At 61.8% G+C, this 82,490-nt stretch carries 81 protein-coding genes and 1 pseudogene; 62 read left to right on the top strand and 20 right to left on the bottom strand.

Features of this window, described 5'->3' with window-relative positions; genetic code table 11:
- The 9 genes from HX869_RS18270 to flhB all read left to right on the top strand — a co-directional run.
- On the top strand, nt 1-770 hold a 770-nt coding region (locus HX869_RS18270), incomplete at its 5' end, for a flagellar hook-length control protein FliK (protein ID WP_178903446.1).
- 223 nt (nt 771-993) lie between these two features.
- Entirely contained in the window at nt 994-1,494 is a 501-nt protein-coding gene (gene fliL / locus HX869_RS18265) for a flagellar basal body-associated protein FliL (protein WP_003214560.1), read from the top strand.
- A 9-nt stretch (nt 1,495-1,503) separates the two neighbouring features.
- The gene (fliM, locus tag HX869_RS18260) at nt 1,504-2,472 is read left to right on the top strand and encodes a flagellar motor switch protein FliM (RefSeq protein WP_003214559.1); all 969 of its coding nucleotides are present in this window, start codon (nt 1,504-1,506) and stop codon (nt 2,470-2,472) included.
- Between the two features lie 34 nt (nt 2,473-2,506).
- Nucleotides 2,507-2,974, top strand: coding sequence for a flagellar motor switch protein FliN (gene fliN, locus HX869_RS18255; RefSeq protein WP_003214557.1), 468 nt, complete (start codon nt 2,507-2,509; stop codon nt 2,972-2,974).
- Nucleotide 2,975: 1 nt separating this feature from the next.
- Nucleotides 2,976-3,410, top strand: coding sequence for a flagellar biosynthetic protein FliO (gene fliO / locus HX869_RS18250; RefSeq protein ID WP_023659254.1), 435 nt, complete (start codon nt 2,976-2,978; stop codon nt 3,408-3,410).
- A complete protein-coding gene (fliP, locus tag HX869_RS18245; RefSeq protein ID WP_003214554.1) occupies nt 3,410-4,153 on the top strand; it encodes a flagellar type III secretion system pore protein FliP in 744 nt (247 codons plus the stop codon). The genes fliO and fliP overlap by 1 nt, the downstream gene beginning before the upstream one ends.
- 3 nt (nt 4,154-4,156) lie before the next feature.
- Nucleotides 4,157-4,426 (top strand): flagellar biosynthesis protein FliQ, encoded by a 270-nt coding sequence (gene fliQ, locus HX869_RS18240; RefSeq protein WP_003214552.1) that lies wholly within the window; start codon nt 4,157-4,159, stop codon nt 4,424-4,426.
- A 13-nt stretch (nt 4,427-4,439) separates the two neighbouring features.
- Nucleotides 4,440-5,216: a flagellar biosynthetic protein FliR gene (fliR, locus tag HX869_RS18235; protein ID WP_003214551.1), complete on the top strand. Its 777-nt coding sequence runs from the start codon at nt 4,440-4,442 to the stop codon at nt 5,214-5,216.
- 3 nt (nt 5,217-5,219) lie between these two features.
- The gene (gene flhB / locus HX869_RS18230; RefSeq protein WP_008430191.1) at nt 5,220-6,356 is read left to right on the top strand and encodes a flagellar biosynthesis protein FlhB; all 1,137 of its coding nucleotides are present in this window, start codon (nt 5,220-5,222) and stop codon (nt 6,354-6,356) included.
- Between the two features lie 154 nt (nt 6,357-6,510).
- Here flhB and HX869_RS18225 read toward each other — a convergent pair whose 3' ends face one another.
- Nucleotides 6,511-6,813, bottom strand: coding sequence for a DUF6124 family protein (locus HX869_RS18225; protein WP_256347211.1), 303 nt, complete (start codon nt 6,811-6,813; stop codon nt 6,511-6,513).
- A gap of 262 nt (nt 6,814-7,075) precedes the next feature.
- Here HX869_RS18225 and HX869_RS18220 point away from each other — a divergent pair, with 262 nt between their 5' ends.
- The 18 genes and pseudogenes from HX869_RS18220 (at nt 7,076) to HX869_RS18135 (ending at nt 24,251) form a co-directional block, all read left to right on the top strand.
- The gene (locus tag HX869_RS18220; protein ID WP_178903445.1) at nt 7,076-8,629 is read left to right on the top strand and encodes an S-type pyocin domain-containing protein; all 1,554 of its coding nucleotides are present in this window, start codon (nt 7,076-7,078) and stop codon (nt 8,627-8,629) included.
- 6 nt (nt 8,630-8,635) lie between these two features.
- The gene (locus tag HX869_RS18215; protein WP_087694328.1) at nt 8,636-8,890 is read left to right on the top strand and encodes a bacteriocin immunity protein; all 255 of its coding nucleotides are present in this window, start codon (nt 8,636-8,638) and stop codon (nt 8,888-8,890) included.
- 140 nt (nt 8,891-9,030) lie between these two features.
- A pseudogene (locus HX869_RS31595) lies at nt 9,031-9,126 on the top strand (hypothetical protein); the annotation flags it as partial.
- A 257-nt stretch (nt 9,127-9,383) separates the two neighbouring features.
- Complete coding sequence (locus HX869_RS18205) at nt 9,384-9,590, top strand: cold-shock protein (protein ID WP_177027722.1); 207 nt, start codon at nt 9,384-9,386, stop codon at nt 9,588-9,590.
- A gap of 390 nt (nt 9,591-9,980) precedes the next feature.
- Nucleotides 9,981-12,095: a flagellar biosynthesis protein FlhA gene (flhA, locus tag HX869_RS18200; protein WP_023659255.1), complete on the top strand. Its 2,115-nt coding sequence runs from the start codon at nt 9,981-9,983 to the stop codon at nt 12,093-12,095.
- Between the two features lie 11 nt (nt 12,096-12,106).
- Nucleotides 12,107-13,423 carry a flagellar biosynthesis protein FlhF gene (gene flhF / locus HX869_RS18195; RefSeq protein WP_178903444.1) on the top strand — a complete coding sequence of 439 codons (1,317 nt, stop codon included), beginning with the start codon at nt 12,107-12,109 and terminating at the stop codon, nt 13,421-13,423.
- 120 nt (nt 13,424-13,543) lie between these two features.
- Nucleotides 13,544-14,377, top strand: coding sequence for a flagellar synthesis regulator FleN (gene fleN, locus HX869_RS18190; RefSeq protein ID WP_003192912.1), 834 nt, complete (start codon nt 13,544-13,546; stop codon nt 14,375-14,377).
- Nucleotides 14,374-15,114 (top strand): RNA polymerase sigma factor FliA, encoded by a 741-nt coding sequence (fliA, locus tag HX869_RS18185; RefSeq protein ID WP_008434817.1) that lies wholly within the window; start codon nt 14,374-14,376, stop codon nt 15,112-15,114. The genes fleN and fliA overlap by 4 nt, the downstream gene beginning before the upstream one ends.
- Nucleotides 15,115-15,283: 169 nt before the next feature.
- The gene (locus HX869_RS18180; RefSeq protein ID WP_005790040.1) at nt 15,284-15,658 is read left to right on the top strand and encodes a chemotaxis response regulator CheY; all 375 of its coding nucleotides are present in this window, start codon (nt 15,284-15,286) and stop codon (nt 15,656-15,658) included.
- Between the two features lie 18 nt (nt 15,659-15,676).
- Nucleotides 15,677-16,465, top strand: a complete 789-nt coding sequence (locus tag HX869_RS18175; RefSeq protein WP_003214538.1) for a protein phosphatase CheZ — start codon at nt 15,677-15,679, stop codon at nt 16,463-16,465.
- Between the two features lie 11 nt (nt 16,466-16,476).
- Nucleotides 16,477-18,687 (top strand): chemotaxis protein CheA, encoded by a 2,211-nt coding sequence (locus HX869_RS18170; protein ID WP_177019592.1) that lies wholly within the window; start codon nt 16,477-16,479, stop codon nt 18,685-18,687.
- A 49-nt stretch (nt 18,688-18,736) separates the two neighbouring features.
- Entirely contained in the window at nt 18,737-19,858 is a 1,122-nt protein-coding gene (locus HX869_RS18165) for a chemotaxis response regulator protein-glutamate methylesterase (RefSeq protein WP_008434810.1), read from the top strand.
- The gene (locus HX869_RS18160; RefSeq protein WP_177041436.1) at nt 19,858-20,598 is read left to right on the top strand and encodes a flagellar motor protein; all 741 of its coding nucleotides are present in this window, start codon (nt 19,858-19,860) and stop codon (nt 20,596-20,598) included. Before HX869_RS18165 ends, HX869_RS18160 begins: the two co-directional genes overlap by 1 nt.
- Before the next feature lie 15 nt (nt 20,599-20,613).
- Nucleotides 20,614-21,501 (top strand): flagellar motor protein MotD, encoded by an 888-nt coding sequence (motD, locus tag HX869_RS18155; RefSeq protein ID WP_003210644.1) that lies wholly within the window; start codon nt 20,614-20,616, stop codon nt 21,499-21,501.
- A gap of 51 nt (nt 21,502-21,552) precedes the next feature.
- A complete protein-coding gene (locus tag HX869_RS18150) occupies nt 21,553-22,341 on the top strand; it encodes a ParA family protein (RefSeq protein ID WP_003210643.1) in 789 nt (262 codons plus the stop codon).
- A gap of 151 nt (nt 22,342-22,492) precedes the next feature.
- Entirely contained in the window at nt 22,493-23,296 is an 804-nt protein-coding gene (locus tag HX869_RS18145) for a CheW domain-containing protein (protein WP_177008378.1), read from the top strand.
- A gap of 73 nt (nt 23,297-23,369) precedes the next feature.
- A complete protein-coding gene (locus HX869_RS18140; RefSeq protein WP_003210641.1) occupies nt 23,370-23,855 on the top strand; it encodes a chemotaxis protein CheW in 486 nt (161 codons plus the stop codon).
- Nucleotides 23,856-24,251: a DUF2802 domain-containing protein gene (locus tag HX869_RS18135; protein WP_003210640.1), complete on the top strand. Its 396-nt coding sequence runs from the start codon at nt 23,856-23,858 to the stop codon at nt 24,249-24,251. It abuts the gene before it with no gap.
- 33 nt (nt 24,252-24,284) lie between these two features.
- Here HX869_RS18135 and HX869_RS18130 read toward each other — a convergent pair whose 3' ends face one another.
- From HX869_RS18130 to HX869_RS18120, 3 genes are all read right to left on the bottom strand, one after another.
- Nucleotides 24,285-25,448, bottom strand: coding sequence for a hypothetical protein (locus HX869_RS18130; protein ID WP_102604690.1), 1,164 nt, complete (start codon nt 25,446-25,448; stop codon nt 24,285-24,287).
- 226 nt (nt 25,449-25,674) lie between these two features.
- Entirely contained in the window at nt 25,675-26,004 is a 330-nt protein-coding gene (locus tag HX869_RS18125; RefSeq protein ID WP_177041440.1) for an EscU/YscU/HrcU family type III secretion system export apparatus switch protein, read from the bottom strand.
- Nucleotides 26,001-27,584: a flagellar hook-length control protein FliK gene (locus HX869_RS18120; protein ID WP_032899324.1), complete on the bottom strand. Its 1,584-nt coding sequence runs from the start codon at nt 27,582-27,584 to the stop codon at nt 26,001-26,003. Before HX869_RS18120 ends, HX869_RS18125 begins: the two co-directional genes overlap by 4 nt.
- Nucleotides 27,585-27,836: 252 nt before the next feature.
- Here HX869_RS18120 and ccmA point away from each other — a divergent pair, with 252 nt between their 5' ends.
- From ccmA to HX869_RS18070, 10 genes are all read left to right on the top strand, one after another.
- The gene (gene ccmA / locus HX869_RS18115) at nt 27,837-28,418 is read left to right on the top strand and encodes a cytochrome c biogenesis heme-transporting ATPase CcmA (RefSeq protein ID WP_372865463.1); all 582 of its coding nucleotides are present in this window, start codon (nt 27,837-27,839) and stop codon (nt 28,416-28,418) included.
- On the top strand, nt 28,415-29,083 hold the full coding sequence (gene ccmB / locus HX869_RS18110) for a heme exporter protein CcmB (protein ID WP_003210635.1): 669 nt from the start codon (nt 28,415-28,417) through the stop codon (nt 29,081-29,083). Before ccmA ends, ccmB begins: the two co-directional genes overlap by 4 nt.
- An 85-nt stretch (nt 29,084-29,168) precedes the next feature.
- Complete coding sequence (locus HX869_RS18105) at nt 29,169-29,924, top strand: heme ABC transporter permease (RefSeq protein ID WP_003210634.1); 756 nt, start codon at nt 29,169-29,171, stop codon at nt 29,922-29,924.
- Complete coding sequence (ccmD, locus tag HX869_RS18100) at nt 29,921-30,097, top strand: heme exporter protein CcmD (RefSeq protein ID WP_008434788.1); 177 nt, start codon at nt 29,921-29,923, stop codon at nt 30,095-30,097. The genes HX869_RS18105 and ccmD overlap by 4 nt, the downstream gene beginning before the upstream one ends.
- Nucleotides 30,094-30,549 carry a cytochrome c maturation protein CcmE gene (gene ccmE, locus HX869_RS18095; RefSeq protein WP_008434786.1) on the top strand — a complete coding sequence of 152 codons (456 nt, stop codon included), beginning with the start codon at nt 30,094-30,096 and terminating at the stop codon, nt 30,547-30,549. Before ccmD ends, ccmE begins: the two co-directional genes overlap by 4 nt.
- 3 nt (nt 30,550-30,552) lie before the next feature.
- Nucleotides 30,553-32,541 carry a heme lyase CcmF/NrfE family subunit gene (locus HX869_RS18090; protein WP_178903442.1) on the top strand — a complete coding sequence of 663 codons (1,989 nt, stop codon included), beginning with the start codon at nt 30,553-30,555 and terminating at the stop codon, nt 32,539-32,541.
- On the top strand, nt 32,538-33,074 hold the full coding sequence (locus HX869_RS18085; RefSeq protein ID WP_008434782.1) for a DsbE family thiol:disulfide interchange protein: 537 nt from the start codon (nt 32,538-32,540) through the stop codon (nt 33,072-33,074). Before HX869_RS18090 ends, HX869_RS18085 begins: the two co-directional genes overlap by 4 nt.
- Nucleotides 33,071-33,544, top strand: a complete 474-nt coding sequence (locus HX869_RS18080; RefSeq protein WP_003210629.1) for a cytochrome c-type biogenesis protein — start codon at nt 33,071-33,073, stop codon at nt 33,542-33,544. Before HX869_RS18085 ends, HX869_RS18080 begins: the two co-directional genes overlap by 4 nt.
- Nucleotides 33,537-34,730: a c-type cytochrome biogenesis protein CcmI gene (gene ccmI, locus HX869_RS18075; RefSeq protein ID WP_178903441.1), complete on the top strand. Its 1,194-nt coding sequence runs from the start codon at nt 33,537-33,539 to the stop codon at nt 34,728-34,730. The genes HX869_RS18080 and ccmI overlap by 8 nt, the downstream gene beginning before the upstream one ends.
- Nucleotides 34,731-34,745: 15 nt before the next feature.
- Nucleotides 34,746-35,138 carry a hypothetical protein gene (locus HX869_RS18070; protein ID WP_008434777.1) on the top strand — a complete coding sequence of 131 codons (393 nt, stop codon included), beginning with the start codon at nt 34,746-34,748 and terminating at the stop codon, nt 35,136-35,138.
- A gap of 185 nt (nt 35,139-35,323) precedes the next feature.
- On the opposite strand, the gene HX869_RS18065 is transcribed toward HX869_RS18070, so the two are convergent.
- The gene (locus tag HX869_RS18065; RefSeq protein WP_178903448.1) at nt 35,324-36,523 is read right to left on the bottom strand and encodes an MFS transporter; all 1,200 of its coding nucleotides are present in this window, start codon (nt 36,521-36,523) and stop codon (nt 35,324-35,326) included.
- 135 nt (nt 36,524-36,658) lie between these two features.
- Here HX869_RS18065 and HX869_RS18060 point away from each other — a divergent pair, with 135 nt between their 5' ends.
- Complete coding sequence (locus tag HX869_RS18060; protein WP_178903440.1) at nt 36,659-37,555, top strand: LysR family transcriptional regulator; 897 nt, start codon at nt 36,659-36,661, stop codon at nt 37,553-37,555.
- A 158-nt stretch (nt 37,556-37,713) separates the two neighbouring features.
- Here HX869_RS18060 and HX869_RS18055 read toward each other — a convergent pair whose 3' ends face one another.
- Together HX869_RS18055 and HX869_RS18050 are read right to left on the bottom strand one after the other, a co-directional pair.
- Nucleotides 37,714-38,067, bottom strand: coding sequence for a DUF6124 family protein (locus HX869_RS18055; protein ID WP_087694315.1), 354 nt, complete (start codon nt 38,065-38,067; stop codon nt 37,714-37,716).
- A gap of 298 nt (nt 38,068-38,365) precedes the next feature.
- Nucleotides 38,366-38,788 (bottom strand): NUDIX domain-containing protein, encoded by a 423-nt coding sequence (locus HX869_RS18050; RefSeq protein WP_177049318.1) that lies wholly within the window; start codon nt 38,786-38,788, stop codon nt 38,366-38,368.
- 406 nt (nt 38,789-39,194) lie between these two features.
- Between HX869_RS18050 and phnC the strand changes: the two genes are divergently transcribed.
- The 15 genes from phnC (at nt 39,195) to HX869_RS17975 (ending at nt 53,908) form a co-directional block, all read left to right on the top strand.
- Nucleotides 39,195-40,028, top strand: a complete 834-nt coding sequence (gene phnC, locus HX869_RS18045; RefSeq protein ID WP_003210623.1) for a phosphonate ABC transporter ATP-binding protein — start codon at nt 39,195-39,197, stop codon at nt 40,026-40,028.
- Nucleotides 40,029-40,060: 32 nt separating this feature from the next.
- Nucleotides 40,061-41,062: a phosphonate ABC transporter substrate-binding protein gene (phnD, locus tag HX869_RS18040; protein WP_003210622.1), complete on the top strand. Its 1,002-nt coding sequence runs from the start codon at nt 40,061-40,063 to the stop codon at nt 41,060-41,062.
- A 148-nt stretch (nt 41,063-41,210) separates the two neighbouring features.
- The gene (gene phnE, locus HX869_RS18035) at nt 41,211-41,993 is read left to right on the top strand and encodes a phosphonate ABC transporter, permease protein PhnE (protein ID WP_033897602.1); all 783 of its coding nucleotides are present in this window, start codon (nt 41,211-41,213) and stop codon (nt 41,991-41,993) included.
- Between the two features lie 35 nt (nt 41,994-42,028).
- Nucleotides 42,029-42,733: a phosphonate metabolism transcriptional regulator PhnF gene (phnF, locus tag HX869_RS18030; RefSeq protein WP_178903439.1), complete on the top strand. Its 705-nt coding sequence runs from the start codon at nt 42,029-42,031 to the stop codon at nt 42,731-42,733.
- Nucleotides 42,734-42,744: 11 nt separating this feature from the next.
- Nucleotides 42,745-43,182, top strand: coding sequence for a phosphonate C-P lyase system protein PhnG (gene phnG / locus HX869_RS18025; RefSeq protein WP_178903438.1), 438 nt, complete (start codon nt 42,745-42,747; stop codon nt 43,180-43,182).
- A complete protein-coding gene (gene phnH, locus HX869_RS18020) occupies nt 43,182-43,772 on the top strand; it encodes a phosphonate C-P lyase system protein PhnH (RefSeq protein ID WP_177035119.1) in 591 nt (196 codons plus the stop codon). The genes phnG and phnH overlap by 1 nt, the downstream gene beginning before the upstream one ends.
- The gene (locus HX869_RS18015) at nt 43,772-44,848 is read left to right on the top strand and encodes a carbon-phosphorus lyase complex subunit PhnI (RefSeq protein WP_178903437.1); all 1,077 of its coding nucleotides are present in this window, start codon (nt 43,772-43,774) and stop codon (nt 44,846-44,848) included. Before phnH ends, HX869_RS18015 begins: the two co-directional genes overlap by 1 nt.
- Nucleotides 44,841-45,707, top strand: coding sequence for an alpha-D-ribose 1-methylphosphonate 5-phosphate C-P-lyase PhnJ (locus HX869_RS18010; RefSeq protein ID WP_008434764.1), 867 nt, complete (start codon nt 44,841-44,843; stop codon nt 45,705-45,707). The genes HX869_RS18015 and HX869_RS18010 overlap by 8 nt, the downstream gene beginning before the upstream one ends.
- Complete coding sequence (phnK, locus tag HX869_RS18005) at nt 45,668-46,477, top strand: phosphonate C-P lyase system protein PhnK (protein ID WP_177067051.1); 810 nt, start codon at nt 45,668-45,670, stop codon at nt 46,475-46,477. Before HX869_RS18010 ends, phnK begins: the two co-directional genes overlap by 40 nt.
- A complete protein-coding gene (gene phnL / locus HX869_RS18000; RefSeq protein WP_178903447.1) occupies nt 46,477-47,196 on the top strand; it encodes a phosphonate C-P lyase system protein PhnL in 720 nt (239 codons plus the stop codon). Before phnK ends, phnL begins: the two co-directional genes overlap by 1 nt.
- The gene (locus tag HX869_RS17995) at nt 47,186-48,331 is read left to right on the top strand and encodes an alpha-D-ribose 1-methylphosphonate 5-triphosphate diphosphatase (RefSeq protein WP_178903436.1); all 1,146 of its coding nucleotides are present in this window, start codon (nt 47,186-47,188) and stop codon (nt 48,329-48,331) included. Before phnL ends, HX869_RS17995 begins: the two co-directional genes overlap by 11 nt.
- Nucleotides 48,331-48,894 (top strand): phosphonate metabolism protein/1,5-bisphosphokinase (PRPP-forming) PhnN, encoded by a 564-nt coding sequence (gene phnN / locus HX869_RS17990; protein ID WP_177054663.1) that lies wholly within the window; start codon nt 48,331-48,333, stop codon nt 48,892-48,894. The genes HX869_RS17995 and phnN overlap by 1 nt, the downstream gene beginning before the upstream one ends.
- Nucleotides 48,885-49,634 (top strand): phosphonate metabolism protein PhnP, encoded by a 750-nt coding sequence (gene phnP / locus HX869_RS17985; RefSeq protein WP_177035116.1) that lies wholly within the window; start codon nt 48,885-48,887, stop codon nt 49,632-49,634. Before phnN ends, phnP begins: the two co-directional genes overlap by 10 nt.
- 348 nt (nt 49,635-49,982) lie before the next feature.
- On the top strand, nt 49,983-51,479 hold the full coding sequence (locus tag HX869_RS17980; protein ID WP_178903435.1) for a M10 family metallopeptidase C-terminal domain-containing protein: 1,497 nt from the start codon (nt 49,983-49,985) through the stop codon (nt 51,477-51,479).
- A gap of 389 nt (nt 51,480-51,868) precedes the next feature.
- Entirely contained in the window at nt 51,869-53,908 is a 2,040-nt protein-coding gene (locus HX869_RS17975) for a M10 family metallopeptidase C-terminal domain-containing protein (protein ID WP_178903434.1), read from the top strand.
- A gap of 157 nt (nt 53,909-54,065) precedes the next feature.
- Here HX869_RS17975 and HX869_RS17970 read toward each other — a convergent pair whose 3' ends face one another.
- Nucleotides 54,066-55,262 (bottom strand): MFS transporter, encoded by a 1,197-nt coding sequence (locus HX869_RS17970; protein WP_178903433.1) that lies wholly within the window; start codon nt 55,260-55,262, stop codon nt 54,066-54,068.
- Between the two features lie 178 nt (nt 55,263-55,440).
- On the opposite strand from HX869_RS17970, the gene HX869_RS17965 reads away from it, so the two are divergent.
- Nucleotides 55,441-56,055: a DUF5666 domain-containing protein gene (locus tag HX869_RS17965; RefSeq protein WP_008434747.1), complete on the top strand. Its 615-nt coding sequence runs from the start codon at nt 55,441-55,443 to the stop codon at nt 56,053-56,055.
- A gap of 141 nt (nt 56,056-56,196) precedes the next feature.
- On the opposite strand, the gene HX869_RS17960 is transcribed toward HX869_RS17965, so the two are convergent.
- The 8 genes from HX869_RS17960 to gcl all read right to left on the bottom strand — a co-directional run bounded on the left by HX869_RS17960 (nt 56,197) and on the right by gcl (nt 65,658).
- Complete coding sequence (locus tag HX869_RS17960) at nt 56,197-57,201, bottom strand: sulfate ABC transporter substrate-binding protein (protein WP_003210600.1); 1,005 nt, start codon at nt 57,199-57,201, stop codon at nt 56,197-56,199.
- 107 nt (nt 57,202-57,308) lie between these two features.
- Nucleotides 57,309-58,133, bottom strand: a complete 825-nt coding sequence (locus tag HX869_RS17955) for an ion transporter (protein WP_177008368.1) — start codon at nt 58,131-58,133, stop codon at nt 57,309-57,311.
- 31 nt (nt 58,134-58,164) lie between these two features.
- The gene (locus HX869_RS17950) at nt 58,165-59,040 is read right to left on the bottom strand and encodes an urea transporter (RefSeq protein WP_178903432.1); all 876 of its coding nucleotides are present in this window, start codon (nt 59,038-59,040) and stop codon (nt 58,165-58,167) included.
- A gap of 129 nt (nt 59,041-59,169) precedes the next feature.
- Nucleotides 59,170-60,585, bottom strand: a complete 1,416-nt coding sequence (gene pyk, locus HX869_RS17945; protein ID WP_177008366.1) for a pyruvate kinase — start codon at nt 60,583-60,585, stop codon at nt 59,170-59,172.
- Nucleotides 60,575-61,870 (bottom strand): glycerate kinase, encoded by a 1,296-nt coding sequence (locus tag HX869_RS17940; protein WP_003210596.1) that lies wholly within the window; start codon nt 61,868-61,870, stop codon nt 60,575-60,577. Before HX869_RS17940 ends, pyk begins: the two co-directional genes overlap by 11 nt.
- A gap of 152 nt (nt 61,871-62,022) precedes the next feature.
- Nucleotides 62,023-62,913 carry a 2-hydroxy-3-oxopropionate reductase gene (locus tag HX869_RS17935; protein ID WP_003210595.1) on the bottom strand — a complete coding sequence of 297 codons (891 nt, stop codon included), beginning with the start codon at nt 62,911-62,913 and terminating at the stop codon, nt 62,023-62,025.
- A gap of 176 nt (nt 62,914-63,089) precedes the next feature.
- The gene (gene hyi, locus HX869_RS17930; RefSeq protein ID WP_003210594.1) at nt 63,090-63,872 is read right to left on the bottom strand and encodes a hydroxypyruvate isomerase; all 783 of its coding nucleotides are present in this window, start codon (nt 63,870-63,872) and stop codon (nt 63,090-63,092) included.
- Nucleotides 63,873-63,882: 10 nt separating this feature from the next.
- Entirely contained in the window at nt 63,883-65,658 is a 1,776-nt protein-coding gene (gene gcl / locus HX869_RS17925; RefSeq protein ID WP_003210593.1) for a glyoxylate carboligase, read from the bottom strand.
- A gap of 267 nt (nt 65,659-65,925) precedes the next feature.
- Between gcl and HX869_RS17920 the strand changes: the two genes are divergently transcribed.
- Complete coding sequence (locus HX869_RS17920; protein ID WP_003210592.1) at nt 65,926-66,366, top strand: heme-binding protein; 441 nt, start codon at nt 65,926-65,928, stop codon at nt 66,364-66,366.
- A gap of 115 nt (nt 66,367-66,481) precedes the next feature.
- On the opposite strand, the gene HX869_RS17915 is transcribed toward HX869_RS17920, so the two are convergent.
- Complete coding sequence (locus tag HX869_RS17915) at nt 66,482-66,940, bottom strand: transposase (protein ID WP_087694459.1); 459 nt, start codon at nt 66,938-66,940, stop codon at nt 66,482-66,484.
- A gap of 206 nt (nt 66,941-67,146) precedes the next feature.
- The gene (locus HX869_RS17910) at nt 67,147-67,752 is read right to left on the bottom strand and encodes a TetR/AcrR family transcriptional regulator (protein ID WP_003210590.1); all 606 of its coding nucleotides are present in this window, start codon (nt 67,750-67,752) and stop codon (nt 67,147-67,149) included.
- Nucleotides 67,753-67,993: 241 nt separating this feature from the next.
- Here HX869_RS17910 and HX869_RS17905 point away from each other — a divergent pair, with 241 nt between their 5' ends.
- The 7 genes from HX869_RS17905 to HX869_RS17875 all read left to right on the top strand — a co-directional run bounded on the left by HX869_RS17905 (nt 67,994) and on the right by HX869_RS17875 (nt 80,800).
- Nucleotides 67,994-69,121 carry an efflux RND transporter periplasmic adaptor subunit gene (locus HX869_RS17905; RefSeq protein WP_178903431.1) on the top strand — a complete coding sequence of 376 codons (1,128 nt, stop codon included), beginning with the start codon at nt 67,994-67,996 and terminating at the stop codon, nt 69,119-69,121.
- Nucleotides 69,122-69,134: 13 nt separating this feature from the next.
- Nucleotides 69,135-72,197, top strand: a complete 3,063-nt coding sequence (locus tag HX869_RS17900; protein ID WP_178903430.1) for an efflux RND transporter permease subunit — start codon at nt 69,135-69,137, stop codon at nt 72,195-72,197.
- 5 nt (nt 72,198-72,202) lie between these two features.
- Nucleotides 72,203-75,328 (top strand): efflux RND transporter permease subunit, encoded by a 3,126-nt coding sequence (locus HX869_RS17895; protein ID WP_177023226.1) that lies wholly within the window; start codon nt 72,203-72,205, stop codon nt 75,326-75,328.
- Nucleotides 75,325-76,746, top strand: coding sequence for an efflux transporter outer membrane subunit (locus HX869_RS17890; RefSeq protein ID WP_177019607.1), 1,422 nt, complete (start codon nt 75,325-75,327; stop codon nt 76,744-76,746). Before HX869_RS17895 ends, HX869_RS17890 begins: the two co-directional genes overlap by 4 nt.
- Nucleotides 76,747-76,813: 67 nt before the next feature.
- On the top strand, nt 76,814-77,719 hold the full coding sequence (locus HX869_RS17885; protein ID WP_003210585.1) for a DUF808 domain-containing protein: 906 nt from the start codon (nt 76,814-76,816) through the stop codon (nt 77,717-77,719).
- A 34-nt stretch (nt 77,720-77,753) separates the two neighbouring features.
- On the top strand, nt 77,754-78,737 hold the full coding sequence (locus HX869_RS17880; protein WP_134327091.1) for a GlxA family transcriptional regulator: 984 nt from the start codon (nt 77,754-77,756) through the stop codon (nt 78,735-78,737).
- Between the two features lie 71 nt (nt 78,738-78,808).
- Nucleotides 78,809-80,800, top strand: a complete 1,992-nt coding sequence (locus HX869_RS17875; RefSeq protein WP_177023203.1) for an FUSC family protein — start codon at nt 78,809-78,811, stop codon at nt 80,798-80,800.
- 30 nt (nt 80,801-80,830) lie between these two features.
- Here the strand turns inward: HX869_RS17875 and HX869_RS17870 are convergent, their stop codons facing one another.
- Nucleotides 80,831-81,619 carry a VacJ family lipoprotein gene (locus HX869_RS17870; protein ID WP_003210582.1) on the bottom strand — a complete coding sequence of 263 codons (789 nt, stop codon included), beginning with the start codon at nt 81,617-81,619 and terminating at the stop codon, nt 80,831-80,833.
- Nucleotides 81,612-82,490 (bottom strand): serine/threonine protein kinase (locus tag HX869_RS17865; protein WP_178903429.1); only part of this gene is annotated, 879 nt, incomplete at its 5' end. The genes HX869_RS17865 and HX869_RS17870, both read right to left, overlap by 8 nt.

The raw sequence follows: 82,490 nt of genomic DNA, 5'->3' as shown, positions 1-82,490 counted from the left end.
AGGGCGGACACGTGTCCGCCAGCAGCCAGGCCCCGGCAAAAACCGCCCCGGCCCCGACCCAGGATCAGCCGACCGCCGCGCAAAACTTCGTCACAGGCCTGGCCAATATGGTCGACCAGCAAGCGTCCAAGGACAGCACCGACCAGGGCGGCGACAAAGCCTTTGCCGGTCTGATCGACGGCGGCCTCAAGGATTTGAAGGATGCCAGCAGCGACACCCGTGTCGATGACTTCGCCAACCGCCTCGCCGCGCTGACCCAGGCTGCCACGCCGAAAACTGCGAATGCCCTGCCGCCGGTGGCCAACGCGCCATTGGCCATGCACCAGAGTGGCTGGACCGATGAGGTGGTGAACCGGGTCATGTACCTGTCCAGCGCCAACCTCAAGTCGGCAGAGATCCAGTTGCAGCCCGCTGAGCTGGGTCGCCTGGACATCAGCGTGAAGATGTCCGCCGACCAGCAGGCGCAAGTCACCTTCATGAGCGGCCATGCGGTGGTGCGTGAAGCCCTGGAAAGCCAGTCGGGCCGCCTGCGGGAGATGTTTGCCCAGCAGGGCATGGGCCAGGTCGACGTCAACGTGTCGGACCAGTCCCGTGGCTGGCAGGGGCAGCAGGGCCAGGACCAGCAACAGCAGAACCAGGCTCGCGGCGTCAGCGGCAGTGGCGGGCGGGGTGATGGGATTGATGGCGGCGGTATCGGTGAGGTGGCTGAAGTGGCCGCGCCGGTGGTGCAGTCGGTGATTGGCTCCAGTGCCGTGGACTACTACGCCTGATCCGAGGCCTGGCGATGATCAAAATGTGGGAGCGGGCTTGCTCGCGAATACGGAGTGTCAGTCACCGTTACAGGTGCTGATCCACCGCTTTCGCGAGCAAGCCCGCTCCCACATTGGTTTTGCAGTGTCGGCGAAACCGTGACCGAACTGACAACTCTGGCATAACACTTGCTCTTGCCTTTCCCCAGAACTATGAATCCCAGAATAGTGACGGATTATTGGCATGGCGAAGAGCGACGACGCAGCAAAAGCACCCGCAGGCAAGGGCAAGCTCAAGCTTATCCTGCTGATTGTCCTGGCCTTGTTGCTGGCGATCGGCTTGTCCGTGGGGGCTACCTGGTACTTTATGCACAGTGCCCAGAGCAAACCGGCCGCCACGGCCGAGGTCAACCCCAACGTCAAGCAACCGGCAATCTTCGAGCCGATGCTGCCGGCGTTTGTCGCCAACTTCAATCAGAACGGCCGTCAACGCTACCTGCAGGTGAGCATTACCCTGCTGGCGCGTAACCAGGCAGACCTGGATGCCCTCAAGGTGCACATGCCAGTGATCCGCAATAACCTGGTGATGCTGTTTTCCGCCCAACCCTTCGACACCCTCGCCACCCCGGTGGGCCAGGAAATGCTGCGCCAGAAGGTCACTGCCAGCGTGCAGGAAGTGGCCCAGAAGGAAGTCGGCAAACCTGTGATCGAGCAGGTGCTCTTCACTAATTTCGTATTGCAGTAGGATCACGACATGGCCGTGCAGGACCTGCTGTCCCAGGATGAAATCGATGCGCTGCTCCATGGCGTCGACGATGGTCTGGTACAGACCGAAATGGCTGCCGAGCCCGGCAGCGTCAAAAGCTACGACCTGACCAGCCAGGATCGCATCGTCCGTGGACGCATGCCGACCCTGGAAATGATCAACGAGCGTTTTGCCCGTTACACCCGTATCAGCATGTTCAACATGCTGCGCCGCTCGGCGGACGTGGCGGTGGGCGGTGTGCAGGTGATGAAGTTCGGTGAATACGTGCACTCGCTGTACGTGCCCACCAGCCTCAACCTGGTGAAGATCAAGCCACTGCGCGGCACCGCGCTGTTCATCCTCGACGCCAAGCTGGTGTTCAAGCTGGTGGACAACTTCTTCGGCGGCGATGGCCGTCACGCCAAGATCGAAGGCCGTGAATTCACCCCGACCGAGTTGCGGGTGGTGCGCATGGTGCTGGAGCAGGCCTTCATCGACTTGAAGGAAGCCTGGCAGGCGATCATGGAAGTCAATTTCGAGTACATCAACTCGGAAGTGAACCCGGCCATGGCCAACATCGTCGGCCCCAGCGAAGCCATTGTGGTCTCCACCTTCCACATCGAACTCGATGGCGGCGGCGGCGACCTGCACGTGACCATGCCGTACTCGATGATCGAGCCGGTGCGCGAGATGCTCGATGCCGGTTTCCAGTCCGACCTCGACGACCAGGACGAACGCTGGGTGAAAGCCCTGCGCGAAGACCTGCTGGACGTCGACGTACCCCTGAGCGCCACCGTGGCCCGTCGCCAGCTGCGTTTGCGGGATATTTTGCACATGCAGCCGGGGGATGTAATTCCCGTCGACCTGCCGGAAGAACTGATCATGCGCGCCAACGGCGTGCCGTCGTTCAAGGTCAAGCTCGGTTCTCACAAAGGCAACCTGGCGTTGCAAGTGATCGAACCGATCAACCGTCGCTGATCCACCTTAATTTCTGCTCCGCCGAGGACATGTAATGGCTACCGAACACGAAAACACTTCCGCCGAAGACCAGGCCCTGGCTGACGAGTGGGCGGCTGCCCTGGAAGAAACCGGCGATGTCGGCCAGGACGATATCGATGCACTGCTGGCGGCCGATGCGGCCACCGCACCGGTTGGCAACCGCCTTCCCATGGAAGAGTTCGGCAGCGTGCCGAAGAACAATGACCCGGTGACCCTCGACGGTCCGAACCTGGACGTGATCCTCGACATCCCGGTGTCGATCTCCATGGAAGTCGGCAGCACCGAAATCAACATCCGCAACCTGCTGCAGCTCAACCAGGGGTCGGTGATCGAGCTGGACCGCCTGGCCGGCGAGCCGCTGGACGTGCTGGTCAACGGCACGCTGATCGCCCATGGCGAAGTGGTGGTGGTCAACGAGAAGTTCGGCATCCGCCTGACCGACGTGATCAGCCCGAGCGAACGCATCAAGAAGTTGCGTTGATATGAAGCGCTCATTGGTAGGACTGTTATCGACGCTGCCCTTGAGCGTAATGGCAGCAGAACCGGTTGCCCAGGCGGCTGCGCCGGCACTCGGCAGCGGTGTGGGCGGGCAACTCACCCAGTTGGTGCTGGGGTTGTTGCTGGTGGTGGGGCTGATCTTCGTGCTCGCCTGGGTGCTGCGCCGCGTGCAGCGCATCGGCCCGGGCAATGCCCAGGTCATCGAGCTGGTGGGTTCACGCGCCCTTGGCCCGCGGGACAGGCTGGTGCTGGTGCAGGTCGGCGACGAGCAGATCCTGCTGGGCATCACCCCCGGTCGCATCACCCCGTTGCACGTGCTCAAGTCGCCTGTGGAAGTGGCCCAGACCCAAGCGGCCACGCCGGAATTCGCCCAGCGCCTCATGGAGTTGCTGGGCAAGGATCAGAAGGATAAGAAGTAATGCGCGTTTTATTGACGCTCATGCTGTTGCTGGCAGCGCCGCTGGCGTACGCGGCAGACCCGTTGTCGATCCCGGCGATCACCCTGGGCACTAACGCGGCGGGCGCGCAGGAGTATTCGGTCAGCCTGCAGATCCTGCTGATCATGACCGCGCTGAGCTTCATCCCCGCGTTCGTGATGCTGATGACCAGCTTCACCCGCATCATCATCGTGTTCTCGATCCTGCGTCAGGCCCTCGGCCTGCAACAGACGCCGTCGAACCAGATCCTCACCGGCATGGCGCTGTTCCTGACGCTGTTCATCATGGCGCCGGTGTTCGACAAGGTGAACCAGCAAGCCCTGCAACCGTACCTGGCGGAGAAAATGACCGCCCAGGATGCGATCGACAAGGCCCAGGGCCCGATCAAGGATTTCATGCTGTCGCAGACCCGTTCCAGCGATCTTGAGTTGTTTGTGCGGTTGTCCAAGCGTACCGACATCGCCAGCCCCGACATGGCGCCGCTGACCATCCTGGTGCCGGCGTTCGTGACCTCGGAGTTGAAGACCGCGTTCCAGATCGGCTTCATGATCTTCATTCCGTTCCTGATCATCGACCTCGTCGTGGCGAGTGTGCTGATGGCCATGGGTATGATGATGCTGTCGCCGCTGATCATTTCGCTGCCGTTCAAGATCATGCTGTTTGTGTTGGTGGACGGGTGGGCGCTGATTATCGGCACCCTGGCCGGCAGTTTCGGTGGGGTGTAGGCCATGACGCCAGAAGTAGCAGTCGACCTGTTTCGCGAAGCCCTGTGGCTGACCACCATGATGGTCGCCGTACTGGTGGTGCCGAGCCTGTTGGTGGGCCTGTTGGTGGCGATGTTCCAGGCCGCGACCCAGATCAACGAACAGACCCTGAGCTTTTTGCCGCGCCTGCTGGTGATGCTGATCACCCTGATCGTCGCCGGCCCGTGGCTGGTGCAAACCTTCATGGAATACATCCTGCAGCTGTACGGCAGTATTCCGCAGTTGATCGGCTGACCCCGTGAATTCGATGCTGGCCTTGACCGACACCCAGATCAGCACCTGGGTGGCCTCGTTCATCCTGCCGTTGTTCCGGGTCACGGCCGTGCTGATGACCATGCCGGTGTTCGGCACCACCCTGGTACCACGGCGCATCCGCCTGTATTTCGCGGTGGCGATCACCGTGGTCATCGTGCCGGGCTTGCCGCCGATGCCACCGGTGAATGCCCTGGACCTCAGTGCAATGATGTTGATCGCCGAGCAAATCATCATCGGCGCCTTGCTGGGCTTCTCCCTGACGCTGTTCTTCCAGGCCTTCGTGATCGCCGGGCAGATCATCTCGATCCAGATGGGCATGGGCTTCGCGTCCATGGTCGACCCTACCAACGGCGTGTCGGTGGCGGTGATCGGGCAATTCCTGACGATGCTGGTGACCTTGCTGTTCCTGGCCATGAACGGCCACCTGGTGGTGTTCGAGGTGATGACCGAAAGCTTCACCACCTTGCCGGTGGGCAGCGGGTTGGTGGTCAATCATTTCTGGGAACTGGTGGGGCGCTTGAGCTGGGTGCTCGGTGCATCCTTGCTGCTGGTATTGCCGGCGATCACTGCGCTGCTGGTGGTCAACATCGCCTTTGGCGTGATGACCCGGGCGGCGCCGCAGTTGAACATCTTCTCCATCGGTTTCCCGTTGACCCTGGTGCTGGGCATGGGGATTTTCTGGGTCGGCATGGCTGACATTCTCAATCAGTATCAACCGCTGGCGACCGACGCCTTGCAGTTTTTACGTGACTTGGCGCGGGCGCGGTAAGCCATGGCCGAGAGCGAGAGTGGCCAGGACAAGACAGAAGACCCCACGGAGAAACGTAAAAAGGACTCCCGGGAAAAGGGCGAGATTGCCCGCTCCAAAGAGCTCAACACCCTGGCGATCATGCTCGCCGGTTCCGGCGGCCTGCTGATCTATGGCGGTGGCCTGGCCCTGGACCTGATGGAGTTGATGCGCCTGAATTTCTCCCTGCCCCGCGACGTGCTGCTGAGCCCGGGGGCCATGGGCTTGTACCTGCTGCACTCGGGCAAGATCGCGATCCTCGCGGTACAGCCGATCCTCATCACCTTGTTGCTGGCGGCCCTGATCGGCCCGATTTCCCTCGGCGGCTGGCTGTTTGCCGCCGGCAGCCTGGCGCCCAAATTCAGCCGGATGAACCCGGCGGCCGGGCTCAAGCGGATGTTTTCCACCAAGGCCCTGGTGGAACTGCTCAAGGCCTTGGCCAAGTTCATCCTGATCCTGTTTGTGGCGTTGACGGTGTTGTCGTCCGACATCGACGACCTGCTGCGCATCGCCCATGAGCCGATCGAGCTGGCGATCATCCACAGTGTGCAAGTGGTGGGCTGGAGTTCGCTGTGGATGGCCTGCGGGTTGATCATCATTGCCGCGGTGGATGCGCCGATCCAGCTGTGGGAAAGCCACAAGAAACTGCTGATGACCAAGCAGGAAGTGCGCGACGAGCACAAGGACCAGGAAGGCCGGCCCGAGGTCAAGCAGCGGATTCGCCAGCTGCAGCGCGAGATGTCCCAGCGCAAGATGATGGCCTCGGTGCCCGATGCCGATGTGGTCATCACCAACCCGACCCACTACGCCGTGGCGCTCAAGTACGACCCGGAGAAGGGTGGGGCGCCGATGTTGCTGGCCAAGGGCAGTGATTTCACGGCGTTGAAAATCCGCGAGATTGCGGTAGCCAATGACATCCTGCTGCTGGAATCGCCGGAGTTGGCGCGGTCGATCTTCTACTCCACCGACCTGGACCAGGAAATTCCGGCCGGGTTGTATCTGGCGGTGGCTCAGGTGTTGGCGTACGTGTATCAGATCCGCCAGTACCGGGCGGGCAAGGGCAAGCGGCCGGATCCGCTCAAAGACCTGCCGATTCCACCGGATTTGCGTCGGGATTCCTGATTTTGTAGCGTCCCTCCTGGCCTCTTCGCGAGCAAGCCCGCTCCCACATTTGACCGTGTATATCCTGTAGAAACGCGGTCAAATGTGGGAGCGGGCTTGCTCGCGAAGGCGTCCGCCCAGGCAACAAAAAATCTCGCATTGCCTATGGCAACGTTTAAGTCGCCGGCAAGGGCGCTATGTCATCCAGCACTCGATCAGCCAGCAACCGCCCCACCTCGATTAACTGTGCAATCCCCAGCGCGCCTTCCCGCCGCGATCCTTCCAGTTCAAAGGCAAAGTCGCAGGTCAGCGCATGGGCTGAAGCCAGTGTTTCGGTGAGGTTGACCAGCAGGTCTTCGGTACTGATGCCGTCGATGACGCTGAATAGCACGACGGGGGCGTTGTGGGAGGAGGAATAGCTATCTTCGATAGCGCCTTTTTCGGCGTTGCGCAGGTTATGGGAAGTTGTTTTGGTCATGGTGACGCTCCTGGAGAATATGCTGGAGGTACCCTGAATTCACTCGGGCCGCGACGCCCGCCCGCTGCGTTTGCAGCGGTGTCCGAAGACTAGAGATCGACTTTCCCACCAGCAACCCTAAATACCTGTCGGACGTTTCGCTTTCCATCCCATAGCTAGCCGAACGGTCAGTTGTTTGGTTTAGCGTCGCTCAGCAACATCCCTTCCCGTGCCAAAGCATAAACCTCGAAATCACGGATACGCGTTGCTAAGGGACTTTGTTATGTGGGACCGACTCATTCGCTGGCAAGATCGTGAGCGATTAGGGATTGGTTTTGAAAAGATCGAATCTCCATTTTTTGCGGTCGGTCATGTCCGTTGGTCTTTGGAGAGAGACCTGCATATGACGGGGCTGGATGAATTGAAAACCGCCTTTGGTTGCTACGGCGTTTATCGTAATAGGTTATCTGAGTTTAAATTGCGCCAGATGCTAGAGGCGGTAGAGCATGGGAACTGGTTCCTGGTGCTGGATGAGCCGTTCAGTCCATTGAGCCAAGACACAAGCGGCCGGTGGTGGAGGGGGCTGGAAAGTGGCTACCACCCGGCACGTGCGCAAGAGAGGTCAGAGTCGCCACCTGCTGAGCCAATCGGGGCGCTGCCAAGGCCTGCACCTATTGAAAAGCAATTGGCCTGTACCTTTACCAAACCCTGTACGTTGCCTGATGGTGCGATTGACTACACGAATTTCAGTGGGGCGATTCCCACCTTGGCCGTCGGCGACTACGGCACCTTCGCCCTGCTGGGTGGGCGTGAGGCGGACGCTGCGGGCACCATCGTTCTCAAGAAAATCAGGGGCAACCAGTTGCCGGCAGCGCTCGGAACGCTGCGATTGGGTGGGGCGGCGACGACTACAGGAGCCTCCTGTGGAGGTCTTTGTACTGCGGCAGCCGGTGCTGTAACGACGGGTGTTGCCAGCAGCGCATTGGCCGGTCTGGTTGCGTTGCTTTGGCCTTCGAGCCTTGGCGACAGTAGCTTGTACACGGACGAACAGCTCCATTCGATGAAAAATGGCCGTACGCGGCTTCGGTTGTATGTAGAGCAACAAGCTGATGGGGCCTTGAAGGGGTATGGATACAACACCCAGAAACGCCCTGACTGGGAAATGATACCGGTTGTGCAGTTTCAGGCGCGGGGCGCCCAACAAGTGGCCGACTTTGGTGATGGGGTGACCCTGATCTGGACGCCGGCGGTTGATCCGTCCAGCACCTCCGGTATTCCGCCATTGGAGGGCGCACCGCAGGCTCCGAACATCTGGATTTACCCGCCGACCGAGCAAGCGGATAACATCATCGTCAACCCGATTTACCCGCCTGAATACAAGGATTTTATTCTCGTGTTTCCGGCGGATTCGGGTGTGAAGCCGCTGTATATCGTGATGAATGTGCGCCTTCAGCCAGGGGTTGTGACGGGGCGGGGGCAGGATGTAGCAGGTCCCTGGTTAGCGGGTGCTGGTGCGGGGCTCGGAGCGCCCATTCCGACACGAATCGCTGATCAATTGCGGGGAAAGAACTTCGGCAGTTTTGATTCGTTTCGGAAGGCGTTCTGGATGGCTATAAGCAATGATCCTGAGTTGTTGGGTCAGCTAAGTCAGAGTGCTCGGGATCGTTTATCGACCGGAAATGCTCCTGTTGTTCGGGACAAGGATTCTGTGGGCCAAAGAAGTACTTACGAAATACATCATATCGAGCGCATTGCTGATGGCGGTGCCGTTTATGACGTGGACAATCTAGGGGTAAACACCCCGAAAAATCATATTGATCTTCACAGGAGGTCGTAAGTAGATATGGCAAATATTACTGATTACACAGAAGAAGAATTTGTAAGCCTTATCAATCAAATACTAATCGCCAACAAGGGGGGGACTGATGCCGAGCTGGGTGGATTGATTGAGCAATTTCGGCAGATCTCTGGGCATCCGGATGGTTCTGACTTAATTTTCTACCCTGCGCCGAGTAACGATAGCTCTGCCGAAGGAGTTGCTCTGACAGTGAAGGCGTGGCGTGCTGCTCATGGTTTGCCGGGCTTCAAAGATGCTTGATACCCCACACTGTAGGAGCGAGCTTGCTCGCGAAGTTCGTTAACGATAACGCGTGCTTGCTGGGTAAACGCGGCGCCCTTGAGTTTTTCGCGAGCAATCATCCACTGCGTGCAAGTGGTGGTCTGGAGTTCGCGCGCGACGTGTATCAGATCCGCCTATACCGCGCGGGCAAGGGCAAGCGGCCGGATCCGCTCAAAGACCTGCCGATTCCGCCGGATTTGCGTCGGGATTCCTGAGTTTTGTAGTGCCTCTGCTGGCCTCTTCGCGAGCAAGCCCGCTCCCACATTCGACCGCGTTTCTACAGGCTGTACACGGTCAAATGTGGGAGCGGGCTTGCTCGCGAAGGCGTCCTGACATCCACCTTATCCCTCCAGCCAAACCCCTCTACCTGTCAACTTTGACAGTAGCCATGCCCCTGCCTTTAGCGGTTTGATTGAGGTGATGAGGCTGGCTGCGCTATGCAGTCTGCGCACGAGATGTCGGGAGAACGGCAATGGCAAGGGTTACAGGCACGGTCAAATGGTTCAACACAGAAAAGGGCTTTGGCTTTATCAAGCAAGAAGGCGGCGAAGATCTTTTTGTCCACTTCTCGGCCATTCAGAGCGACGGTTTCAAGACGCTTGAAGAAGGCCAGGCCGTTGAGTTCGAGGTGGTGCAAGGTCCAAAAGGACTGCAAGCGGAAAAGGTTCGTCTGGTCTAGGCAGGGACTGATCGTTCCCGCGCAGGGAGCGATCAGCCTTTGACGGCAATGCAACCCTAAATACCTGTCGGACGTTTCGCCATCTCCCGCGAACGAGCTTGTGTGGCGAGGGAGCTTGCTCCCGCTGGGGTGCGAAGCGTCCCCAATAAAGCTAGCGCGGTGAATCAGGCAAAGCGCGCAAGCCGTTCCGGGGCTGCTGCGCAGCCCAGCGGGAGCAAGCTCCCTCGCCACAGGTGATGTGTGTACGGCGGTAGCCCTTCGCTGTCCGTGAGACCGATCTGCTTCCTCAAGCAAAAGTTGGAAGGCTTCTTGCAATACCGCCTCCAGGACGCTTCCCGGCGTCAAAAGTTTGCTTCAAGGAAACGAGGAATACCGGTGGATCGCTCTCAAATGCTCAGCACGGCCCGTGGCACCCTGACTGACCTCTCGCGAGGCAATCTGGGTGTGCCGTTGTTGTTGCTGGTGATGCTGGCAATGATGATGTTGCCGATGCCGCCGTTCCTGCTGGATGTGTTCTTCACCTTCAACATTGCGCTGTCGGTCGTCGTGTTGCTGGTGTGCGTATACGCCCTGCGGCCGCTGGATTTCGCGGTATTCCCGACCATCCTGCTGATCGCCACCCTGCTGCGGCTGGCGCTTAACGTGGCTTCCACCCGGGTGGTGATGCTCCACGGGCAGGACGGCCACGCCGCCGCGGGCAAGGTGATCCAGGCCTTCGGCGAGGTGGTGATCGGCGGTAACTACGTGGTCGGTATCGTGGTTTTTGCGATCTTGATGATCATCAACTTTGTGGTCGTGACCAAGGGCGCCGGGCGGATTTCCGAGGTGAGCGCGCGTTTTACCCTCGACGCGATGCCCGGCAAGCAGATGGCGATCGACGCCGACCTCAACGCCGGCCTGATCGACCAGAACCAGGCCAAGGCCCGTCGCCTTGAAGTCGCCCAGGAAGCCGAGTTCTACGGTTCTATGGACGGTGCCAGCAAATTCGTGCGCGGCGACGCCATCGCCGGCCTGTTGATTCTGTTTATCAACCTGATCGGCGGCATGGCGGTCGGCATCTTCCAGCACGGCATGACCTTCGGCGACGCCGGCAAGGTTTACGCCCTGCTGACCATCGGTGACGGTTTAGTGGCGCAATTGCCATCACTGTTGTTATCTACAGCTGCGGCGATCATGGTGACCCGTGCTTCGGGCTCCGAAGACATGGGCAAGCAGATCAGCCGGCAGATGTTTGCCTCGCCCAAGGCGCTGGCGGTGGCGGCAGGCATCATGGCGATCATGGGCATCGTGCCGGGCATGCCCCATGTCTCGTTCCTGAGCATGGCCGCCATGGCCGCCGGCGGTGCCTACCTGTTCTGGAAAAAACAAAACAACATCAAGGTGATTGCCCAGCAGGAAGTGGCGCGCCAGCAGGAGCTGCTGCCATCGCCGGCCCGCGCCCTGGAAACCAAGGAACTGGGCTGGGACGACGTGACCCCGATCGACATGATCGGCCTGGAAGTCGGCTACCGCCTGATTCCTCTGGTGGATCGCAACCAGGGTGGGCAATTGCTGGCGCGGATCAAGGGTGTGCGCAAGAAGTTGTCCCAGGACCTGGGCTTCCTGATGCCCACCGTGCACATTCGCGACAACCTCGACCTGGCCCCGAGCGCCTACCGCCTGACCCTGATGGGGGTGATTCTGGCCGAGGCCGAGATCTACCCGGACCGCGAACTGGCGATCAACCCGGGCCAGGTGTTTGGCAGCCTCAACGGGATTACCGCCAAAGATCCGGCTTTTGGCCTGGAAGCGGTATGGATCGAAATCAGCCAGCGCAGCCAGGCGCAGTCGCTGGGCTACACCGTGGTCGACGCCAGCACCGTGGTCGCCACCCACCTCAACCAGATTCTGTACAAGCACTCCCACGAGCTGATTGGCCACGAAGAAGTCCAGCAACTCTTGCAATTGCTGGCCAAGGCCTCGCCAAAACTCGCCGAAGAGCTGGTACCGGGTGTGCTGTCCACCTCGCAACTGCTCAAGGTGCTGCAAGCGCTGTTGGCCGAGCAGGTGCCGGTGCGGGACATTCGCAGCATTGCCGAAGCTATCGCCAACAATGCCGCCAAGAGTCAAGATACTGCCGCCCTGGTGGCCGCAGTGCGCGTCGGATTGTCGCGTGCAATCGTCCAAAGCATTGTAGGGCTTGACTCCGAGCTGCCTGTTATCACCTTGGAACCAAGGTTGGAACAAATATTGCTCAATAGTATTCAGAAGGCTGGGCAGGGCGCGGATGAAGGCGTGTTGCTGGAGCCAAGCATGGCAGAGAAGCTGCAGCGTTCGTTGATCGAAGCCGCGCAGCGCCAGGAAATGGAAGGCCATCCGGTGATCCTGCTGGTGGCTGGCCCCGTCCGGGCGATGTTGTCGCGGTTTGGACGCCTGGCTATACCGAATTTGCACGTATTGGCTTACCAGGAAATTCCTGACAATAAGCAAGTGACTATCGTCGCGACAGTAGGGCCCAACGGCTGAGGTAGTGGGATATGCAAGTGAAGCGTTTTTTCGCCGCCGATATGCGTCAGGCCATGAAACTGGTACGTGATGAGTTGGGCGCCGACGCTGCGATTATCGGTAACCGTCGTATTGCAGGCGGTGTGGAGCTGACGGCTGCCCTGGATTACAAACCCTCGGCCCTGGCGCCGCGCGTGCCGAACATGGAACTGGAAGACGAGCTGCGCAAGACCGCTTCGCGCATTGTCTCGGCCCAGGCTGAACTGAGCATGCGTGGCGACAGCGACGCCTCCACCAATCGCCAGCTGTTTGCCGGGCTGCCGTTGACCGCGTCCGAGCCGCTGGTAGAGCCGACTTTTGTTGAACCACCGCGTCCTGCTGCGCCATCCCCGGCGCCGGCGGTAGACCAGCGGGTGTTCGACTCGATGCGCTTTGAACTCAACGGCCTGCGTGAACTGCTGGAAGTGCAGCTGGGTTCGCTGGCCTGGAACCAGTTGCAGGGCAGCCAGCCACAACAGGCCAACCTGTGGCGTCGCCTGCAACGCATTGGCCTGTCCGGCCCGTTGTCCCGCGACCTGCTGCAACTGACCACGCAAATTGAAGAGCCTCGCCAGGCCTGGCGCATGCTCCTGGCCCACCTGGCGCGGATGATCGTCACCCCGGAAATCGAACCCCTGGAAGAAGGCGGTGTGATTGCCATGGTCGGCCCGGCCGGCATGGGCAAGACCACCACCCTGGCCAAGCTGGCCGCACGTTACGTGCTCAAGTACGGCGCCCAGAACATCGCGCTGGTGAGCATGGACAGCTACCGCATCGGCGCCCAGGAACAACTCAAGACCCTGGGCCGCATCCTCAATGTGCCGGTGACCCACGTCGACCCGGGCCAGTCCCTGGCCAACGCCCTCGACCCACTGCTGCGCAAGCGCGTAGTGCTGATCGACACCGCCGGCCTGCAAGCCAGCGACCCGGCCCTGCGCATGCAGCTGGAAAGCCTGGCCGGACGCGGGATCAAATCCAGAAACTATTTGGTGCTTGCCACTACCAGCCAGAAGCAGGTATTGACCGCCGCCTACCACAGCTACAAGCGCTGCGGGCTGGCGGGTTGCATCCTGACTAAACTGGATGAGACGGCAAGCCTGGGCGAAGTATTGAGCCTGGCAATCAGTCATGAATTACCGGTCGCCTACCTGACCGACGGGCCGCGGATCCCGGATGATCTGCATCTGCCGCGCCGTCATCAGTTGGTCAGCCGGGCTGTCAGCGTGCAAATGCAGGAAGAACCCAGTGAGGAAGCTATGGCTGACATGTTTGCTGACCTCTACCACAGCCCGAACAAGCGAGTTGGCTGAGGCATCATGGCTTTCTATTTAAAAATGACAGTGAAAAGTATCTACATCGATGGCCTGCCAGCAGTTCGCGCGGCCAACTTATGTAGCCTGCGTCTAAGCAAGACAAGGTAAAGAAATAAAATGGGCAGCATGCATCCCGTACAGGTGATCGCGGTGACCGGCGGCAAAGGTGGCGTCGGGAAAACTAACGTGTCAGTGAATTTGTCCCTGGCCCTGGCAGAGCTTGGCCGTCGCGTCATGCTGCTGGATGCTGACCTGGGGCTGGCGAACGTCGACGTTCTGCTGGGACTGACGCCCAAACATACCCTGGCCGATGTGATTGAAGGCCGCTGTGAGCTGCGCGACGTACTGTTGCAAGGCCCCGGCGGGATTCGCATCGTGCCGGCGGCTTCCGGCACCCAGAGCATGGTGCACCTGAGTCCGGCGCAACATGCCGGCCTGATTCAGGCGTTCAGCGACATTGGCGACAACCTCGACGTACTGGTGATCGACACCGCCGCCGGGATCGGCGAGTCGGTGGTCAGTTTCGTGCGCGCAGCCCAGGAAGTGTTGCTGGTGGTGTGCGACGAACCCACCTCGATCACCGACGCCTACGCCCTGATCAAACTGCTCAACCGCGACTACGGCATGAACCGCTTCCGCGTGCTGGCCAACATGGCCCAAAGCCCGCAGGAAGGGCGGAATCTGTTCGCCAAGTTGACCAAGGTCACGGATCGCTTCCTCGATGTCGCCTTACAATACGTTGGCGCAGTTCCTTACGACGAGTGTGTGCGCAAGGCCGTGCAAAAGCAGCGTGCGGTCTATGAAGCGTTCCCTCGTTCGAAGTGCGCATTGGCGTTCAAGGCTATTGCCCAGAAGGTCGATACCTGGCCGTTGCCCGCCAATCCCCGGGGGCATCTGGAGTTTTTCGTCGAGCGATTGGTGCATCAGACGAGCGCAGGACCGGTGCTATGACAGCCAGCGGCTACAACCTTTACAAGAAGTCGGCACGTGACAGTCAAGTCGAATTGATCGAGCGCTATGCGCCCCTGGTCAAGCGCATTGCCTATCACCTGCTGGCGCGCTTGCCTGCCAGCGTGCAGGTCGAAGACTTGATCCAGGCCGGGATGATCGGCCTGCTTGAAGTGTCGACCAAGTACGACGCGAGCAAGGGCGCGAGTTTCGAGACATACGCGGGTATCCGTATCCGTGGGGCCATGCTCGATGAAGTGCGTAAAGGTGATTGGGCGCCGCGATCAGTGCACCGCAATACGCGGATGGTGAGTGACGCAATTCGCTCAATTGAAGCAAAAACCGGTCGCGACGCTAAAGATCATGAAGTTGCGGCCGAACTCCAATTGAGTCTCGACGATTACTACGGGATTTTGAACGATACCTTGGGCAGCCGGCTGTTCAGTTTCGACGACCTTTTACAGGACGGCGAACATGAAGGGCTGCACGAGGACGGCGCGAGTGCCCATCTCGAACCGTCACGGGACCTGGAAGATGAACGCTTCCAGAGCGCGCTGGCGGACGCGATAGCCAATTTGCCGGAGCGTGAGCGACTGGTGTTGGCGCTGTACTACGACGAAGAGCTGAACCTCAAGGAAATCGGTGAGGTCCTGGGAGTCAGCGAATCGCGGGTCAGCCAGTTACACAGCCAGTGCGCGGCCCGCTTGCGGGGGCGTTTGGGAGAGTGGCGAGCGCGCTGACAGGCAGTGTGGGGACACTGCGAACGATACCGTCCAGGCCCTGCGCCCGGACGGGCTTGGCCCGTGGTGCCCCCCGGTAGTCCTTTTTGTGTAACGCCTGTTGATTGATATGGCGCGCCCAGGTGCTGGGCGCGTTTAAGACTGCTTGGAGGTCGAATTGGACAAGAACATGAAAATCCTCATCGTTGATGACTTCTCAACGATGCGGCGGATCATAAAAAACCTGTTGCGTGACCTTGGGTTCACTAACACGGTCGAGGCGGATGACGGTATTACGGCGATTCCGATCCTCAACAGCGGGAGCATCGACTTTCTGGTAACGGACTGGAACATGCCGGGCATGACCGGTATCGATCTGCTGCGCCACGTGCGCGCTGATGAAAAACTGCGCAGCCTGCCTGTGCTGATGGTGACCGCTGAAGCCAAGCGTGAACAGATCATCGAAGCCGCCCAGGCCGGGGTCAACGGCTACGTGGTCAAGCCATTCACTGCACTGGCCTTGAAAGAGAAGATCGAAAAGATCTTCGAACGCATCGGTCATTGATGCTGCCACGGGGGAGCTATGGAGCATAAAGAATCATCGCAGGCCGACTTTGAGTCGACCCTGAAAAAACATGCTCATCAACTCGTCGAAAGCCTTGAAAGAGGCCAGTTCGGCGACGCGGTGCAGTTGATCCATGAGCTCAACCAGACCCGTGACCGCGGCCTGTACCAGGAAGTGGGCAAGCTCACCCGTGAGTTGCACAGTGCGATAGTCAATTTTCAGATTGACCCGCACATGCCCCAGGCCGAGGAAATCTCGCAGATCACGGATGCCACCGAACGCCTGTCCTACGTGGTCAGGCTGACTGAGGCGGCGGCCAACCGCACCATGGACCTGGTGGAAAACGCCACGCCTCTGGTCAACGGTATGGCCAGTGAAGCCAAGGCCCTGAGCACTGACTGGGGCCGGTTCATGCGTCGGGAAGTGGGCGCTGAGGAGTTTCGTGAGCTGGCGCGTCGGGTCGAGGGCTTTTTGTCCCGCAGCGAGCAGGAAAACCGCACGGTTTCCAGCAACCTCAATGACATTCTGCTGGCCCAGGATTACCAGGACCTCACCGGTCAGGTGATCAAGCGTGTGACCCAACTGGTCACCGAAGTGGAAAGCAACCTGCTCAAACTGGTGTTGATGGCGGGCCAGGTCGACCGGTTTGCCGGCATCGAACATGACCGCGCAGCGATCCTTTCTGAAAAAGATCCACAAAAACACCTCGCCAAGGGTGAAGGTCCGCAGATTCATGCCGATAAACGTGAAGACGTTGTATCCGGGCAAGACGACGTAGACGATTTGCTGTCCAGTTTAGGCTTCTAAGGAGCACACCCATGAGCTTCGGCGCCGATGAAGAAATCCTTCAGGATTTCCTTGTAGAGGCCGGCGAAATTTTAGAGCAACTGTCCGAACAACTGGTCGAGCTGGAAAGCCGACCGGATGATGCGAACCTGCTCAATGCAATTTTTCGCGGTTTTCATACTGTAAAAGGGGGCGCCGGCTTCCTCCAGCTCCACGAGCTGGTGGAGTGCTGTCACATCGCCGAGAACGTGTTCGACATCCTGCGCAAGGGTGAGCGGCACGTCGACTCGGAACTGATGGACGTGATCCTGGAAGCACTGGACGCGGTCAACGGCATGTTCAGTGAAGTGCGCGAGCGCGCACCGATCACTGCCGCCACGCCGGAACTGCTGGCCGCCCTGGCGCGCCTGGCGGAACCTGCGGCCAACGCTCCCGTGGTGGAAGCGGTGGCTGAGCCGGTTGCCGAGCCTGCGGGCGACGTGACCGACAGCGAATTTGAACAACTGCTGGACTCGCTGAACGCCGTCAAGGCCGAAGCCGAAGCGCCGGCAGCCAGTGCGCCGGCCATGGTGCCGACCACCGAAGACATTACCGACGCCGAGTTCGAGTCGTTGCTCGACCAGTTGCACGGCAAGGGCCAGTTTGCCCCGGACGCGGTGGCCGCAGCGCCAGCGCCAACGGAAGCCGCGGCGCCCGTCAGCAATGAAATCACCGACGACGAATTTGAAGCGCTGCTGGACCAGTTGCACGGCAAAGGCTCGTTTGCCGCCGAGGCTCTGCCGGAAGTCGCCGCAACGGCCGCCGCGCCTGCGGCGCCCGCTGCTGCGCCGGCCGCCGATGGACTGATCTCCGATCACGAATTCGAAGCCCTGCTGGATGAACTGCACGGCAAGGGCAAGTTCACCGAAGTGGTCGGCGCTGCTGCACCGGCTGCTGCCGCGGCTGTCGCAACACCGGCTCCTGCCGCCAAGGCTGCCGCGCCTGTCGCAGCGAAAGCGGCTCCGGCTCCGGCTCCAGCACCGGCCCGGGCTGCCGCGGCTGCCCCGGCCCCGGACAAGCAACCGGCCAGTGAAGCCGAAACCACCGTGCGGGTTGATACCGCGCGCCTGGACGACATCATGAACATGGTCGGCGAACTGGTGCTGGTGCGTAACCGCCTGGTGCGCCTGGGCCTGAACAGTGGCGACGAGGCCATGCAAAAGGCCGTGTCGAACCTCGACGTGGTCACCGCAGACCTGCAGACCGCCGTCATGAAGACCCGGATGCAGCCGATCAAGAAAGTCTTCGGCCGTTTCCCGCGCCTGGTTCGCGACCTGGCACGCCAGCTCAAGAAAGAGATCAACCTGGAACTGGTGGGTGAAGAAACCGACCTCGACAAAAACCTTGTCGAGGCCCTGGCCGACCCGCTGGTCCACTTGGTGCGCAACGCGGTCGACCACGGTGTCGAGACGCCGGAAGAGCGCGAAGCCTCGGGCAAGAACCGCCAGGGCAAAGTGATCCTGGCGGCCGAACAGGAAGGCGACCATATCCTGCTGTCGATCACCGATGACGGCAAAGGCATGGACCCCACGGTACTGCGCAACATTGCAGTCAAGCGTGGGGTGATGGACAAGGACGCCGCCGACCGCCTCACCGACACCGAGTGCTACAACCTGATCTTCGCCCCGGGCTTCTCCACCAAGACCGAGATTTCCGACGTGTCGGGCCGTGGCGTGGGCATGGACGTGGTGAAGACCAAGATCAGCCAGCTCAACGGCTCGATCAACATCTACTCGACCAAGGGCCAGGGCTCGAAGATCGTCATCAAGGTGCCGTTGACCCTGGCGATCATGCCGACCCTGATGGTGATGCTGGGCAACCAGGCGTTCGCCTTCCCGCTGGTCAACGTCAACGAAATCTTCCACCTCGACCTGTCGCGCACCAACGTGGTGGACGGCCAGGAAGTGGTGATCGTGCGCGACAAGGCGTTGCCGCTGTTCTACCTCAAGCGCTGGCTGGTGGCTTCGGCCAAGCATGAAGAGCAGCGCGAAGGCCATGTGGTGATTCTTTCCGTGGGCACCCAGCGTATCGGCTTCGTGGTCGATCAACTGGTGGGCCAGGAAGAAGTGGTCATCAAGCCTTTGGGCAAAATGCTGCAGGGAACCCCGGGCATGTCGGGTGCGACCATTACCGGTGACGGTCGGATCGCGCTGATTCTGGATGTTCCGAGCATGCTCAAGCGTTACGCCGCACGGCGTATTTGATTCGGCCCGGGCAGGGCGGTTGTCCCTCGCCCGGCCTAACGGAGTGTTTATGGTAGTCAAGGTCCTGGTGGTGGACGATTCGGGTTTCTTCCGCCGCCGCGTCTCGGAAATTCTTTCATCGGATTCCAATATCCAGGTGGTCGGCACGGCCACCAACGGCAAAGAGGCGATCGATCAGGCCCTGGCCCTCAAGCCGGACGTGATCACCATGGACTACGAGATGCCGATGATGGACGGCATCACGGCGGTGCGGCACATCATGCAGCGCTGCCCGACGCCGGTGTTGATGTTCTCTTCGCTGACCCACGAAGGCGCCCGGGTCACCCTGGATGCGCTGGATGCCGGCGCGGTGGACTTCCTGCCGAAGAATTTCGAAGACATCTCGCGCAACCCCGAGAAGGTCAAGCAGATGCTCTGCGAGAAGGTGCACAGCATCTCCCGCAGTAACCGTCGCAGCCTGTTCAGTGCGCCGGCGCCCGCACCCGTTACGCCGCCACCGGCCGCCCCGAGCACCTTTGGTCGCCCGGCGCCGGCACCGGTTGCGCGCCCGGCCGCCGCCCCGGTGCGTACGGCTGCGCCCGCCGCACATTCACCTGCGCCCAAGCGCAAGGCCTACAAGCTGGTGGCCATCGGTACGTCCACCGGCGGCCCGGTGGCCTTGCAGCGGGTGTTGACCCAATTGCCGGCGAACTTCCCGGCGCCGATCGTGTTGATCCAGCACATGCCGGCCGCGTTCACCAAGGCGTTCGCCGAGCGCCTGGACAAGCTGTGCCGCATCAGCGTCAAGGAAGCCGAGGATGGCGACATCCTGCGTCCGGGTCTGGCGCTGCTGGCCCCTGGTGGCAAGCAGATGATGGTCGATGGCCGTGGTGCGATCAAAATCCTGCCGGGTGACGAACGCCTGAACTACAAGCCGTGTGTGGATATCACCTTCGGGTCTGCGGCCAAATCCTACGGCGACAAAGTTTTGGCGGTGGTGTTGACCGGCATGGGCGCCGACGGCCGTGAAGGCGCGCGCCTGCTCAAGCAGGGCGGCAGCGCGATCTGGGCCCAGGATGAAGCCAGCTGCGTGATCTATGGCATGCCCATGGCCATCGTCAAGGCCGACCTGGCCGACGCCGTCTACAGCCTGGACGACATCGGCAAGCACCTGGTGGAGGCTTGCCTCTGATGGATGTATTGAGCCTGATTGGCATCATCATGGCGTTTGTCGCGATTATCGGCGGCAACTACCTCGAAGGCGGCCACCTGGGCGCCCTGGCCAACGGCCCGGCGGCGTTGATCGTGATCGGCGGCACCGTGGGCGCGGCGTTGTTGCAGTCGCCCATGAGTTCGTTCAAGCGCGCGATGCAGATCATCATCTGGATTATCTTCCCGCCGCGTGTCGACTTGCCGGGCGGCATCGACCGCGTGGTCAACTGGAGCCTCACGGCGCGCAAGGAAGGCCTGCTTGGGCTGGAAGGCGTGGCCGATGCCGAGCCCGACAGCTACGCACGCAAAGGCCTGCAACTGCTGGTGGACGGCGCCGAGCCGGAAGCGATTCGCAGCATCCTCGAAGTGGACTTCTACACCCAGGAAAGCCGCGACATCAACGCGGCCAAGGTCTTTGAAAGCATGGGCGGCTACGCGCCGACCATCGGCATCATCGGTGCGGTGATGGGCTTGATCCACGTGATGGGCAACCTGGCCGATCCGTCGCAACTGGGCAGCGGGATTGCCGTGGCGTTCGTCGCCACCATCTACGGCGTGGCCAGTGCCAACCTGGTGTTGTTGCCGGTGGCCAGCAAGCTCAAGTCGATCGCCCTGCGCCAGTCGCGTTATCGCGAGATGTTGCTCGAAGGCATCCTCTCGATTGCCGAGGGTGAAAACCCGCGCTCCATCGAATTGAAGCTCCAGGGCTTCATGGATTGATGGGAGGTATTTGTTGTGAGCCGTCGCCGCCGCGAGCCTGAAGAACACGTCAACCATGAACGCTGGCTGGTGTCCTACGCCGACTTCATTACGTTGCTGTTCGCGTTTTTTGTGGTGATGTACTCCATTTCCTCGATCAACGAAGGCAAGTACAAAGTCATTTCCCAGGCGCTGATTGGCGTGTTCAACGACGCTGACCGCGCCCTCAAGCCGATACCCATTGGCGAAGAACGCCCCAAGACCGTGACCCCGGCCAAGCCGCTGGTCAACGACAGCGATGAAACCGCCGCCGGCATCGGTGGCACCAGCGACCCGCTGAAAAGCATCGCCGATAACATCAGCGCGGCCTTTGGCGACCTGATCAGCTCCAACCAGATGACCGTGCGCGGCAATGAGTTGTGGGTCGAGATCGAGCTCAATTCCAGCCTGCTGTTCGCCAGTGCCGATGCAATGCCCAGCGACCAGGCGTTTACCATCATCGACAAGGTGGCGGCGATCCTGAAGCCGTTTGAAAACCCGGTCCACGTTGAAGGCTTTACCGATAACCTGCCGATCAGTACCGCGCAGTACCCGACCAACTGGGAGCTGTCTTCGGCCCGGGCGGCGAGTATTGTACGAATGCTCGCGATGCAGGGTGTGAACCCCGGGCGCCTGGCGTCGGTGGGTTACGGCGAGTTCCAGCCGGTGGCCAATAACGCCACGGCGGAAGGCCGTGCGCGCAACCGACGGGTGGTGCTGGTGGTGTCGCGCAACCTGGACGTACGCCGCAGCCTGACCGGTACCGGCACTGCCAATGCAACACCGGATGCCGCCTTGAAGCGGGCTGGCACACAAACTGCACCAGCGCCCGTAAAGGCGCCGGTTCGCGGGAGTGCCGTCAATTCTCCGTCACCGGCTCTATAACCCCATGCAATTTCTCGGTCGAGCCTGTGCCTGCCGGGAGGAACAATCCGAATGAGAGTCTGGGCAGTTGCCAATCAAAAGGGTGGTGTCGGTAAAACCACCACGTCCATCGCCTTGGCCGGCTTGCTGGCCGAGGCCGGCAAGCGTGTGGTCGTGGTCGACCTGGACCCCCACGGCTCCATGACCAGCTATTTCGGCTATGACCCGGATGCCCTGGAACACAGTTGCTACGACCTGTTCCTGCACAAGGGCAGCGTGCCGGCCGACTTGCCGGGGCAACTGTTGCTGCCTACCAGCAATGAAAAGATCTCGCTGTTGCCGTCCAGCACCGCCCTGGCCACCCTTGAGCGGCAGTCGCCGGGGCAGAGCGGCCTGGGCCTGGTGATCGCCAAGACCCTGGCGCAGCTGTGGCAGGACTTCGACTACGCGATCATCGACAGCCCGCCGTTGCTCGGCGTGCTGATGGTCAACGCCCTGGCCGCCAGCCAACAGCTGGTGATCCCGGTGCAGACCGAGCACCTGGCCGTCAAGGGCCTGGAGCGCATGGTCAGCACCCTGGCGATGATCAACCGCTCGCGCAAGCAAGCGCTGCCGTTCAGCATCGTGCCGACCCTGTTTGACCGCCGTACCCAGGCGTCCCTCGGCACCTTGCGGGTATTGCGCGATGCTTATCCGGACACTATCTGGCAAGGCTACATCCCGGTGGACACGCGCCTGCGGGATGCGAGCCGGGCAGGGCTGACGCCGTCGCAGTTCGACGGCAAGAGCCGTGGGGTGCTGGCGTATCGGGCGTTGCTCAAGCACCTGTTGTCCCAGCAACTTGTGGCGCAGGTGGCGTGATGGTCATAAACAGCCCTGTAGGAGCCTGGCTTGCCAGCGATGCAGACGCCGTGGTTTTCCTGACCAAACCGGCTCTCGATTCAAGTCCGGACACCCACAGGCCGATAACCTCTGAATACAGGGTTGATGGGGCTTGCGCGTGGGCATACAGATGAACCGTCCCGTTGATTTCAAGACCCGGCCGCAACTGGCGCTGGAGTCCTACCTGGACGCCTTGCTCCAGGACGCCACCGAGGACATGCCGGAACCGATTCTGATCCTCGATGAAGTCATCGAGCCTGAACCTGCTGCCCTGGACGAGTTTCAGTTGGCGGTCCTGGAAGAACAGGCCCGTGATGCGTTGGTGGTTCCCGTAGCCGTTCCTGTACCGGTTGCTGTGCCCGTCGAGCCTGTGGTGATTGCGCCTGTAGTGGTGGAGCCGGTGGTTGAGGTTCACCTCCCGCCGAGCATTACGCCGCAGCCGGTACAGGGCGACGGTCGCCCGGTGTGGGCTGCGGAGCCGTTCGAATGTTTGCTGTTCGATGTCGCCGGGTTGACCCTAGCCGTGCCGCTGGTGTGCCTGGGTTCGATCTACTCCCTGGAAGGCCAGGAGTTGACGCCGTTGTTCGGCCAGCCGGATTGGTTCCTCGGGATCCTGCCGAGCCAGCAGGGCAACTTGAAGGTATTGGACACCGCGCGTTGGGTGATGCCCGACCGCTACCGCGATGACTTCCGCCAGGGCCTGCAATACGTTATTTCGGTCCAGGGCTACGAGTGGGGGCTGGCGGTGCATCAGGTCAGCCGCTCATTGCGCCTGGACCCGAACGAAATCAAATGGCGCAGCCACCGTGGCCAGCGGCCATGGCTGGCGGGCACTGTGATCGAACACATGTGCGCATTGCTGGACGTTGCCGAACTGGCGGAGTTGATTGCCAGCGGCGCGGTAAAAGCCATGCCGCTGAACAAACGCACTTGATAACAAGCAGCAGCGCTACGGCGCTGCCCAAGAACACACACCGTAACCAACGGTATTTGAAGGGGTCTGGAGTATGAACAAGTCAGTGTCCGCACAAGGTCTGGTGGATGATCCAATCCTGCAATGGGTCACCTTCAAGCTGGACAACGAGTCCTATGGCATCAACGTGATGCGTGTGCAGGAAGTGCTGCGCTACACCGAAATCGCTCCGGTTCCGGGTGCCCCAAGCTATGTGCTGGGCATCATCAACCTGCGCGGCAACGTGGTGACCGTAATCGATACCCGCCAGCGTTTTGGCCTGGTGCCGACCGAAGTCAACGACAACACCCGCATCGTGATCATCGAAGCCGACAAGCAAGTGGTCGGGATCATGGTCGACAGCGTGGCGGAAGTGGTTTACCTGCGCCAATCCGAAGTCGAGACTGCGCCGAACGTCGGCAACGAAGAATCGGCCAAGTTCATCCAGGGTGTCTGCAACAAGAACGGCGAACTGCTGATTCTGGTTGAGCTGGACAAGATGATGAGCGAAGAAGAGTGGCAGGACCTGGAGAATATCTGATTGTTTCTTGAGGTAGCGGTGATCGTCCTGGCCATCCTTTGGGCCGGGACCCTGGGCTTCCTGCTGCGTTATGTTCGCCAGCAACGGGAATTGGCCACTCGACAAGTCGAGCGCGACGCTGTGCGCGACCGGCGGATCCTGGAGCTGGCCAAGCGGGTCGACCACTTTCAGCAAAGTGCGGTGCGTGTGGGTGATGAAGTGCACGAGCTGCGTTCGGTGCTGGCGCCGTTGCCGGACAAGCTGTCGGCACTCGAGCAGCGTGACCCGTCGAGCCTTTCATTCGCCCAGGCGGCGAAGCTGGTGGGCATGGGCGCCACGGTGGATGAGCTGACCCAGTCCTGCGGGTTGACCCAGGCTGAAGCGCAGTTGATGAGCCGGTTGCACAAGGACAGCTGAAGGTTACGAGCTGCAAGCGCTATTGCTTGCAGCTTATAGCCGGTGCCGGTTGCTCAGCCATTCGGCCATGGTCGAGTCCTCCAAAGCATATTCACCACGGTTGGCTTTCCAGACCAACTCCTTCTCCCGCAGCACTTCCAGTGCTTTCTGCACGTTTGGCGTGCTGGCGTTCGGCTCGACCTGGGCCTGTTCCAGCTTGCGGTTCACATCCTGGAAGGTTTTCTCCGCAAAAGGCGAGAACGCCTGCTTGCCCAGGGTTCGTTCGCCCATCACTTCAAGTACCGCCTGTTGCAGCGGCGAGAGGTCGTTGTAGGCGCTCTCGTAGTCGCTCCAGATGCCGGCCTGGTGATTGAGTGCCCCGGTCCTCAGCAACTCGCCAAGGTTGCTGGCCTCGCCAAGACCCACGCTCACTTCGGTCAGTAGTGTGTTGAGCATTTCCGGGCGCCGGCCAACGAGCTGGAAGGCATAGTCCATGTCCTCCAGGTTGAACTGGTTGGTCGCGGCCAGGCGCTGGTTCCAGAGGTCCGTCACGAACTCGACGAAATCCCGGCTCAACAGCGGGAACGGTGTGATGTGGGCGCCGAAGAACGGTTGTTTGCTCTTGAGTACCAGGTTGGCCAGTTTGTCCCGGCTGGAGCCGGTGAAGACCAGGCGCAGGCCATCGGCCGTGCTGCTGCCGTTGAGATGATCCCGTGCCGCCTTGAGGGCGAACATGGCGTTCACCCCGCCTTCGCTGTTGAGGGCGTGCTGGGCCTCGTCCACGATCAGCACGATCATTTGCCCCGAGACCTGGTGCAGCACGTCCAGGGCGTGGCTGAGCGTGGTGCCGGCGGGCAATTGCGGTTTGGTGAAATCCCAACTCAAGGTGCGCAGCAGGCTGATCTTGTCGATACCGGCCTTCTTGGCCGCTTTGCTCACTGCGCTTTCGAACTCGCCCAGGGCTTTGCCGATGGCGCCGGAGATCAGTTCGGCGGGGTCGACTTCGCGGTTCATCCACAGGTCCACGTACACCGGCAGCCAGCCCCGGGCCTTGCACTCGGGGATAAGGTCGTTGCGCAGGAACGTACTCTTGCCGGTACGGCGCGGAGCCGCGAGGAACATGCCGGAGCTGTAGTCGGCAAATGACTCGCCTGCCAGATCACGGGCGAGCGCTTCGGCGAGTAGCTTTCGACTGAGAATCGGGCGGGTAGGGCTCATGGGTTTATCCTGAACTATCGGGTTCGAGATAATCTATACCTCGAAAGATATAATTGCTATACACCACCCACCGCAACTGATCATTCCCACGCTCTGCGTGGGAATGCATCCCGTGACGCTCCGCGTCACCCCTGCGCAAGACTTGAACGTTGCAGCGCCGGTTGGACGCGGAGCTCCGAGGCGGCGTTCCCACGCAGAGCGTGGGAACGATCAGCCGGCTCCCACCTTAATAATCGTCGCCTCTTTCCGTCACATCCCGCTCCACCGGCCCCGCGTCCGGGTCGTAGCCCACCGGGAACTTGCCCTTCAGCGTCCAGGCAAACGCGATGATCTCGGCGACGGTGCGGTACAGCTCTTCCGGGATGCTGTCGCCCAACTCCATGCGTGCCAGTAATTTGACCAGCTCGGCATTTTCGTAAATCGGGACTTCGTTCTCCCGGGCCAGCTTGAGGATGGCTTCGGCCAGGGCATCGTCGCCCTTGGCGGTGAGGGTCGGCGCTTGTCGCCCGTCGTATTTGAGGGCGATGGCCTGGCGGGGCGGGTTGGGGGTTTTCATGCGGTTTCATCCACCCAGCGTTGTTCAAGCCCGGTTTTCGGGCCCCGTGGCGGGGTGCCGAGGTGGCAGTCGAGGTCGCCGACGTTGAGTCCCGACGACACCAGGCGCTCGCGCAGGCTGCCCAGGTGGCTTTCGATCAGGCTGGCGGTGAAGGGCCGGGTCGCCCACAACTGGCTCGACAGTTTGCCCTGGCTCAGTTGCGCCTGGACCTGCAACGGGCCGAGCGGCTCCATGTCGAGCGCCATTTCCACGCGCCAGAGCATTTGCTTGGGATCCTTGCTGTCCTTGCGTTCCGGCTGTTCCTTGTCGGGCGCCGGTTCTTCCCGCTGGAACTTGACCTGCAACGGCACGATGTCCTGCAAGGTGCGCATGGGGATTTCCAGCTGCCAGGTGGTCAAGAGCTTGCCGTCGGCGGTGGTACCGGTCTGCTCCAGGCTCGACAGCTGATGGCTTTGCAGGCGGGAGATGGCCCCGGCGGCCAGGCGCAGCAGGTTTTCCAGGTCACTTTCACCTTCCAGGCGTTGCATCAGCCGATCGGGCAGCGGAAAGCCTGCGGGCGCCTGCCTGGCGCCGACCTGGCCGAGGGTGCCCAGCGGGCTGCGTACGAAGCTGGGCAGCAATTGCGCCAGGGTGTTGGCAGCGAGGATCGCATTCAGATTGGTGCTGGCGGGCAGGGATGGCAGCAGGTCGGCGACGAAGCGCAGCAGCGCGCCTTTCATGTCCAGCGGCGGTATCTGCGGGTTTTGCCCGGCCAGCAACTTGGCTTCGAGGAAGGTCCCGCTGTTCTGGATCAGTTGCGCCAGCACCTTGGGGTTGCTGGCCTGGGCCAGGTCGGGCAGGCCGGCGAGCAAACGCTCGGCGGCGGCGCGCAGGTCGGCCCCGGTGCTGTCGCTGCTGGTCGCCGGCAGGCTTTGCAGCGCGGTGAATACCACGTCCAGCGAGCCCTGGCGGCTTTGCTGGGTGGAGAGTTGCTGGGCCACGGCCAATTGGTCCTGGCGCCCGCTCAGCGGTACAAAGCTCAAGGTCTGCGCACTTTGCACCACGGCGCTGAGCAGGCTGCCGACGCGCAAGGGCTGCGGGCTTTCGACGGTCAGGGTCGCGCCGCTGAGGACGTTATTGAGCACCGACACCAGTGAGCGATACACCACCGGCTGGTTGGCGCCCTGTGGCAGCGCCTGGGTGGTCAGCACCTTGCCTTGCAGCAGGGTGCCCACCGGTAACTGGCTGGTATCGATACGCGTCAGCGCGGCGACGCTGGAACTCAGGGCCTGCTGCAGGCTGATGGACAAATTGCCCGACGGCGTCTGGCTGACTTCCACCTGGGTACCCAGCGGCAGCGGCTGGCTGCTGCTGGCCTGCACCAGGGTTTGCCGGCCGCCTTCCAGGGTCAGCTTGAGCAGCAACTGAAACGCATCACCGCCTTGTTTCAGTGCCAGCACCTCGGCATTTACGGTTTTTCCGGGGTCGATCAGGCCGGTCTGCGGCTCCAGCAGTTTCAGCAACTCGCCCGCTGCAGGCGCGGGCGCAGGCCCGGCCGGAAGCGTCGGGGGGAGCGTGGGAAGATTGATCTCACCGGTCATCGTGCGCGCCGTCTCAGGGGAAATTGCCCTCTTTAGAGTAGGGCATCACATGTATAATGCCGCCCGTCTTCAAAGAGAGCGTTAAAAACAACACAACTGATTGATCCAGCTCTCTAAAAACGGTCGCCAAAGCAGTTAATGTGCATCTCTTTAACGGCCGTTCCACCGCCGACTTGAACCGTAAAGGCCCGCGATCTCTTGACCAGCCCTCTTCTAGAAGCCGTAGCGCTCGCCTGTGAACGTGACCTGCGGATGCTGTTCGAACACCTCGAACTGCGTCTGGCGGGCGGCGACATGGTGCAGGTCAGCGGCCCCAACGGCAGCGGCAAGACCAGCCTGTTGCGCCTGCTGGCCGGTCTGATGCAGCCGACGGCGGGGGAAGTGCGGCTCAACGGCAAACCGTTGCACGAGCAGCGCACCGAGCTGGCGCGCAACCTGATCTGGATCGGCCACGCCGCCGGGATCAAGGATGTGCTCACCGCCGAAGAAAACCTCAGCTGGCTCAGCGCCCTGCATCATCCCGCAAGCCGCGAGGCGATCTGGCAGGCCCTCGCCGCCGTTGGCCTGAAAGGTTTCGAAGACGTACCCTGCCACACCCTGTCCGCCGGCCAGCAGCGCCGCGTGGCCCTGGCCCGTTTGTATCTGGACGGCCCGCCGCTATGGATTCTCGACGAACCCTTCACCGCCCTCGACAAACAAGGCGTTGCCCAATTGGAAGCACACCTTGCCGCGCACTGCGAGCAGGGCGGCATGGTTGTCCTGACCACTCACCACACCTTGACGCGCATGCCCGCCGGTTACCGCGACCTCGACCTGGGCCGGTGGGCGGTATGAGTGTTTTCGCCCTGTTGGTCGCCCGCGAAGCGCGGTTACTCTGTCGCCGTCCGGCCGAATTGGCCAACCCGCTGGTGTTCTTCGCGATTGTGATCGCGCTGTTCCCGTTGGCGGTGGGCCCCGAGACTAAACTGTTGCAAACCTTGTCTCCGGGACTGGTCTGGGTGGCGGCGCTTTTGTCAGTCCTGCTCTCGCTGGACGGGCTGTTTCGCAGTGATTTTGAAGACGGTTCCCTCGAACAGTGGGTCCTTTCGTCGCACCCCCTGCCACTTCTGGTATTGGCCAAGGTACTGGCACACTGGGCGTTTTCCGGCCTGGCGCTGGTATTGCTCGCGCCGCTGCTGGCGATGATGCTGGGGTTGCCCACCGAATGCCTGCCGGTGTTGCTCCTTTCCTTGTTGCTTGGCACGCCGGTTCTCAGTCTACTGGGCGCCGTAGGTGCGGCACTGACCGTCGGTTTGAAACGCGGTGGCCTGTTGTTGGCCCTGCTGATCTTGCCTTTGTATATCCCGGTGTTGATCCTGGGCAGCGGCGCGTTGCAAGCCGCGCTCCAGGGCATGCCGGCGACCGGTTACCTCCTGTGGCTTGGCAGCCTGGCCGCCCTGGCGGTAACCCTGACACCCTTTGCTATAGCGGCTGGCCTGAAGATCAGCGTCGGCGAATAATGAGGTCTGGTTAAGCGATAGAACCTTAACCAGTAAAGACCCTAAGCTTCTCGCAACGACGAGAAGCAACCGTGATGGAAACAGCATGAACTGGACCTGGTTTCACAAGCTCGGCTCGCCCAAATGGTTTTACGGCATCAGTGGCAAACTGCTGCCGTGGTTGAGCATCGCCGCGGTATTGCTGATCGGCATCGGCCTGGTCTGGGGCCTGGCCTTCGCGCCGCCGGACTATCAGCAAGGCAACAGCTTTCGCATCATCTACATCCACGTGCCTGCCGCGATGCTGGCCCAGTCCTGCTACGTGATGCTGGCGGTGTGCGGCATCGTCGGCCTGGTGTGGAAGATGAAACTGGCGGACGTCGCCCTGCAATGCGCCGCGCCCATCGGTGCCTGGATGACCGCCGTGGCGCTGGTCACCGGCGCGATCTGGGGCAAGCCGACCTGGGGTTCGTGGTGGGTATGGGATGCGCGACTCACCTCGATGCTGATCCTGCTGTTCCTGTACTTCGGCCTGATTGCCCTGGGCAACGCCATCAGCAACCGTGACAGCGCCGCCAAGGCCTGCGCGGTGCTGGCGATCGTCGGCGTGATCAACATCCCGATCATCAAATACTCGGTGGAGTGGTGGAACACCCTGCACCAGGGCGCCACCTTCACCCTCACCGAAAAGCCGGCAATGCCCGTGGAAATGTGGGCGCCGCTGCTGCTGATGGTGCTGGGGTTCTACTGCTTCTTCGGCGCCGTGCTGCTGCTGCGCATGCGCCTCGAAGTGCTCAAGCGTGAAGCCCGCACCAGTTGGGTCAAGGCCGAAGTGCAAAACAGCCTGGGAGCCCGTGGATGAGCTTCAACTCTTTCAGTGATTTTCTCGCCATGGGCCATCACGCCCTGTACGTCTGGACGGCCTATGGCATTTGCCTGGCGGTGCTGGCCCTCAACGTCGCCGCGCCGATCCTGGCCCGCAAGCGTTACCTGCAACAAGAGGCGCGTCGTTTGCGCCGGGAGACCGAAAAGTGAATCCGCTGCGTAGAAAGCGTCTGTTGATCATCCTGGCCATCATGGCCGGTGTCGGCATTGCCGTGACCCTGGCCCTGAGCGCCCTGCGGGAGAACATCAACCTGTTCTACACCCCGACCCAGATCGCCAACGGCGAAGCGCCGCTGGACACCCGAATCCGTGCCGGTGGCATGGTCGAGAAAGGCTCGTTGCAACGCTCCGGCGACTCCCTGGACGTCAAGTTCATCGTCACCGACTTCAACAAATCCGTGACCATTACCTACCGCGGCATCCTCCCGGACCTGTTCCGCGAAGGGCAGGGCATCGTCGCCCTCGGCAAGCTCAACGCCGACGGCGTGGTAGTGGCCGACGAAGTGCTGGCCAAGCACGATGAAAAATACATGCCGCCGGAAGTCACCAAGGCCCTCAAAGACAGCGGCCAATCCGCCCCGACCCCCGCCAAGGAGGGCTAAGTCATGACGTCCGCACTGTTTATTCCGGAGCTGGGCCAGCTGGCGATGATCCTCGCCCTGTGCTTTGCCATCGTCCAGGCCGTGGTCCCGTTGCTGGGCGCCTGGCGCGGTGACCGCCTGTGGATGAGCCTGGCCCAGCCGGCTGCCTGGGGCCAGTTCGCCTTTCTGGTATTCGCCTTCGGTTGCCTGACCTACGCCTTCATGACCGACGACTTTTCTGTCGCCTACGTCGCCAATAACTCCAACAGCGCCTTGCCCTGGTACTACAAGTTCAGCGCCGTGTGGGGCGCCCACGAAGGTTCGTTGCTGCTGTGGGCATTGATCCTCGGCGGCTGGACCTTTGCCGTCTCGATCTTCTCCCGCCAACTGCCGCAAGTGATGCTGGCCCGGGTGCTGGCGGTGATGGGCATGATCAGCATCGGCTTCCTGCTGTTCCTGATCATGACCTCCAACCCGTTCACCCGCATCCTGCCGCAGATCCCGGTCGACGGGCACGACCTCAACCCGCTGCTGCAAGACATCGGCCTTATCGTGCACCCGCCGATGCTCTACATGGGCTACGTCGGTTTCTCGGTCGCCTTCGCCTTCGCCATCGCCGCCTTGCTCGGCGGGCGTCTCGATGCCGCCTGGGCGCGCTGGTCGCGGCCGTGGACCATCGTCGCCTGGGCATTCCTCGGCATCGGCATCACCCTGGGCTCGTGGTGGGCCTACTACGAACTCGGCTGGGGCGGCTGGTGGTTCTGGGACCCGGTGGAAAACGCCTCCTTCATGCCCTGGCTGGTGGGCACCGCGCTGATTCACTCGCTGGCAGTCACGGAAAAACGCGGCGTGTTCAAAAGCTGGACCGTGTTGCTGGCCATCGCCGCGTTTTCCCTGAGCCTGCTGGGTACGTTCCTGGTGCGTTCCGGCGTACTGACCTCGGTGCACGCGTTTGCCTCCGACCCGGAGCGCGGCGTGTTCATCCTGATCTTCCTGCTGTTCGTGGTCGGCGGTTCGCTGACGCTGTTCGCCCTGCGTGCGCCAGTGGTCAAGAGCCACGTGGGCTTCAACCTCTGGTCCCGGGAAACCCTGCTGCTGGGCAATAACCTGGTGCTGGTGGTGGCGGCCTCGATGATTCTGCTCGGTACCCTGTACCCGCTGGTGCTGGATGCCCTGAGCGGCGCCAAGCTGTCCGTCGGCCCGCCGTACTTCAACGCGCTGTTCATCCCGTTGATGGCGCTGCTGATGGTGGTGATGGCGGTCGGCGTACTGGTGCGCTGGAAAGACACCCCGGTGAAATGGCTGGTGGGCATGCTCACCCCGGTACTGCTGGGCAGCGCCGCGCTGGCCGTGATCGCCGGTATTGCCTACGGCGACTTCAACTGGGCCGTGCTTGCCACCTTCATGCTCGCGGCCTGGGTATTGCTGGCCGGTGTACGCGACCTGATCGACAAGACCCGCCACAAAGGTTTGATCAAAGGCTTGCCGACCATGACCCGCAGTTACTGGGGCATGCAGGTCGCCCACATCGGCATCGCCGTGTGCGCCCTGGGTGTGGTGTTGTCCAGCCAGAACAGCGCCGAGCGCGACCTGCGCCTGGCCCCCGGCGAGTCCATGGACCTGGCCGGCTATCACTTCATTTTCGAAGGCGCCAAGCACTTCGAAGGGCCGAACTTCACCTCCGACAAAGGCACCGTACGCGTTGTGCGCAACGGTAAGGAAATCGCCGTGCTGCACCCGGAAAAACGCCTGTACACCGTGCAAAGTTCGATGATGACAGAAGCCGGGATCGACGCCGGTTTCACCCGCGACCTCTACGTCGCCCTGGGTGAACCGTTGGGCGATGGCGCCTGGGCCGTGCGGGTCCACGTCAAACCGTTTGTGCGCTGGATCTGGTTCGGCGGCCTGCTCACCGGCTTCGGTGGTTTGCTGGCAGCGATGGACCGGCGCTACCGGGTCAAGGTCAAGAGCCGGGTGCGTGAAGCCCTCGGTGTGCAAGGAGCGGCGGTATGAAGCGTTGGTTGATGGTGTTACCGCTGGCGGCGTTTCTGGTGGTGGCGGTGTTCCTGTATCGCGGGCTGTACCTGGACCCGGCCGAGCTGCCGTCGGCCATGATCGGCAAGCCATTTCCGGCGTTCTCGCTGCCGACGGTGCAGGGCGACAAAACCCTGACCCAGGCTGACTTGCTGGGCAAACCGGCACTGGTCAACGTGTGGGGCACCTGGTGCATTTCCTGCCGCGTGGAGCATCCGGTGCTGAACAAGCTGGCGGAGAAGGGCGTGGTGATCTACGGCATCAACTACAAGGACGACAATGCTGCCGCCCTGAAGTGGCTGGCGGAATTCCACAACCCGTACCAGCTGGATATCCGCGACGAAGACGGCAACCTCGGACTGAACCTCGGCGTATACGGCGCCCCGGAAACCTTCTTCATCGATGCCAAGGGCGTGATCCGCGACAAGTACGTGGGCGTGATCGACGAAGTGGTGTGGCGCGAGCAACTGGCCGCCAAGTACCAGGCACTGGTGGACGAGGCCAAGCCATGAAACGTTGGTTAGCCGCCGCTGTGTTGGGCTTGAGCATGGTCGGCGTGGCCCACGCCGCCATCGACACCTACGAATTTGCCAAGGACGGAGACCGCGAGCGTTTTCGCGAGCTGACCAAGGAGCTGCGCTGCCCCAAGTGCCAGAACCAGGACATCGCCGATTCCAATGCACCGATCGCCGCCGACCTGCGCAAAGAGATTTTCCGCATGCTCGGCGAGGGCAAGGACAATCAGCAGATCATCGACTTCATGGTGGACCGCTACGGTGACTTCGTGCGCTACAAGCCGGCGCTCACCGGCAAGACTGCGCTGCTGTGGTTCGGCCCCGCCGGGTTGTTGCTCACAGGCTTAGTCGTTATGGCGGTGATTGTGCGCCGCCGTCGTGTCGCCCCGGCCGATGGCTCGGACTCGCTTTCCGTCGATGAGCGTCAACGCCTCGACCAACTGCTGGACAAAAAAACTGATGATTGATTTCTGGCTCGCAGCAGGTCTGCTGCTTCTGATTGCCTTGAGTTTCCTGCTGATCCCGGTGTTACGCGGCCGCCGTGCCCAGCGTGAAGAGGATCGCACTGCATTGAACGTGGCGCTGTACCAGGAACGCGTGGCGGAACTGCAAACCCAGCAGACCGAAGGCGTGCTGGATGCGGCCCAGCTGGACAGCGGGCGCGCTGAAGCGGCCCGTGAGTTGCTGGCGGATACCGAGGGTGTGGAAAAGCCCCGGGAATCGCGCCTCGGCAAACCGTTGCCGTTGCTCGCGGCGTTTCTGGTGCCGGTGCTGGGCGTGGCGCTGTACCTGCATTACGGTGCCAGCGACAAGGTCGAACTGACCCGCGAATTCTCCCAGCCGCCGGTGTCCATGGAAGACATGACCCGCCGCCTGGAGCGCGCCGCAGCGGCCCAGCCGGATTCGCCGGAAGGCCTGTACTTCCTCGGTCGCGCCTACATGGCCCAGGACCGTTCCGCCGATGCGGCGAAAATCTTCGAGCGCACCGTGGCCCTGGCCGGTCGCCAGCCCGAGTTGCTCGGCCAGTGGGCCCAGGCCCAGTACTTTGCCGACAACAAACAGTGGTCGCCCAAGGTCCAGGCCCTGACCGACGAAGCACTGAAACTCGATCCGAAAGAAGTCACCAGCCTCGGCCTGCTGGGGATCGCCGCCTTTGAAGGCCAGCGTTATCAGGAAGCGATCGACTACTGGAACCGCCTGCTGGCGCAACTGCCACCGGACGACAATTCCCGTGCCGCGCTGCAAGGCGGGATCGACCGGGCCGCCGAGAAGCTCAAGGAGAGTGGCGGCAGCGTGGCGCCCGTGAAGGCAGAAAAACAGATGCAAGTGCGGGTGGACCTGGCCGCCGATGTGAAGGCCAAGGCCTTGCCGACCGACAGCGTGTTCATCTTCGCCCGTGCCGTCAAAGGCCCGCCGGCGCCCCTGGCCGCCAAGCGCGTGACCGTGGCCGACCTGCCGATCACCGTCGAGCTGAGCGACAGCGACGCGATGATGCCGCAGTTGAAACTGTCCAACTTTCCCGAAGTCCAACTGGTTGCGCGCATATCCCGGGCAGGTGTTCCCACAGCTGGCGAGTGGATCGGCCGCAGCCAACCCCTGGCCAGCAGCACCACTGCGCTGCAGCAGCTGACCATCGACAGTCCGGACCAATAATTCGAGGAAATGCCCATGACCGCTATCGCACGTATCACCCTGCTCAGCCTGGTACTGGGGTTGAGTGCTTGTGCGGTCCATCGGCCTCCGTCGCCTACCGGGCCGACTATTCCACCGACAGGGCCGTCGACCCAGCCGAGCACCCAGCCCTCGAGCCCGGTGATCAAACCGTCGAAGCCGGTGCCGAGCTCCTCGCCGACCTTCGCACCGCCACCGGGTGCGGCCAGCCACTGGGACGGAAAGATGCAGGTGTACGTGCTGGACGAACAGCCGGATACGTTCTACCGCCAGCGCACCTACTACCGCTGGAGCAACGGCTGGAGCCGGTCCATCAGCCCGAACGGGCCTTGGGAAGAGACCGATGTCCATGGCGTACCGCCGGGGTTGAGCAAGCAGTACGCACAATGAAAAAAGGCGACCTTCGGGTCGCCTTTTTCATGGCTGGTTTGGAATACAGTCCACCCAACAACAAAGCTCAAATGTGGGAGCGGGCTTGCTCGCGAATACGGCGTGTCAGCCAACAAATCGGGCACTGATATACCGTATTCGCGAGCAAGCCCGCTCCCACATTTTGAATCTCGTTTGATTTGAAATTACGCCAGCTCCTCAGTCTGCCTGGGCGCGCTTGTCCAGTGGACCACCCCGGCAATCACCCCCAGCATCACCCCAAACTCCACAATCCCCATCCAGCCCAACCGCGACATCAACCAGCCGCTGACTGTCGCCCCCACCGCACCGCCAAAAAACGTCGCCGTCATGTACAAACTATTGATGCGGCCCTGGGCTTTCGGGTCCACCGCAAACGCCCGGGTCTGGTTGGAAACCAAGCCCGACTGCACGCCGATATCCAGCACGATCACCCCCAGCACCAGCAAGATAATCGAAGTCTCGGCACCCGCCAGCAGCAGGAACGCCAAGGTCACAATCCCGATACTCGCCCCAATCACCTTGCGCGAACCCAGCCTGTCGGAAGCCCGCCCACCGAGCGACGCCGCCAACGCACCCGCCGCACCGATAATCCCGAAGCCACCGGCCCAGGCACTGCCCAATTGCCATGGCCCATGAGCCAACAGTGCTGCCAGATTCACCCAAAACGCATTGAAGCAAGCCCACAACAACGCCTGCACCATCATTGATTGGCGAATCGGGCTGTTGTCGCGCATCAGCGGCCACAGCGAAGCCAGCAGGCGAGGGTAGGACAGGTTGGTGCTCGGCACGCCTTGTGGCAGCAGCCTGGCGGCACCGATCCACACCGGGATCATGAAGGCCGCCTCCATCGCGTACACCGCCCGCCAGCCATAAGTCTCACCGACTACGCCGGCGATCGTGCGCCCGAGCAGGATGCCGACCATGATCCCGCTGACCACCGTGCCCACATTGCGCCCGCGTTCGTGGGGCTGCGACATCACCGCCGCGAACGGCACCAGTTGCTGCGGCACACAGCTCACAATCCCCAAGCCGAAAGACGCCCCGATCAGCGCCCAGATGCCCGGTGAAAACGCCGCCGCCAGGGCGAAACAGAACGCCAGGGCGATCTGCCCCAGCACCAGCTTGCGGCGGTCAAAACGGTCGCCCATCGGCAGCAGCAACGCCAGCCCGGTAGCAAAACCCAGCAGGGCGGAACCGGCCACCAGATCCACGGTGGTCACGTCCACGCCCATGTCCGAAGCGATCAGCGGCAGGATCGGCTGGGTGCAGTAAATATTGGTAATCACCGCGCCGGCGATCACCGCCATCATGATGATCTTGCCGCGCGGCGCGACCGCAGGCGCTGTGGAAGGTTGGGATGTCATCGGCAGGCCACTCACGGCGCTCTCCTTCAATGCAGATCTCCGGGAAGGAGATGAGTGGCCAACGTTACGCACTCGCGCTTGGCAGGATAATCCCCTAGGATTTGGAATCATCCTTCCAGAATTTGATAGGTTGCCATGAACCGTCTTGAATCCATGTCCATCTTCGTTGCCGTGGTTGATGCAGGCAGCCTGACCGCTGCGGCGCGGCGCCTCGACATGCCGCTGGCCAGCGTCAGCCGCAAGGTGGCTGAACTTGAGACGCACCTGAAAACCCGCCTGCTGCACCGCACCACGCGCCAGCTGTCGTTGACCGATGCCGGCGCCTCTTACCTCGACGCGTGCCGGCGCATTCTTGAAGACATCAGCGAGGCCGAGCGCGCGGCCACTGGCGAATATTCCCAGCCCCGGGGCGAACTGGTGGTCACCGCGCCCGTGGTCTTCGGGCGGCTGCACATCGTGCCGGTGGTGGCGGAATTCCTCGCGCAGTACCCGGAGATCGACATCAACCTGATCCTCACCGACCGCGTCGTGCACCTGATGGAAGAACACTGCGACGTCGCGGTGCGCATTGGCGAGTTGCCCGACAGCTCGCTCAAGGCCATGCAGGTGGGCACGGTGCGGCGGGTGGTGTGCGCCAGCCCGGCATACCTGGCCGCTCGCGGCATACCCGCTGAGCCCCAGGACTTGGCGGGGCATGACTGCATCACCTTCGAAGTGCTGGCGTCCCAAGGGGCGTGGGGATTTGGCGCGGGCAAAGCCGGGCTCTCGGTACCGGTGCATTCGCGGTTGTCGGTGAACACCGCAGAAGCAGCGATTGCAGCGGCGACGTTGGGGGTTGGGGTGATTCGGGTGTTGTCGTATCAGGTGGCGGATGCGCTGCGGGAAGAGGCGTTGGCGGTGGTGCTTGAGGCGTTCGAGTCGGCACCGCTGCCCATTAGCCTGGTGCACAAAGGTCAGTCGCCGTTGCCGCTGAAGCTGCGGGCGTTTCTGGATTTTGTGATGCCGCGATTGCGCGCCCGCATCGCTCAATAACACCGGGCAGTTTGAACCTGATGAAAATCAAAATGTGGGAGCGGGCTTGCTCGCGAAAGCGGTGTATCAGTCACCCGATGTATTGACTGACCCTCTGCATTCGCGAGCAAGCCCGCTCCCACATTGGATTTATGTTGCCAGTTGGATTTCGGTTTTGATCAGGCCACCGGGCACTCTCGATCCAGCGCTCTATCCACCAACAACAATCCCAACTCCAGCAGTTGTTGCATCGCCAATACCAGGCTGCGGTCTTTGCCATCAATGTTTTCGGAAAGGTCCAACGCCATTGCATTGGCAGACTGGAGTGTTTCGTAGGCGTTGCTCAGCAGTGCTTCCGTTTCAACGTTGGCTGATACGGTGAACAGACTGAAGTGGTTTTTTTCATTGGTGGACGCTTTGGTTTCGGCGGGTTTCAGGTAGTGATCGATGGCCCGCTGGGCAGCGTCCTGAAGCTTGTTTTTTTCAGACTTGGAGCCAGACGTTTCTGGCGGATTGGGCGTGACCTTGTACATGCAATGACTCTCCATTCAGTGGGAGCCCACCACATCTGCGACCAAGCAGGTGGGTGGCGAGCTGTACGCAGGTTGGTCGACCAGGGAATGGAAACCCGGCAGGGCCAGGGCCCTCCCACGCACAGCTCGCCATAAAGCGAACACGATAATGCCGCTTGCGCGGCACTGTGCGCCATTCTAACCCGGGCGACCAAACCCGATCGCTGATGAGCAGCGACTTGGAGAGGCTAGCGGCGAGTTAAGGCTGCTGCAAGCCATAGAGATCGTAGGAAAAATCACCGATTTACCGGGATCTTGATTATTCCTGAAGCGATACTTCGGCAAGGCGCGGCTTTAGAAACTCCAGGGCATCTTTAAACACCTGATGCCACTCTTCTGACGGTTCGCTCGCCAGCGGGTGCCAGAAGAACTGGAACTCGTGGCCGCCATCATCCTCTGCAAAATGGGTCCAGGTATCTGGCAGGTCTTCAGGGATCAGGCATTGATGAAAGGCCCATGTATGCCCCGTGGACGCTGAGTGCCAAGTGCCCAGGTCACGTATCACCTTGCCGGTTATCCCGGCCTCTTCAAGCAACTCTCTAACTGCCGCAACCTCGGTACTTTCGCCAGGCTCCACGCTGCCCTTGACCAGTTGAAGACCTGCCAGTGGGTGTTTGAAGGCGAGGATTTCCAGGGATTGGCGGGTTCGCAGGATGACCGGACATGCCTTGTCTTTTCCCATCACGTTGTCCTTTTGCACATATTGGCGGCCAGCTATTGCACCACAGTCCGGCACATTTCCAATGCCGGGCGAAGACCTTGTGGCGAGGGAGCTTGCTCCCGCTGGACTGCGAAGCAGGCCCAAGTCAGCCACTTCAGTACATCTGACAGACCGTGTCACCCAGGCTTGGGGCCGCTGCGCAGCCCAGCGGGAGCAAGCTCCCTCGCCACAGGTTAGGTATGGATCGTTCCCACGCAGAGCGTGGGAACGATCAACGTCCTACAGCTACTTCCAACCTTTCATCAAACCTTCATCAAACGGTTTTACTCCAGTCATGTGCAAGTCATAGGGCTGACACAGCCCGCGCCTACTGTCGTTTGAACTCAAACGCAGCCACGGATGGCTGTTCAACCAGACAGAGAAGCCCATGACTCCAGCTATCCATGTCGATCATCTGAACAAGACCTTTGCGAAGAAATCCGCGCTGGTCGACCTCGAACTCACCGTTGCCACCGGTGAGATGGTCGCGCTGATTGGCGCTTCCGGCTCCGGCAAGTCCACCTTGCTGCGCCACCTCGCGGGCCTGGCCTGTTGCGACAAGAGCAACGGCGGCAGCGTCAAGGTGCTGGGCCGGGAAGTGCAGGCCAGCGGGCGGTTGAATGGCAAGGTGCGACGCCTGCGCGCCGACATCGGCTACATCTTCCAGCAGTTCAACCTGGTCAACCGCCTGAGCGTGCTCGACAACGTACTGCTCGGTTGCCTGGGCCGCATGCCGCGCTGGCGCGGCAACCTCGGTTTGTTCAATGCCGAGGAAAAACAGTTCGCCATGGAATCCCTGGCCCGCGTCGGCCTGGCAGACCTGGCCAGCCAGCGCGCCTCCACCTTGTCCGGCGGCCAGCAGCAACGCGTGGCAATCGCCCGCGCTTTGACGCAACGCGCCGAAGTGATCCTGGCGGATGAACCCATCGCCTCCCTGGACCCGGAGTCGGCGCGCAAGGTCATGGAGATCCTCGCCGACATCAACGGCCGCGACGGCAAGACCGTGGTGGTCACCCTGCACCAGGTCGATTACGCCATGCGTTATTGCCCGCGAGCCGTGGCGCTCAAGGGCGGGCGGATTCACTTCGATGGCCAGGCCAGCGAGCTGAGCAGCCAGTTCCTCAACGATTTGTACGGTGCCGATGTCGACACCAGCCTGATGTTTTCCGACCAGACCCGCACACCCGTCGTCCCCGCACGGTTGGCCCTGGCCCGCGCTTGAAACCTTACTAACGACCCACAGGAATCCTCTCCATGTTGAACCGTATCGGTCATGTGTTTCTGTCTGCCGTGCTGCTTGCCAGCGTGGCCATGGGCACTGCCCAGGCCGCCGACAAGGCGATCAATTTCGGCATCATGTCCACCGAGTCTTCGCAGAACCTCAAGAGCATCTGGCAGCCCTTCCTGGATGATATGCACAAGAAGACCGGCCTCACCATCAACGCCACCTTCGCTTCCGACTACGCCGGCCTGATCCAGGGCATGCGCTTCAACAAGGTCGACGTGGCCTGGCTGGGCAACAAGGCCGCGATGGAAGCGGTGGACCGTTCCAACGGCGAAATCTTCGCCCAGACCGCCGCCGCCAACGGGGCCGCCGGTTACTGGAGCGTGCTGATCGTGCGCAAGGACAGCCCGATCAACAACGTCGATGACATGCTCAAGAACGCCAAGAACCTGACCTTCGGCAACGGTGACCCGAACTCCACTTCGGGCTACCTGGTGCCCGGCTACTACGTGTTCGCCAAGAACCACGTCGACGCCGCCACCGCCTTCAAGCGAACCCTCAACTCCAGCCATGAAGTCAACGCATTGAGCGTGGCCAAGGGGCAGTTGGACGTCGCCACCTTCAACACCGAAAGCTGGGACCGCCTGGAAGTCACCCAGCCGGACAAGGCCGCCATGCTCAAGGTGATCTGGAAGTCGCCGCTGATCCCGGCCGACCCGATGGTGTGGAGCAAGGCCCTGAGCGACAGCGAGAAGACCAAGATCCGCGACTTCTTCGCCAACTACGGTGACACCGACGAAGAGAAGGCCGTGCTGAAGAACATGCAACTGGGCAAGTTCCTCAAGTCCAGCGACGACCAGTTGTTGCCGATCCGCCAACTGGAACTGTTCAAGCAGCGCACCACCATCAGCGCCGACGACAAGCTGGAAGCGGCTGACAAGGCCAGGAAGCTCGCCGACATCGACGCCGACCTGGCCAAGCTGCAAGAGCGCATCACCGAACTGGACAAGAAGACCGCAGCCAACGGCTAACCCCCTGTAGGAATCGGGTTCATGTGGGAGCGGGCTTGCTCGCGAATACGGTGTGTCATTCAACGCATCCGGCGACTGAGTCACCGCATTCGCGAGCAAGCCCGCTCCCACATTAAGCCCAGTTCCAACCCTACACCGAGAGTGACCCATGACTACCTTGCATGCTGAAGCAGTGGGCAAAAGGACTTGGCCGCAATACCTGGGCTGGGGCCTGTTCCTGGTCCTGCTGGCCTGGGCCTGGCACGGCGCCGAGATGAACCCGCTGGCGCTGTACCGCGACTCCGGAAACATGGCGACCTTCGCCGCCGACTTCTTCCCGCCGGACTTCCACGAATGGCGCTCCTACCTCAAGGAGATGATCGTCACCGTGCAAATCGCCCTCTGGGGCACGGTGCTGGCGATCGTCTGCTCGGTGCCCCTGGGCATCCTGTGCGCCGACAACATCACCCCATGGTGGATTCACCAGCCGCTGCGCCGGGTGATGGATGCCTTCCGTTCGATCAACGAAATGGTGTTTGCGATGTTGTTCGTGGTCGCCGTCGGCCTCGGTCCTTTTGCCGGTGTCCTGGCCTTGTGGATCAGCACCACCGGGGTCCTCGCCAAGCTGTTTGCCGAAGCCGTCGAAGCCATCGACCCGGGCCCCGTTGAAGGTGTGCGAGCCACCGGTGCCAGTGCCTTGCAGGAAGTGATCTACGGCGTGATCCCGCAAGTGATGCCGCTGTGGGTGTCCTACGCGCTCTACCGCTTCGAGGCCAACGTGCGTTCGGCGACGGTGGTGGGGATGGTCGGTGCCGGCGGGATCGGCGTGATCCTCTGGGAGAACATCCGCGCGTTCCAGTTCGTGCAGACCTGCGCGGTGCTGCTGGTGATCATCGTGGTGGTGAGCTGTATCGACGTGCTGTCCCAACGCCTGCGCAAGCAGTTCATCTGACGTCGGAGGGGTGCCCCAGGGCGCTTTTTTTAAGCATGCAGTTGTCTAGACAAGATGAGCCGGTGTACCGCGAACTCGCTGACATCCTGCGCCGCGAACTGAGCAGCTACCAGGCCGGTGACTTCCTGCCGGGCGAGGTGCAACTGGCTGAACGCTTCGGCGTCAACCGCCACACCCTGCGCCGCGCCATCGACGAGCTGGTGTTCGAAGGCAGCCTGTTGCGCCGCCAAGGCAAAGGCACCCAGGTGCTGGACCGCCCGCTGATTTACCCGATGGGCGCCGAGACCTCCTACAGCCAGTCCTTGTCGGCCCAAGGCGTGGGCGTGGAAGCGATGCTGCTCAAGCGCCGCTACTGCTTTGCCAGCCGCGAAGAGGCCCAGCAACTGGGCATCGCCGAGATGGCGCCGATGATCGAGCTGCAAACCCTGCGCAAGGTCGACCACCAGCCGGTCAGCCTGATCCGCCACCGTTACTGCGCCAGCCATGCGCCGCTGCTGGCGGACTACAACGGCGGCTCGCTGCGCCACTACCTGCGTGAGCGCGACATGCCGTTGACCCGTACCCAAAGCCTGATCGGCGCGCGTTTGCCCAACCGCGACGAAGCCGCACTGCTGATGATGCCCCGGCACTTGCCGGCGCTCACCGTATTCACCCTTTCCCGCGATCGCGACGGCCGCCCGGTGGAGCTGGCGCAGTCCACCAGCCGTTCGGATCGCTTCCAGTACCAAGTGGTGACCTGATGGAGACCCCGATGAACCTGTCCCCGCGTCAACACTGGATCGGCGTGCTCGCCCGCGCCTTTCGCAGTGAATTGCTGCCCCATGAAGACGCCCTGCGCGACGTGGATTACCAACTGATCCGCGCCCCGGAAATCGGCATGACCCTGGTGCGTGGCCGCATGGGCGGCAATGGCGCGCCGTTCAACCTCGGCGAAATGAGCGTGACCCGCTGCGTGGTGCGCCTGGCTGACGGGCGTATCGGCTACAGCTATTTGGCCGGGCGCGACAAGGTCCACGCCGAACTGGCGGCCCTGGCGGATGCGCATTTGCAGGGCGCGCACCCGAGCCCCTGGCTCAGCGACCTGATCGGCGCACTGGCCAACGCCCAGGCCGAGCGCCGGGCGCAAAAAGAGGCCGACACCGCCGCCACCAAGGTCGAGTTCTTCACCCTGGTTCGAGGAGAAAACTGATGAATGCCCAACGCTTGCAACCGGCCTTTGTAGACCCGGTGCTGGATGCCCAGCGCGGTTTTCGCGGGGCCCTCAAGGCCCTCGCCGAGCCCGGCCTGATCCAGTCCTTGCCCGCGGCCCCCAGCCTTGAAGGCCTGGCGCCGGCTACCTATGCGCTGTGCCTGGCGCTGCTGGATATGGACACCCCGCTCTGGCTGGCGCCGTGCTTCGACACGCCGCTGATCCGCGCCAACCTGGCCTTCCACTGCGGCTGCCCGCTGACCGCCAACCGGAAAGAGGCCGCGTTCGCCTTGCTCGGTGAACAGGACTTGCTCGACCTCAGCGGCTTCGACCACGGCAATGACCGCTACCCGGATCAATCCTGCACCTTGCTGGTCCAGTTGACCGACCTGGAAGCCGGTCGCGCCTTGAACTGGCGCGGTCCGGGGATCAAGACCCAGCGTCAGGTCAACCTGCCCGTACCCCAGGCGTTCTGGCTGGAACGCCAACGCCGGGAAACCTTTCCCCGTGGCCTGGACGTGTTGTTCGCCGCCGGCCATCACCTGATCGGCCTGCCACGCAGCACCCGAATTGCACAGGAGCATGCCTGATGTACGTAGCCGTCAAGGGTGGCGAACAGGCCATCGACAATGCCCACCGCCTGCTGGCGAAAAAGCGCCGGGGCGATACTTCCATTGCGGAACTGAGCGTGGAGCAGATCCGCGAGCAACTGCCGCTGGCGGTCGCGCGAGTGATGAGCGAAGGCTCGCTGTACGACACGGAGTTGGCCGCACTGGCGATCAAGCAAGCGGCGGGGGATCTGGTGGAAGCGATCTTCCTGCTGCGGGCCTACCGCACCACGTTGCCGCGCTTCAGCCCGAGCCTGCCGATCGATACCGTGCAGATGTCACTGAGCCGGCGTTTGTCGGCGACTTTCAAGGACGTGCCGGGCGGGCAACTGCTGGGCCCGACCTTCGATTACACCCACCGCCTGCTGGACTTTGCGCTGCTGGCCGAAGGTGAATACCCGGGCCCGCAAACCACGCCGGATGCCACTCTGGAAGCGTGCCCTCGGGTACTCGGCCTGCTGGCCAAGGAAGGGCTGATCAAGAACGAATCCGACGACACCGGCAGCGTCGCCGACATCACCCGCGACCCGCTGGAATACCCGGCCAACCGTGCCCAGCGCCTGCAAGCCCTGGCCCGTGGCGACGAAGGTTTCCTGCTGGCACTGGGTTACTCGACCCAACGTGGTTACGGCCGCAACCACCCGTTCGCCGGCGAGATTCGCATCGGCGATGTGGAGGTGTGGATCGACCCGGAAGAGCTGGGTTTCCCGATTTGCCTGGGCAGCATCGAAGTCACCGAGTGCGAGATGGTCAACCAGTTCGTCGGCTCGGCCACCGAGCTGGCGCAGTTCACCCGGGGCTACGGCCTGGCATTCGGGCATGCCGAGCGCAAGGCGATGGGCATGGCCCTGGTGGACCGCTCGCTGCGGGCCGATGAGTTCAACGAAGAGATCGTCTCGCCGGCCCAGCAGGAAGAATTCGTGCTGTCCCACTGCGACAACGTCGAGGCGGCGGGCTTCGTTTCCCACCTCAAATTGCCTCACTACGTGGACTTCCAGTCCGAGCTGGAACTGATCCGCAAACTGCGCCAACCGGCCGAGGGCACCCGCCATGAATGACCTGACTCAAGCGCCTGCGCGTGACCCTGCGTACAACTTCGCCTACCTCGACGAGCAGACCAAACGCATGATCCGCCGCGCCTTGCTCAAGGCCGTGGCGATCCCCGGTTACCAGGTGCCGTTCGGTGGCCGCGAGATGCCGCTGCCTTACGGTTGGGGCACCGGCGGCATGCAACTGACCGCCGCGATCCTGGGAGCTGACGACGTGCTCAAGGTGATCGACCAGGGCGCCGACGACACCACCAACGCCGTGTCGATCCGCCGCTTCTTCGCCCGTACGGCGGGCGTCGCCACCACCGAAAGCACCCCGGACGCCACGGTGATCCAGACCCGCCACCGCATCCCGGAAACTCCGTTGCAGGCCGACCAGATCATGGTCTACCAGGTGCCGATCCCGGAGCCGCTGCGTTTTATCGAACCGTCGGAAACCGAGACCCGCACCATGCACGCCCTGAATGACTACGGGGTGATGCACGTAAAGCTCTACGAGGACATCGCCACCTTCGGCCATATCGCCACCAGCTACGCCTACCCGGTGATGGTGGATGAGCGCTACGTGATGGACCCCTCGCCAATCCCGAAATTCGACAACCCGAAACTCGACATGAGCCCGGCGCTGATGCTGTTCGGTGCCGGTCGCGAAAAGCGCCTGTACGCGGTGCCGCCGTACACCCAGGTCACCAGCCTCGACTTTGAAGACCATCCGTTCGAAGTGCAGAAGTGGGAACACACCTGCGCGATCTGCGGCAGCCATGAATCGTTCCTCGATGAGCTGATTCTCGACGACGCCGGTACCCAGAGTTTTGTGTGTTCCGACACCTGGTATTGCGCCCAACGGGTCAAGGAGAACAACCAGTGAGCCAGCCTCTTTTGCAAGTGCGTGACCTGTCGTTGTTGTACGGGGAAGAGAAGGGCTGCCAGGACGTCAGCTTCGATTTGTACCCCGGTGAAGTGTTGGGGATTGTTGGTGAGTCGGGCTCGGGCAAGTCCACCTTGCTCTCGCTGCTCAGCGGGCGTCTGCCACCGCAGGCCGGCCACATCGGCTATCGCGGCAAGGACGGTGGATGGCTGGATCTGTACAGCGCCAGCGAAGCCGAACGTCGCACCTTGCTGCGCACCGAATGGGGCTTTGTCGAGCAGAACCCTCGGGACGGTTTGCGCATGGGCGTGTCTGCCGGCGCCAATATCGGCGAGCGCCTGATGGCCCAGGGCGTGCGCAACTATGAGCAACTGCGTGGCGCCGGCCTCGACTGGCTGGGCCAGGTGGAAATCGACCCGCAGCGTATCGACGACTTGCCCCGGACCTTCTCCGGCGGCATGCAGCAGCGCCTGCAAATCGCCCGCAACCTGGTCTCCAGCCCGCGCCTTGTGTTTATGGACGAACCCACCGGCGGCCTGGACGTGTCGGTACAGGCGCGCTTGCTCGACCTGCTGCGCGGCCTCGTTCGCGAGCTGGATCTGGCGGTGGTGATCGTCACCCACGACCTCGCCGTGGCGCGCCTGCTGGCCGACCGCCTGATGGTGATGCGCCGCTCGCGCGTGGTGGAAACCGGGCTGACGGACCAGATCCTCGACGATCCACAGCACCCTTACTCTCAACTGCTGGTGTCTTCGGTATTGCAACCATGATGAATGCCTTGATCGAGGTCCGTGACCTCTCGAAAATCTTCACCTTGCACCAGCAGAACGGCGTGGTGCTGAACGTGCTGCGCGGGGTGGAGTTCAGTGTGAAAGGCGGTGAGTGCCTGGTGCTGCATGGCCAGTCCGGCGCCGGTAAAAGCACGTTGCTGCGCACCCTGTACGGTAACTATCTGCCGGCGGGCGGCAGCATCCGGGTACAGCACCTTGGCGAATGGCTGGAGCTGGTTGGTGCCGAGCCGCGGGAGGTGTTGCAGGTGCGCCAGCAGACCCTGGGCTACGTCAGCCAGTTTCTGCGGGTGATCCCGCGGGTGGCCTGCCTGGATGTGGTGATGGAGCCCGCCCTGGCCCGTGGCTGGTCGAAGGCCAATGCACAGTCGCGCGCCGAGCATCTGCTGACCCGCCTGAATATCCCACAACGCCTGTGGCAGCTGGCACCCGGTACGTTCTCCGGCGGCGAGCAACAGCGGGTCAACATCGCCCGCGGCTTCATGGTGGATTGGCCGGTGATGCTGCTGGACGAACCCACCGCGTCCCTCGACGACAGCAACCGCCAGGTGGTGCTGGAACTGATGAACGAAGCCAAGGCTGCCGGCGCGGCCTTGATCGGCATCTTCCACGACCGCGCCGCCCGTGAAGCGGTCGCAGACCGCCATTTCGACATGACCCCAGCGCCTGTTGCCCAAGAGGAATACGCCCATGCCCGCTGAACAGATCCTCAGTAATGCCCGGCTGGTGACGGCTGATCGCATGTTCCTTGGCAGCATCGTGCTGCGTGACGGGCTGATCGTCGACATCGCCGAAGGCCGCAGCCAACTGCCCCAGGCCCAGGACCTTGACGGGGATTTCCTGTTGCCGGGCCTGGTGGAACTGCACACCGACAACCTGGAAAAACACATGACCCCGCGCCCCGGCGTGGACTGGCCGTCGACTTCGGCGGTGCTCAGCCATGATGCGCAGATCATCGCGGCCGGCATCACCACGGTGTTCGACGCGGTGTCCATTGGCGATGTGAATCCCAAGGGCAACCGCATGCAGAAACTGCCGGCGATGCTCAACGCCATCGCGGCAGCAGAAAGCGCCGGCCTGACCCGCGCCGAACACCACCTGCACCTGCGCTGCGAGCTGTGCCACCCCGACACCCTGAGCGTGTTCCGCGACCTGGTGGAAAACCCGTTGGTGCAGTTGGTGTCAGTGATGGACCACTCGCCGGGCCAGCGCCAGTTCGTGCTTGAATCCAAGTACCGCGAGTACTACATGGGCAAGTACCACCTGAACGACGAGACCATGGACGCGTTCATCAAGCTGCAAATGGCCAACTCCAGGGAGTACAGCGACCGCTACCGCGCCGCGATCGTCGAGCATTGCCTGGAACGCGGCCTGTCGGTGGCCAGCCATGACGATGCGACCCTGGCTCACGTCGAGGAGTCGGCGCGCTACGGCATGACCATCGCCGAATTCCCCACCACCCTGGAAGCCGCCCGTGGCTGCCGGCAACTGAACATGAAAGTTCTGATGGGCGCGCCGAACGTGGTGCGTGGCGGGTCCCACTCGGGTAATGTGGCCGCCGCCGGCCTGGCCGCCGAAGGATTGCTGGATATACTTTCCAGTGACTACTACCCGGCCAGCCTGTTGCAGGCGGCGTTCGTGCTGGCCGATCAACAGGATGGCGGCAATCTGTCGCGGGCAATCAGGATGATCAGCCTGGCGCCCGCGCACGCGGCGGGCCTCAGCGATCGCGGCGAAATCGCCACGGGTCTGCGGGCCGACCTGGTGCAAGCCAGGAGCCGCGACGGACTGCCCGTGGTCCAACAAGTGTGGCGACAAGCGAAGAGGGTGTTTTGATGGCAGGCAGGTTGATCTATCTCATCGGACCATCGGGTTCGGGCAAGGACAGCCTGCTGGATGCTGCACGACCGCGTCTGGCCGAGCGTGGTTGCCGCATTGTGCGGCGGGTCATCACCCGCTCGGCGGAAGCGGTGGGCGAAGCGGCGCAGGGTGTGAGCCCGGAGCAGTTTGCCGCAATGGAGGCCGAGGGCGCATTTGCCCTCAGCTGGCACGCCAACGGGTTGTCCTATGGCATCCCACGGGAAATCGATGAGTGGCTGGCGGCGGGGCACGATGTGCTGGTCAACGGCTCCCGCGGCCACCTGGCGCAAACCCGGCTGCGTTACCCGAACCTGCTGGTGGTGCTGCTGACGGTAGACCAAGGGGTGTTGCGCCAGCGCTTGCTGGCGCGGGGGCGCGAATCCCTGGCGGATATTGATCTGCGCCTGGCGCGCAATGCGCGATTCGCCGAGGGATTGAGCGCTGCTGCAGATGTGTTCCTGCTCGACAATTCCGGCCAACTGGAACACACGGTCGAGCGCTTGCTGGGCTGCCTCGACGGGCAACCCGCATGCGCCTGACACTGCTGGGCACCGGCGATGCGCGGCAAGTGCCGGTGTATGGCTGTGAGTGCGCCGCCTGTGGCCTGGCCCGCCATGACCAGAGCCTGCGCCGCCGCCCATGCAGCGCATTGATCGAGTGTGGCGGCCAGCGCTGGTTGATCGACAGCGGGTTGCCCGACCTCACCGAGCGCTTCCCGCCCCGCAGTTTCAACGGGATTCTCCAGACCCACTACCACGCCGATCACGCCCAAGGCCTGCTGCATTTGCGTTGGGGCCAGGGGCTGGTGATTCCGGTGCATGGTCCGGTGGATCCGGAAGGGTTGTCCGACCTGTACAAGCACCCCGGCATCCTCGATTTCAGCCAGCCGTTTGCCGAGTTTGAAACCCGCCGGTTGGGTGAACTGAGCGTCACCGCGTTACCGCTGCTGCATTCCAAGCCCACCCTGGGGTATCTGCTGGAAGGTGAAGGGCGGCGCATTGCCTACCTTACCGACACCGTTGGCCTGCCACCCGCCACCCGCGATTGGCTGCAACGCGAGCCGCTGGATGTGCTGGTACTCGATTGCTCCATGCCGCCGCAACCGCAGGCACCGCGCAATCACAATGACCTGACGCTGGCATTGCAGTGTATTGAGGAGGTGGGTGCGCAGTTGGGGGTGCTGACCCATGTGGGGCATACGCTGGATGCGTGGTTGTTGCAGCATCGGCGGGAGCTGCCGCGGCATGTGACGGTGGGCTGGGATGGGCGGGTGATTTAGCGTGGGAAGTTATGTCAAGCGGTGAGGTCCTGATCGCTGGTGGATTTGGATGAAAAGTTTGAGTGGATGTATCTTTGTTGATGCCGGTTTGGAGTATTCATATTGGCGGCATTGTGTAGGTTTTTGTTTTTTTTCTGATAAACCAAGGCGCTGCCGCAACGGCTGGTGTGTGTTCAGTTGTTTAAATTGCAAGTAATTTATTGAGTTTCTTAGCGGGTGTTTCATCGCTTTTAAGTGTTTCGATGAGAACTAAATAAGCGCTGTCCCGTGCTTTCCATGCATGGGAGCTTAATGGCTGATGCCGATTGTTCCGGCTCGTCTATTAATTAATAAAGAGTGCTCTTTCTCATGAACGTTTTTGACGCGATCTCCATCAGGCCCATGCTTCAAAACTTGCCGGAGTCTGACCCCGGTCCGACTGGCTTCGGCGCGAAAGCCAAGCCGACCTACACCACGGATCAGGCCGGCAAGCAGATCTCGCGGGACAACCTGCGGTTTCACGATCGTAACGGCGACAAGAAAGTTGATCTGTCCTACACCGTCGACCCCAGTTTCACCGCGCAGCAGCAACAACGCGTTCGTCAAGCGGTGCAGTCCTGGCAGGATGTTGCCAACATTAACCTCAAGGAGCAGGCAGATGGGGCAGACGGCACGGTAAACATTAAAAACAACCCTCGCGGTGACCGTGGTGTTGCCACATCACCTACACGCTCCAACACCAGCACGACCGCGACGATAGGCACGCTGAAAGCAGGGAGCAGACCTGGCCTGGGCAGCCACTTTTCGGTGACCGCGGTACATGAAGTCGGGCACGCCATCGGCCTGCAGCATCCAGGCAACTACAATGGTGGCGGCTCTACCTACAACAGTGGCGCGGTCTATGCCGGGGATACCAAGGCGCGCAGCGTCATGAGCTACTGGTCGGAGAAAAACCAGGCCGGCCACGACTTTCAGTCTTCGAATCCATCCGCGCCAATGATGGACGACATCGCGGCAGCGCAGCGGTTGTATGGGGCCAATCACCAAACCCGCAATACCGACACCACGTATGGTTTCAACTCCAACACCGAGCGGGAGGCGATGACGCTCAAGAGCGCCACGGACAAACCCGTTTTTTGCGTATGGGACGGCGGCGGTGACGATACGTTGGACTTTTCAGGGTTCTCACAGAACCAGAAGATCAACCTCAATGCCGAGTCGTTCTCTGACGTGGGCGGCTTGAAGGGCAATGTCTCGATTGCCAAGGGGTGCACAATTGAAAACGCAACAGGTGGGGCCGGTCGCGACACCCTGATCGGTAACGAGGCGGGCAATCGACTCAAAGGTGGAGCAGGGGCTGATACGTTGCGCGGTGGCGGCGGAGCGGACATGTTTATCTACGACAAGGCCAGTGATTCCACGCCCCAGGATCCTGACTTGATCGAGGACTTTACCAGCGGTACCGACAAGATCGACCTGTCGGGCGCATTGAAAGAAGCCGGCGTGGGCACCCTGGTGTTCACGGACCGATTCACGGGGCGCGCTGGCGAGGCCTTGCTCAAGTACGACGCCGCCACGGGCCGGTCAAGCCTGGAAGTTGACCTGAACGGCAGTGGCAAAGCCGAGTTGTTGATCAACAGTGTTGGCCAGATCAATTCGACGGATGTGCAGTGGGCGGGGGCGACGCCTGGGTTCAAGCCGGTGCCATTACCCATGCCAAATGTAGTGCCGTCCCCGGCGCCGCCCCCTGCGCCTGATTCGAAAACGACCACGCTTGCAGTGTTGAACGAGATGATCGCCAAGACATTGTCGACGTTGCTGCAGCTATTGAAAGGTCTGCTTCAACAGCCGGGCGCCCCTGGGTAACCGCCAGAGTGAAGGCAGAGTCTGGCCCTGTTTCCAGTGCCTGGCTCTCAGCCATCAGCACCACGTGGTGCAGCAGCCGGATGTGTAGCAGATTGTTTTCATGCCCTGGTTAGGGCGATGGGTAATTGTAGGTTTATATGTCTCCGGTTTTCTTCGTATCGCATATTGAATGCAGAGCTGGCCTGATCTGAAACTTCTGAATATAAATATAGTGTGCTTAAAAAATTGGCGATGTGTTTCTGGCTGTTTGGATATTTAAATTGAAACGTTCATAGGGGTGACATTCGGTTTTTTCATGTGAGATTTTAAGGCGGCTGTTAAGTGAAAAAGTCGCGTTGAAAGTCTGTTTCCTGATGAATCAAAGTCTCAACTAAAAGGATGTTGTTTGTATGAGAGTCACTGCTTCTTTTGTTAATCCGACTGTTTCAAGTCATGAGCTATCTACGTTGAATGCGGCCACTACCAGTGATGGCGCAACCTCAAAAAAAACCTTCACCACGGATGATGCTGCAAAGCACATCCTGCGAGAGGGTTCGAGGCATTACGATCGTAATGGCGATAACAAAATCGAGCTTTCCTTCACCCTTGACGATCAATTCTCTGTGCAACAGAAAGCGTCCTTGCGCAAAGCCCTGACATCTTGGCAGGACGTGACAAATATTGTCTTCAAGGAGGGGGCGACAGGTCCGGATGGTTCAATAACCATCAAGGCCAATCCCGATGACAATGGCGGGGTGTCTGGGCTGCCTAATCGCTGGTACGGTGATATGAGCACTACGGTTGGAACGAAAGGCGCTTCTGATGCCCCACGGCATGGCGATGTTTTTTTATCAACGGCCATACATGAGTTGGGACATGCCCTGGGGCTTGGCCACCCTGGGGACTATGGTGAAAGTGTGCACTCTTATGCAGATGCCCTATACACGCAGGACACCAGAGCCCACAGCGTGATGAGTTACTGGCGAGAAACCAATCATACGGGCCATGACTTCAAATCGCGCGAACCTTCAACGCCAATGAAAGATGATATTGCTGCCGTACAGAAACTCTACGGGGCCAATCTCAATATTCGGAATACCGATACTACTTATGGCTTTGAATCCAATACTGACCGTGACCACTTCAGCCTTGAGTCCTCGAAGGACGCCCCGATATTTTCGGTATGGGACGGGGGCGGGAATGACACGCTGAACTTTTCGCTATTTTCCCAGAACCAGAAGATCAACCTGAATGCGGAGTCGTTTTCCAATGTGGGTGGCTTGAAGGGTAATGTGTCTATCGCCAAGGGCGTTGTCATTGAAAATGCCACAGGTGGCTCAGGTGACGATGAGCTCATAGGGAATGAGGCCGGCAACCGGCTCAAGGGTGGAGCGGGTTCAGACAGGTTGACAGGCGGCGCAGGCGCGGACGTGTTTGCTTACGATAGAGCGAGTGACTCGACACTCACCAGGCCTGACGAAATCCTGGATTTCATCAGCGGCACAGACAAGATCGACCTTTCGGGCTTATTGAAAAATACCTCAATCAAGCATTTCAACATTGTTGAGCGGTTTACGGGGCGTGCTGGCGAGATTGTCCTGAGCCATGACCCGCGCAGCGGAAACGGTAGTCTGGGTCTCGACACCACTGGCAGGGGCAAAGCGGATTTTCTGATTAAGAGCGTGGGTGGCATTCAGGCCAGTGACATAGTCACTGGCGGGGCATACGAACCTGGAGTTTCCAAGCCGGAGCCCCAACCAGAGCCCAAGCCAGAACCTCAACCGGACCCGAATCCGGAACCTTTTCCTGCTCCGCACGATACTGTCTATGGCTTCAACTCCAACACCGGTGATCCCTTCCTTAGCCTGCATTCCCAGAGTGGCGCTCCCAGGTTCCTGGTGAGGGACAAAGGTGGCGATGACACCCTGGACTTTTCGGGCTTCCGGCAGAACCAGACCATCGACTTGCGCGAGGGCGCAGCCTCCAGCATAGGCGGCTTGCGCAATAACGTTGGTATAGCCAAAGGTGTCACCGTGGAGAATGCGATTGGCGGCTCAGGCCGTGACACGCTCATAGGCAATACGGTGGATAACGTTCTCACCGGCGGGGCAGGTGGAGATACGCTCTGGGGTGTGGGCGGTAGAAACACGTTCAGGTATGAGAAGGCCAGCGACTCGGCCTATGACGACGCTGACCTGATCATGGATTTCACCAGTGGCCAAGACACAATTGATCTGACGGGTTTAATGACAGAAGTCGGAACGCCCTTGCGGCTGGTGGATAGCTACACGGGCCGTATTGGAGATACCGTCGTCAAATACAACCAGCAGAGCGGGCGTTACTTTGTGGGCATCGACTTACTGGGACGGCGTCAGACAAACTTCCTGCTTAAAAGCACACGCTTGATCCGGCCAGAGGACGTGATCGGTCTGTCTACTCACCTGCGCTGAAAAGCAACGCGCCAGGGCGCTCGCCATCCTCCTGGAGGGGATACCGCCCATAAATCCCTGGGCGGTAATTCCCAATCAGTCAGCAAGCCCTTGACCTCGTCACTCGTCATTTGTGGCGGATGCGGCGTTGGAGCGGTTGATGCGGTTGTAAGGTGGGTCAGGCAGTCGCCACCGCCCCTTGCCGCGAGGCGCTCAAGAAGCGCAGCAACGCCACCAGCGGGAATGCGCTGCCCACCAGCATCACCCCCAGCCAGCCGCCGTGTTCGTACACGCTGCTGGCAATCGCCGAGCCGAAGGCGCCGCCGATGAAGATGCTGGTCATGTACAGCGCGTTCAGTCGGCTACGGCTGTTGGCGTCGAGGGCGTAGATGGCGCGCTGGCCAAGGACCATGTTCATCTGCACGCAGAAGTCCAGGACCACGCCGGTCACCGCCAGGCCGATCACGCTGTACAGCGGGTGCACGAAGGCCGGCAGGAAGCTCAGTGCGGCAAACAGCATCGCCAGCAGCGAAGCGCGGTGGGTGTGGCCGGCGTCCGCCAGGCGCCCAGCGATGGGTGCGGCGATGGCGCCCAGGGCACCGACCAGGGCAAACAGGGCGATCTGGCTTTGGCTCAGGCCGTGGTTGCGTGACAGTTCCAGCGGGGCGGCGGTCCAGAACAGGCTGAAGGTGGCGAACATGCAGCCCTGGTAAAACGCGCGCTGGCGCAGCACCGGCTGGCGGCGCAGCAAGGTGCCCAGCGAGGCGAGCAACTGGCCATAGCTGGCCGCGTGATCCGGTTGGCGCTTGGGGATGGTCAGCATCAGCACCACGCTGATAAACGCCATCAGTGCCGCGGCGGCCATGAACATGGCGCGCCAGCCGAAGTGGTCGGCCACCACGCTGGACACCGGTCGCGCCAGCAGGATACCCAGCAGCAAGCCGCCCATGATGCTGCCGACCACCCGGCCACGGGATTCAGCCGGCGCCAGGTGCGCCGCCAGCGGAATCAGGATCTGTACCGACACCGAACTGAAGCCGATCAGCAGCGACACCAGCAGGAACAGGTTCGGCTGTTCGGTGAACGCCGCACCCAGCAGGCTGGCGATGGCCACCACGGTGGTGATGATCATCAGCCGGCGGTTTTCCAGCAGGTCGCCCAACGGCACCAGGAAGAACAGGCCCAGGGCATAGCCGATCTGGGTCAGGGACACGATCAGGCTGGCCATGGCCGGCGTGAGGCCGATGTCCGGGGCGATCAGCTCGATGATCGGTTGCGCGTAGTAGATGTTGGCGACGATGGCGCCGCAACAGAACGCAAACAGCATCACCATGCCTCGGGTCATCGTGCTTGTAACGGGGGGCGTGGCGTTCATGGCGTTCTCATAAAAGCGAAGGATTGTGGCGAGCGAGGATAAAGACTGGCCCCGGGCGGGAGTAGCCTGTCTGTGGTGATAACACTCATGCCGGGAATTAATGACTGAAACGTTAACTTTCGCGCTGAAGGTCGATGATACATTCAGTCACAACTGCATAAACAGGAAATCGACTGCCATGAAGACGACATTCAACAAGATGCTCCTGGCCTCCAGCCTGGCCGCGCTGATGACCGTGGGCGTTGCCCAGGCCGCAGATGCCCCGCGTGTCGGCGTGCGGGGTGCGATTACCGCGATGGACGGCGACGCGATGCACGTTAAGGTCAACAGCGGTGAAGACGTCACCGTGCACCTGACCAAGGACACGCAGGTGCGTGCGGTCACCCTGGCAAAAATCGAAGACATCAAGCCCGGCAGTTACATCGGTTCGGCGGCCATGCCCAACGCGGATGGCACCCTGACGGCGCTGGAAGTGCATGTATTCCCACCGGCGATGGCCGGTACAGGCGATGGGCACCGTGCGTTCGACCTGAAGGAAGGCAGCAGCATGACCAACGGCACCGTGGGTGACCTGGTGGTGAGCAATGGCCGCACGTTGACCGTCAAGTACAAGGGCGGCGAGCAGAAGATCGTGGTGCCGGATGATGTGCCGATCGTCAACCTGGAGCCGGGTGATCGCAGCTTGCTGAAGCCTGGGGTGAAGGTGGTGATGTTTGCGGCGAAGGGCGCGGACGGGAGCGTGACGGCCCAGGCGATTTCTGCGGGTAAGGATGGCGTGACACCGCCGATGTAACCGCTGAACACTGAAACAAATGTGGGAGCGGGCTTGCTCGCGAATGCGGTGTGACAGTCACCGGATGTACCGACTGATCCACCGCCTTCGCGAGCAAGCCCGCTCCCACATTTTTGACCGGGTTTCTCCAGTCAGAACTGCTTATTGGCCGGAGTAGATCTGGTCAAAAACCCCGCCATCATTGAAGTGGGTCTTCTGCACGGTGCGCCAGTCGCCAAAGGTCTTCTCTACCGACAGGAAGTCGACTTTCGGGAAACGGTCGGTGTACTTGGCCAGCACTTTCGGGTCACGTGGACGCAGGTAATTGTTGGCGGCAATTTCCTGGCCTTCCGGCGACCACAGGTACTTCAGGTATTCCTCGGCAGCCACTTTGGTGCCTTTCTTCTCGACCACTTTGTCGACGATCGACACTGGCGGCTCAGCTTCTGCGGAAACGCTCGGGTAGATCACTTCGAACTGATCACGGCCGAATTCACGGGCGATCATTTCTGCTTCGTTCTCAAAGGTCACCAGCACGTCGCCGATCTGGTTGGTCATGAATGTGGTGGTAGCGGCACGGCCACCGGTGTCCAGCACGGGTGCGTGCTTGAACAGGTCACCCACGAACTTCTTGGCCTTCTCTTCGTCGCCGCCATTCTTCAGCACATAACCCCAGGCCGAGAGGTAGGTGTAACGGCCGTTACCGGAGGTCTTCGGGTTCGGCACGATGACTTGCACGCCATCCTTGAGCAGGTCCGGCCAGTCTTTCAGGGCTTTCGGGTTGCCTTTGCGCACGATGAACACCGTGGCCGAAGTGAACGGCGCACTGTTGTTCGGCAGGCGGGTAACCCAGTTGTCCGGCACCAGTTTGCCGTTGTCCGCCAGGGCGTTGATGTCGGTGGCCATGTTCATGGTGATCACGTCAGCCGGCAGGCCGTCGATCACCGAGCGCGCTTGTTTGCTCGAACCACCGAAGGACATCTGCAGGGTCAGCTTGTCGTTTGGATGCTCGGCGGCCCAGTGCTTCTGGAAGGCGGCGTTGTAGTCCTTGTAGAAGTCACGCATCACGTCATAGGAGACGTTGAGCAGGGTGACCGGGGCGGCCTGGACGACGCCAGCCAGTGCGAGGCCGGCGGCCAGGAGAGAGGCACTAACGAGTTTTTTCACTGCTCATTCCTTGTTGTTCGAGAAGGTTTTTGAAACGCATGGGGGCAATATGCCAGCGACTATAACGGGGGGGCGCATAGTCGCTTAAAGATTAAAAAGAACTTTGCTTATTCCAGTTTCTTGAAAAGCGCGCTGCCACACCGTGAGCAAAACGCTGCATTGGGCTCATGGCTGTTTTTCTTGCACACCGGGCAATCCGTTTGCAATTGCTCACCGCGCATGGCGTTGGCCAGTTCGGCGGTGAAGATCCCGGTGGGCACCGCGATGATCGAATAACCGGTGATCATCACCAGCGACGAAATCACCTGGCCCAGCGGGGTCTTCGGCACGATATCGCCAAAACCCACGGTGGTCAGCGTCACGATTGCCCAATAGATGCCCTTGGGAATACTGGTAAAGCCGTGCTCCGGGCCTTCGATCACGTACATCAAGGTGCCGAACACCGTGACCAGGGTGCAGACGCTGACCAGGAACACCACGATCTTCTGCTTGCTGCCCCGCAGCGCCGACATCAGGTAGTTGGCCTGCTTGAGGTACGGGCCGAGCTTGAGCACGCGGAAAATCCGCAGCATCCGGATGATTCGGATAATCAGCAGGTACTGCGCGTCGCTGTAGTACAGCGCGAGGATCCCGGGCACGATCGCCAGCAAATCCACCAGCCCATAAAAGCTGAAGGCATAGCGCAACGGCTTGGGCGAGCAATACAGCCGCAGGCCGTATTCGATGGCGAAGATGATGGTGAAGCCCCACTCGATATAGGCCAGCACGTTGGCGTAGTTGTCGTGGACCTCCTGGATGCTGTCGAGGATCACGATCACCAGGCTGGCCAGGATGATCAGCAACAGGGTGCTGTCGAAGCGTCGGCCGGCCGGGGTGTCACTTTGGAAAACCATGACGTAGAGACGCTCACGCCAGTGCTTGTTGCTGTCCATGGAAGTCGCCTGAATCGAAGATCAGCGAAGCCTAGGGGGATTCGAAGGGGCTGTCCATGCGGGTTTTCTGCATCACCCGCTGACTGGCGCGCACCAGCCAGGTGGCGAGGATAAACGGCGCGGTCAGCGCGGGCAGGTTCAGGCCGGTGAAGCCGGGCGTGAGGATGATCGCCAGGAGAATGCCGATCAGCGGCAGCCAGGGTTGGCGACGATACTGGCTGAGGGCCAGGGCGGCCAGCGCCGGGTTATAGCTGTGCAGGCCGAGCAGGGCGCTGGCGGGCTCGTCCATCAACAGGGCGATCAACACGCCGAGGCTCGCGCCGGTCAGCGCCCACAAGGCCGCGCGGCGGCTGGCTATTAAAAGGCCGAGGGCGATCAGCAGGCCGGCGAGGGGTTGGTCCATCAGGATGACTTGGGCCAGACCTGTGAACGGCGCGCAGATTAGCGCCCAGGTGCCGGGTTCGCTGGCGGCAAATGCGGCGGGCGCGGTGGTGCCCAGCAGCAGCCAGCCGAGTACCACAAACGGTGCGGTGTAGGCGGGCAGGTCATCGGGGTTGGCGGCGCGTTTGAGCCACTGGCGAGTGAGGATTGCGCTGAGGCCACCGCAGGCGAGAATCAACGGCGGCAGCAGTGCCGACCAGCTGAAGTGCTGGCTGATCAGCAAGCCGAGCAGCACGCCGTTGTAGCTATAGAGACCGGCCTGGCGTTCGGCCTTGGGATAGCCGCGGCGTTGGGCGGTCAGCAAGCCGGCGACACCGCCCAGCAGCGCGCCGCCGAGCAGGGCCGGGGCGCCGACCAGGATCGCCAGCAGGCAGAGCAGGCCACACAGCGGGTGGCGCTGCAGGAATATCTGGCTGAAGCCGTTGAGCAGGGCTTCGGCCCAGTCGGGGCAGGGTTGGTTGGGCATGATCAATAATCTGCAGGAAAGCGCCGAATCTTGTGGCGAGGGAGCTTGCTCCCGCTGGGGCGCGCAGCGGCCCCAAAAGATGGGCCTGCTGCGCAGTCCAGCGGGAGCAAGCTCCCTCGCCACAGGGGATTAGATCAATGTCTCGATCCGCAACGAATTGGTCGACCCTGGCTGCCCGAATGGCACCCCCGCGGTAATCACCAACGTATCCCCACGCTCCGCCATACCCTGTGCCTGGGCAATCTCCAACGCCGTGGAACACACCTCATCCACCTGCCGCAGCCGATCGTTCACCACCGAATGCACGCCCCACGCCACGCTCAAGCGTCGCGCCGTCGACAGGTTCGGTGTCAGGTTCAGAATCGGCACCGCCGGCCGCTCCCGCGCCGCCCGCAAGGTGGAGGTGCCCGACTCGCTGTAGTTCACCAGCACTGCCACCGGCAGGATGCTGCTGATACGGCGGATAGCACAGCTGATGGCGTCCGACACCGTGGCATCCGCCTTGGGCCGGCTGACGTCCAGCTGGGTCTGGTAATCCGGGCCATTTTCCACCTGGCGAATGATCTTGCTCATCATCAGCACGGCCTCCAACGGGTATTCACCGGAAGCGGTTTCCGCCGACAGCATCACCGCGTCCGCCCCTTCCGCCACTGCGTTGGCCACGTCGGTGACCTCGGCCCGGGTCGGCGCCGGGGAGAAGCGCATGGATTCAAGCATCTGCGTGGCCACCACCACCGGTTTACCCAACTGGCGGCACACACCAATGATGTCCTTCTGGATTTGCGGCACGCTTTCCGCCGGCACTTCCACCCCCAGGTCGCCTCTGGCGACCATGATCGCGTCGCTCAGCTCGGCGATTTCCTGCAGGCGCTGCACCGCCGAGGGCTTCTCGATCTTGGCCATCAGGAACGCCTTGTCGCCGATCAACTCGCGGGCTTCGCGGATGTCTTCCGGGCGTTGCACAAACGACAGCGCCACCCAGTCCACTCCCAGCTCCAGGCCGAAGCTCAGGTCGCGGCGGTCCTTGGCGGTCAGCGGGCTGAGCTCCAGCAATGCCTGGGGTACGTTCACGCCTTTGCGGTCCGACAGTTCACCGCCATTGAGCACGGTGGTGTCGATGGCATCGGCGTGCTTGGTGATCACCCGCAGGCGCAGCTTGCCGTCGTCCAGCAGCAGGTCCATGCCGGGCTGCAGGGCCGCGATGATTTCCGGGTGGGGCAGGTTGACCCGCCGCTGGTCACCGGGTGTCGGGTCGAGGTCCAGGCGCAGGGCCTGGCCGCGAATCAGTTGCACTTTTCCTTCGGCAAAACGCCCCACCCGCAGCTTCGGCCCTTGCAGGTCCATCAGGATGCCGAGGGGATAATTGAGCTGGCGTTCCACCTGGCGAATCCACTGGTAGCGTTGGGCGTGGTCGGCATGATCGCCATGGCTGAAGTTCAGGCGAAAGATATTCACCCCGGCTTCCACCAGCTCGCGAATGTCGTCGATGCTGTCGGTGGCCGGGCCCAGCGTGGCGAGGATCTTGACCTTCTTGTCAGGCGTCATGTTCAGGGGACTCTCTTTCAGGACTTTCAAGAATCAGAATGGCGCGGAAATCGTTGACGTTGGTGCGGGTCGGCTCGGTGATGATCAAGCCGTCGAGGGCCGCGAAGTAGCCGTAGCCATTGTTGTTGTCCAGCTCGTCACTGGCGCTCAAGCCCAGGGCTTCGGCGCGGGCGTAGCTGGTGGGCGTCATGATCGCGCCGGCGTTGTCTTCCGAGCCGTCGATGCCGTCGGTGTCACCCGCCAGGGCGTAGACGCCGGGCAGGCCCTTGAGGCTGTCGGTGAGGCTCAGCAGGAATTCGGCGTTGCGTCCGCCACGGCCATTGCCGCGTACGGTGACGGTGGTTTCGCCGCCGGAGAGGATCACGCAAGGCGCCGCCAGGGGTTGGCCGTGCTGGATGATTTGCCGGGCGATACCGGCGTGCACCTTGGCCACGTCCCGCGCTTCGCCTTCCAGGTCGCCGAGGATCAGCGGGCTGAAACCGGCCTGGCGGACTTTCACTGCCACCGCTTCGAGGGATTGCTGCGGACGGGCGATCAGTTGGAAATGGCTACGGGCGAGCACCGGGTCCCCGGGCTTGACGGTTTCCGACTCCGGGCTTTGCAGCCAGGTGCGCACCGACGCCGGGATTTCAATCTGGTAGCGCTTGAGAATCGCCAGCGCCTGTTGCGAGGTACTGGGGTCGCCAACGGTGGGGCCGGAAGCGATGACCGTGGCCTGGTCGCCCGGTACATCGGAAATCGCGTAGGTGTAGACGGTGGCAGGCCAGCTTGCCTTGGCCAGGCGCCCGCCCTTGATCGCCGAGAGGTGCTTGCGCACGCAGTTCATCTCGCCGATGGTGGCGCCGGATTTGAGCAGGGCCTTGTTGATCGCTTGCTTGTCCGCCAGGGTGATGCCGGCGGCCGGAAGGGCGAGCAGTGCAGAGCCGCCGCCGGAGAGCAGGAAGATCACGCGGTCGTCTTCGCCCAGGTTGCTGATCAGCTCCAGCACACGCTTGGCCACGGCCTGGCCTGCGGCGTCCGGCACCGGGTGCGCGGCTTCGACCACCTCGATTTTCTTGCAGGGTGCGCCGTGGCCGTAGCGGGTGACCACCAGGCCCGAGACTTCGCCTTGCCAGCAGTTTTCCACCACCAGCGCCATGGCGGCGGCGGCTTTGCCGGCGCCGATCACGATGACCCGGCCGCTGCGGTCGGCGGGCAGATAGGGTTCGAGGACTTGCCGGGGGTGGGCGGCGTCGATGGCTGTGGCAAACAGCTCGCGAAGCAGGTGTTGCGGATCGACCGACATAAGCGGGCTCCCGGGGATTCTTGTTATTAGGTATGCATCAGATCGTTCCCACGCTCCGCGTGGGAATGAATCACTGGACGCTCTGCGTCCGCTGTTGTGACGCGGAGCGTCACGGCTGCATTCCCACGCAGAGCGTGGGAACGATCAGGGGGTTATTTATCGCGAATCGAAAAATTCGCCATATGTTCCAGGCCCTTGATCAGCGCCGAGTGGTCCCAGTTGCCGCCACCGATGGCGGTGCAGGTGCTGAACACCTGCTGCGTGCCGGCGGTGTTCGGCAGGTTGATCCCCAGCTCCTTGGCACCGGCCAGGGCCAGGTTAAGATCCTTCTGGTGCAGGTTGATGCGGAAGCCCGGATCGAAGGTGCCCTTGATCATGCGCTCGCCATGCACTTCGAGGATTTTCGACGAAGCAAACCCCCCCATCAGTGCTTCACGCACCTTGGCCGGGTCGGCGCCGTTCTTCGAGGCGAACAGCAGCGCTTCCGCCACCGCCTGGATGTTCAACGCAACGATGATCTGGTTGGCCACCTTGGCGGTCTGGCCATCGCCATTGCCGCCCACCAGGGTGATGTTCTTGCCCATGGCCTGGAACAGCGGCAGGGCGCGTTCGAAGGTGTGCGGGTCGCCGCCGATCATGATGCTCAGGGTGCCGGCCTTGGCACCGACTTCACCACCGGACACCGGGGCGTCGAGGTAACGTGCGCCGGTCTCGTTGATCTTCGCGGCGAAGGCCTTGGTGGCGGTGGGCGAGATCGAACTCATGTCGATCACCACTTTGTTCGGCCCAAGGCCTGCGGCAACGCCGTCGGCGCGGAACAGCACATCATCGACCTGCGGAGTGTCGGGCACCATGACGATGATGAATTCGGCTTCCTGGGCCACTTGCTGCGGGTTGGCCAGGGCCACCGCACCAGCGCTGATCAGTTCAGCCGGCGCCTTGCCGTGATGCTCGGAAAGAAACAGTTGGTGACCGGCCTTTTGCAGGTTGGCAGCCATGGGTTGGCCCATGATGCCGGTGCCGATAAATCCGATTTTAGCCATGACGAAAATCCTCTTATTGTTAGGTGTGCAGGCCTGGCGCGGCCTGCTAAACACAGGAGATCCACTGTGGGAGCGGGCTTGCTCGCGAATGGGGGCCGACATTCAGCATTGATGTCGACTGATCCACCGCTTTCGCGAGCAAGCCCGCTCCCACATTGGGTGCTGTGTTTGTTCAGTTAGATCGCGTTGTGGCTTTTGAGCCAACCCAAACCCGCTTCGGTGGTGGTCAACGGTTTGTACTCACAGCCGACCCAACCCTGATAACCGATGCGGTCCAAATGTTCGAACAGGAAGCGGTAGTTGATCTCACCGGTCCCCGGCTCGTTGCGCCCCGGGTTGTCCGCCAGCTGGATGTGGTTGATCTCACCCAGGTGCGCAGCCATGGTGCGGGCCAGGTCACCTTCCATGATTTGCATGTGATAGATGTCGTATTGCAGGAACAGGTTGGCACTGCCCACCTGCTCGCGAATCGACAGGGCCTGCGCCGTGTTGTTCAGGTAGAAGCCCGGGATGTCGCGGGTATTGATCATCTCCATCACAAGCTTGATGCCTACCGCCTGCAGCTTGTCGGCGGCGTACTTGAGGTTGGCGACGAAGGTTTTTTCAAGCGTCGCGTCATCCACGCCGGCCGGGCGAATCCCCGCCAGGCAGTTGACCTGGGTATTGCCCAGTACCTGGGCGTAGGCGATGGCCAGGTTGACCCCGGCACGGAACTCCTCGACCCGGTCCGGGTGGCAGGCCAGGCCGCGTTCGCCCTTGGCCCAGTCACCGGCCGGCAGGTTGAACAGCACTTGGGTCAGGCCGTGGGCATCGAGTTGCGCCTTGATTTCAGCTGAGCTGAATTCATAGGGAAACAGGTATTCCACACCACTGAACCCCGCGTCGGCGGCGGCTTTGAAACGGGCAAGAAAGTCCTGTTCGGTAAACAGCATGGACAGGTTGGCGGCAAAACGCGGCATGGGGTTCTCCTTAATCGAGCAGTGAAATGGCAGTCGGCGCGTCGTTGCCCACCAGTGCCAGATCTTCGAATTCGTTGACGGCGTTGATCTCGGTGCCCATGGAAATATTGGTCACCCGTTCCAGAATAATCTCAACGATCACCGGAACCTTGAATTCTTCGATCATTTCCTGGGCCTTGCGCAGTGCCGGCTGGATCTGGCCCGGCTCGAACACCCGCAGGGCCTTGCAACCCAGGCCTTCGGCGACGGCCACGTGGTCGACGCCGTAACCGTTGAGTTCCGGTGCGTTGAGGTTGTCGAAGGACAGCTGCACGCAGTAGTCCATTTCAAACCCGCGCTGGGCCTGGCGGATCAGCCCCAGGTAGGAGTTGTTCACCACCACGTGGATGTACGGCAGCTTGAACTGTGCGCCCACGGCCAGCTCTTCGATCATGAACTGGAAGTCATAGTCACCGGACAGTGCCACGACGTTGCGGGTCGGGTCCGCCTTGACCACACCCAGTGCCGCCGGAATGGTCCAGCCGAGCGGGCCGGCCTGGCCGCAGTTGATCCAGTGGCGTGGTTTGTAGACGTGCAGGAACTGCGCGCCGGCAATCTGCGACAGGCCGATGGTGCTGACGTAGCAGGTGTCTTTGCCGAACACCTGGTTCATCTCTTCGTACACCCGTTGCGGCTTGACCGGCACGTTGTCGAAGTGGGTCTTGCGGTGCAGGGTGGCCTTGCGCTGCTGGCAATCGTGGAGCCAGGCGCTGCGGTCCTTGAGCTTGCCGGCGGCTTTCCACTCGCGGGCCACTTCAATGAACATGGTCAATGCAGAGCCGGCGTCGGAAACGATGCCCAGGTCCGGGGTGAATACGCGGCCGATTTGCGTCGGCTCGATGTCCACGTGAATGAATTTGCGGCCCTCGGTGTACACCTCCACCGAACCGGTGTGACGGTTGGCCCAGCGGTTACCGATGCCCAGCACCACGTCCGATTTCAACATCGTGGCGTTGCCATAACGGTGGGACGTTTGCAGGCCGACCATGCCCACCATCTGCGGGTGATCGTCCGGGATCGTGCCCCAGCCCATCAGGGTCGGGATCACCGGGATGCCGGTCAACTCGGCGAATTCCACCAGCAGTTCGCTGGCGTCGGCGTTGATCACGCCACCACCGCTCACCAGCAATGGGCGCTCGGCCTGGTCCAGCAGGGCCAGGGCTTTTTCCACCTGGATGCGGGTCGCCAAAGGCTTGGCCAGGGGCAGTGGTTGGTAGGCGTCGATGTCAAATTCGATCTCGGCCATTTGTACGTCGAATGGCAGGTCGATCAGCACCGGGCCCGGGCGACCGGAGCGCATTTCATAAAAGGCCTTCTGGAAGGCATACGGCACCTGGCCGGGTTCCAGGACGGTGGTCGCCCACTTGGTCACCGGCTTGACGATGCTGGTGATGTCGACAGCCTGGAAGTCTTCCTTGTGCATGCGTGCCCGCGGCGCCTGGCCGGTGATGCACAGGATCGGGATCGAGTCCGCCGAGGCGCTGTACAGGCCGGTAACCATGTCGGTGCCCGCCGGGCCCGAGGTGCCGATGCACACGCCGATATTGCCGGCCTTGGTGCGGGTGTAGCCCTCGGCCATGTGCGAGGCGCCTTCAACGTGGCGAGCAAGGACGTGATCGATGCCACCGACCTTCTGCAAGGCCGAATACAGCGGGTTGATCGCGGCGCCCGGGATACCGAAGGCGGTGTCGACCCCTTCACGGCGCATCACCAGGACAGCGGCTTCGATTGCTCTCATTTTGCTCATGGTTTTGGTGCCTCTTGCGTTTTGTAATTGTATACAAGTGGTGTTGGTCCGAAGTGTATTCACGGCGAGCGGGGCAGGTCAATCCATTTTCTTGGGTGGCCTTTACGTTCGTCGGAAGGCTTATGGACGGGAATATTTCGACGTGTGGTGCGTATGTTTCGAAATATTGTATACAAAAAATAAATCTATTGTGTTCTATTTGTTTGATCGAGCTTCTGATCAGACAGAGCCCCACGGCTTTCCCATAACAAGATAAGGACGGCACCCATGAGCGCTTTAACCTTGAAAGTCGCAGTCAACCTGGCCAGCCACGCCATCGCGGCAGGCCGCACCATTTCGGCGGCACCGCTGACCGTTGCGGTACTCGACAGCGGCGGGCATTTGATAACGTTGCAGCGCGAGGATGGCGCGAGCCTGCTGCGCCCGCAGATCGCGATTGGCAAGGCCTGGGGCGCGATAGCCCTGGGCAAGGGCTCGCGCTTGCTGGCGCTGGACGCACAGCAACGGCCGGCGTTTATTGCCGCGCTGAACAGCCTGGGGCAGGGCAGCGTGGTGCCGGCACCGGGCGGGGTGTTGATCCGGGATCAGGCGGGTGTGGTGCTGGGCGCGATCGGGATCAGCGGGGATACGTCGGATATTGACGAGCAGTGTGCGATCAGTGCGATCGAGGGGTTGGGGTTGTTGGCGGATGCGGGGGTTACTGCTTGATGTGAGGTGACTGATGGATAGTCATCGCAGGCAAGCCAGCTCCCACAGTTGAATGTATTCACGAATCAAAATGTGGGAGCGGGCTTGCCCGCGATGGCGGCGACTCGGTCTCCAGTCAAAGCCAGATCGCATCCCACAGTGGGTAGTCGCCATATTTTTTCACCAGCCCCGCCCTCAAGGGATTGGCCACGATGTACCGAGCTATGCCCTCAAGGTTTTCTTCGCGCCGCACGGCATGATCATGGAAACCTGGTTGCCAAAGACGCCCTTTTCGCCCGGCAACGGCATTCACGACTCGAGTACTTTTGGATTTGACTTGGCGCATCAGGTCAGCCAGCGAACCGTTTTCCAGCGAAATCAACCAGTGGAAATGATCGGGCATCACTACCCAGGCGAGTGAGGTTGCCAGTCGCTGGTTTTGCGCAATTCTGAATTGCTGCACCACCAGTCTGCCTAGCTTGAAGTCGCTGAATATTGGTTCGCGATGCAGTGTGTTACTGGTCAGAAGATAAATTCGGTTGGGTTCGTTATAGCGGCCTGTGCGTAGACGACATGATGCGGGTAGATCAGGCATTCCGTTGCCCCTTTGCAGAAGTGAGTTCTGAAAGGCTAGACAGGAATATTTTAAGGGGGGGGCCAGCTTTTGGCAGGATGTGTCTGGGCGATAGCTATCGCGGGCAAGCCCGCTCCCACAGTGGATCTCCGTCGTTCATACATTCTGTGTCCGGCACAAATCCAGTGTGGGAGCTGGCTTGCCTGCGATGGCTACACCGCGGTCTATCAGTCCCGCTCACACCCCTTCAACACCAACCGAATAATCGTCTGCGCCGCCGCCTCATAATCCGCTTCATCCAACTTCGCCTTGCCGGTCACCGCCGAAATCTGCCAGTCAAAATCCGCATACGTCTGCGTCGCCGCCCAAATGCTGAACATCAGGTGATGCGGATCAATCGGCGCAATCAGCCCACGGTCCACCCAGCTCTGGATGCAGTCGATGTTGTGCTTGGCCTGGGCATTCAGCTGTTCCACCTGCTCGGGGCTCAAATGCGGGGCGCCGTGCATGATCTCACTGGCAAACACTTTCGAGGCAAACGGCAAATCCCGGGAGATGCAGATCTTCGAGCGGATGTACCCGCTCAGCACGGCCGAAGGGTCGCCATCAGGATTGAACGGTGTGGAGGCCGCCAGGATCGGCTCGATAATGCTTTCGAGCACCTCGCGATAGAGATTGTCCTTGGACTTGAAGTAGTAGTAGACGTTGGGCTTGGGCAGCCCGGCCTTGGCGGCGATGTCGCTGGTTTTGGTCGCGGCGAAGCCCTTGTCGGCAAACTCCTCACTGGCAGCCCGCAGGATCAGTTCTTTGTTGCGCTCGCGAATGGTGCTCATAGACCAGGAGGTTCCTTGCCAAGACAGGCGGTCTGGCATGGTAGCACCGGCTTTGCGCAGGGCTCAAGAATCCCGCCGCAGCCCTTGCATGGCGGGGCGCCCAGCTGACTTTGTCTGTCTTGATGCTGAACGCATTCACGGTCGTACAGGCACAGCTCCAGCGCGCTGCTAGAGTTCAGGCAGCGAGCGGCCATTTAGCCTGGCCGCCCCTTCCTGTTTTCGGCGTTCGAGAGAGAAACCCGTGGAGAAAAGCAGACGACGTACGTTCGCCTGGGCCGTTGGCACGTTGTTACTGGTAGCGTTGTTGATTGCCCTGGGTTTGCACTTCTTTGCAGGCGGGCACAAAGGCCGGCCGGCCGTCACCGGCGAACCGGTGGCCGTGGTGCCGGTGGTGTTGCAGGACGTGCCGGTGTATATCGATGCCCTCGGCACCGTCACCCCCACCCGCAGTGTGACCGTGGTCACCCAGGTCGATGGCATCCTCAGCAGCGTGGAATTCAAGGAAGGCCAGCACGTCAGTAAGGGCCAGGTGATTGCGCGGATCGATGACCGCGCCCTCAAGGCCCAACTGGCCGTGGCCAAGGGTACCCTGGCCCACGACCAGGCTGTGTTGAGCAATGCCCAGCGCGATCTGGTGCGCTACCGCGAACTGGTCAAGGCCGGTTCTACCAGCCAGCAAACCGTCGACACCCAGGCGTCCTTGGTCCAGCAACAACTGGGCACCGTGGCTGCCGACCAGGGCAATGTGCAGAACCTTGAAGTGCAGGTCGGCTACTGCACCATCACTTCGCCGGTCGACGGTGTGGTGGGCCTGCGCCTGGTCGACCCCGGCAATTACGTCACCACCACCAGCACCACCGGCATCGTGGTGATTACCCAGATGAACCCGGCCACCGTGGTGTTCGCGGTCCCCGAGGACGACTTGGGCGCTATCAACCAAGCCCTGGGCCGTGGCGCCGTGACGGTGCTGGCCTACGACCGCAACAAGAAAGCCCTGCTGGCCACCGGCAGCCTGTTGGCCCTGGACAACCAGGTAGACACCTCCACCGGCACCATCAAGGTCAAGGCGCAGTTCGATGATTCGGGCAGTGCGCTGTTCCCCAACCAGTTCGTCAATGCGCGCCTGAAGGCCGACACCCTGGCCCAGGTTGCCGTGGTGCCCACCCGGGCGATCCAGCATGGCAGCAAGGGCGATTTTGTGTTCGTGGTGAATGGCGACAAGGCCAGCCTGCGCAACATCAAGACCGGCCCATCGTTGGGCGATGTGTCGGCGGTGCTCGAGAACGGGGTCAAGCCAGGCGAGCAGGTGATCACCGAAGGCGCCGACAAACTGGATGACGGTTCGGCCGTGAAGGTCGTCGCCCAGTGAGGAGCTGCCGAGCATGAACATTTCGCGGCCCTTTATCGAACGTCCCGTCGCCACCACCTTGATGATGGTCGCGGTGCTGTTGCTGGGCATGTTGGGGTATCACCTGTTGTCGGTGTCGGCGTTGCCTGAAGTCGACTACCCGACCATCCAGGTCTTCACCCAATACCCCGGCGCCAGCCCGGACGTGGTCAGCTCCTCGATCACCGCGCCGCTGGAGCGCCAGCTCGGCGAGATGCCGGGCCTCAAGTCGATGAACTCCACCAGCTCCGACGGCGCTTCGGTGGTGACCCTGCAATTCGACCTGTCGCTGTCCCTGGACGTGGCAGAGCAGGAAGTGCAGGCCGCGATCAACGCCGCCGGCACCTTCCTGCCGGCCAACCTGCCGTACCCACCGGTATACAGCAAGGTCAATCCGGCGGATGCGCCGGTGCTGACCCTGTCCCTGACCTCCGATGTGTTGCCGCTGACCAAGGTCGAGGACCTGGCGGATACACGGCTGGCGCAGAAGATCTCGCAGATCACTGGCGTCGGCCTGGTGACCATCAGCGGCGGTCAGCGCCCGGCGGTGCGGGTCGAGGCGAATACCTCGGCGCTCAATAGCCTCGGCCTGTCCATTGATGACCTGCGCACCTCCCTCGGCACGGCCAACGTCAACCAGGCCAAGGGCAATATCGACGGCAAGTTCCAGGCGTATTCGATTGGTGCCAACGACCAGCTGCAATCGGCCGAGGAATACCGCGACCTGGTGATCGCCTATAAAAATGGCGCACCGATTCGCCTGTCACAGATCGCCAGTTCCACCCAGGGCCCGGAGAACCCGCGCCAGGCTGCGTGGACCAACAGCACGCCGTCGATTGTGCTGAACATCCAGCGCCAGCCCGGCGCCAATGTGATTCAGGTGGTCGACCGCGTGCAGCAATTGCTGCCCAAGCTGCGGGCCAGTTTGCCGGGTACCTTGAAGGTCGATGTGCTGACCGACCGCACGCAAACCATCCGCGCCTCGGTCACCGATGTGCAGTACGAACTGGCGGTGGCGGTGCTGCTGGTGGTGATCGTGATTTTCATTTTCCTGCGCGACGTTGCGGCGACGGTTATTCCGGCAGTCACCGTGCCGCTGACGCTGGTGGGCACCCTGGCGGTGGCCTATGCGCTGGGCTTCTCCCTGAACAACCTGACACTGATGGCGCTGACTATCGCCATCGGGTTCGTGGTGGACGACGCCATCGTGATGATCGAAAACATCACGCGCTATATCGAGGCGGGCGACTCGCCGCTGGAGGCGGCGCTCAAGGGTTCGGAGCAAATCGGCTTCACGATTATTTCGCTGTCGATTGCGCTGATTGCAGTGATGATCCCGCTGCTGTTCATGGGCGATGTGGTCGGCCGGCTGTTCCGCGAATTCGCCATGACCGTGGCCGTGACCATCGTTATCTCGGCGTTCATCTCCCTGACCCTCACGCCGATGATGTGCGCGCGGATGCTCAAGAATAAGCACCAGGAACGCCGCGCGGATTTCTTCGACCGCATCAACACCCACTACGTGCGTGGCCTTGACTGGGTGTTGGCGCACCGCACCTTGACCCTGATCTCGATAGCGCTCACCGCCGCGCTGACCCTGATGATTCTGGTGATCATGCCCAAGGGCTTTTTCCCCGACCAGGACACCGGGCTGATCCAGGGTATTTCCCAGGCGGCGCCGACGGTTTCGTTCCAGCAGATGCAGACCGAACAACAGCGCCTGGCCGCGCGAATCCTCAAGGACCCGGCGGTGCAAAGCCTGTCGTCCTTCGTCGGTATCGACCAGACCAACCCGACCATCAACCAGGGCAACCTGCTGATCAACCTCAAGCCGCGCGGCGAGCGCGACAGTGCCACCGAGGTGATCCGCCGGCTCTCCGATGCCAACGCCGACGACGCCGGGATCCGCCTGTACCTGCACTCGGTACAGGACCTGACCCTCGACGCCACGGTGTCCACCACCAGCTACCGGCTGGGCCTGCAAGCCACCGACCCGGACGAGTTGGAGCAGTGGACCAACAAGCTGCTGGCGGCGATCAAGCAAGACCCGATGTTCACCGACGTGCAAAGCCAGGCGATGCAATTCGGCAATCAGATCCAGCTGACCTTTGACCGCGCCACCGCCTCGCGCCTCGGCATCACGCCCCAGGCGATTGACGACGTGCTGTATGACGCCTTCGGCCAGCGCCAGGTCTCGACGATCTACACCCAGCTCAACCAGTACCACGTGGTGATCGCCACCGACCATCCGCCGCGCAACTTGCCGGACCTGCTCACCGGGTTGTACGTGGACATTCCCGGTGGCGGTGTGGCGCCGCTGTCGAGCATGGCGACCCTGCAGGTGGTGCGGGCGCCCGTCACCATCAACCGGCTGGGCCAGTTTCCGTATGCCGACGTTTCGTTCAACCTAGCGCCCGGCCAGACCCTTGGCGCGGCGGTCACGCGGCTCAAGGACATCGAGGCCAAGGTCGGCTTGCCGCTGTCGGTGCAGGCCAACCTGGAAGGCGCGGCGGCGACGTTCGAACAGTCGCTGTCCAACCAGGTATTCCTGGTGGTGGCGGCGATTGTGGTGGTGTACCTGATGCTGGGGATTCTGTACGAAAGCTTCGTGCACCCGGTGACGATCCTTTCGACGCTGCTCTCGGCAGCGCTCGGGGCCTTGCTGGCACTGCTGGTGACCGGCACACAGTTCGACATTATCGGATTGATCGGCATTGTGCTGCTGATCGGTATCGTGATGAAAAACGGCATCATGATGGTCGACTTTGCCCTGGAGTTGTTACGCGAGGGCGGCCTGAGCCCCACGGCCGCGATCCGCCAGGCGGCAGAGTTGCGGTTCCGGCCGATCCTGATGACCAGCATGGCGTCGCTGTTCGGCGCGGTGCCGCTGGCGCTCGGTACGGGGATTGGTTCGGAGCTGCGTCACCCGCTGGGCATCGCGATTATCGGCGGGTTGTTGCTCAGTCAGTTGCTGACGCTGTTTTCCACGCCGGTGATCTTCCTCGCCATGCACGGCCTGGGGCAGCGCTTCAGCCGCCGCCCGGCTGAAGCGGTCTGATGGCAATGAACCTCAGCGCGCCGTTTGTTCGCCGCCCGATTGCAACCACCTTGATGGCGGCCGGCCTCGCGCTGTTTGGCGCGCTGGCCTTCATGCTGTTGCCGGTGGCGCCGTTGCCGGAGGTGGATTTCCCGACCATCAGCGTCAGCGCCTCGTTGCCCGGCGCCGATCCGACCACCGTCGCCAGTTCAGTGGCCACGCCCCTGGAGCGCCAGTTCGGGCAGATCGCCGGGGTCACGCAGATGACCTCATCCAGCAGCTTGGGCTCGGCGCGGATCATTTTGCAGTTCGACCTGAATCGCGACATCGACGGCGCCGCGCGGGATGTGCAGGCGGCGATCAATGCCGCCCGCAGCAACCTGCCCAGCGACCTGTCCGGCAACCCGACGTACCGCAAGGTCAACCCGGCGGATTCGCCGATTCTGATCATCAGCCTGACCTCCGACAGCGCCACGCCGGGGCAGATGTATGACGTGGCCTCGACCCTGCTGGAGCAGAAGTTGTTGCAGACTACCGGGGTCGGTGACGTGACGGTGGGCGGCGGCGCGCTGCCGGCGGTGCGGGTGGAATTGAACCCCGACCGGCTCAACCAGTACGGCGTGAGCCTGGAGCAGGTGCGCCAGGTGATCAACGCCTCCAACGTCAACTTGCCCAAGGGCAACGTGGCCATCGGTGATCGCAACTACGGCATTGCGGCGAACGACCAGTTGCTCGATGAAAAGGACTACGGGCCGCTGGTGGTCAAGGCCCACAACGGCGACCTGATCCATATCGCCGACCTGGGCTACGTGCGCGAAGACGTGCAGGACCTGCGCAACTTCGGCCTGTCCAACGGTAAGCCGGCAGTATTGCTGGTGGTGTTCAAGCAGCCGGGCGCCAACGTGATCGAAACGGTGGACGCGGTGAAAGCCTCGCTGCCGTTCCTGCAAAGCTCGATTCCGGCGACGATCAAGCTCAACCTGCTGATGGACCGCACCACCACCATTCGCGCCTCGTTGCATGACGTCGAGATCACGTTGCTGGTGTCGATCCTGCTGGTGACCCTGGTGACCTTCGGCTTCTTCCGCGACTGGCGCAGCACCCTGGTGCCGGCGATTGTGGTGCCGCTGTCGCTGCTCGGCACCTTCGGCGCGATGTACTTCCTCGGCTACAGCCTGAACAACCTGTCACTCATGGCGCTGACGATTTCCACCGGCTTTGTGGTGGACGATGCGATTGTGGTGGTGGAAAACATCATGCGCCACCTGGAGCGCGGCAAGACCCGGGTGGAAGCGGCGCTGGCCGGTGCCCAGGAAGTCGGCTTCACGGTACTGACCATCAGCGTGTCGCTGGTGGCGGTGTTTATTCCGCTGCTGCTGATGGGCGGGATTGTCGGGCGGCTGTTCCGCGAGTTTTCGGTATCGTTGTCGGTGGCCATCGTGATCTCGATGCTGATCTCGCTGACGGTTACACCGATGCTCGCCAGCGTGCTGCTGCGCGCGCCGAAAGTGATTCATGAAGGCAATGAACACCCGGACTCGCGCTTTCACCGCTTCTACGATCGCACCCTCGGTTGGGTGATCGACCATACGGTGCTGATGGGTTTTGTGACGGTGTTGGTGATCGTGCTCGCCGGCGTGTTGTACGTGCTGGTGCCCAAGGGTTTTTTCCCCCAGGAAGACACCGGGCGCTTGCAGGGCAGCATCCTGGCGAACCAGAGCATTTCCTATGGGGCGATGCAGAAGGACTTCACCGAGATCAACCGCAAGGTGATGAAAAACCCGAACGTCGAAACCGTCGCCGGGTTTGTCGGCGGTGGCGGAGGGGGCGGCGGGGCGGTCAACAGCGCGCAGATGTTTGTATTGCTCAAGCCCCTGGGCGAGCGCAAGGACAACGCCACCGAAATCATCGGCCAGATCCGCCGCAGCCTCGGCGACTTGCCGGGCACCAAGCTGTATTTGCAGTCGGCCCAGGACATCACCGTGGGTGGCCGGCAAAGTGGCGCGCAATACCAATACACCCTGACCGCCGATGACCAGGAGTCGCTGGACGAATGGGTGCCCAAGGTGGTGGCGGTGCTGCGCAAATTGCCGCAACTCACCGACCTCAATACCGACCAGCAAGACAACAGCTTGCTGGCCAATGTGCAAATCAACCGGGACACGGCGGCGCGCCTCGGGGTGAGTGTCTCGGCGGTCGACCAGACGCTGTACGACGCCTTTGGCCAGCGCCAGGTCGCGACCCTGTATCGCGCGGCCAACCAGTACCACGTGGTGATGGAAATCGCGCCGGAATACTGGACCGACCCTTCCGCGCTCAAGGGCATTTATGTGCCGACGGGCACCCAGGCCACGACCACCAAGGGCACCACGGCGGCGCCCAACCTGACCACCGGGCAGACCCTGGTGCCACTCTCGGCACTGGCGGATAACACGGTGGCGCGCACCGCAATTTCCATCAGTCACCAGGGCACGTTCCCGGCGGTGACAGTCTCGTTCAACCTGGCGCCCGGCACGTCCATCGGCCAGGCCACGGCGATGGTGGACGATGCGGTGAAGCAACTGCGCATGCCCGCCAGTGTGGTCGGCCAGTTTGCCGGTACGGCCCAGGTGTTCCAGTCGTCGGTGGCCAGTGAGCCACTGCTGATCGTCGCTGCGTTGCTGTGCGTGTATATCGTGCTGGGCATCCTCTACGAAAACCTGACGCACCCGCTGACCATTCTTTCGACCCTGCCCTCGGCCGGCGTCGGTGCGTTGATCGCCTTGCTGCTGACCGGCACCGAGCTGTCGATCATTGCGCTGGTGGGGGTGATTCTGTTGATTGGTATCGTGAAGAAAAACGCGATCATGATGATCGACTTCGCGATCACCGAGCGGCGGGAGTTCGGCCTAACGGCCAAGGAAGCGATTCGCCGAGCGTGCCTGATCCGTTTCCGGCCGATCATGATGACGACCCTGGCGGCGATCCTTGGCGCGCTGCCGCTGGTGCTCGGCACCGGTTATGGCTCTGAGTTGCGCCGGCCGTTGGGGATTTCGATTATTGGTGGCCTGCTGTTCAGCCAGGTGCTGACGCTGTACACCACCCCGGTGATCTACCTGTGGCTCGACCGGGCGTCACAGCGCCTGGGTCGGCGTAAGGAAGCAAGGTTATGAACGTGAAATACAGCGTGCTTTGCATCAGCCTGCTGCTCGGCGGCTGCATGGTCGGGCCCGATTACCAGAAGCCCGCCATGGAGCTGCCGCAGTCGTTCAAGGAAGGCGCGCAGTGGCAGCGCGCGGCGGCTAACCCCCAAGGGGCGATGGACAGCCAGTGGTGGCTGGCCTATCAGGACCCGGTGCTGAACGACCTGGTGGCGCGCTCGGCCAAGGCCAACCAATCGATCATCGCGGCGGAGGCCGCGTACCGTTTGGCTCAGGCGCAGGTGGCGTCCAGCCGGGCCGGTTTGTGGCCGACGGTGGGCGTGGGGTTGTCGGGTTCGCGGGGAACGGCAGGCAGTGGTAGCGGCACGTCCACCACCGGTACCACGGCGGGCGGCGTGCAGAACAGTGTCAGCGCAACCTTGACCGCCAGTTGGGAGCCGGACCTGTGGGGCCTGGTGCGGCGCGGGATAGAGTCCAGCCAGGCGACGGCCCAGCAATCGGATGCGTTGCTGGCCGGGGTGCGGCTGTCCATCAGTTCCAGCGTGGCGAGTAACTACCTCGCCCTGCGGCAGATGGACATCGACGTGCGCCTGTTGCAGCAACAACAGAAGATCAACCAGCAACTGCTGGACATGATCCAGGTGCAGTTCACCCAGGGCGTCGCCACCAACGACCAGTTGCTGGTGGCTCAGGACCAGTTGACCACCTCGATTGCCGACTTGCAGACCTCCCTGCGCGACCGCGAGCAATACGAACACGCGCTGGCCGTGCTGGTGGGCGTGGCGCCGAGTGAATTCAGCGTGGCGGTGCGCAATGACTACAGCTTCGTGGTCCCGCGGCCACCGTTGACCTTGCCGTCGACCCTGCTGCAACGGCGTCCCGATGTGGTGGCGGCGGAGCGCTCGGCAGCGGCGGCCAACGCGAAAATCGGCGTGGCTGAAGCCGCATTCTTCCCGACCCTGGATCTTACTGCCGAGGCCGGTTACCGCGGCAGTGCGTTGGGCGGGTTGTTCTCCCTGCCCAATCGCATCTGGACGTTGGGCCCGGCGCTGGCGGAAACCCTGTTTGACGGCGGCGCCCGCGAAGCGGCGGTCAAGCAGGCCGAGGCCAGCTATGACCAGATCGCCGCGACCTACAAGGGTACCGTGCTCAGCGCCTTGCAGAACGTTGAAGATAACCTGTCGGCAATCAACCACCTGCAAACCCAGGCCGATGCGTTCCAGCAGGTGTACCAACGTAATCAGCAACTGTTCGGCAGCCAGGAAGCACAGTTGCGCGCCGGCACTGTGAGCCAGGAGGCCGTGCTGACCCAGCAACTGGTGTTGCTGCAAGCCGAGCAGAATCTTCGCGACACCCAGGGCCAGCTCAGCCAAGGCAGTGTGGCGCTGATCCAGAGCCTTGGCGGGGGCTGGCAAACGCCTGCGCGCTGAACGGCTCGCTAACCCGGTGTGCGCCGCGTTATTCTCGGCGCACTTTGAATCACGGGAAGCCTGAGCCATGGCAGGAAGCAGTTTGCTGGTATTGATCGACGACATCGCCGCGGTGCTCGATGATGTGGCGTTGATGACCAAGATGGCCGCGAAGAAAACCGCCGGCGTGCTGGGGGACGACCTGGCGCTGAATGCCCAGCAAGTCTCCGGGGTGCGCGCCGAGCGGGAAATTCCGGTGGTGTGGGCGGTGGCCAAGGGCTCGTTCGTCAACAAGCTGATTTTGGTGCCGGCTGCGTTGCTGATCAGCGCGTTTGCGCCGTGGGCGGTCACGCCGTTGTTGATGCTGGGCGGCGCTTACCTGTGTTTTGAAGGTTTCGAAAAACTCGCCCATAGCTTCTTCCACAAACGCACCGAAGAGCAGGCGCACCTGGTGGAAGCCGTGGCGGATCCGGCCACGGACCTGGTGGCCTTCGAGAAGGACAAGATCAAGGGCGCGATCCGTACCGACTTCATCCTCTCCGCCGAAATCATCGCCATCACCCTCGGTACCGTGGCCGATGCACCGCTGATGCAGCAAGTGATCGTGTTGTCGGGTATCGCCATCGTCATGACCATCGGCGTCTACGGCTTGGTGGCCGGTATCGTCAAACTCGATGACCTGGGCCTGTGGCTCACCCAGAAGCCCGGCCAGGCGGCGCGCAGCATCGGCGGGGCGATCCTGCGGGCGGCGCCGTACATGATGAAAAGCCTGTCGGTGATCGGTACGGCGGCGATGTTCATGGTCGGCGGTGGCATCCTGACCCATGGTGTGCCGGTGGTGCATCACTGGATCGAGACTGTGAGCCAGAGTACTGGCGGCCTGGCGTGGTTGATGCCGACGTTGCTCAATGCAGTGGCGGGGATCATTGCCGGGGCCGTGGTGTTGGCGGTGGTCAGTGCGGTGGGTAACCTCTGGAAGCGGGTGAGGGCATAGGCATTTGATCGAGCGACGGCAATTCAGCGGGGGCATGAAAGGCAAGAACCTCCGTTACCTGAATGAAAATCCCGGCGAGGCCCGCCAGACGGTGCGTGCGGGATTTGTGTTGCTCGAACATTTTTCGCTGCCGGCGTTTACCCAGGCGCTGGATACGCTGATCACCGCCAACCTGCTGCGGCCCGCTTCTTTTTCTACCTCGACCTTCGGCTTGCGGGAAGGCGAGGTGATCAGTGACCTGGGGCTGGTGATCCGGCCCGATGCGCGGCTTGAGTCTTCGGTGCTTAAAGAGTTGGACCTGTTGGTGATATGCGGTGGCTATCGCACTGAACTGAAGGCTGCGGAGGAGTTTATCCACCTGCTGAAAAGCGCCTCGGAGCAGGGTGTGAGCCTGGCCGGTTTGTGGAATGGTGCGTGGTTCCTGGGGCGTGCAGGATTGCTGGGCGGCTACCGCTGCGCCGTGCACCCGGAACATCGCCCGGCCCTCGCTGATTTTTGCAAGGCGACGCAGGTCAGCAGCGAACCCTATGTGATTGATCGCGACCGGCTGACGGCATCGAGCCCTTCCGGTGCGTTTCATATGGCGCTGGACTGGATCAAGGGGCTGTACGGCAAAGCGCTGGTGGAGGGGATCGAGGACATCCTGGCGTTTGAGGAGTCGCGCTACCGGCGGGTGAAACCCACGGAAAACGTGTGCTTGAGCGCACCCCTGCGCGAGGTGGTCAACCTGATGGACGCCAACCTCGAAGAGCCTCTGGAGCTTGAGCAACTGGCCGTTTATGCGGGCCGTTCCCGACGCCAGTTGGAGCGTTTGTTCAAGGAGCAGCTTGGCACCACGCCCCAGCGTTATTACCTGGAACTGCGCATCACCGAGGCCCGTCGGCTGCTGCAACACACCGAGCTGTCCCAGGTGGACGTGCTGGTGGCCTGCGGGTTTGTCTCGCCGAGCCATTTCAGCAAGTGCTACAGCGCCTACTTTGGCTACAGGCCATCCAAGGAAAAGCGCCTGGTCAAATAGCCTGAGATTGGCATTCGCCACAAATATAGATACGATGCTAATCATTAGCTTGCTATCTATATGTGGGTTTAATGAAATCCTCCACCTTCCAGCTCCCTGATTTCTGGCAGGCGACGTTGACCCCGTCCCGTAGCGATCTGCTGTTTGCCTTGCGCAACATGATCGCCGGCGGGGTCGCGTTGTACCTGGCCTTCTGTTTTGACTTGCAGCAACCGCAATGGGCCCTGACCACCGTATTTATCGTGGGCCAGTCCACCAGCGGCATGGTCCTGGCCAAAGGCGCCTATCGGCTGGTGGGTACGTTTGTCGGGGCCATGGTTTCCATCGCGATGATCGGCGTGTTTGGCCAGGCGCCGCTGCTGTTCCTGCTGTGCATGGCGCTGTGGCTGGCGTTCTGCACCACGGGGGCATCCTTGCTGCGCAATCATGCGTCCTATGGGTTTGTGCTGGCGGGTTACACCACGGCGATTATTGCGCTACCCGCTACGGCGGCACCGCTGGGAGTGTTCGATGAGGCGGTGGCACGCTGCCAGGAGATCAGCCTGGGGATTCTTTGTGCCTCCATCGCCAGTACGATTCTGTGGCCGCGCCGGGTCGAGCAGGTGCTGGCGGTTCAGGCGCGCGCCGCCTGGCAGGCCGGGGTGCGGGCTGCCGCTTCGGAGCTGTTGGGTACCGACCAGCGTAAAGGCTTGCTCGAAGCATTGAGCCGCCTGGTGGCGGTGGACAGCCAGCGCGACCATGCCTGGTTTGAAGGGCCCAAGGGCCGGCGCCGCTCCCAGGCCTTGCGGGTGCTCAGCCGTGATCTGCTTAGCCTGCTGCGGGCGGCGCGGGGCGTGGCGCGCCAGCGGATGATGCTCGATGAAACGGCGGCGGTCGGGCCACTGATTGAAGCGGTGGCTTCGGCGTTGCAGCAGGAGCGTCTTGATGAACTGCCCGAGTTGTCACAACGGCTTGGCCTGGCGTTGCAGGATCCGCAGCTTGGCCAGGAGGCGCACTTTTGCCTGGTGCAACTGGCGCAGGTGTTGCGCTTGATTGAGCTGGGTGAATTGACGCTGTCGGCGGTCGAGCAGGGCAGGGTGCCGCCCGGCGCACCGGGGGCGATGTCCTGGCACCGGGATATCGAGCAGGGGGTGCTAGGCGGGCTGCGCAGTGCGTTGGCGTTTCTGGCGGTCGCGGCGTTCTGGATCTTTACGGCATGGCCTTCGGGTTTGGGCGCGGTATCGATTTGTGGCGTGGTGTTGAGCCTGTTTGCAGCGCGGGAAAACCCGTCGGCTTCCAGCCTTAACTTCCTCAAGGGCATAGCGCTGTCGATCCCGGTGGCCGGTTTTGTGTGCTTCGTGCTGTTGCCCGGCTTCGATGGCTTTCCCTTGTTATGCCTGGCGTTGGGAGTGCCGCTGTTTTTCGCCTCGTTGTGCATGAGCCGCCTCAAGCTGGCGGCCACGGCCTCGGCGTTCTGCATCTTTTTCGTCAACAACGTAGGGCCCAGCAATGTGATGACCTATGACTTCGCCGCGTTCCTCAACAAGGCCATCGCGACGCTGGTGGGGGTCGGGATTGCCGTGGTGGTGTTTCGGCTGATCCAGCTCAATCCCGGCGAGCATCACTATCGGCGGATGTTCAAGGCTTCATTGTTCGACCTGGCGCAATTGACTTCCCGTCCCCTGGAGCAGGCTGAAAGCTGGTTTGGCGGGCGCATGGCGGACCGGCTGATTCGCCTGTCGCGCTACAGCGAAACCTTGCCTGCCGATCGCCGTGTCCACTGGGATAACGGATTGCTGGGGCTGGACCTGGGGGATGAGTTGCTGGAGTTGCGCGCCTGCCTGGCGGACAGCCGGGGTGCGTTGGCGATTGAGCGCGATCGCTATTTGCGGGCATTGGAGTCGGTGTTGGAGGAGGGTGGACCGAGCGTGGCGAATGAGTCGCTGATGGATGCGGCCAGCGTTGCGATGCTTGAAGCGCTTGAACAGCCTTCGGGATTGGCGGAGCAGGATCGGGAAATGGCCAGGGCGGCCGTGCTGCAACTGCGGTTTACGTGGCGTAAGTGGTGTCGGCGGGGGATGTAGGCGCTGGCAAGCCAGCGCCTACACGGGGCATTACTCGGCGATCTGCAACTTGCGCGCCTCGGTGTACACGTAGCGCACCTTTTCATACTCGAACGGCGAGTTCATCTGGCCGTAGCGGAAGCTGGTCTGGTAGCGCTTGTCGACGGCGCGCAGGGCCCAGATTTCCGGGTGGTTTTCGCTGACCTTGGACACGTTCAGGAAGTTGATCTCGGTCTCGGCGCCGTAGTCCACCAGCAGGCCGGTGGTATCCCGCAGGTTCGACGGACCAAACAGCGGCAGCACCAGGTAGGCGCCGCCCGGTACACCGTAGAAGCCCAGGGTCTGGCCGAAGTCTTCGCTCTGGCGCGGCAGGCCCATGGCGGTGGCCGGGTCCCACAGGCCGGCGATGCCGATGGTGGTGTTGAGCAGCAGGCGCCCGGTGGTTTCCAGGGAACGATGGCCCTTGAGCTGCAGCAGGCTGTTCAGCAGGTTGGGTACATCCCCGAGGTTGTTGAAGAAGTTGCTGACGCCGGTACGCAGGAAGCTCGGGGTGACATAGCGGTAACCGTCCACCACGGGCAGGAACACCCACTGGTCGAAGCGGTAGTTGAAGTGGTAGACCCGGCGGTTCCACGACTCCAGCGGGTCGTAGACATTCAGCGCGTTGACCGACGAGCGCTCGAACTCACGCTGGTCCAGGCCAGGGTTGAACTTGAGGTGGCTCAGGGGCTCCTTGAAGCCGTCGGAGTCCACTACGGTCGGCGTGTGGGCCTTGCTGTTGTCGGCATTGGCCACGCCCGCGCACATCAGGGCGGCGAGCAGCAGAAGATATTTAGCCACGGAAGAACTCCAGCATGGCGTCGGCGTTGACGCGGTAGTTGAGGTTGCCGCAATGGCCGCCCAGGGGGTAGACGGTCAAGCGATCGCCGAAGGTTTTACGCAGGAAGCCAAGGTCGCCAGGGCCCAGGATCACGTCGTCGGCGTTGTGCATGACGGCGATTTTCGGGCTGTCGTGCAGGTAGTCCTTGAGGGCATACAGGCTGACCTGGTCAACCAGTTGCAGCAGGCTGCCGCCGTCGGAACGGGCGCGCCACATCGGGATCACCTGTTCGGTGAGGTAGCAGTCGAAGTCGCACTGCAGCGCACGCTTGAGGAACGGCGTGAGGCTGGTGCCTTCGCTGATCGGGTACTTGGGCGGGATGATCAGGCCGCGACGGTTGATCAGGTCCGAGGTGAAGGCAATGTCGGCCGCCGAGAAGCGGAACGAAGTGCCGATCAGCATCGCCATTTGTTCGTTGGTCAGGTGTTCCTTGGAGTTCTGGAAGTCGTACAGCAGGGCATCGTTGAGGTCGATGTAGCCCTTTTGCTGGAAGTAGCGGGTCAGTTTGTTCAACACCAGCTCATAGAAGGTGGTGCTGTTGTTGATGCCCTTGACCTCGGTCTGCACCAGTTTGTCGAGGTTGGTGATCGAGGTATAGAGGTTGACCGGCGGGTTCAGCAGCAGGACTTTCTTGAAGTTGAAGCTGCGACGGGTTTCGTCCAGCTTGCTGACAAAGGCTGCGTCGAGGGCGCCGAGGCTGTAGCCGGTGAGGTAGAAGTCGGTCACGGGCAGCGTCGGGTTTTGCGCGCGTACGGCCTGCATCACGCGGTACATGTCTTCGGCGTCTTCCTGGCTGATGCCGGGAGTGGCGAAGCGCGAGGCGGCGGCGAT

This window comes from Pseudomonas sp. P7779, assembly GCF_013386315.1.
Classification (GTDB): Bacteria; Pseudomonadota; Gammaproteobacteria; order Pseudomonadales; family Pseudomonadaceae; genus Aquipseudomonas.
This window is presented reverse-complemented; position numbering and strand designations above follow the sequence as displayed.

Coding starts and splice junctions, on each gene's coding strand:
- fliL (WP_003214560.1), top strand. CDS start 994: ATGGCGAAGAGCGACGACGCAGCAAAAGCACCCGCAGGCAAGGGCAAG.
- fliM (WP_003214559.1), top strand. CDS start 1,504: ATGGCCGTGCAGGACCTGCTGTCCCAGGATGAAATCGATGCGCTGCTC.
- fliN (WP_003214557.1), top strand. CDS start 2,507: ATGGCTACCGAACACGAAAACACTTCCGCCGAAGACCAGGCCCTGGCT.
- fliO (WP_023659254.1), top strand. CDS start 2,976: ATGAAGCGCTCATTGGTAGGACTGTTATCGACGCTGCCCTTGAGCGTA.
- fliP (WP_003214554.1), top strand. CDS start 3,410: ATGCGCGTTTTATTGACGCTCATGCTGTTGCTGGCAGCGCCGCTGGCG.
- fliQ (WP_003214552.1), top strand. CDS start 4,157: ATGACGCCAGAAGTAGCAGTCGACCTGTTTCGCGAAGCCCTGTGGCTG.
- fliR (WP_003214551.1), top strand. CDS start 4,440: ATGCTGGCCTTGACCGACACCCAGATCAGCACCTGGGTGGCCTCGTTC.
- flhB (WP_008430191.1), top strand. CDS start 5,220: ATGGCCGAGAGCGAGAGTGGCCAGGACAAGACAGAAGACCCCACGGAG.
- HX869_RS18225 (WP_256347211.1), bottom strand. CDS start 6,813: ATGACCAAAACAACTTCCCATAACCTGCGCAACGCCGAAAAAGGCGCT.
- HX869_RS18220 (WP_178903445.1), top strand. CDS start 7,076: ATGTGGGACCGACTCATTCGCTGGCAAGATCGTGAGCGATTAGGGATT.
- HX869_RS18215 (WP_087694328.1), top strand. CDS start 8,636: ATGGCAAATATTACTGATTACACAGAAGAAGAATTTGTAAGCCTTATC.
- HX869_RS18205 (WP_177027722.1), top strand. CDS start 9,384: ATGGCAAGGGTTACAGGCACGGTCAAATGGTTCAACACAGAAAAGGGC.
- flhA (WP_023659255.1), top strand. CDS start 9,981: ATGCTCAGCACGGCCCGTGGCACCCTGACTGACCTCTCGCGAGGCAAT.
- flhF (WP_178903444.1), top strand. CDS start 12,107: ATGCAAGTGAAGCGTTTTTTCGCCGCCGATATGCGTCAGGCCATGAAA.
- fleN (WP_003192912.1), top strand. CDS start 13,544: ATGGGCAGCATGCATCCCGTACAGGTGATCGCGGTGACCGGCGGCAAA.
- fliA (WP_008434817.1), top strand. CDS start 14,374: ATGACAGCCAGCGGCTACAACCTTTACAAGAAGTCGGCACGTGACAGT.
- HX869_RS18180 (WP_005790040.1), top strand. CDS start 15,284: ATGAAAATCCTCATCGTTGATGACTTCTCAACGATGCGGCGGATCATA.
- HX869_RS18175 (WP_003214538.1), top strand. CDS start 15,677: ATGGAGCATAAAGAATCATCGCAGGCCGACTTTGAGTCGACCCTGAAA.
- HX869_RS18170 (WP_177019592.1), top strand. CDS start 16,477: ATGAGCTTCGGCGCCGATGAAGAAATCCTTCAGGATTTCCTTGTAGAG.
- HX869_RS18165 (WP_008434810.1), top strand. CDS start 18,737: ATGGTAGTCAAGGTCCTGGTGGTGGACGATTCGGGTTTCTTCCGCCGC.
- HX869_RS18160 (WP_177041436.1), top strand. CDS start 19,858: ATGGATGTATTGAGCCTGATTGGCATCATCATGGCGTTTGTCGCGATT.
- HX869_RS18150 (WP_003210643.1), top strand. CDS start 21,553: ATGAGAGTCTGGGCAGTTGCCAATCAAAAGGGTGGTGTCGGTAAAACC.
- HX869_RS18145 (WP_177008378.1), top strand. CDS start 22,493: ATGAACCGTCCCGTTGATTTCAAGACCCGGCCGCAACTGGCGCTGGAG.
- HX869_RS18140 (WP_003210641.1), top strand. CDS start 23,370: ATGAACAAGTCAGTGTCCGCACAAGGTCTGGTGGATGATCCAATCCTG.
- HX869_RS18130 (WP_102604690.1), bottom strand. CDS start 25,448: ATGAGCCCTACCCGCCCGATTCTCAGTCGAAAGCTACTCGCCGAAGCG.
- HX869_RS18125 (WP_177041440.1), bottom strand. CDS start 26,004: ATGAAAACCCCCAACCCGCCCCGCCAGGCCATCGCCCTCAAATACGAC.
- HX869_RS18120 (WP_032899324.1), bottom strand. CDS start 27,584: ATGACCGGTGAGATCAATCTTCCCACGCTCCCCCCGACGCTTCCGGCC.
- ccmA (WP_372865463.1), top strand. CDS start 27,837: ATGCTGTTCGAACACCTCGAACTGCGTCTGGCGGGCGGCGACATGGTG.
- ccmB (WP_003210635.1), top strand. CDS start 28,415: ATGAGTGTTTTCGCCCTGTTGGTCGCCCGCGAAGCGCGGTTACTCTGT.
- HX869_RS18105 (WP_003210634.1), top strand. CDS start 29,169: ATGAACTGGACCTGGTTTCACAAGCTCGGCTCGCCCAAATGGTTTTAC.
- ccmD (WP_008434788.1), top strand. CDS start 29,921: ATGAGCTTCAACTCTTTCAGTGATTTTCTCGCCATGGGCCATCACGCC.
- HX869_RS18090 (WP_178903442.1), top strand. CDS start 30,553: ATGACGTCCGCACTGTTTATTCCGGAGCTGGGCCAGCTGGCGATGATC.
- HX869_RS18085 (WP_008434782.1), top strand. CDS start 32,538: ATGAAGCGTTGGTTGATGGTGTTACCGCTGGCGGCGTTTCTGGTGGTG.
- HX869_RS18080 (WP_003210629.1), top strand. CDS start 33,071: ATGAAACGTTGGTTAGCCGCCGCTGTGTTGGGCTTGAGCATGGTCGGC.
- ccmI (WP_178903441.1), top strand. CDS start 33,537: ATGATTGATTTCTGGCTCGCAGCAGGTCTGCTGCTTCTGATTGCCTTG.
- HX869_RS18070 (WP_008434777.1), top strand. CDS start 34,746: ATGACCGCTATCGCACGTATCACCCTGCTCAGCCTGGTACTGGGGTTG.
- HX869_RS18065 (WP_178903448.1), bottom strand. CDS start 36,523: ATGACATCCCAACCTTCCACAGCGCCTGCGGTCGCGCCGCGCGGCAAG.
- HX869_RS18060 (WP_178903440.1), top strand. CDS start 36,659: ATGAACCGTCTTGAATCCATGTCCATCTTCGTTGCCGTGGTTGATGCA.
- HX869_RS18055 (WP_087694315.1), bottom strand. CDS start 38,067: ATGTACAAGGTCACGCCCAATCCGCCAGAAACGTCTGGCTCCAAGTCT.
- HX869_RS18050 (WP_177049318.1), bottom strand. CDS start 38,788: ATGGGAAAAGACAAGGCATGTCCGGTCATCCTGCGAACCCGCCAATCC.
- phnC (WP_003210623.1), top strand. CDS start 39,195: ATGACTCCAGCTATCCATGTCGATCATCTGAACAAGACCTTTGCGAAG.
- phnD (WP_003210622.1), top strand. CDS start 40,061: ATGTTGAACCGTATCGGTCATGTGTTTCTGTCTGCCGTGCTGCTTGCC.
- phnE (WP_033897602.1), top strand. CDS start 41,211: ATGACTACCTTGCATGCTGAAGCAGTGGGCAAAAGGACTTGGCCGCAA.
- phnF (WP_178903439.1), top strand. CDS start 42,029: ATGCAGTTGTCTAGACAAGATGAGCCGGTGTACCGCGAACTCGCTGAC.
- phnG (WP_178903438.1), top strand. CDS start 42,745: ATGAACCTGTCCCCGCGTCAACACTGGATCGGCGTGCTCGCCCGCGCC.
- phnH (WP_177035119.1), top strand. CDS start 43,182: ATGAATGCCCAACGCTTGCAACCGGCCTTTGTAGACCCGGTGCTGGAT.
- HX869_RS18015 (WP_178903437.1), top strand. CDS start 43,772: ATGTACGTAGCCGTCAAGGGTGGCGAACAGGCCATCGACAATGCCCAC.
- HX869_RS18010 (WP_008434764.1), top strand. CDS start 44,841: ATGAATGACCTGACTCAAGCGCCTGCGCGTGACCCTGCGTACAACTTC.
- phnL (WP_178903447.1), top strand. CDS start 46,477: ATGAATGCCTTGATCGAGGTCCGTGACCTCTCGAAAATCTTCACCTTG.
- HX869_RS17995 (WP_178903436.1), top strand. CDS start 47,186: ATGCCCGCTGAACAGATCCTCAGTAATGCCCGGCTGGTGACGGCTGAT.
- phnN (WP_177054663.1), top strand. CDS start 48,331: ATGGCAGGCAGGTTGATCTATCTCATCGGACCATCGGGTTCGGGCAAG.
- phnP (WP_177035116.1), top strand. CDS start 48,885: ATGCGCCTGACACTGCTGGGCACCGGCGATGCGCGGCAAGTGCCGGTG.
- HX869_RS17980 (WP_178903435.1), top strand. CDS start 49,983: ATGAACGTTTTTGACGCGATCTCCATCAGGCCCATGCTTCAAAACTTG.
- HX869_RS17975 (WP_178903434.1), top strand. CDS start 51,869: ATGAGAGTCACTGCTTCTTTTGTTAATCCGACTGTTTCAAGTCATGAG.
- HX869_RS17970 (WP_178903433.1), bottom strand. CDS start 55,262: ATGAACGCCACGCCCCCCGTTACAAGCACGATGACCCGAGGCATGGTG.
- HX869_RS17965 (WP_008434747.1), top strand. CDS start 55,441: ATGAAGACGACATTCAACAAGATGCTCCTGGCCTCCAGCCTGGCCGCG.
- HX869_RS17955 (WP_177008368.1), bottom strand. CDS start 58,133: ATGGACAGCAACAAGCACTGGCGTGAGCGTCTCTACGTCATGGTTTTC.
- HX869_RS17950 (WP_178903432.1), bottom strand. CDS start 59,040: ATGCCCAACCAACCCTGCCCCGACTGGGCCGAAGCCCTGCTCAACGGC.
- pyk (WP_177008366.1), bottom strand. CDS start 60,585: ATGACGCCTGACAAGAAGGTCAAGATCCTCGCCACGCTGGGCCCGGCC.
- HX869_RS17940 (WP_003210596.1), bottom strand. CDS start 61,870: ATGTCGGTCGATCCGCAACACCTGCTTCGCGAGCTGTTTGCCACAGCC.
- HX869_RS17935 (WP_003210595.1), bottom strand. CDS start 62,913: ATGGCTAAAATCGGATTTATCGGCACCGGCATCATGGGCCAACCCATG.
- hyi (WP_003210594.1), bottom strand. CDS start 63,872: ATGCCGCGTTTTGCCGCCAACCTGTCCATGCTGTTTACCGAACAGGAC.
- gcl (WP_003210593.1), bottom strand. CDS start 65,658: ATGAGCAAAATGAGAGCAATCGAAGCCGCTGTCCTGGTGATGCGCCGT.
- HX869_RS17920 (WP_003210592.1), top strand. CDS start 65,926: ATGAGCGCTTTAACCTTGAAAGTCGCAGTCAACCTGGCCAGCCACGCC.
- HX869_RS17915 (WP_087694459.1), bottom strand. CDS start 66,940: ATGCCTGATCTACCCGCATCATGTCGTCTACGCACAGGCCGCTATAAC.
- HX869_RS17910 (WP_003210590.1), bottom strand. CDS start 67,752: ATGAGCACCATTCGCGAGCGCAACAAAGAACTGATCCTGCGGGCTGCC.
- HX869_RS17900 (WP_178903430.1), top strand. CDS start 69,135: ATGAACATTTCGCGGCCCTTTATCGAACGTCCCGTCGCCACCACCTTG.
- HX869_RS17895 (WP_177023226.1), top strand. CDS start 72,203: ATGAACCTCAGCGCGCCGTTTGTTCGCCGCCCGATTGCAACCACCTTG.
- HX869_RS17890 (WP_177019607.1), top strand. CDS start 75,325: ATGAACGTGAAATACAGCGTGCTTTGCATCAGCCTGCTGCTCGGCGGC.
- HX869_RS17885 (WP_003210585.1), top strand. CDS start 76,814: ATGGCAGGAAGCAGTTTGCTGGTATTGATCGACGACATCGCCGCGGTG.
- HX869_RS17880 (WP_134327091.1), top strand. CDS start 77,754: ATGAAAGGCAAGAACCTCCGTTACCTGAATGAAAATCCCGGCGAGGCC.
- HX869_RS17875 (WP_177023203.1), top strand. CDS start 78,809: ATGAAATCCTCCACCTTCCAGCTCCCTGATTTCTGGCAGGCGACGTTG.